Genomic DNA, 113848 nt, shown 5'->3' with positions numbered 1-113848 from the left:
ACCCCCGCCGCGGCCGGCCCCGCCACCCCCGATCCCGCAGCGACCGCCCCCTCCGCGCAGGCGGGAGAGGATGGGGCCATGAGCCTCACACTCGCCGACGCCCGCGTCGTCACCCCCGACGGTGTCCACGACGGCTGGCTGACCATCGAAGACGGCCGCATCACCCACGTCGGCCGGGGGACCGCGCCCGGGCCGGGCCGCAGCCTCGGCGGCCGGTACGTCGTGCCGGGTTTCGTCGACATCCACAACCACGGCGGGGCGGGCGGCTCCTTCCCCGCGGGCGACCCCGAGCAGGCCGTCCGGATCGCAGCCCTGCACGCCCGGCACGGCACCACCACGCTCATGGCCAGCCTGGTCACGGCCTCCCCCGAACACCTGGCCCGGGCCGCCTCCGCCCTGGCCGACCTGTGCGAGGACGGCCTGCTGGCCGGGATCCACTTCGAGGGCCCCTACATCTCCAAGGCCCGCTGCGGCGCGCACAACCCCGCCCTGCTGCGCGAGCCCTCCCCCGAGGAGCTCCTCGGCCTGCTCAAGGCGGGACGCGGGCACGTGCGCATGCTCACCATCGCCGCCGAGCTGCCGGGCGCGCTGGACACCATCCGGGAGGCCGTCGCCAACGACGTGATCGCCGCCCTCGGGCACAGCGACGCCGACTACGGGCGGACCCTCGCCGGGATCGACGCGGGCGCCCGCGTCGCGACCCACCTCTACAACGCGATGCCCCCGCTCGGGCACCGCGACCCCGGACCGGTCGCCGCCCTGCTGCAGGACGAGCGGGTCACGGTGGAGCTGGTCAACGACGGCGTGCACGTGCACCCCGCCATGCTCCGCCTGGCCTGCCGGGCCGCCGGGCCGGGCCGTACCGCGCTCGTCACCGACGCGATGGCGGCGGCCGGGGCCGGGGACGGGACCTACGACCTGGGCCCGCTCAAGGTCGAGGTGGTGGACGGCGTCGCCCGCCTGGCGGGGGGCGGCTCCATCGCGGGCTCCACCCTGACCATGGACGCCGCCTTCCGGCGCGCCGTCCGCGAGCTCGGCCTGTCCCTGCCCGAGGCCGCCGAGGTCACCTCCCTCACCCCCGCCCGGGTCCTCGGCCTCGACGACCGCCTCGGCTCCGTCACCGCCGGCAAGCGGGCCGACCTGGTGGTCCTCGACGGTGACCTGGAGGTCGCCGGCGTCATGAAGCACGGAAGCTGGATCACGGAACCCTGATGAGCCCCGCCCCTCCCCCCGCCCGAGGCCCGATCCTCACCGTCACCCTGAACCTGGCCCTCGACGTGACCTACACCGCCGACGGCGTCGACTGGGACGGCGTCAACCGGGTGCGGGCCATGCACCGCAGGGCGGGGGGCAAGGGGGTCAACGTCGCCCGGGTCCTCGCCGGGCTCGGCCGCGACGTCCTGGTCACCGGCCTTTCCGGCGGCTCCAACGGCCGGGCCGCCGAGGCCGACCTCGCCGGGGCCGGGCTCCCCGCCGCACTCACCCGCATCGGCGGGGAGTCCCGCGCCACCCTCGCGGTCTGCGACCTGCACCCGTCCGGGCCGCGGCGCACGGCCCTGTTCAACGAGCCGGGGCCCGTGGTGTCGGGCGGGGAGCTGGCGGCGTTCCTCGCCGGCTTCGAGGCCCGTCTCGGCACCGCCGCGGCCGTGGTGGTCTCGGGGAGCCTGCCTCCCGGCGTCCCCGCCGGCTTCTACGCCGTCCTCGCCTCCCGCGCCCGCGAGCGCGGTGTCCCGGTCATCGTGGACGCCGACGGCGAGGCGCTCCGGCACGCCCCGGCCGGCCGGCCCTCGATCGTCAAGCCCAACGCCGAGGAGCTCGCCCGCGCCCTCGCCGCGCCGTCCGGCGGCGGACCCGCCCGGCGGGGGACGGCCTTCCGGCCGGAGGGCCGCGCGGGCAGGCGCTCCGGGGATGTGCTCGGCGGCGCCGAGGCGCTCCAGGAGGGCGGGGGCGTGCCCGGCGGCACTGGAACGTTCCGGGACGACGGGGACGTGCTCGGCGGCGCCGAGGCGCTCCGGGAGGCGGGGGCCGGGGCGGTCGTCGTCTCCCTGGGGGCCGGCGGGCTGCTGGCCGTGACCTCCGAGGGCTCCTGGCGGGCCGCCATGCCGTACCGGGTGGAGGGGAACCCGACCGGGGCCGGCGACGCGCTGGTAGCCGGGCTGGCCCTGGGCCTGGTCGAGGGCTCCTCCTGGCCCGACCGGCTGCGCCGTGCCGCGGCGCTGGGCGCGGCGGCGGTGGCGGCTCCGGTGGCCGGGGAGATCGATGCGGACGTGTTCCGGGAGGTCCATCCCCTGATCCGGGTCGAGACCGCGGACCCGTAGTCACACCTCCGATCCCGGACCCGGACCTCCGCACCCGCCCCGATCCCGGACCCGGACCCGGACCTCCGCACCCGTGCGGGCCCCGGCTCGCCGGGGCCGCCCCGAAAGCACCCCGTCACCCCTGAAAGGCCCCGTCCCATGCCCCTCGTCGGAATCGGCGACATCATCCGCGACGCCCCGGCGGGCGTCGGCGCCTTCAACGTCGTCCAGCTGGAGCACGCCGAGGCGATCGCCGCCGGAGCCGAGCGCGCCGGAGCACCGGTCGTGCTGCAGATCAGCGAGAACTGCGTGCGCTACCACGGCGCCCTCGCCCCCGTGGCCGCCGCCTCGCTGGCCGTCGCCCGGGCCTCCTCGGTGCCCGTGGCCGTCCACCTCGACCACGCGTGCGACCGCGCGCTGGTCGAGGAGGCCGTGGAGCTGGGCATCGGGTCGGTCATGTTCGACGCCTCCGCGCTGCCCGACGAGGAGAACGCGGCGCTCACCGCGGAGGTCGCCGCCTGGTGCCACCGGCGGGGCGTGTGGGTGGAGGCCGAGCTCGGCGAGATCGGCGGGAAGGACGGCGTGCACGCGCCCGGGGCGCGGACCAGGCCGCACGAGGCCGCCGGCTACGTCGCCCGCACCGGCGTCGACGCCCTCGCCGTCGCCGTCGGCAGCTCCCACGCCATGACGACGCGCGACGCCGTGCTCGACCTCGCCCTGATCGCCGAGCTGCGCGCCGCCGTCCCGGTCCCGCTCGTGCTGCACGGCTCGTCCGGCGTGCCGGACGACACCCTGCGCGCCGCCGTACGGCACGGCATGAAGAAGATCAACATCGCCACCCACCTGAACAGGGCGTTCACCCGGGCGATCCGCGACCGCCTGGCCGCCGCCCCGGAGGCGGTCGACCCCCGCACCTATGTGAGGGCGGGCCGCGACGCCGTCGCCGCCGAGGTCGCCCATCTCCTCCGCGTGCTCGGCGGCTGACCCGGTGCCCGGCGGGCGCGCGGCCCGCACGGGCGCCGGGACCCTCCACCGCCGCCGGGTCAGCGCTGCGGGGCGACGACGACCTCGACCCGCTGGAACTCCTTCAGGTCGGAGTAGCCGGCGGTGGCCATGGTGCGCCGGAGCGCGCCCATCAGGTTCATCGAGCCGTCGGCCACCGAGGAGGGGCCGTGCAGGATCTGCGCGAGCGTGCCGACCGTGCCGAACTCGACCCGCTTGCCGCGCGGCAGCTCCGGGTGCTGGGCCTCGGAGCCCCAGTGGAAGCCCCGGCCGGGCGCCTCGACGGCGCGGGCCAGCGGCGAGCCGACCATGACCGCGTCGGCGCCGCAGGCGATGGCCTTGGCGATGTCGCCGGAGGTGCCCATGCCGCCGTCCGCGATGACATGGACGTACCGGCCGCCGGACTCGTCCATGTAGTCGCGGCGCGCCGCGGCCACGTCCGAGATCGCGGTGGCCATCGGCACCGCCACGCCCAGCACCGTGCGGGTGGTGTGCGAGGCGCCGCCGCCGAAGCCGACGAGCACACCGGCCGCGCCGGTCCGCATCAGGTGCAGCGCCGCGGTGTAGGTGGCGCAGCCGCCGACGATCACCGGGACGTCGAGCTCGTAGATGAACTGCTTGAGGTTGAGCGGCTCGGCCCGGCCCGAGACGTGCTCGGCCGAGACCGTGGTGCCGCGGATCACGAAGATGTCCGCGCCCGCGTCGATGACGGCCTTGTGGTACTGGACCGTGCGCTGCGGGGAGAGCCGGGCCGCCGTGGTGACCCCGGCCGCGCGGATCTCCTCGATCCGGCGGCCGATCAGCTCCTCCTTGATCGGCTCCTCGTAGATCTTCTGGAGGCGCTTGGTCGCGGGTTCGCCCTTGAGCTCGGCCACCTCCTCCAGCAGCGGCATCGGGTCCTCGTAGCGGGTCCACAGACCCTCCAGGTCCAGCACCGCCAGACCGCCGTGCCGGCCCACCTCGATCGCGGTCTGCGGCGAGACCACGCTGTCCATGGGGCTCACCACGAGGGGCAGCTCGAACCGGTAGGCGTCGATCTGCCAGGCGATCGAGACCTCCTCGGGGTCGCGGGTCCGCCGGGAGGGGACGATGCCGATCTCGTCCAGCGCGTAGGCACGGCGTCCGTTCTTGCCGCGGCCGATCTCCACCTGAGTCATGTTCCGTATCTTTCCCATCTCACGCGCGTACGGCCCACGCCTCCCGGCGTGGGCCGTACCTGTGTCCGACCGGCCCGCACGCCGATGTTCAGCGGCGGTGGTAGTTCGGCGCCTCGACCGTCATCTGGATGTCGTGCGGGTGGCTCTCCTTGAGTCCCGCGGCGGTGATCGGCATGAGTTCGCACCTGTCGTGCATCTCGGCGATCGTGCGGCACCCGGAGTACCACATGCCCTGGCGCAGGCCGCCGACGAGCTGGTGGGCGACCGCGGATACCGGGCCGCGGTAGGGCACCTGGCCCTCGATGCCCTCGGGGATGTACTTGTCCTCGCCGCCGACGTCGGCCTGGGCGTAGCGGTCCTTGCTGAAGGACGCCCCGCCGCGCTCGCGGTTGCGGACCGCGCCGAGCGAGCCCATGCCCCGGTAGGACTTGAACTGCTTGCCGTTGATGAAGATCAGCTCGCCCGGGGACTCCTCGCAGCCCGCCAGCAGCGAGCCCAGCATCACCGTGTCGGCGCCGGCCGCGATGGCCTTGACGATGTCGCCGGAGTACTGCAGGCCGCCGTCGCCGATCACCGGCACCCCGGCCGGGCCGCAGGCCAGCGAAGCCTCGTGGATGGCGGTCACCTGCGGGGCGCCGACCCCGGCGACCACGCGGGTGGTGCAGATGGAGCCGGGGCCCACCCCGACCTTGACCGCGTCGGCGCCGGCGTCGATCAGCATCTGGGCGCCCGCCCGGGTGGCGATGTTCCCGCCGATCACGTCGACCCGGCTGTTGGCCTTGATCTTCGCGATCATGTCGGCGAGGCCCTTGGAGTGGCCGTGCGCCACGTCCACGATGATCACGTCGACGCCGGCCTCGATCAGCGCCGCCGCCCGCTGCTCGGCGTCACCGCCGACGCCGATGGCCGCCCCCACGACGAGCCGGCCGTCGGCGTCCTTGGTGGCGAGCGGGTACTGCTCGCTCTTGGTGAAGTCCTTGACCGTGATCAGGCCGTGCAGCCGCCCGGCCGCGTCGACCAACGGAAGCTTCTCGATCTTGTTCTTCCGCAGCAGCGCGAACGCGTCGTCCCTGGAGACCCCCACCGGCGCGGTGACCAGCGGCATCGCGGTCATGACCTCGCGCACCGGCCGGCTGTGGTCGGTCTCGAAACGCATGTCGCGGTTGGTGACGATGCCGACCAGCACGCCGTTCACATCCGTCACCGGGACGCCGGAGATCCGGTAGGTCGCGCAGAGGCGCTCGACGTCGGCGAGCGTGTCGTCCGGCGAGCAGGTGATCGGGTTGGTGACCATCCCGGCCTCGGACCGCTTGACGAGGTCGGCCTGCCCGGCCTGGTCCTCGACGGACAGGTTGCGGTGCAGGATGCCGATGCCGCCCTGACGGGCCATGGCCACCGCCATCCGCGCCTCGGTGACCGTGTCCATCGCGGCGGAGACGAGCGGGATGCGCAGGGTGATCCCGCGCGAGAGGCGGGTGGTGGTGTCCGCCTCGCCCGGCTGCAGGTCGGAGTAGGCGGGGACGAGGAGCACGTCGTCAAACGTCAGCCCCGGCTCGGTGAACTTGGCCATCATTCTCCTGGCGAGGGACTGCCGGGGTCGTCCGGCAGGGGAATCGCTTCCCTTTGCGGTTCTGGCGGTCGGAACGGTCAGGGCGCGAGGACGCGGCCGTCACCGGCCTTCCTCAGGGGCGGCGGGGTGGCCGCCTTCCGCTCCTGGAGCGGGGGAGCCGCCTGCGACCCTCCGGCCACGACGCGCTCTGTGGGAATCCCGGGTGGAGAAAGCCGCCCCCGGCACAGTTTAGGGTCTGCCCCCCGGAGCGCCGAACGGCAGGGGGAGGCGGGACGGAGCGGACGGCCGGATACGCCGCGGGAGGCCGAGCGGTCGGTGACCCGCTCGGCCTCCCGTCACCGGCAGCGTCGCGATGCGCCCGGATGCCGCCGGACCCCCCTCCGTGTCCGAGCGGCGGAGCGCCCCGCCCGCGGTGCCGACGCCATGTCATGGTCGCCCCGCCTTCCACCGCGCGCAATGGTCGAAGCTGCAACTGCACGAAGCTGCACCCGGATCCGCCGATCGCGCCAAGGCCCGGACAGGAGCGGGACGCCGGGTTATCCTCTCGACACGTCCTGTTCATCCCAGGAGCCCCCGTCGATGCCTGCCGACACCTCCGACCCGCTCGCCGCCCTGGGCCTGACCCCCGCCCAGACCGCGCTGTACGACGCGGTGCTCCGCCTGCACCGCGCCACCTGCGCCAAGCTGGCCGAGGCCATCGGCGACCCCCCCGAGTCACTGCACCGCGAGCTGACCACCCTGGTACGGCTGGGCGTGGTCGACGAGCAGGCCGGGGAGTACCTCGCGCGGCACCCGGCCGCGGCCCTCGGCCGCCTGATCGCCGACCGGCTGGACCACCTCGCCGAGGAGAGCCGCAGGATCGACTCGGTGCTGGGCTCGATCCGCCACCTCATCCACCAGTACGACGCCGGCCGCGACCAGCAGACCGGGCAGTTCCCGGTCGAGCTGGTCGGCGGGGCCTACGAGCTCTACGAGAGCGTGATCGGCATGGCGGTCCAGGCTCCCCCGCTGCGGCTGCTCACCGCCGTCCCGGACCGGCGGACGATGAGCGACTTCACCCAGCGCTACGCCGACCAGTGGATCGCGGCCCAGCACCGGGGCCTGCTCTCCTGCCGCGCCCTCATCCCGGCGGACCTGCTGCAGATGCCCGGCCTGCCGGAGAAGCTCGCCCGGTTCGAGCGCGCCGGGGCGCGGATCCGGACCGTCGGCTCGGTGCCGAGCTGGTTCCTCGTCGCCGGGGACGACGTGGCGGGCCTGCCCGCCCGGTGGGGCGGCGCCCTGGCCGAGAGCGCCTACCGCTTCCACCTGGTCCGCGCCTCCGTCGTGGTGGCCGCGCTGCGCACGCTGTTCGAGGAGCTGTGGGCGCGGGCCTCGCCCCTGCCGTGGGCGCACGCCGACGACGGCGTGGTCCGGGTGCTCCGGCTGGCCTCGCAGGGCGTGGGCGACGAGGCGATCGCCCGGCAGCTCGGCGTCTCGGTCCGGACCGTCCGCGCCCGCTTCGCCGACGCGATGGCCCGGCTGGGCGCGCAGTCCCGTTTCCAGGCGGGTGTGGAGGCGGCGCGCAGGGGGTGGCTCGCGGAACGCCCGGGTTCGCACCCTGCCCGGCACCCCTAGGCCATAAAGTGGAACCGTGCTGGAAGACGTCCCTCGCGACCCGTTCGCGGACGACCCCGACGACCCGGCCGCCGCGCTGGGTGATTCCGACGCCCCCGAGCCCCTGACGCCCGCCGAGCGCGACGAGGCGGTCACCGATCTCGCCGATGTGGAGGTCTTCCGCTCCCTGCTCGAACCCCAGGGGGTCTTCGGACTGGTCCTCGACTGCCCGGAGTGCGGCGACCAGCACTATTTCAACTGGGAGCTGCTCCGCGGAAACCTGCGCCAGATGATCGACAACGGCAAGCCGCAGGTGCACGAGCCCGCCTACGAGCCCAACCCCACCGACTACGTGAGCTGGGACTACGCCCAGGGCTACGCCGACGGCGTGATCGACACCGAGGAGAGGCGCTGACCGGCGGCGAGGTCGTGGTCGACGTCCTCGATCAGCGCTGACAGCAGCCGGACGACGTCGTCGGCCACCGGGACGGGCTCCCTCCGGGAGAGCGACTGCAGGAGGGCCTCGGTCCCGGCCACGGCCGGATCCCCGTCCGGCCCGTATCTCCTGGCCGGACGCCGCGGATGAACCGTGGTCAAGCTATCGACTCCAGCTCGGCCAGTGCCCGCAGCCTGGCGAGCGCACGATGCTGGGCGACGCGAACCGCACCGGGTGACATACCGAGTACATTACCCGTCTCCTCGGCCGACAGGCCCGACACCACCCTGAGCATCAGCAGCTCGCGCTGGTTGTCCGGGAGGCGGGAGAGCAGCCGGCGCGCGTGCTCGGCCTCGATGTAGCGCACCACGGTCTCCTCCGGCCCCGGGCCCTCGTCGGGCCCGTCGGGGAGGTCCTGGGTCGGCACGGCCGAGCGCACCGAGCTGCGCAGCGCGTCGGCCACCTTGTGGGAGGCGATGCCGAAGACGAAGGACGCGAACGGGCGCCCCATGTCACGGTAGCGGGGCAGGGCGGACAGTACGGCGATGCACACTTCCTGGGCCACGTCGTCCGCAATGTGATATTGGCCGGAAACCCGGCCGAGGCGGGCGCGGCAATAGCGCACCACCATCGGGCGCAACTGCGCGAGCAAGGATTCGATCGCGGTGCGATCCCCCTGAACGGCGAGGCTCGTCAGATCCTTGAGATCGTCTTTGTGGACGACCCCGTCAGATCTCGTCGCAAGCCTTACCCCACTCTTGGCGTCGGCGACGCATCCCTCGGTCACGTAGGCATGATGCCCGCACTGATCGGACCTGTCGTCATGGCAAACGGCTACGGATTGGTCACATTGAGGCGGCGGCAGCGAACGGTAATCAACCGGCTACACTGAGATTTTTCACCTCGCCGGAAATTTCTGTGGATTGCCAAATATGTCGGTTATTCGTTATATGGCCCGCAAGCCGTAACACCGGCCGTGCCGGACCCTTTGCCGCACTTTCGGATTTCCCCGGAAAACGTACGGCCCGCACCCCGGGAGGGGTGCGGGCCGTACCGGGTCCTGACGGAGATCAGTGGCCGTGGCCGTGACCGTGGCCGTGACCGCCGGCGGCCGGGGCCTCCTCCTCGGGCTTGTCCACCACGAGGGCCTCGGTCGTCAGCAGCATGCCGGCGATGGAGGCCGCGTTCTGGACGGCCGAGCGGGTGACCTTGACCGGGTCGATGACGCCCTGGGCGATCAGGTCGCCGTACTCGCCGGTGGCGGCGTTGAGGCCGTGGCCGACGGAGAGCTCGGTGACCTTGGAGGTCACGACGTAGCCCTCGAGGCCGGCGTTCTCGGCGATCCAGCGGGCCGGCTCGATGAGCGCCTTGCGGACCACCGCGACACCGGTCGCCTCGTCGCCGGTGAGGTCCAGGTCGCCCAGGACCTTGGCGACGTGCACGAGCGCGGAGCCACCGCCGGAGACGATGCCCTCCTCGATCGCGGCGCGGGTCGCGGAGATGGCGTCCTCGAGGCGGTGCTTCTTCTCCTTGAGCTCCACCTCGGTGGCCGCGCCGACCTTCAGCACGCAGACGCCGCCGGAGAGCTTCGCGAGGCGCTCCTGGAGCTTCTCGCGGTCCCAGTCGGAGTCGGACTGCTCGATGGCGAGCTTGATCTCCTTGACGCGGTCCGCGATCGCCTGCGCGTCACCGGCGCCGTCCACGATCGTGGTGTTGTCCTTGGTGATCACGACGCGGCGGGCGGTGCCGAGCACCTCGGTGCCGACGTGCTCCAGCTTGAGGCCGACCTCCTCGCTGACGACCTGGCCGCCGGTGAGGATGGCCATGTCCTGCAGCATCGCCTTGCGGCGGTCGCCGAAGCCCGGCGCCTTGACGGCGACGGAGGTGAAGGTGCCGCGGATCTTGTTCGTCACCAGGACCGCGAGGGCCTCGCCCTCGACGTCCTCGGAGATGACGAGCAGCGGCTTCTTCGTCTGGGCGACCTTCTCCAGCAGCGGCAGGAAGTCCGCGACGGAGGTGATCTTGGCCTGGTGGATCAGGATGAAGGGGTCCTCCAGGACCGCTTCCATCCGCTCCTGGTCGGTCACCATGTAGGGCGACAGGTAACCCTTGTCGAACTGCAGGCCCTCGGTGAACTCCAGCTCCATGCCCATGGAGTTGGACTCCTCGACGGTGATGACACCGTCCTTGCCCACCTTGTCGAACGCCTCGGCGATCAGCTCACCGATCTTGGCGTCCTGCGCGGAGATCGTCGCGACGTGCGCGATCTCCTTCTTGTCCGCGACCGGGCGGGCGGACTCGATCAGCTTGTCGCTGACGGTCCTGGCCGCGAGGTCGATGCCGCGCTTGAGGGAGAGCGGCTGGGCCCCGGCGGCGACGTTGCGCAGACCCTCGCGGACCATCGCCTGGGCCAGGACGGTCGCGGTGGTCGTGCCGTCACCGGCGATGTCGTTGGTCTTGGTGGCGACCTCCTTGGCCAGCTGGGCGCCGAGGTTCTCGTACGGCCCCTCCAGCTCGACCTCACGCGCGATGGTGACACCGTCGTTGGTGATGGTCGGCGCACCGAACTTCTTGTCGATGACGACGTTGCGGCCACGCGGGCCGAGGGTCACCTTGACGGCGTCCGCCAGGGCGTTCACACCACGCTCGAGAGCGCGGCGCGCGTCCTCCTCGAAAGACAGGATCTTCGGCATGACAGTCCTCTCTGAAAGCACGTCGGCGCATCAAAGCCCCGGGCGCAGAGAGCGGCCCGGGGCTCGATACGTCATCTCAGGTGAAGCGTGAACTACTTCTCGATGATCGCGAGCACGTCACGGGCGGAGAGCACGAGGTACTCCTCGCCGCCGTACTTCACCTCGGTGCCGCCGTACTTGCTGTAGAGAACGATGTCGCCCTCGCTCACGTCGAGCGGGATGCGCTTCTCGCCCTCCTCGTCCCAGTTGCCCGGACCCACCGCGAGGACCTTGCCCTCCTGCGGCTTCTCCTTGGCGGTGTCCGGGATGACCAGACCGGAAGCGGTGGTCTGCTCTGCCTCGAGCGGCTGGACCACGATGCGGTCGCCGAGCGGCTTAACGGGAACCTTGGTGGCGGTCGTCACGTCGGACCTCCCCTTCAGATATGAATGATCTAGAAGAGGCGACCAGCGGTCTGCCGTCGCGGGTGCCAGACCTGACCTCGTCGCATGGATTGGCACTCTCAAGGGGAGAGTGCCAATACGGAACAGTATGCAAGGAGGCCTTGACAGTCAACACGAACCGCCCTGTCTGCGCTTCGGGCGAACGCCGCCGCCCTCCCGGCGCCCCGCGACCGGCGGTTCCACCCGTCCGGGCCGGCGACTCCTCCGCCCGCACCGGCGGCTCCCCGCATCGCGGACGATCCCCGCACCCGCACCCGCACCCGCACCCGCACCCGCACATCGTGCCGTCCCGCCATCCGCCACCGGACGGCATCCCGAACGGCGTCCCCGGAGAAATCGCGGGCGGAAAACACACCTCCCTTATCCGTCACCACAATCACCGGACGACCGGTTCACACATATGAAACACACGCGAACACCGGTCATGGGCCGGCGTACGGATTCACACCCTTTTCCCCGCGACAGGCATCCCCGGACCGTGCGACCTCCGAGTTTTCCTTCTGAACGGCAAAGATTCGACAAGACGAAACGATCCGGAGCCCCCGGAGCCCTCCACGGGTGAATTCCCGGGGCACCGCGGAGGTCCGGCGCCCCCGCCCGCACGGAACCCGGAGCCGCTCTCGCTCCGGCATGCCTCACATCACGACAAAGAAAGGCATATCCGCATCATGAAACCCGCCCCCATCCCTGACCGCGCCGCCCGGATCGGGGGAACATACGGGGAGACGACCGGGCACCGACGGGAATGTGACCTGATGACCACGAACGGTAACGGGAAAGACGCTACGGTGAACGACATGACCGGCACGATGAGCGACGCGTTGGCCACGGTACGCGACGCCGACTACCTGCTCGCCGACTGGCCGCACCCCCCGCCCGGCGGCTGGACGGCCGATGACCTCGACAACCTTCCCCAGGACGGGCCCCACGGCGAGCCGGGCTTCTTCAGACGCGTCGAACTCCTCGATGGAGCACTCATCTTCATATCCCCCCAGAAGCGCTTCCACGAACGACTGATCCGCGGGCTCACCGACCGCCTCGACGCCCAGGCTCCGGAGCACCTCGCCGCGGTCAGCCAGATGGACATAAAGATCAACAAGTTCCAGCGCCCCTGCCCGGACGTACTGGTGATCGATGCCCGCGTGGCCGACGACAACAGCCGGACGTCCTACACCCCCGCCGAAGTCCACCTGGCGGTCGAAGTGGTCTCACCCGAGTCGAAGTTCCGCGACCGCAAAATCAAGCCGGAACGCTACGCAGCGGCAGGAATCACTCATTTCTGGCTCATCGAAGATGAGAGCGACAAACCGGTCGTGTACGTGTACGAGCTCGACCCCACCACCCAGTCGTACGTCCCCACCGGCATCCATCATGGTCGGCTCTCCCTCGAAGTGCCCTTTCCCATCGATGTCGACCTGGTAGGCCTGCTGAGCCGGGGCGGCGCCTCCGGGTGATCGGTCGCGTCTCCCCGCGGGCATGAGGCGGTAGCGTCGGGCGGCGTGGACCTTGACGCATTCCGTGAGCTGCTGACGCCGCGCGGCCAGGAGGCCCTGGAGGCCGCGGCCGAGCTCGCCGGGGACGACCCCGTGGCGGCCGTGACCCGGCTCAGGAAGACCTACGACGCCGATCTCACCTCGGCGGCGCTCGGCCAGGCCGTGCTCAGGCGGCGGGCCCGGGAGAAGTTCGGCGCCGACGCCGACCTGATGTACTTCACCCCCCATGGCCTGGAGCAGGCCACCCGCCGCGAGGTCGCCGACCACCGCGCCCGGCGGATCCCCGCGGGCTCCCGGGTCGCCGACGTCTGCTGCGGCATCGGCGGCGACCTGCTCGCCCTGGCCAGGGCGGGCTGCACGGTGGAGGCCGTGGACGCCGACCCGCTCACCGCCGCCGTCGCCCGGGCCAACGCCGACGCCCTGGGGTTCGGCGACCGCGTCACGGTCCGCGCGGCCGGCGCCGACACGGTCGACCCGGCCGCCTTCGACGTGCTGTTCGCCGATCCGGCCCGCCGTACGGCGCGCGGCAGGACCTTCGACCCCCTGGCCTACTCCCCGGCCTGGCCCGAGGTGCTCCGGATGGTCGCCGCGGCCCGGGCGGCCTGCCTGAAGGTGGCCCCCGGCATCCCGTACGAGTTCATCCCCGCCGGGGCCGAGGCCGAGTGGGTCTCCCACCGGGGCGAGGTCAAGGAGGCCGTGATCTGGGCGGGCGCGCTGGCCGGCGAGGTGGAGCGGCGGGCCACGATGCTGCCGTCCGGCCTGACGATGACGCCCGGCGCCGGCCTCGGCCCGGCGGAGGTCGGCCCCATCGGCCGCTACGTCTACGAGCCGGACGGCGCGGCGATCCGGTCCCACCTCGTCGCGGAGGTCGCCGCGCTGGTCGGCGGGCGCCTGATCGACCCGCACATCGCCTACATCACCTCCGACGCCCTCGCGGAGACCCCGTGGGCGTCCCGCTACGAGGTGCACGAGGTGCTGCCGTTCTCGCTCAAGCGGCTGCGGGCGGTGCTCCGGGAGCGCGGCGTCGGGAACGTGACGATCAAGAAACGTGGATCCGCGGTCGACGTCGAGCGGCTCCGGAAAGACCTCCGCCTTTCCGGAAAGAAATTCACAACGGTTATTCTCACCCGAGTCATCGACAGGCCTTTTGTCCTTGTTTGCGACCCGTGCTGATCTGCCCGGAACCGTAAATCCGGGAAATCCGTCGACAATCGCGATCTTTTAAAGCCGGATTCGAAAAACCTTGATCCAGGCGCTATCGTTGCGCCCCGGGAGTCGTTCCCGTCAGCGGTTCGACCGCGTTTAACAACAGCCGGACCAATCCCACCGCGCGGCTGACCGTCGGCGAGTGAAGGAGCTTTTCGGTGGATCACTCCAATCAGACCCTGCTGCAGGCCGGCGGCCAGACCGCCATCTCCGACCGGATGCGGGAGCTCCTCGCCCGCGCCGCCCAGGACCACGTCTACGAGCAGCGCACGCAGGGTGCGGTGCTGGACGAGATCCGCCAGCGGCTCGAAGGCATGGAGTGGCTGCTGCGCGAGGTCAGGGAACGCGAGCTCGGCGGGCTGAACGGCACGCTGGAATCCGTCCACGGTCGCCTGGACGACATCGCCGTACGGCCTCCGACATGGGCGGAGGGACTCGCCCAGCACGTCGAGGCGGTCCGCGACCACGTCGACGCCGTCGGCGAGCGCGTCGGCTCGGTGGGGCAGCGGATCGACTCCGTGGGCCAGCGCATCGACACCGTCGGGGAGCGGGTCACCCCCGTCGAGGAGCTGCCGAGCCTCTGGGCCGACCTCGGCACCGTCGGCGAGAACATGGACGAGGCGCTCACCCGCCTCCAGTCGGTCCTCGACGGCACCAGAGGCGTCGGCGACCGGATGGACGAGTTCGCCGGGCGCCTCGGCCAGTTCCAGGAGAACATGGAGGCCGCGGCCGGCCGGTTCACCCGCCTGGACAAGTCGCTCACCGAGCTCTCCCAGCGCACCGAGCGCGTGGAGAACGGCCTGGCCGAGCTCGCGGCGGGGGTGCGGGAGTCCGTGGACGCCGCCGTCGGCCGCCTTCTCGACGCGATCGGGCAGGTGAGCGGGAAGGTCGAGCAGGCGGTGGTCCGGGTGGACGACCGGGTGGACGGCGTCGAGAGCCGCATCGACCGGGTCGACACCCGCCTGACCTCGGTGGACGGCCGCCTGGAGACCGCCGACGGCCGCCTGGCCGGGATCGGCGACCACCTGGCGGCGGTGGACGGCCGCCTGGTCTCGCTGGACGGCCGCCTGGCCTCGGTGGACGGCCGGCTGGAGACCACGGACGGCTGCCTGGCCGACATCGACGGCCGGATGAGCGGCGTCGAGACCCGTCTGGGCGGTGTGGACTCCCGCATCGCCTCGGTGGACGCCCGGATCGGCGAGACCGGCACCCGCCACGACGGCCGGCTGGACGGCCTCGACGAGCGCCTCGACGAGATCGAGGGCCGCGTCACGAGCCGGATCGACGTCGTCGACGCCCGCCTGTGCGCGCTGGACAGCCGCGCGGAGAAGGCCGGCGAGCAGCTGGAGGCCGTCGACGACCACGTCGAGGCCGTCAACCAGCGGGTCAGCCAGCTCCCCGCCACCCTCAACATCAGCGAGGTCCACAAGCGCGTCGGCGAGCTCATCTCCGCCCAGACCGACGGGCAGGAGCAGCGCTTCGACACCCTGGACGAGCGCCTGGCCCAGGCCGAGGCCGCCCTCGCCCCGCTGGCCGACATGCTCCGCGCCCAGCCCGACCGCGAGCAGCTCGCCGAGGCCCTCGGCGAGATCGTGGACCCCGTCCGCACCGACCTCACCCGCCGCCTCGGCGCGCTGGAGGAGACCATGCTCGCCCTGGCCGAGGCGCTCCTGCGGCCCACCCGCACGAAGGACTGACGTCCGGGCACCGCTTCCAGGCCCCGGTCCTCACGGTGGAGGACCGGGGCCTTCCGCTGCCGGAGGCCGGAGCCGCCGTCGGCGAGCCCGCAGGCGGGAGCGCTGAGAGCCCGCGGCAGAGGTGCGGCGCGCAGGCGGAAGCGCTGAGAGCCCGCGGCAGAGGGCGCAGGCCCCGTCGTCAGAGGCCGCAGGCCCCGTCGCCGGACATCGCCTCGGGGCAGACGTTCTCCCGCACCGTGTCCAGCAGCGAGAGCAGCGTCTCGACCTGTTCGGGGGTCAGCCCGCGGGTCATCCGGCGGTGGAGCTCCGCCGCGACCCGTTCCACCTCGGGACGGAGGGCGTCACCCGCCGGCGTCGTGCTCACGATGCTGATGCGGCGGTTGGCGGGGCAGGGGCTCCGGCTGACGAACCCGCTCCGCTCCAGGCGCTGCAGCATCTTGGTCATCGTGGACACGTCGATGCCGAGGATCCTGGCCAGCGCGTTCTGCGACTGCGGCCCGTTCTCCCACAGGGCGCTCAGGGCGCGGTCCTGCCCCGGGTAGAGGTCGATCTCCGCCAGCAGCGCGGCGAGCAGCACCCGGTGGCCCCGCGCCGTCTGGGCCATCATGCAGCTCAGCCCGTCGAGGCCCTCCGTGCCGCACGCCGTCGGATGGACCGCCCCCTCCACCGTCATCGGCTCCGCCATGTCGCCCCTCCCTTTCCCGGATCAGCCTACCGCTTGCATATTGGTCGACCAAGTTGTAGAACTAACCATTGGTCGGCCAAGTTGGTCGTCCAAGAAAGGAAGAGCCATGCCGTTCAGCGCCTTCGAACTCGGTCGCCTCCAGCTGCCCAGCCGCCTGGTGATGGCCCCCATGACCCGGTCCCGGGCCTATGTGGACGGGATCCCGTCCTCCCTCACCGCGCTCTACTACGCCCAGCGCGCGTCGGCCGGTCTGATCGTCACGGAGGGGATCCAGCCGAGCCCGGCCGGCAAGGGCTACATGAACACGCCGGGGCTGCACACCGACGAGCAGGTCGCGGGCTGGCGCGAGGTGACCGACGCCGTCCACGCGGCGGGCGGGCGGATCTTCGCCCAGCTCATGCACGCCGGCCGGATCGGCCATCCCGACAACACCGGCACGCTCCCCGTCGCGCCCTCGGCCGTGCCGGCCGCGGAGCAGATCTTCACCCCGAACGGCATGCAGGACCTCCCCGTCCCGGTGGAGCTGACCACCGCCGAGGTCGAGGCGACCGTGCAGGACTTCGCGGACGCCGCCCGGCGGGCCGTGGACGCCGGTTTCGACGGGGTCGAGCTGCACGGCGCCAACGGCTATCTCATCCACCAGTTCCTGTCGCAGAACGTCAACCTGCGCGACGACCGCTTCGGCGGATCCGTCGAGGGCAGGATCCGGTTCGCCGTGGAGACCGCCCGGGCGGTCGTGGAGGCGATCGGCGCGGACCGCGTCGGCATCCGCATCTCCCCCGCCACCGGCGTCCAGGGCATCGTGGAGGACGACGCCCACGTGGTCTACCCGGCGCTGCTGTCCGCCCTCGCCGAACTCGATCTCGTCTACGTGCACCATCTGGCGGGCGGGTCCGAGGAGATCGACGGGCGGATCCGCGACCTGTGGCCGAACGCGCTCATCGTCAACGACCCCTCGGCCGCCCACCCGGCCGAGGCCGCGGACCGGTGGCTGGGCCGGGGCGCGGACCTGGTGGCGCTGGGCAAGTACTTCCTGGCCAACCCCGACCTGCCGCTCCGCCTCCGTCTGGGCGCGCCGCTCAACGAGCCCGACTTCAGCACGGCCTTCGGCGGCGACCACCGCGGCTACACCGACTACCCGGCGCTCTCCCTCCACCCGGCCGGCGAGCCCGCCCTCGGCTGAGAGCGGGCTCCGGGGCGGAGCCGGCCCGGAGCCGGGACGGGAGCTCGGACGACGCGGAGGGCCCGCCGCGGACGGTCAGGTCACGGGCGGCCACACGGCTGGTCAGGTCACGGCCAGTCAGGTCACGACCGGTCGGAGGCGGGCGGTCGGAGGCGGGCGGTCGGCTCAGACGTGGACGGTGGTGATCGGCAGGGAGGAGTCGGCCGGGATGTCCAGCGGGGACGGGGACACCCCGGCGGCGACCAGGTCCGAGCCCAGAGCCGCCACCATGGCGCCGTTGTCGGTGCACAGGCCGGGACGGGGGACGCGCACCCGGACCCCCGCCGCCTCGCAGCGTTCCTGGGCCAGCGCCCGCAGCCGCGAGTTGGCCGCCACGCCGCCGCCGATCAGCAGGTCGGTGACCCCGTGCTCCCGGCAGGCCGCCAGGGCCTTGCGGGTCAGCACGTCGACCACGGCCTCCTGGAACGAGGCCGCCACGTCGGGCACGTGGACCGGCTCACCGGCCTTCTCCCTGGCCTCGACCCACCGGGCCACGGCCGTCTTCAGGCCGGAGAACGAGAAGTCCAGGGTCCCGTCGTCGTACTTGCCCCGGGGGAACGCCACGGCCGTGCCGGACCCCTCCCGGGCCACCCGGTCGATGTGCGGCCCGCCCGGGAAGGGCAGCCCGAGGACCCGGGCCACCTTGTCGAACGCCTCGCCTGCCGCGTCGTCCACCGTGGAGCCGAGCGGGATGACCTCCCGCGCCACGTCCGGTACCAGCAGCAGCGAGGAGTGCCCACCCGAGACGAGCATCGCGATGCACGGCTTGGGCAGGGCGCCGTGTTCGAGCTGGTCCACGGCCACGTGGGCGGCCAGGTGGTTCACCCCGTAGAGCGGCACGCCCATGCCCAGCGCGTAGGCCTTCGCCGCCGCCACGCCCACGAGCAGCGCCCCGGCCAGGCCGGGACCGGCGGTCACGGCGACCGCGTCGATGTCGGACAGGCGCAGGCCGGACTGCTCCAGGGCCCGCTCGACGGTCGGCGCCATCGCCTCCAGGTGCGCGCGGGAGGCCACCTCGGGGACGACTCCGCCGAAGCGGGCGTGCTCCTCGACGCTGGACGCGATCGTGTTGGCCAGCAGGGTGTGGCCCCGCACGATGCCGACGCCGGTCTCGTCGCAGGAGGTCTCGATCCCCAGGACCAGAGGTTCGTCACGCATTGAGATCCTTCTTCATCATGATCGCGTCGGTGCCGTCGGAGTAGTAGCCCCGGCGCAGGCCGATGCGCTCGAAACCGAACCGGTCGTAGACCGCCTGGGCCTCCGGGTTGTCGGCGCGGACCTCCAGGAAGACCGAGCGGGCGCCCCGCCGTACGGCCTCCGCCAGCAGCTCGGCCAGCATGGCGCCGCCGATCCCGGCCCTGCGGTGGCCCGCGGCGACGGCGATGGTCTGCACGTCGGCCTGGTCCCCCGCGGCGGCCAGGCCCGCGTAGCCGACGATCCTGCCGCCGGCCAGGGCCACCACGTAGTGCCGGGTCCGGGGCTGGTCGGCCAGCTCACCGCGGAGCATGCCCTCGCTCCACGCGTCGGCGGGGAAGGTCTCCCGTTCGAGCTCCATCACCGCGGGCAGGTCGTCGGCGGTCATCCGCCGGAGCACCGCGCCCCCGGCGCCTACGGCGAACCCGGTGCCCTCTCCGCTCCCGGCGCCCTCGGCGGATCCGGTGCCCTCGCCGCTCCCGATGTCCCCACCGTGGGCCGCACCCGTGCCGGGCCCCTCGCTCACCTGGTGACCTTCTTCGGCGCGGAGGGCACCTGGGCGTCGGGACGGCGCAGGTAGATCGGACGGGGCGGGCTCAGCACCGGGTGCGTGCCGGCCGCCACGACCTCCGCCAGGTCCGGCTGCCCCAGCTGGGCGACGGCCAGCGCGGCCAGCGCCCCCGCACCGGGGTACCCGGGCGCGTCGGCCAGCCGGGAGGCGCCGACGACCTCGGCGTACATCCGCGCGCCGGCGCCGACGACCGGCAGGTCGCCGGGCAGGTCCTGGGGCTTGTCCACCGCGGGCCCGGACAACCGGGTCCGCGCGTCGGCGTAGTGGCCCCAGAAGACCTCCCTGCGCCGGGCGTCGGTGGCGACCAGGAACGGCTCGGACAGGCCGCTGCCGTAGGCGAGGGCGTCGAGCGTGCACACGCCGTACGCGGGCACCCCCAGGGCGGTGGCCAGGGCCTGGGCGGTCACCAGGCCGACCCGCAGGCCGGTGTAGGGACCGGGGCCGGAGCCCGCCACGATCGTCGTGACGTCGGCGAGCGAGGCTCCGGCCTCCGCCATGACGCGTTCGATCGCGGGCACGAGCAGCTCGCCGTGGCGGCGCGCGTCCACGGTGGTCGACTCGGAGAGGACCCTCGTGCCGTCGTGCAGCGCTGCGGTGACGGCGGGGGTCGCGGTGTCAAAGGCCAGGACCAGCACGGTCGTCAAGCCTAGCCCGTCGTACGGCGCGGCCCGCACCGAAGACCGGATGCGGGCCCGCTGCCGGACCCCGGTGCGGGCCCGGCAGCGGCCCGTGCGCAGGTTCACGCGCAGGTCCTTGCGGAGGTGATCCGCCGGAGGGCCGCCCCTCCGGCGTCAGGTCCCGGGGTCGGCGGGCTTCACCAGGGTGGCGTAGACGATCACGTTGTCGGCGTACTCGTTCCGGTCCCAGTCGAACCGTCCGCCGCAGGTGATCAGGCGCAGGCCGTCCTCCACGTAGACCTTGTCCGCGGGGAAGTCGTTCTTGGAGACCTGCTCGATGGAGTCGACGCGGTACTGGGCGGTCCGGCCGTCGCTCCGCGCGACCTTGATGACCTGGCCCTCGCGCATGTTCTTGAGCTTGTAGAAGACGGCGGGGGCGTCCTTGGTGTCGACGTGCCCGAGGATGACCGCGGGCCCCTCGTCGCCGGGGACCGCGGTGCCGGTGACCCAGCCGGCGACGTCCGGCTTCTCGTACGGCGGCAGCTCGACCTCTCCGTCGGTCACGCCGAGCTTCATCAGCGGCGCCTTGACGCCGAGCGACGGGATCTCCAGGCGGCTGGGCACCACCTTGGCCCGCACGGGCTCGTCGTCCTCGGTGCCGCCCTTGCCGAACGCGACCATGACGGCGCCGGTGAGGACTCCGGCCACGATGATCCGTGACCAGCGGGGGGAATCGGCCATCGAGACCTACGAACGGCGGCGCCGCACGACCGCGAAGCCGACGCCGCCCGCCAGGGCCGCCGCCAGCAGCAGACCGGTGGTCCCCATCGGCATGCCCGAGTCGTCCGGTCCGCCGGCCGCGGTGCCGCCGCCGCCGGTGTGCGGGGCCTTGGTGCTGACGGGCTTGCGGGTCGTGGTCGGCTTGGCGCTGGGCGTGCTGTCCGCCACGATCCGCAGGTCGGCCGTACCGGTGTCGTTGGTCCCCTCGCACCGGGCGTTGACGTCGTAGACGCCGGGCTCGACGCCGTCGGCGATCGTGGCCTGCCCGCGGACCCAGGGGCGGGGCGTGGGCGTCGCGGTGCCCTCGGGGGCGGGGGTGGGCGTCACCAGGATGGGGTCGAGCGTGACGGGGGTGCGGAAGATCTCCGAGGAGGCGGTGCCGCGGTGCTCGGGGCCGCCCTGGGGGATCGGGCAGTTCGCCAGCACCCAGACCTTGTCACCCGCCTCGGCCCGGGCGGGCTGGAGCTGGATCTCGATGTCGACCCGGCCGGCCCCCGTCGCGGAGGCGGCGGGCGAGGAGGTCGCCGCGGCGTTCTCCGTCTCCGGCTCGGCCGTGCAACCGGTCATCCCGATCAGGGCGATGGCCCCGAGAACAGCGACACGCTTGACCCTTGGCACCGTCGCACTCCACTCCGCAGTCCGGCCGACGACCCTCGGCTGACACGACTTCCCGCCTGCTCCCCATTAAACATGGGCAAGCGCGTCAGAGTCGATCATCGGACATGATGATCTATACCAAGTGGGAGGGAACCGTCTCCCAGCGGGCACCGATCCCGCGGAGCCGTACCGTGCGCTCGTCGTCCGCCTCCCCCCGGTCGATCCGGATCTCCAGCCGGTCCTCGGTGAGCCCCTCGACCAGGCCCTCGCCCCACTCGACGAGCGTGACCGAGTCCTCCAGCGAGGCGTCCAGGTCCAGGTCGTCGACCTCCAGGTCGCCGCCGAGCCGGTAGGCGTCCACGTGCACGAGGGCGGGGCCGTCCACCAGCGAGGGGTGCACCCGGGCGATCACGAAGGTCGGCGAGGTGATCGGGCCGCGCACCTTGAGCCCTTCGCCGATGCCCTGGACCAGGGTCGTCTTGCCCGCGCCCAGCGGGCCGGAGAGCACCGCCAGGTCCCCCGGCCGCAGCAGTCCGGCCAGCTCCGCGCCCAGCTCCCGCATCTCCTCGGCGGTCGCCACGATCCTCACCGCTCACTCCCCTCTGCTCACATCGCGCCTCTGCCCGTGCCGGGCCGCTGCCCATGTCGCGTCTCTGCCAGTGCCGGGCCGCCGCCCGTCCACGTCCGGCCGTTCCCCGGCGGACCGGTCCCTCCCGGACCGGAGGCTACTGCTCCGCGGCGTCCTCGGCGTCCGCCGCCACCCGCTTCAGCAGGTCGCGCAGCGCGTCGTTGACCGCGCCCGGCCGCTCCAGCTGCACCAGGTGCGAACTGTCCGGCACCTCGGTGTACCACGCGCGAGGCAGGGCCGCGGCCATCGCCTTGCTGTGCTCCACCGGCGTCAGCCAGTCGCCGTCGCCGACCACGATGGAGGTCGGCACGCCGTCCAGGACGCCCAGCGCGCTCAGTTTGTCGTGCGACATCAGCGCCGGATAGAAGTCCGCGATCACCTCGAAGGGGGTCGAGCGGATCATCGACTCGACGAAGTCGACCACGGTGGGGCTGACGTTCTCGGAGTCGCCGAAGCCCAGGTGGCGCAGGACCAGGAAGGCCACGTCACTGCCGGCCTGACGGCCCTTGTCCACCAGCGAGCCCCGGCGGCCGAGCAGCGCCACCGTGCTCGGAGTGATCATGTGCACCGCCTTGGAGAGCAGCGCGGGCAGGCCCAGCGAGACCTCGGCCAGCTTGCCGGCGGAGGTGGAGATGAGCGACACGCCCTTGATCCGGTCGCCGAACAGCTCGGGATGCCGGTCCGCGAGCGCCATGATCGTCATGCCGCCCATGGAGTGGCCGACGAGCACGCACGGCCCCGGGGCCAGTTCCTGGACGACCTCGTACAGGTCCTCGCCCAGCCGGTCGATCGTGGAGTCGTCGACCCGGGTGCGCTGCGAACGCCCGTGGGAGCGCTGGTCCCACAGCACCAGGCGGTAGGAGTCGCGCAGGTCGCGGCGCTGGTAGTGCCAGGAGTCCAGGTTGAGCGTGTAACCGTGGCAGAGCACCACGGTCAGCGGGGCGTCCTCGGGCCCGTCGACCTCGGCGTGCAGGAAGACGCCGTCGGAGGTCGTGATCGTGACGGGTCTGCCGCGCAGCTCGCCCAGCGGCTCGCTCGCCTCCAGGTCGGGACGGAGCCTGATCCTGCCCACGGCGTACCGCTTGGCGAACGCGGCCGCCGCCACTCCGGCGGACGCCGCACCGAAGACCGCACTCGCGATCCCGACCCTGCGTCGTGTCGTGGTAGCCATCGCGCACCCCCTTTACCGGTAAACGCGCGGTACGCGTGAACCGATCCCGGTCACGATCTCATACGTGATCGTGCCGAGGGAATCCGCCCATTCCTGCGCGGTCGGCTCGCCCCGCGAACCGTCGCCGAACAGGACCACCTCGTCTCCCTCCGTCACCGGGTCGTCTCCCACGTCGATCACGAACTGGTCCATGCAGACCCGACCGGCGATCCGCCGCCGGCGGCCTCCCGCGAGCACCTCCGCCCGGTTGGTGGCGTGCCGAGGGATGCCGTCCGCATACCCGAGGGGGACAAGGCCAAGCGTGGTTTCACAATCTGTGACATAAAGGTGCCCATAGGACACTCCGGAACCCTCCGGCACCCTCTTGACCAGCGCGAGCCTCGCCACCAGCGTCATCGCCGGGCGAAGCCCGAAATCCCCCAGCTCCGGGATCGGGCTCAGGCCGTAGACCGCGATGCCCGGCCGGACCATGTCGTAGCGGGCGCGCGGGACCGCCAGCGCCGCCGCGGAGTTGGCGATGTGCCGGATGACGTGCGAACCCCCCGCCCCCGCCTTCTCCGCCACGGCCAGCGCCTCGTCGAAGGCGTCGAGCTGGGCCGCGACGGACGGGTGGCCCGGGATGTCGGCGCAGGCGAGGTGCGACCAGAGACCGGTGATCTCCACCGTCCCCTCCGCCTGCCGGGCCAGCGCCCGGTCCAGCAGGGCGGGCCAGTCCGCGGCGGTCGCGCCGCCGCGGCCGTTGCCGGTGTCGGCCTTCAGGTGCACCCGGGCCGGGCGCCCGGCCCGGCCCGCCGCCTCCGCGATCTCGTCCACCAGCCACGGCGCGCCCGCGGCCAGCTCCACGTCCCGCGCCACGGCCTCCTCCAGCGGCTCCCCCGGCGGGATGAGCCACGACAGGACCGGCGCGGTGACGCCCTCGGCCCGCAGCGCCAGAGCCTCCCGGACGGAGGCGGTGCCGAGCCGGTCGGCGCCGCCCTCCAGGGCCGCCCGCGCGCAGGCCGCCATGCCGTGCCCGTAGCCGTCCGCCTTGACCGTGGCCATGACCTGGGCACCGGACGCCCCGTCCCGCAGCAGCGCGGCGTTCGCCCGGATCGCCGAGAGGTCCACCCGCGCCTCGGCAGGGGTCATCGGGAAGCTCATCCTTCCAGTCTGGCAGCTCCGTCCTCGTGCCGGAGCCCGTTCAGCACCCGCCTCACCGCGCCCGGAAGCGCCTCCGCGACGTCCCCGGCGGCCAGCGGCCCGTCCTGCCCGGCGACGCCGTGCAGGTACGCCGCGCACGAGGCCGCGTCGTAGCAGTCCAGCCCGGCCGCCAGCAGTGCGCCCGCGAGCCCGGCCAGCACGTCGCCGGTGCCGCCGGTGGCCAGCCAGGGGCTGCCGGTCGGGTTGACCCGGACCGGCCGTCCCTCCTGCGCGACCAGCGTGGTCGACCCCTTCAGCAGCACGGTCGCGCCCAGCTCCGCGGCGGCCCGCCGCACGTGCTCCAGCCGCCGCTCCTCGATCCGCGCCCGGTCCACGCCCAGCAGCCGGGACAGCTCTCCCGCGTGCGGGGTGAGCAACGTCGGGGCGTCGCGCCGGAGCAGCGACCGGTCCTCGGCGAGCAGCGTCAGGCCGTCGGCGTCCACCAGCACCGGGAGATCGCCCGCCAGCACCGACCGGGCCACCGCGAACGCGTCCGCGTCCGTGCCGAGCCCGGGCCCGAGCACCCAGGCCTGCACCCGGCCCACCCCGCCGACCCCCTCGCCCGGAGCCAGTTCGGTGACCACGGCCTCCGGCCAGCGGGCCCGCACCCCGGCCACCGGCTCGGCCGCGCCCGCGTACCGCACCATCCCGGCCCCGCCGCGGACCGCGCCCCCCACGCACAGCACCGCCGCGCCCGTGTAGCGGCGGCTCCCGGCCACGATCCCGACGACCCCCCGGCGGTACTTGTCGGACCGGGCGTCCGGCCTCGGCAGCAGCAGCGCGACGTCCCCGGCGGTCAGCGCGGCCACACCGGCGTCCGGCAGGTACGGCTCCAGCCCGATGCCGACCGGCTCCAGCCGGCCCGCGTACCCCGCACCCGGATCGACCAGCAGCCCGGCCTTGAGTGCCCCGAAGGCGACCGTGACGTCCGCCCGGACCGCCTCCCCCTCGACCCGCCCGTCGTCCGCGTCCACCCCGCTCGGCACGTCCACCGCGACGACGGGGCAGGCGGCGCCGGCGGTGATCCGCGCCAGCGTCGCGTACGGCTCCCGCAACGCCCCCGTCCCGCCGATGCCGACCAGCCCGTCCACGACCAGATCCGCCGCCCCGGCCAGCGCCCGGACCCGCTCGAACCGGCCGTCGAGCACCCGGCCGCCGGCCCGGCGCAGGGCCGCCAGCCCGGCCGAGTGCACCCGCGACCCGGCCAGGACCGCGTCCACCCGCGCGCCGCGGGCCGCCAGCCGGGCCCCGGCGTACAGGGCGTCGCCGCCGTTGTCGCCGCCGCCCACCAGCAGCACGACGCGCGTGCCGTACACCCGGCCGGCCGTGCCGCCGAGCGTCCGGGCGCAGACCGCCGCCAGCCCGGCGGCCGCGCGTTCCATCAGCGTGCCCTCGGGCAGCGTCGCCATCAGCGCCGCCTCGGCCGCCCTGATCTGGTCGGAGGTGTATGCCGTCCGCATTCCGCCCAATCTACGGGGCCCGGCCCTCCGCGATCACGTAGGCGACCGCGACGCCCCCGTCGTGGGTCAGCGAGACGTGCCAGCGGACCACGCCCAGGATCGCGGCGACCTCGGCGGCCCGGCCGGTCACCCGCAGCTCCGGACGGCCGTGCTCGGCGGTCACCACCTCGGCCTCCACGTGGAGCAGCCCGGGCGGGGCCCCCAGCGCCTTGGCGACGGCCTCCTTGGCCGCGAACCGCGCGGCCAGGGACTCCAGCCGCAGCTCGCGCTCCCGCTCGGTGAACAGCCGCGTCCGCAGCGCGGGCGTCCGCTCCAGCGTCGCCCCGAACCTGGCCACGTCCACGACGTCCACACCGATCCCCACGATCACCCGCCCAGGCTAACCGGCCCCCGGGAGGCTCCCGCCCGGTTTCCCCCGCCCCCGGCCCGCTGACCGCCGCGTACCCGGCCGCCGTACCGGTCCGGCCCTGCCGTCCCCGACCGGTACGGCGGACCGGGTCGCGGCCGCCCGCCCTTCGGCCGGGCGGCGGTGCCGGGCGCTAGAAGCCGCCGCGCCGCCAGGGGCCCCAGATCGCGTAGCTGACGCCCTGGGAGGACTGCACGTTGACGTAGAGGGTGTGGCCGCCGGGACCGAAGGTGGAGCCGGCGAACTCGGCGCCGGCGTCGCCCGCGACGGGGGCCAGCCGGGCGAAGTCGAAGACCTCGCCGTGCCGGGTCAGGCCGCGCAGGTAGTTGTCACCGCCTCCGTCCTCGCACAGCACCAGGGTGCCCCGCGGGCTGGTGGTGACGTTGTCGGGGAGGTCGAGGACGACCGAACCGGGGGACTCGTAGACCAGCCGCAGCAGGCCGCTCCACGTCTCGTACGCCCAGACCTGCCCCCGTCCCTTGCCGAACCCGCCGGGCGGGCTGTCGCCGGAGGCGGTCGCGCCGCCCTGGGTGGAGACGAAGTAGATCGTGCCGTGGTGGTGGACCGCCCCCTCCAGCCGGGAGAACAGCGCCGCGCCCCGGGCCCGCCCCTGGTTCCCGACGGCCTGGATCGCGGTGTCGTTGCCCGGCCTGCCGGTGAATTCCGGGTCGGGGTCCTCGATGTCCACCCAGGAGGTCCGGTAGCGGGCCCCGGAGGGCTGCCCGAGCGAGAGGTCCCTGCCCGGCTCGCCCCGTACGGCGAGCATCTGGAGCCGGCCGCCGTCCAGGATCCGCCCGGCGCGCAGCGGATGCCTCGGCGGCAGGTAGCGGTAGAAGCCCGAGGCGAAGGCGAAGTTGTCCTCGGTGAGGTAGACCGCCCCGCTCGACGGGTCGAACGCGGCCGACTCGTGCGCGAACCGCCCGGCGCTCCTGATCGGCCCGCCCGCCCGGCCGTCGAGCGGCACCTCGAAGATGTAGCCGTGCCGGCGCTGAAGCCTGGTGTTGTCCTGGCCGGTGAAGTCGTCGCCGACGTCCGGCCCGTTGACGGTCTCCTCGCAGCTCACCCAGGCGCCCCAGGGCATCGGCCCGCCGGAGCAGTTCATCTGGGTCCCGGTCAGGCTGGGCCCGGACCGGAGCACCCGGCCGTCGCGGGTGACCTGGAGCGTCGCCGTGCCCCCGCCCGCCGCCGGGTCGTAGGCCTTCGCCGGGTCGCCGAACGCCCCGACCGGACCGTTGACCTCGTGGTTGCGGACCAGGATCGCGGTCCCGCGCGGCCCCCGGAACGCGGCCATGCCGTCGTGCCTGCCGGGCGTGGCCGTGCCGTCGGTGAACGCCTCGCCGGCCGGGTTGAACGAGCGGTACCGGAACCCCTCCGGCAGGTGCAGCCGGACCGCGCCGTCCCGCTCGTCGGGGACCGGGGTCAGCGGCCCGTACCCGCCCCCGGGACGGAGCTCCCCGTTCCGCCCCGCCCGGGCGACCCCGGCGAACGGACCGGCCGCCCCTGCCACGGTGAGGGCTGTTCCGGCGAGGAAACGACGACGGTCCATGGCGCGACTCCCTGGGTCCGGAGGGTTCACGCCACGTTAATCCCGAGTCATCGGCCGGTCATAGGGCACATGTCGACAATCGGCCGGGGCGGCCGGGAAACCCGGCGGAGCCCGGCGGCGGGGCGTGCCCGACCGGTCAGTAGGCTTTCGGACCATGGCAGGTGGGTGGGACGCGGCGGTGCCGTACGTGGAGCTGAGCCGGGAGCAGTGGAGCGAGCTCCGCAAGAACACTCCCCTCACGCTCACCGAGGACGAACTGGAGGAGCTCCGGGGCGTCGACGACCCGATCGACCTGGCCGAGGTGACCGACGTCTACCTGCCGCTGACCCGGCTGCTCAACCTGCACTTCACCGGGGCCAGGCAGCGCAACGCCGCGGTCAACACCTTCCTCGGCGCCGGCCGGGAGCCCGCGCCGTACATCCTCGGCATCGCCGGGAGCGTCGCGGTCGGCAAGTCCACCACCGCCCGGCTCCTGCACACCCTGCTGGCCCGCTGGCCGGAGCACCCACGGGTCGAGCTGATCACCACCGACAGCTTCCTGTACCCGAACAGGGTCCTCGCCGAGCGGGACATCATGCACCGCAAGGGCTTCCCGGAGAGCTACGACCGGCGGGCCCTGGTCAGGTTCGTGGCCGACGTCAAGGCGGGGCTGCCCGAGGTGACCGCGCCGGTCTACAGCCATCTGGAGTACGACATCGTGCCGGGCGCCGTGCAGACCGTGCGCCGGCCGGACATCCTCATCGTCGAGGGCCTCAACGTCCTGCAGCCCGCCCCGCCGACCGCGCTGGCGGTCAACGACTACTTCGACTTCTCGATCTACGTGGACGCCAAGGTCGAGCACATCCGCGACTGGTACGTGGACCGCTTCCACAAACTCCGCCGAACCGCCTTCGAGGACCCCAAGTCCTACTTCCGGCACCTGGCCGAGATGTCGGACGCGGAGGCCACCGCGTTCGCCAGGGACATCTGGCGCGACATCAACGAGCGCAACCTCGTCGAGAACATCGCCCCCACCCGGGGCCGCGCCGGCCTCGTGCTCCGCAAGGGCGCCGACCACTCGATCAGCCGGGTACGGCTGCGCCGCGTCTGACCCCTGCCCGGATCAGGGTTCTCCCCGACCTTACGGACGAGGGTCGGGTCGTCCGGACGGCCGAGGCGGCGGCGGCCCCCGGCGGATATCGTCCGATCATGACTATCCTCGCCACCGAGGGGCTCAGCAGGCGATTCCCCCGGGTGACGGCACTCGACCGGCTCACCGTCACCGTGGGTCCCGGGGTGACCGGACTGGTCGGCGCCAACGGCGCGGGCAAGTCCACGCTCATCAAGATCCTGCTGGGCCTGCTCGAACCCTCCGAAGGGGCCGCGCAGGTGCTCGGCATGGACGTGACGGCGCAGGGTGCCGAGATCCGCCGGGTCGTGGGCTACATGCCCGAGCACGACTGCCTGCCCCCCGACCTGTCCGCCACCGAGTTCACCGTGCACCTGGCCCGGATGTCCGGGCTGCCGCGCACCGCCGCCCGTGAGCGCGCCGCCGACGTGCTGCGCCACGTGGGGCTGTACGAGGAGCGCTACCGCGCGATGGGCGGCTACTCCACCGGCATGAAGCAGCGGGTCAAGCTGGCCCAGGCCCTCGTGCACGACCCGAAGCTGGTCTTCCTGGACGAGCCCACCAACGGGCTCGACCCGCAGGGCCGCGACGAGATGCTCGCCCTGATCCGCCGGATCGGCACCGAGTTCGGGATCAGCGTGCTGGTCACCTCCCACCTCCTCGGCGAGCTGGAGCGGATCTGCGACCACGTCATCGTGATCGACGGCGGCACGCTGCTGCGCTCCTCCGCCATCTCCGAGTTCACCCAGACCACGCGGACCGTCACGGTCGAGGTCGAGGAGGGCCGGGACGTGCTCGCCGCGCACCTGGCCGGACTGGGTGAGACCGTCACCGCCGCGGGCCGCACGCTCCTCGTCGAGGTGCGCGCCCCGGAGACCTACGACACCGTCCGCGACGCCGTCTGCGACCTCGACCTCAGCCTCATCCGCATGGAGCAGGGCCGCCAGCGCATCGAGGACGTCTTCAGGGAGCCCGCCGATGTCTGACCTCTCACCCGGGACCCCGAGCCTCGGCGGCGCCCCCGCGGGCGTCATCCACGACATCGGGTACCGCCACTACGACGGCCCGCGCACCGGCCGCGGACCCGCCACCGCGGCGCTGGCGGTGCACACCCTGCGCGGGGTCTTCGGCCTCGGCCGCCCGGCCCGCGCGAAGATCATCCCCTTCCTGCTGGTGGGCACCATGATGCTGCCGGCCGTGGTCTCCATCGCGGTCATGGCGGTGGCCAAGCAGAAGATGGCCGGCTACACCGAGTACGCGGTCATCATGCAGGCCGTGCTCGCGATCTTCCTCGCCGCGCAGGCGCCGTACACCGTGGCGCCCGACCTGCGCTTCCGCGTGCTGCCGCTCTACCTGTCGCGCCCGGTGACGCTCTGGGACTACGTCGGGGCGAAGCTGGCCGCGATGACGGCCGCGATGCTCCTGCTGCTGGCCGTACCGCTGACCACGCTGTTCATCGGGGAAATGGTGGTGGACCTGCCCGGTCCCCCGGACACCGGCGGCTACCTGACGAGCATGGCGGGCGCCGTCTGCTACGCGGTGCTGCTGGCCTGCGTCGGGGTGGCGGTCGCCTCGTTCACCCCCCGGCGCGGCCTCGGCGTCGCCGCGGTCATCGCGCTCTACCTGCTCGCCTCCGGCGTCTCGACCGTCGTCGCCGCGGTGATGGAGTCGGTCAACGACTACGACGCCGCCGCCTGGGCCTGGCTGATCAACCCGTTCTTCCTCGTGGACGCGGCCGTCCAGGTCGGGATCTTCGGCGCCGAGCCCTCCGCCCCCGGTTCCTACCCGACCGGGATCGGCGTGGCGGCCGCGATCACGATCATGCTCGGGCTGATCGCACTCTCGGTGACCGCCCTGGTCATCCGCTACCGGAAGGCGGCCTCGCGATGAACATCGAACTGGCCCAGGTCTCCCGCTGGTACGGCAACGTGGTGGCGGTAAACGACGTCACCATGACCATCGGCCCCGGCGTCACCGGCCTGCTCGGTCCCAACGGCGCGGGCAAGTCCACCCTGCTGCACATGATGGCCGGTTTCCTCGCCCCCTCGGGCGGGACCGTGACCCTCGACGGCACCGCGATCTGGCGCAACCACGACGTCTACCGCTCGATCGGCCTGGTGCCCGAGCGCGAGGCCGTCTACGGCTTCCTCACCGGCAGGCAGTTCGTGCTCTCCAGCGCCAGGCTCCACCGCCTGCCCGACCCGGAGGGCGCCGCGGGCAAGGCGCTGGCGCTGGTCGAGATGGAGGCCGCCGCCGACCGCAGGATCGAGACCTACTCCAAGGGCATGCGCCAGCGGGTGAAGGTCGCCGCGGCGCTGGTGCACGACCCCGCGGTGCTCCTGCTGGACGAGCCGTTCAACGGCATGGACCCGCGCCAGCGCATGCACCTGATGGACCTGGTCCGCTCCATGGGAGCGGAGGGCAGGACCGTCCTGTTCAGCTCGCACATCCTGGAGGAGGTGGAGCGGGTCGCCCAGCACATCGAGGTCCTGGTCGCCGGCCGGCACGCCGCCTCCGGCGACTTCCGCGAGATCCGCCGCCGGATGACCGACCGGCCGCACCTGTTCCGGGTCCGCTCCAGCGACGACCGCCGCCTTGCCTCGGCCCTGATCGCCGACGCCTCCGCCGGGTCCGTCTCCCTCACCGAGGCCGGCCTGGAGGTCCACGCGGTGGACTTCCGGCGCTTCACCCGGCTGCTGCCCCGCCTGGCGCGGGACGCGGACGTGCGGATCTGGCAGGTCTCCCCGGCCGACGAAGACCTGGAGAGCGTCTTCTCCTACCTGATCAACAGGAGCAGCTGACATGAACGGTGTCATCGCCGAGATCTCCTACCGGGCGCTGCTCGGCCGCCGCCGGGTCTGGCTGCTCGTGCTGCTCCCCGCGGTGCTGCTCGCCCTGGCCGTCCTGCTGCGCGTGGTCGACGCAGGCGGGGAGCGGGCCGCGGTCATGCTCCTGCAGACCTTCGCCGTCGGCACCATGCTGCCGCTGCTGGGCCTCATCGCGGGCACCGGTGTGATCGCCCCGGAGATCGACGACGGGACGGTCGTCCACCTGCTGGCCAAGCCGATCTCCCGGCCGGTGATCGCGCAGACCAAGTTCCTGGTCGCCGCCTCGGTCGTCGCGGTCTTCGCCGCCGTGCCGACCTTCGCCGCCGCCTACCTGCTGATCGGCCTGGAGTCCGGGGTGGCGTCCGGCTTCGCCCTGGGCGCCCTGATCGGGGGCGTCGCCTACGCGGCGGTGTTCATGCTGCTGGGCACGGTCACCCGGCACGCGGTCACGATCGGCATCGCCTACGCGGTGATCTGGGAGGGCGTGGTGGGCAACTTCGTCCCCGGCGCCCGCCGGTTCTCCATCCAGCAGTGGGCCCAGACGGTGGCCGACCAGGTGTCGTCGTCCGCCTTCCTCACCACCGAGATCACGCTCGGCTTCGCCGCGGCGGCCCTGCTGCTCGTCACGGCCGGAGCCGTCGTCTGGGCGGGACAGCGCCTGCGGAGCTTCTCGCTCACCGGCGACGAGTGATCCGTCGTCTGGGCGGGACAGCGCCTGCGGGGGTTTCTCGCCTGGCGAGTGAGCCGTACGGCCCCTCGGCCGGCTCGCCGCCGCTCGCGCACCGGCGACGGGTGAGCCCCACGCCCTCTCGGGCGGTTCGTCGCCCGAGGGGCGATCGGCCCGGTTTGGTTAACATGCGCAGATGCGGGCGACGATGGCGGCACTGGCGGGCCGTGCGGGCAGGACGAGCCCTCACACGGTGGACGCGGTGCTCGCCGTCGCGCTCACCGCGTTCACGCTGATCTGGGAGGCGAACGACCGCAGCGGCGGATGGCGGGGGCCGGACGCGGTATCCGCCGCGCTGACCTGCGCGGCCAATCTCCCCGTCGCCGTGCGCAGGCGGGCCCCGCTGACCGTGCTGCTCGGCTGCGTCGCCGCCGCCGCGGTCCACCACGCGCTGGGCTACCGGCCCAGCGCGGACAACTTCTCCTGCCTGTTCGCCCTCTACACCGTCGTCGTCCAGCGCCCGCTGCCGGCCGTACTCGCCGGAGCGGGCCTGGCGACGGCGCTGTGGTGGTGGGCCGGGGTCATGGCCGCGGACGGCGCGGTGCTGCTCAACGCCGCCCAGGGGCTGGCCTTCTCGGTGGCCACCTGCACGTTCGGACTGGGCAACCGCAGACTCGCCGATCGCAACCGGCGCCTGGCCGAGCTGACCGAGCAGCTCCGGCAGGAACAGGAGGACCGCGAACGGCGGGCGGTCACCCGGGAGCGGGTGCGGATCGCCCGCGAGCTGCACGACATCGTGGCCCATCACATCTCGGTGATGTCGGTACAGGCCGGCCTCGGTTCCTACGTCGTGGACTCCGACCCCCGGACGGCCCGGGAGGCGCTGACCACGATCGCCGACACCGGGCGTGAGGCCATGGAGGAACTGCGCCGCCTGCTGTCCCTGCTCCGCGTCGACGGCGGCGGCAGCGGTGACAACGACGGCGGCAGCGGCAGCAGCAGCAGCGGTGACAACAGCGGCGACGGCGAGAAGTACGCCTCCGCACCCGGGGTCGGGCGGCTGGGCCCGCTCGCCGAACGGCTGAGGGCCGCCGGCGTGCCGGTGGACATGCGGATCACCGGCGAACCGCGACCCCTGCCGCCGGGGCTGGATCTGTGCGCCTACCGGATCGTCCAGGAGTGCCTCACCAACGTGCTCAAGCACGCCGGCCCCGCGCGGGCCGAGGTCACCCTGGCCTACGGCGCGGACGAACTGACGGTGCGCGTCGCCGACGACGGCCGCCCGCCCGCCCGGCCCGGGGCGTCCCGCGGGCACGGCCTGGTCGGCATGGCCGAACGCGTCAAGCTGTACCGGGGGACGATCGGTCACGGCCCCCGGCCGGACGGCGGCTTCGAGGTCGTGGCAGCGTTCCCGCTGGCGCCCGCCTCCGGGGGAAGCCGGTCCGCGACCCCTTGACGGCAGGACTCGCATCCGGTGACGGCACTCGTCGTCGGCGGTCGGCGTCCTGCCCGTACCGGCCGCACCGGTCCACGCGGTCCCCCGACCCGGACCAGTGGACGAGGCCGCCGGCGAAGAGGTGACCGGGGACATCGCGGCGGCCGCCACCGCCCGGTTGAAGCGAGCCGGTTACCGCGCCGGTTGCACACCGGCTCATGACTACCGTCAAAGTCACGGTGAATGTCAATCCCATGATGGATGTGCGAGTTGATCTACCTACGGTTTCCTTGCGGCATCACTCACCCGCCCGCGGCGGGCCTCGCGAGGCTTGAAGCCGTATGCGAGCCCATGCGGAGCACGCAGGAGGAAACTGCATGCCGACCAAGCGCGATGCCGAATCGAGATCCGCCCACGGAGCCGCCGTTCCGCACCGGACGCCCAGCCGGTCCGGGAGAACGAGAGGACCCGGCCGGGCGACGGTGGCGCTCACCGCCGCGCTGCTGGCCGCGGTCGCCGCGGTGCCCGTCGCACCGGAGCCCGCGGCGGCGTCCGCGCCGAACTACGTCGGTGATCCGACGCATTACTGGAACACCACGCTGCTCCAGGTCTTCCGCGAGCTCAACGGCCCGGACGCGGCACCGGGCAGGCTGGCGCGAGCCGCGGCCATGATGAATGCGGCGATCTTCGACGCCGAGACCATGTACCACGACAAATGGCGCACCAGGCGTTACGAGCCGTACCTGAAGGCGGGCAGTTACTTCTCGTTCATCGAGACTCCGGACGAAGAGGAGCGGGTGATCGGACGTACGGCCTACAACGTGCTCCTGGACCTCTTCGGCCCCGGCACCAACCCGAACAGCCCTGATCAGACCAGCTACCTCGACCGGCGCTTCAGGGAACGATTCGGAACGGAGCCCACCGCGGACGACTACCTGGACATCCAGGTCGTCAACTCGGTCGTCACCAGGATGCGGAACTTCCGCGCGAACGACGGCTCCACCGACGCCACGGTCTACACCTTGGACAACGAGCCCGGCGCGTGGCGTCCCACCGGTGCTCCGGGAAGTTCCTGCAGCACGGCCGGTGATGCGGTGACGCCCCGCTGGGGAGAAGTCCGGCCCTTCGCCATCTCCTCCGGCTCGAAGTACCGACCGGCGACACCGCAGGCGTTCTCCACCTACCGGGAGCTGCTGAGCAGTCCGGCCTACGCCGCCCAGGTCGACCAGGTACGCCGGCTGGGCGGGGCCGCTTCCACCGCGGCGACCCCCAGCGAGCGCACCGTCGAGCAGACCGCGGCCGCCTGGTTCTGGTCCAACGACCTGGACGGCACCTACAAGCCTCCGGGGCAGCTGCTCGACCACACCCGCCTGGTGGCCGAACAGCGCGGGGTCTCCGGCAAGTACGAGAACGCCCGGCTGTTCGCCCTGGTCTCGCTGGCGTTGGCCGACGCCTCCATCGCCGGGTGGGACGTCAAGTACCGGACCCCGATCGACCTGTGGCGACCGGAGTCGGCGATCCGGGACGGAGGGCTGGACCGCGACTGGCAACCGCTGTCGGCCGACCGCAACGGCACCCGCTTCTCGCCCTGCTTCCCGGCGTGGGCTTCCGGCCACGCGACCTTCGCCGGAGCCTGGGCCGAGATCATGAAGAAGTACTTCGGCACCGACGCCGTCACCTTCACCGTCACCACCGAGGATCCGCACGCGCCGGTGCGGAGCAAGACCTTCACCAGCTTCCGGCAGGCCGCTCAGGAGAACGCCGACAGCCGCGTCTACCTGGGAGTGCACTATCCCTGGGACTCCACGGACGGCCTGGAACTCGGCAGGAGGATCGCGGCGGACGTCTATGCCAGCAAGCTGACGCCCATCGCCCCCTAGAGGAGCCGACGCGGCCGCACCGCCCGCAGAACGGCCCGCTCATCCAGCACACCGGCCGACCGGATCGGCACCGCGGCGACCGCTTCGCGGTGCCGTCCTCTCCCCGGGCAGATCATCCCTGACGGCCCGGGCCGGACGGCGCCCCGAGCCGTCCGGCGGGGAAGGGCCGATCCGTCAAGGATCCGCCCTCGCCGTCTCGTTCCGATCCGGCGATTCGCGCCATCCCCATTGAAGATCATCGACTCCTTCCGACTCCGAGCCCAGGAACTGCAGAATGACATTCACCAGTCGCTTCCGTACGTCCGCGGTCGCCGTCACCCTGCTCGCCGTCACCTCGGTCTGCGGGGGCTGCGGCGCCGGAGGAGCAACGGCGGCGCGGATCTGCGACATGGCCGCAGAGCTCCACGGCAAGGTGGACGACGTTCCCGCGGACGTTCAGGACCGACATCTCGGAGAGTGGCATGACCTGATCGACACCGCCGTGGGCGCCGACGACTCCGGACTGGCCGCCTTCGGCGAGCACCTCGACAGGGAGGAGCGCCAGGACGTCTCCTCGGCACGGGTCGAGGATCTCCGGGAGTTCGCCTGCGAGGGCGAAGTGCCCCGGGAGCTCACCTCCCCCGAACCGTGAACGGGTACGGCCCGCACGAAGCACGCGCGGGCCGCAGAGAAGGGGGTACGGCCCGCACGGAGCACGCGCGGGCGTACGGGGACGGGGACGGGGACGGGGACGGGGACGGGGACGGGGACGGGGACGGGGGCGGTTACGCCGGGAAGTCCTTCGGGTTGACGCCGGTGGTGCGGGCGTTGCCGCCCCGGACGGGGTTGAGGGTCAGCGTCCAGATGGTGGCGCTGGTGGAGGTCGTGGTGAACCTCAGCCGGTCGTCGAACCTCTGGTAGGAGGCGCCCCGGGCGAACCTGCCCTTGGAGACGCTGAACCGGTAGCCGCTGGTGAAGAAGATCCGGTAGGTGCCGTCACGGACATCGTTGATCTTCGCGGTCGACCGGGCCCGGACGTAGACGCTGATCGCCTTGGTCCTCCCTCGGACGAGGGTGACGACCGCGTCCCGCGACGTGCCGTTCTTGACCTTCAGGGTGCCCTGGCCGCCACTGATGCGGTCGTAGAGGATCCTGCCGTTACGGGGCCGTGCCGCCGCCGTCGCCGGCGTCGCCGTCCCGGCCGCCTCGGACCAGGAGACCGCTGCGGTCGTGGAGGGCGCGGCGCTGGCCGGTGCTGCGGTGAAACCGGTCAGAAGTGCGGAGGCAAGGACCACTCCCGCGAGGGGACGTAGAGAGACCATATCGGCAAATATGTCGAATTCACGGTCGACTCGTCAACGCGGTTCCATCTTCCGGGAACGTTCCGGAGCCCTTCCACCGGAGCGGGACCGGCCCCCGCGGAGGGCACCGGTCCTGCTCATCGGGGTCACACGCAGGCCGTACGGACGACGTCCGCCAGGCGGCCCGCCATCTGCTCGGCCTGTTCCGCCGAAGCCGCCTCGACCATGACGCGGATCATCGGCTCGGTGCCGCTCGGCCGGATCAGCACCCGGCCGGTCTCGCCGAGCTCCCTCTCCGCCTCGGCCACGGCCGCGGCCAGCTCCGGCACCGAGGCCTTCGCACGGTCCACGCCCTTGACGTTGATCAGCACCTGCGGGAGCCGGGTCATCACCGAGGCCAGCTCCGCCAGCGGCCTGCCCTCGCGGACCACGGCCGACAGCAGGTGCAGCGAGGTCAGCAGGCCGTCCCCGGTGGTGGCGTGGTCGAGCATGATCACATGTCCGGACTGCTCGCCGCCGAGGTTGTGGCCGCCCTCCCGCATGGCCTCCAGGACGTAGCGATCGCCCACCGCGGTCTCGATCACGTCGATCCCGGCGTTCCGCATCGCCAGCTTGAAACCCAGGTTGGACATGACCGTGGCGACGACGGTGTCACCCGCCAGCCGGCCTTCGGCGTGCATGGCCACGGCCAGCACGGCCATGATCTGGTCGCCGTCGATCACCTCGCCGGTGTGCGCCACCGCCAGGCAGCGGTCGGCGTCGCCGTCGTAGGCGATCCCGACGTCCGCGCCCCGGGAGACCACGATCTGCCGGAGCTTGTCCAGGTGGGTGGAGCCGACCCCGGCGTTGATGTTCAGCCCGTCGGGCCGGGCCCCGATGGTCTCGACCTTCGCCCCGGCCCGGATCAGCGCCTCGGGGGCCACCACGTGGGCGGCGCCGTGGGCGCAGTCGAGGACGACGCTCAGGCCGTCGAGTCGGCCGGGCAGGGTGGACAGCACGTGGGACACGTAGCGGTCGGCCTCGCCGTACGCCTCGCGCACGCGGCCGACCGCGGCGCCGACGGGGCGGTCCCACTTCTCGCCGAGGCGCTGCTCGATCTCGTTCTCCACCGCGTCGGGCAGCTTGAAGCCGCCGCGGGTGAGGAACTTGATCCCGTTGTCCGGGGCGGGGTTGTGGGAGGCGGAGATCATCACGCCCATGTCGGCTCCGAGAGCCGTGGTCAGGTATGCGACCGCCGGGGTGGGCAGCACGCCGAGCCGGAGGACGTCCACGCCGGACGACGCGAGGCCGGCGACCACCGCTGCCTCCAGGAATTCTCCTGAGGCGCGGGGATCCCGGCCCACGACGGCGATCGGGCGGCCCGGTGAGGCACCGGGCCGCCCGTCGGCGGCGCTGAACGCCCCGGCGTCGCCGAGGACATGAGCTGCGGCCACGGACAGGTCCATGGCGAGCTCGGCCGTGAGGTCGCGACCCGCGACCCCACGTACCCCGTCGGTGCCGAAAAGGCGCCCCAACTTAACGCTTGCTGTACTGGGGGGCCTTACGGGCCTTCTTGAGACCGTACTTCTTGCGCTCGGTGGCGCGGGCGTCACGGGTCAGGAAGCCGGCCTTCTTCAGCGGCGCGCGGTTGACCTCGACGTCCAGGACGGCCAGCGCACGGGACAGGCCCATGCGCAGGGCGCCGGCCTGGCCGGTGACGCCGCCGCCGTCGATGCGGGCGATGACGTCGAACTGGTCCTCGGCGCCGAGCGTCACGAAGGGCTCGTTGACGATCTGCTGGTGGACCTTGTTCGGGAAGTAGACGTCAAGCGGGCGACCGTTGATCGTCCACTTGCCGGTGCCCGGCACGATGCGCACGCGGGCGACGGCCTCCTTGCGGCGGCCGGTGCCGTACGAGTTGCCCACGGTGATGGGCTTGCGCACGGCCTCGCCGCCGGCGGCGGCGGAGGACTCGCTGGTGTACTCGGAGGGGAACTCCTCCGCGTTGTAGTCGTCCAGCTCGCCCTCGACGGGCGTCTCGACACCGGTGGGCTCAGCCACGGTTCTCCTCAAACTTTCCTACTCGGCGCCGGCCGACGGCCGACGCTGCTGCTGATGCGCAGCTCGTACGACTACTGGGCGATCTGGGTGAGCTCGAACGGCACCGGCTGCTGGGCCTGGTGCGGGTGCTCGGAGCCGGCGTAGACCTTGAGCTTCTTGATCATCTTCCGGCCGAGGGCGTTCTTGGGCAGCATGCCCTTCACGGCCTTCTCAACGGCACGGTCGGGACGCTTGTCCATGAGCTCGGCGTAGGTCACGGAACGCAGACCGCCGGGGTAGCCCGAGTGACGGTAAGCCTTCTTCTGCTCGAGCTTGTTGCCGGTCAGCGCGATCTTGTCGGCGTTGATGACGATGACGAAGTCACCGGTGTCGACGTGGTTCGCGAAGATCGGCTTGTGCTTACCGCGAAGCAGGGTCGCGACGTGGCTGGCCAGCCGGCCGAGCACGATGTCGGTGGCGTCGATGACATACCACTGACGCTCGACTTCAGCAGGCTTGGGTGTGTACGTGCGCACGGTCGTATGCCTTCTTTGATCGCATCTCGGCGCTGTCGGAAGCGACAGCAACATGGTCGGTAGGTGCGGGCGCACGACAGCCCGGACCTTCCGTCTCCCTAGATGCGAGGAGATGACGCCGGACGCGCCGCGTATCGGTCTGCAGAGGAGACCGATTCGCACACAACGAATTAGCAGAATACAGGCCTCGAGGAGGGAGGGTCAAAACGACACCGCCCCAGGCCGGTCTTCGCGAGGAGTCTACCGTGCGGAAGGGATGCGGCGCGGCCGCCGGCCCGATGCAGGACCGCGCTCGGCCGAACGTTTGCAACTCGTTCCCGACATTCCCTTCTTCAACTATCTCAACATCTCTATCGTTGATAGCAGTATGTGGCAGTCCCCTTACCCCGGGCATACCCAGCGGGCCGCCTTGCGCCGCGCCGGGTTGTTCGCCTGCCTCGCCGCGGTCCTGCTCATCGGGTTCGTCCTCGGCCGGGGAAGCCGTGACGAGGAGGCCCCCGGCCACGTCTACCTGAACGAGGCGGGTCCCGCCGATCCCTCGCCCGTTCTCGCGACCGGACGGGGCGGCGCCCTCGACGAGCGGGCCCCGCTCCGGCGGGTCGCGCGCCCCTCCCCTTCTCCCTCCCCTGCGGCGTCCCGGCAGCGGCGTCCCGCCCCGCGCGCCTCCGGCGGCCCGCGCAACGTCGTCGACGGCTCCGCCGACGACGACCCCCAGTACGTCCTGCGGGGGGACGGCGGCCGCGGCGTGCCCCAGGCGCTGAGCGCGATGGAGAGCGAGGTCGTCCGCCTCACCAACATCGAGCGCCGCCGGGCCGGCTGCGCCCCCCTGCGCATCGACAGGCGGCTGGTCCGGTCGGCGCGGGCGCACTCCTCGGAGATGGCGCTGAGCGACGCCTTCTCGCACGACTCCCCGGGCGGCGGCTCCCCCTGGGACCGCATGGAGGCCGCCGGCTACCACGCCGGGGGCGCCGAGAACATCGGCCGCGGCTACACCTCCGCGGAGGAGGCGGTGCGCGGCTGGATGGCGAACCCCGGCCACCGGCACAACATCCTCAACTGCGCGCTGACGGCCACCGGCGTCGGAGTCGTGGAAGGGCTCGGCGGTCCCTGGTGGACACAGGACTTCGGGTATTCGTGAACTGATCCGCCCTGATACGGAGTTAATCTCAGCGCATGGGTTTTCCCGGGGATTCACCGCGCCGCCAGCCGTACGTCCAGCCCGGCGGGCAGCAGCCGCCCTTCCACACCGGCGGGCCGCAACCGCCGTCCGCATGGGACGACCAGGCCGGCGGACGGCCGGGCGGACCGGGCGGCGGTCAGCCGCACGGACAGGGCGAGAGCTGGTTCGGCCCGCCCGCGCAGGGCCCGGGACCGCAGTCTCCGGCCGGGTTCGGCTCCACACCCCAGGAGCCCCCGCGACAGGCGCCCGGATGGCAGGCGCCTGCCGAGCAGACGGCGGCCGGGCAGACGGCGGCCGGGCAGGAGAGGCCCGGACCCGGGGCCTTCACCCGCGAGACGCCCGAACCCACGGAGCCCGGGCGGCGGCCCAAGAAGCAGAAGCAGGCGTGGAGCCCCTACGAGGAGGGCCCCCGCGCGCTCCTGCCCACCTTCGTCGCGGTCGGCGTGATCGGCATGCTCGTCGCGGGCGGCATCGGACTGGCCGTCTTCGCCAGCTCCGGTGACGACTCCCCGGCCGGCGCGGCGGACGCCCCGGCGCCGACCGCCACCAAGCCGGTGATCCCCGCCAACCCCGGAGGCACGTTCGGCTTCGCCGAGTCCCGCAAGACCGACCCGGGCAAGCTGACACTGGACGAGCTCTTCAAGAGCCGGAAGGCCAGGCACAAGGGTCAGACCTACCTGATGACCGCCCGCAGGAACGACAAGAAGTGCAAGGACGCAGTCGTCGGCTCCGGCCTGCAGAAGGCCCTCACCGCGGGCAGGTGCAACCAGCTCGTCCGCGCCAGCTTCCGCGACGCCTCAGGGAAGATCATCGGCACGCTGGGGGTGGCCAACCTCGACACCTCCTCGGCCGCGGCGAAGGTCGTCAAGGCCACCAGGGGGAAGGAGCCCCAGCAGTACCTCAAGGTGCTGCCCGGCAAGGACAAGGTCACCAAGCTCCTCGGCACCGGGGAGGCCTTCGTCGGAGGATGGCGCCACGGCCACTACGCCGTACTGGTCTGGTTCCAGTACAAGGACGGCCACCTGCCGAGCAAGGCGGAGGCCAAGAAGCTCAACGCGGCCGCGTTCGGGGTCGCCGACGCGACCGTCACCCCGGCGCTGGAGTCCCGTTCGCTGACCGGGAAGCGTCCCTGAGCAACACCCCATCTGGGACTTTTCAGGCATGAAACCGGCGGGCGATCCGGCCAGGAACGCACATACTCACATGCCGATCTCCGGCTGTCGCTACGCTGCCAGGTATGCGTGGCCAGGAATCCGGATCCGAGCACGAGCGCGAAACCGACGGTTCGGTCGTACCGGCGACGCCGCCGCCGAGCTTCGGCCAGCCTTCGTCGCACGTGCCGCGGATCGATCTCGCCGGAGGCGAGCAGTCCCATGTCCCTCCGGCGCGGCCGGAGCCCGAGCCCGCGGCCGGCCGGCCGTGGGCGGCTCCCGACGACGGCGGGACCTCCTACGACTGGCTCGCCCCGACCGGGGAGGAAGACGTCCTCGCCCCTCCCCCCGGCGGGCCCGCCGCCCCGGCATGGCAGCCGCCGCCGGCCTTCACCGCCGCCGCCGCCGGCATCCAGGTGTGGCCCTCACCTTCCGCGGACGCCCCCGTGCCCCCTCCGTGGCCCGCTGCCACGGGAGAACCCGTCGAGGAGCTGTCCTGGCCCGACTCCGACGAGGGCGCCCGTCCCGGTGAGGCCGGCCGTCCCACCGGCCGGCCGTCCCACCTCGGCTCCCCCGCCACCGACAACCCGGAGAAAACCGTCGACACCCGCGTCCCCGCTCCCACCGCGCCCGACCCGCAGGAGCCCCTTCCTCCGGTTGCGGACCCGCAGGCGGCCGGTCCCGCCGGGGCCGACCGGCCGGACCTCCCCCCGCCCGCTCCCGGCGGCTCTCCGTCCGCCCCCGGCGGCTCCGTCCCCGCTCCCGGCGGTCTCGCTCCGGCCCCCTCCGGCCCGGCGCCGACCGGTCATCCCGGACATCCCGGACCGCCCGCAGCCGAGCACGCCGTACCGACCGCACCGACCGCACCGACCGCACCCCAGGAGCTCACGGCCGGCCACGCCGTGCCACCCGCATCCGTACCTCAGCCGTCCACGGCCGAACACTCCGCGCCAGCCGCGGTTCAGCCGCCCGCGGCCGAGCCTCCGGTGAACCTGCCCGCGGCGCTCCCGGCTCCGGGTCCGGTCCCGTCCCCGGCCGACCAGCCGACCCCTCCGGGCGGTTTCCCGGTCGTCCCCCCGCCGTTCCCGCCGCCGGTTCCTCCCGGCGGAGAACCCCCCGCGCTCGCGGGCCCGGCCGTGGAGCGCGGCCCGTTCGAGCCGCCCTCGGCGATCGCGTCCGGGCCCCCGGCCCCTCCCGCCGCCGCTCCCGTGACCCCGGGCCGGGGCCGGATCATCTTGGTGGCCGCCGCGGTCGCGGTCGTGGTCGGCGGCATCGGCACCGGCGCCTTCTTCGCCTACCGGTCGTTCAACGCAGCCGATCCGCAGCCCGTCCGGCCGACCGCCGTACCGGAGACCGGGGATCCGAGCGCGGAGAGTCCCGAGAACATCCCGACCGAAGAGCTGATCGACACCACGCTGCTCAACTCCGAGCTGACCGACCCGGGCAAGATGACCCTCGCAGACGCCTTCGCCAGGAAGGTGACCCTCTCCGGGACCACCTTCACCCGGGTCAAGACCCATCTGACCCAGGACTGCGACAAGGCGGCGGCGGGCACGTTCGCCACGGCGCTCGAGGACGGCGACTGCCGCCGCGTGCTGCGGGCCACCTACGTCGACCGCAAGAAGAAGTACGCCGTCACCACGGGCGTCGCCGTACTGCCCACCCGCGAGTCGGCCGTCAAGGTCGACCAGGCCAAGAACCTCGAGAAGAACCTGTGGTTCCGCGGCCTGCGCGGCGCCTCCGGCAGCGGGGCCGAGCGCATGCACATCGCGGGCGGCTACGCGGCGGGGCTGGTGTGGGGCCGCTACATCGTGTTCAGCTACGCCACCTTCGCCGACGGCCACACCCCCACGGCGAAGGAGAAGAGCCTCGGCAAGCTCAGCGGGGCCTTCCGCGACCAGACCTCCAAGGTCGTCGAGCGCCGCCTGACCCGCTGACGGCGTCCGCCCCGCGCGCCGCGGAGAAGGCCCCGCCGCCGGGCACGCGCCTGCGGCGGGGACGCCCCGGTCCCCGGCGCGCGTGCCCGGCGGGCCGGCCCCCGCCCCGCGGCGGGGCCGTCGCCGCCCTCGACACGCGTGTCCGACAGATCAGCACTCGGCACGCGGCGGGACCGTCTCCGCCCCGAGCACACGCACCCGGCGGGTCAGCGCGGCCCGCAGGGCCAGCTCCTCCGCCCCGGGGTAGCGCACCTCCTCCAGGCAGAGCCCGTGCGCCGGCGCGACGTGCACCCCGGAATCCCGTACGGCTCTCGCCAGCACCTGCCCGGGCCACTCCACCCCGAGCCGCCCCTCCCCGACCGCCAGCAGCGATCCCACCAGCGCCCGCACCATGGAGTGGCAGAACGCGTCGGCGACCACCGTCGCGACCAGGAGGCCGTCCCGGCCGCCCTCGCGGACCCAGTCCAGCCGCTGCAGCTCCCGGATCGTCGTGGCACCCTCGCGCTTCTTGCAGAACGCCGCGAAGTCGTGCTCGCCGAGCAGCCGCGCCGCGGCGGCGTTGAGCCGGTCCAGGTCGAGCGGGCGGGCGTACCAGAGGACCTCCCGGCGGCGGAGCGGGTCCACGCCCCCGGGCGCGTCGCACACCCGGTAGGCGTACCGGCGGGACAGCGCGGAGAAACGCGCGTCGAACCCCTCGGGAGCCACCGTGACGCGATGGATCCTGACATCCGGGGGAAGCACTCCGGCCAGCCTCCTGCGCAGGGCCGAGAGCCGTTCCTCGAGCCGCTCCCGCGGTCCCTCCTCCCCGGCCTCCCCTGCGGCGGCCGCGGCGCCCCCCGCTGCTCCCGCGGACCGCCCGCGCCCGCGCGCGTTCCCCTCCACCGCCGCGAGCGCGTCCTCCGCCACGTCCAGGTGCGCCACCTGCCCTCGCGCGTGCACCCCGGCGTCCGTCCGGCCCGCCACGGTCAGCGCGGGAGGCTCACCGAGCCGCAGGACCCTGGCGAGCGCCTCCTCGATCTCCCCCTGGACCGTCCGCCTGCCGGGCTGCCGGGCCCAGCCGGAGAACTCCGTGCCGTCGTAGGCGAGATCCAGGCGCAGCCGTACCACGTTGTTCCTCCCGGAGAACGGGAACGGGCCCGGTATCCCCGATGCGGGGATGCCGGACCCGTTCACTCAGCCTGAGAGATCAGGCGTTGTCCTTCTTGTCCTCGGTCTCCTCGGCCGGAGCCTCGGTCGCCTCGTCGTTCTTCTCCGCGGCGGGGACCTCGGCGCTCTCCTCGGCCGGAGCCTCGGTGGTCTCCTCGGCCTTCTCCGCGGCGGGAGCCTCGGCGGCGGCCGGAGCCTTGGCGACGCGGACCGTGTTCAGCGGCTCGGACACCAGCTCGATGACCGCCATGGGGGCGGCGTCGCCCTTGCGGAGGCCGACCTTGGTGATCCGGGTGTAGCCACCGGGACGCTCGGCGAAGGTCGGGGCGATCTCGGTGAAGAGGTGGTGGACGACACCCTTGTCGCGGACGACCGTCAGCACCTGGCGACGGTTGTGCATGTCGCCCTTCTTCGCCTTGGTGATCAGCTTCTCCGCCAGCGGGCGCAGGCGCTTCGCCTTCGCCTCGGTGGTCTTGATCCGGCCGTGCTGGAACAGCTGGGTGGCGAGGTTCGCCAGGATCAGCTTCTCGTGGGCCGGGCTGCCGCCGAGACGGGCACCCTTGGTGGGCCTGGGCATTTCGTTCTCCTTGAGAGTGAACCCGCCCCGGCCGTGTCAGGTACCGGGGTCGGGCCACGGGAACCGCTCGCGGCTCCCGTGTGGCGATCAGTCCCGGAGGGGCCACGCCCTCCGGGGGTCACGGGGGCGGAGCCCCCGCGGAATCAGTACTGCTCGGTCTCGACGTACGCGCTGTCGTCGTCGTCGTAACCGCCGCCGGCCACCGCGGTCGGGTCGAACCCGGGCGGGGAGTCCTTCAGCGCGAGCGACATCTCGTGCAGCTTCTGCTTGACCTCCTCGATGGACTTCGCACCGAAGTTGCGGATGTCCAGCAGGTCCTGCTCGCTGCGCGCGACGAGCTCGCCCACGGTGTGGATGCCCTCGCGCTTGAGGCAGTTGTAGGAGCGGACCGTGAGGTTCAGCTCCTCGATCGGCAGCGCCAGGTCCGCGGCCAGGGCCGCGTCCGTCGGCGACGGGCCGATGTCGATGCCCTCGGCCTCGACGTTCAGCTCGCGGGCGAGGCCGAACAGCTCGACCAGGGTCTTGCCGGCGGAGGCCACCGCGTCGCGGGGCTTCATCGCGGCCTTGGTCTCGACGTCCAGGATCAGACGGTCGAAGTCGGTGCGCTGCTCGACACGGGTCGCCTCGACCTTGTAGGTCACCTTGAGCACCGGCGAGTAGATCGAGTCGATCGGGATGCGCCCGATCTCCTGGCCCGGCTGCTTGTTCTGCGCCGCGGAGACGTAGCCGCGACCGCGCTCGACGGTCAGCTCCATCTCCAGCTTCGCCTTGCCGTTCAGCGTGGCGATGCGCAGCTCGGGGTTGTGCACCTCGACACCGGCCGGGGGCGCGATGTCGGCGGCGGTGACGTCGCCGGGGCCCTGCTTGCGCAGGTACATGACCACGGGCTCGTCGTGCTCGGAGGAGACGACCAGCTCCTTGAGGTTCAGGATGATGTCGGTGACATCCTCCTTGACCCCCGGGACGGTCGAGAACTCGTGCAGCACGCCCTCGATGCGGATGCTGGTCACGGCCGCGCCCGGGATGGACGACAGCAGCGTGCGCCGCAGCGAGTTGCCGATGGTGTAGCCGAAGCCCGGCTCCAGCGGCTCGATGACGAACCGGGAGCGGGTCTCCTCGATGGTCTCCTCGAGGAGGGTCGGGCGCTGAGCGATCAGCATGTGGGTTCTCCCCTTGACGTGCGGCGCCCGCTATTTGACGCCGCTCGATAACAACAGCATAGGTGCCGTACGGCAAGCCGCACGGCACCCGTGAAGAGCCGCTACTTGGAGTAGAGCTCGACGATCAGCTGCTCCTGGACCTGGGTGTCGATCTGCTGACGGACCGGGAGCTGGTGGATCAGGATGCGCATGGCCTCCGGGGCGACGCCCAGCCACGCCGGGAACGTCTTGTCACCGGCGGTGGCGCGCGCCACCTCGTAGGGCAGCAGGTTGCGCGAGCGCTCGCGGACCTCGACGATGTCGTGCTCGCGGACGCGGTACGACGGGATGTCGACCTTCTTGCCGTTCACCAGGATGTGTCCGTGGCGGACCTGCTGGCGGGCGGCGTCGCGGGACTCGGCGAAACCGGCGCGGTAGACCACGTTGTCGAGACGGCTCTCCAGGATCTGGAGGAGGTTCTCGCCGGTCTTGCCGCCCTTGCGGTTGGCTTCCTCGTAGTAGTTGCGGAACTGCTTCTCGAGGACGCCGTAGATGCGGCGGGTCTTCTGCTTCTCACGAAGCTGGAGCTGGTACTCAGACTCCTTGGGACGGCCGCGGCCGTGCTCACCCGGCGGGTAAGGACGGATCTCGATGGGGCACTTCGCGGACTCGCACTTCTTGCCCTTGAGGAAGAGCTTGACCTTCTCCCGACGGCAGAGCTTGCAGTCCGCACCCGTGTAACGAGCCATTTTCTATCTTCTCCTGGGGCTCAGACGCGACGGCGCTTGGGCGGGCGGCAGCCGTTGTGCGGCACGGGGGTGACGTCCTGGATGGAGCCAACCTCCAGGCCGGTCGCCTGCAGCGAGCGGATGGCGGTCTCGCGGCCGGAACCCGGGCCCTTGACGAAGACGTCGACCTTGCGCATGCCGTGCTCCATGGCGCGGCGAGCGGCGTTCTCGGCGGCCATCTGCGCGGCGAACGGGGTGGACTTGCGAGAGCCCTTGAACCCGACGTGGCCGGCGCTGGCCCAGGAGATCACGTTCCCGCTCGGGTCGGTGATCGAAACGATCGTGTTGTTGAACGTGCTCTTGATGTGGGCGTGCCCGTGAGCGACGTTCTTCTTTTCCTTGCGGCGCACCTTCTTCGGTGCACCCTGGCGGCTCTTAGGAGGCATTGTTTGCCTTCACTCCTGAGGTCTTCGGTCCTGCGGCTGCGCGGACTACTTCTTACCGGGCTTCTTCTTGCCGGCGACGGTCTTCTTCTTGCCCTTGCGGGTGCGCGCGTTGGTCTGCGTGCGCTGGCCGTGCACGGGAAGACCGCGACGGTGCCGGATGCCCTGGTAGGACTGAATCTCGATCTTGCGACGGATGTCGGCCTGAATCTCGCGACGGAGGTCACCCTCGATCTTGAAATTCGCCTCGATGTAGTCACGCAGCGGCACGAGCTCTTCGTCCGTGAGCTGGTGCACCCGGAGGTCGCCGCTGACGCCGGTGGCCTTCAGGGTCTCGAGCGCGCGAGTGCGGCCGATTCCGAAAATGTAGGTGAGAGCGATCTCCAGCCGCTTGTCGCGGGGGAGGTCGACGCCAACCAGGCGAGCCATGGTCGGGCATTCTCCTTCTTTGTGGCGGAGGTCCTACGCTTCACTTCCCCTCCCCATGCCCGGGGTGAGGGCCCCGGCCTCCGACCGGGGGTCTCCTGCGGGGTACGGCCTCGTCGGCCGCCTGCGCAGGTGTGGAACGCGATTACCGTTCTTCCGGGCGGGACCCGCCTCGCCTCTCCGCCGCGGGGAGCGTCTCCGCTCGCCTCGCCGGACCGGCGCGACCGCCTTCGCCCGATGGGCCCCACATGGATCGAGTCCGCCTCTTGCGAGCGGACTCCGTGAGACCTTCTGCCGCGACTAGCCCTGGCGCTGCTTGTGGCGCAGGTTGTCGCAGATCACCATGACACGACCGTGCCGGCGGATCACCTTGCACTTGTCGCAGATCTTCTTGACGCTCGGCTTGACCTTCATAGTCCTTATTCGTCCCTCAGACGCTTACTTGTATCGGTAGACGATCCGCCCACGACTGAGGTCGTAGGGGCTCAGTTCGACGACAACCCGGTCGTCGGGAAGGATTCGGATGTAGTGCATGCGCATCCGCCCGCTGATGTGGGCCAGGACCTTATGGCCGTTGTCGAGCTGGACCCGGAACATTGCGTTCGGGAGCGACTCAACCACAGTGCCCTCGATCTCGATGGCGCCGTCTTTCTTGGCCATGTCCCTCGCGTTTCACTGATCGGTCGTCTGAGGCTTCGGAACACTAAGCAGCCGCGACCATGCGCTTCCAGGAGAGGCGGCGGTAGCGACACCGCTGAGGCGCAATGGTCATAGTGAACCGAAGAAGGAGTGTACGGCACCGGGCGAGGAAATGCGAAACCGTCGGCCGGTGCTTGACACAACCACCAGACAGCATACCTCCCCGCCGAACGGAAAGCCCGCCGGTGACCGTGTCACCGGCGGGCCCGTGTCGATCGGCCTTCCCGGCCGCTCCTAGAAGGCGTCACCCCAGCCGCCGCAGTCGTCGAAGCGGTTGTCGCCCTCGCAGACGCGGATCTTGAAGTCGTCGAAGCCGTTGCTCTTCTTGAAGCCGCCGAACTTCGTGAAGTGCCTGCCGCCGAACGTCTTGTAGTACTTGGTGTGGGTGCCGAACTTGTCGTGCCACCTGAACCAGACGTAGCTGTACTCGCGGTCGCGGTCGCGGTCGAACAGGTCCCCGTGGAACCAGTAGCGGCCGTCCTGCTTGATCCAGTAGCCCTTGAAGTAGGAGCGCTTGCCGAAGCCCTCGCCGCCGCCGAACTTCGAGTAGTAGGGGCCGAAGAAGTGCTTCGACCCCTGTGCCTCCTGGGACGCGGCGGCGGTGGCCGTGCCGGCGGTCGAAGCCTGGGCCGGAGCCGCGGCCAGGCCGGCGGCGAGGGCCCCGGTGAGGGCGGTGGTGGCGAGAAGGGTGCGGGCCTTGCTCATGTCTTCCTCCTGTGAAGGGGTCCGTCGTTCGGACACCGCTCACGTTAGGAAGCTTCGGCCCGCTCTTCTGCGGAGGAATGCACACTCACCGCCGAGCGTGCACTATTACGGCTTCCGGCCGTCGCCGAACTTCATCAGGACGGTCGCGACCAGCAGGATCGCGCCCCAGGGCCCCATCACCCACAGCGGCCAGGGATAGGGGAAGTCGAAGTCGTCCCCCAGTCCGATGGCGAACCAGATGCCCCAGTTGATGCTGACCGCCAGGGCCCAGGGGGTCCACATGGCGAGCAGGCGCCCCTTCTCCGTCTCCTCCTTCGCCGGCGGGCGCGGGGCGACCTCCTGCATGGTGCGCAGGTCGACGTCGGGCAGGTCGGAGGTGAGGGTCGCGAGCTCGCCGTACGTCCTGCTCGCGTAGAGCTGCTCGAGTCGCTCGTCGAACTCCTCGACGGTGAGGCGACCCTGCGCGTAGTGCTCACGGAGCACCGAGGCGACCCTGTCCCTGTCGTCGTCCGACGCCCGCATCTGCGGACCAGCCGCCATCATCGCTCACATCCGCTCGCCACGGCGGGCCGCGTCGCCGCTAGCCCGCACTCTCTCCCAGTACGCCGGCGAACCGCTCTTCGCCGCCGTCGAGCGCGGTCAGCACCCAAGGTCCATTATGTGTCACCGCGACGCTGTGCTCGAAGTGCGCGGAGGGCTTGCCGTCGATGGTGACGACGGTCCAGTCGTCGGCCAGCACCTTGGTCCGGGCGGTGCCCAGGTTGACCATCGGCTCCACCGCGAAGCACATGCCCACCTCCAGCCTGGGCCCCTTGCCGGGCTTGCCGTGGTTGGCGACCCAGGGGTCCATGTGCATCTCGGTGCCGATCCCGTGCCCGCCGTACTCCTGCGGGATGCCGTAGCGACCCTGGGAGCGGACGTACTTCTCCACCGCGTGCCCCACGTCGGACAGGTGGCCGCCCGGCTTCAGCGCGGCGATCCCCTGCCACATGGACTCCTCGGTGACCCGCATCAGCTCGGTCAGCGCGGGGTCCACCTCGCCGACCGGGACCGTGACGGCCGAGTCGCCGTGCCAGCCGTCCAGGATGGCTCCGCAGTCGATCGAGATGATGTCGCCCTCGCGCAGCTTCCGGCGGTCACCGGGGATGCCGTGGACGACCTCGTCGTTGACCGACGCGCAGATCGTCGCCGGAAAGCCCTGGTAGCCCTTGAAGGAGGGGATCGCACCCTCGTCCCGGATCGCCTTCTCCGCGATCGCGTCGAGGTCCAGCGGCGTCATGCCCGGCTGGACGCTCTCCTTGAGCAGCTGCAGCGTCCGCCCGACCACCAGGCCCGCGGCACGCATCTTCTCCAGTTGCTCCGGCGTCTTGATCTGAATCCCGTGCCGGTTCTTCTTGAACACGTATGCACCCCCTGGGGTGATTAAACGGGCGATTCGGGAGCTCAATTCCCCCGATTGTGCCCTAGAAGCCTCTCCTAACGACAGCACGCCACCTGCGGGGCGCTTCCCGCGGGTGGCGTGCCGGATGAGAATCGCTAGTCGACGTAGGGCGCCAGGGCCTCCATCGCGCGGCGGGTGACCTCTTCCACCGGGCCGGCCGCTTCCACCCCCACGAGGATCTTCTCGTCGGCGTAGAACGAGACCAGCGGAGCGGTCTGCTCCTGGTAGACCTCCAGCCGGCGCCGGACGGTCTCCTCCTTGTCGTCATCCCTCTGGTAGAGGCTGCCGCCGCAGGCGTCGCAGATGTCGTCCTTCTTGTCGTCGAAGTCGACGTGCCAGATACGACCGCACTGGCCGCAGGTCCGGCGGCCCGCGAGACGGCGGACCACCTCCTCCTCGTCGACCACGAGCTCCAGGACGACGTCCAGCGCGACCCCGAACTCCGCGAGCATCTTCTTCAGGATCTCGGCCTGGGGCACGTTCCTGGGGAAGCCGTCGAGCAGGAAGCCGTCCCGCGCGTCGTCCTCGGAGAGGCGGTCGCGGACCATGGCGATGGTCACCTCGTCGGGCACGAGGTCGCCGCGGTCCATGTACTCCTTGGCAAGCTTGCCGAGCTCCGTACCGCCCGAGACGTTGGCACGGAAGATATCCCCTGTCGAGATCTTCGGGATTGACAGGTTCGATGCGATGAACTGGGCCTGAGTCCCCTTACCCGCTCCGGGGGGCCCCACCAGGACGAGGCGCACTACTTCAGGAAGCCTTCGTAGTTGCGCTGCTGCAGCTGGCTCTCGATCTGCTTCACGGTGTCAAGACCGACACCCACCATGATCAGAATGCTCGTGCCTCCGAACGGGAAGTTCTGGCTCGCTCCGACCAGCGCCAGCGCGACGATCGGCACCATGGAGATCAAGCCCAGATAGAGCGATCCCGGAGCCGTGAGTCGCGAGAGCACGTAGTTCAGGTACTCGGCCGTCGGGCGTCCCGGGCGGATGCCCGGGATGAAACCACCGTACTTCTTCATGTTGTCGGCGACTTCAACGGGGTTGAAGGTGATGGACACGTAGAAGTAGGTGAAGAAGACGATCAGGAGGAAGAACGTGATCATGTAGGCCGGGGTGTCGCCGGTGACCAGGTTCTGCTGGATCCACTGCACGACCGCGTTCGGCTCCTCCGTGCCGCTGAACAGGGTCGTGACCAGCTGCGGCAGGTAGAGCAGCGAGGAGGCGAAGATGACCGGGATGATGCCGGCCTGGTTCACCTTCAGCGGGATGTAGGTGGAGGTCCCGCCGTACATCCGGCGGCCGACCATGCGCTTGGCGTACTGCACCGGGACCCGGCGCTGGGCCTGCTCGACCATCACGACCAGGGCGATCATCGCGATGCCGACGACCATGACCACGGCGAAGACGAACGCGCCCTTCTGGCGGCCGATGTTCAGCAGCTCGGACGGGAAGACCGCGATGACCTGGGTGAAGATCAGGATGGACATGCCGTTGCCGACGCCGCGGTCGGTCACGAGCTCGCCCAGCCACATGATCACGGCGGTGCCCGCGGTCATCACCAGGACCATCGTCACGATGGTGAAGACGTTGTCCTTGTCGAGCAGGACCTCCTGGCGGCAGCCGGGGAACAGCTGGCCGCTGCGTGCGAGCGCGATGAAGGCGGTCGACTGCAGGATCGACAGGCCGATCGTCAGGTAACGCGTATATTGAGTGATCTTGGTCTGGCCCGCCTGCCCCTCCTTCTTGAGGGCTTCGAGGCGGGGGATGACCACGACCAGGAGCTGGAGGATGATGCTCGCGGTGATGTACGGCATGATGCCGAGCGCGAAAACGGACAGCTTCAGCAGCGCGCCGCCGCTGAACAGCTGCACCATCCCGTAGATATTGCCCGCATCGCCGGCCTGCGCCTCCTTGAGGCACAGGGCGATGTTTTCGGTGTGAACACCCGGAGTCGGAAGAACCGAGCCGAGACGGAACAGCGCGATGATGCCCAGTGTGAAGAGCAACTTCTTACGCAGGTCCGGCGTACGGAACGCTCGGGTAAACGCGGTCAGCACGGTCCCTCCTGCGCGCCTGAAAGGCGAGGTCGGTCAGCGATGGTGCGGGGGTGATCCATCTTGGTATCTCAAGTCAACGAGTCCGTGGAAATGAGTTGACACTCATTGTCCAGCGAACTCTAACGCACCGCGGGCGCGGAGGCCCAGAAGGGCCCCCGCGCCACGTGATTGATGCCTACAGCTCGGAGGCGGAGCCCCCGGCGGCGGCGATCTTCTCCTTGGCGCTGGCGGAGAAGGCGTGCGCCTGCACGTTCAACGCCACGGAGATCTCGCCGGTTCCCAGAACCTTCACGAGCTGGTTCTTGCGGACCGCACCCCGGGCGACCATGGCCTCGACGGTGACGTCGCCACCCTCGGGGAACAGCTCGCCGAGCCGGTCCAGGTTGACGACCTGGTAGGTCGTCTTGAACAGGGCGTTGGAGAAGCCCTTGTACTTGGGCAGACGGCGCTGGAGCGGAACCTGGCCGCCCTCGAAACCGAGGGGGACCGTGTTCCGGGACCGCGTGCCCTTGGTGCCACGACCGGCGGTCTTGCCCTTGGACGCCTCGCCGCGGCCCTTGCGGACCTTCGACTTGTTGGCGCCCGGAGCCGGCCGCAGGTGGTGGATGCGGAGCGGAGTGTTCTCTGCCATGTCAGTCGACCTCTTCCACGGTGACCAGGTGCGTCACCACGGAGACCATGCCGCGGATCTCCGGGCGGTCCTCCTTGACGACGACGTCGCCGATGCGCTTCAGACCCAGCGAGCGCAGCGAGTCGCGCTGGTTCTGCTTGCCGCCGATCTTCGAGCGGACCTGAGTGATCTTCAGGCGTGCCATCGACTAGCTCACCGCCTTCGCCGCCGCGGCCTCCGCGATGCCCTCGGCGCGAGCCTTGAGCATCGCCTTGGGGGCGACGTCCTCGATCGGCAGGCCGCGGCGGGCCGCGATCTCCTCGGGGCGGCTGAGGCCCTTCAGAGCGGCCACCGTGGCGTGCACGATGTTGATCGGGTTGTCCGAGCCGAGCGACTTGGACAGGACGTCGTGGATGCCGGCGCACTCCAGCACGGCGCGCACCGGACCACCGGCGATGACACCGGTACCCGGCGAGGCCGGACGCAGGAAGACGACGCCGGCGGCCTCTTCACCCTGCACGATGTGCGGGATGGTGCCCTGGATGCGGGGCACCCGGAAGAAGTGCTTCTTCGCCTCTTCGACGCCCTTGGCGATGGCCGCGGGGACTTCCTTGGCCTTGCCGTAGCCGACACCGACCATGCCGTTACCGTCACCGACGATAACCAGGGCGGTGAAGCTGAAGCGACGACCACCCTTCACGACCTTGGCCACCCGGTTGATCTTCACGACGCGCTCGATGTACGAGACGCCCTTGTCAGCGCTGCCACCGCGGCGGTCGTCACGACGACCGTCACGCCGCTCGCCACCGGCGGCGCCACCGCGACGCGGAGCTCCGGCCATCAGTGGTTCCTCTTCTCATTCGTCATACGGGCCATCAGTTGCGATCCTCGGGACGGAGTCATCAGAACTCCAGCCCGCCTTCGCGTGCGCTGTCCGCGAGGGCCGCGAGGCGGCCTGCGTAGCGGTTGCCACCGCGGTCGAACACGACCGCGGAGATACCGGCAGCCTTGGCCCGCTGAGCGATGAGCTCGCCGACCTGCTTCGCCTTGTCGGTCTTGGCGCCCTCGGCCGTGCGCAGCGAGCTCTCCATGGTGGAGGCGCTCACCAGCGTGTGGCCCTGGGTGTCGTCGACGATCTGCACGAACAGGTGTCGGGTGGAGCGGTTGACGACCAGGCGCGGACGCGCGGCCGTACCGACCACCTTCTTGCGGACTCGGCCGTGGCGGCGGGCCCGCGAGACGGCGCGGGCGGCCGTGTGCTTGCCGAACGCAGTCTTGCCAGCCATGCCTACTTACCAGCCTTTCCGACCTTGCGGCGGATAACTTCACCCTGGTAGCGCACGCCCTTGCCCTTGTACGGGTCGGGCTTGCGCAGCTTGCGGATGTTCGCGGCGATCTCGCCGACCTTCTGCTTGTCGATGCCGTCCACGTGGAACAGCGTCGGCTTCTCGACGCGGAAGGTGACGCCCTCGGGGGCGTCCACGATCACCGGGTGACTGAAACCGAGGGCGAACTCGAGCTGAGTCGGGCCCTTGGCCTGGACGCGGTAACCGACGCCCACGATCTCCAGGGTCTTGGAGAATCCCTGGGTCACGCCCGTCACCATGTTGGCGATCAGCGTGCGGGACAGACCGTGGAGCGCACGGACCTTGTTCTCGTCGCTGGGACGCGTGACGGCGACAGTGCCGTCCTCCGCCCGAGCGACCTCGATCGGCTCCGCCACCGTGTGCGAGAGCGTGCCCTTGGGGCCCTTGACCGTGACATCCCGACCGTCGATGGTGACGTCGACGCCGCTCGGTACAGGGATGGGCAGCCGTCCGATTCTCGACATGCTGTATGCCTCCCTTCTACCAAACGTAGGCGAGGACTTCCCCGCCCACACCACGCTTGCCGGCCTGCTTGTCGGTCATGAGGCCGCCGGACGTCGAGATGATCGCGACGCCCAGTCCGCCCAGGACTCGAGGCAGGTTGTCCTTCTTTGCATAGACCCGCAGGCCGGGCTTGGAAACCCGGCGCAGGCCCGCGAGCGAACGCTCACGGTTCGGCCCGAACTTGAGCTCCACCACGAGGTTCTTTCCGACCTTGGCGTCCTCGACGCTCCAGGCCTGGATGTAACCCTCCTGCTGGAGGATCTCGGCGATGTGCGCCTTGATCTTCGAGTACGGCATCGCCACGGTGTCGTGGTACGCCGAGTTCGCGTTTCGCAGACGCGTCAGCATGTCTGCGATCGGGTCGGTCATCGTCATGGCCGGTGGCCTTCCTCACCGCGGTTTCCCCAGGGGACCTACGGTGCGGTCATGGGCGCTTTCTTCGAACAGCGCCCGGTGAATATGACTTCTCTGGTACGGCCGGCGCCGCGCGGCCCCGCGACGGATCGCGGGGACCGCGCGCGACTACCAGCTCGACTTGGTGATGCCGGGCAGCTCGCCCCGGTGCGCCATCTCACGGAAGCAGATGCGGCACAGGCCAAACTTCCTGAACACGGCGCGGGGACGACCACAGCGCGAGCACCGGGTGTAGGCCCGGACCTCGAACTTGGCCTTGCGAGCAGCCTTGACCTTGAGCGACGTCTTCGCCATGATCAGGCCTCCTTGAAGGGGAAGCCGAGGTGCTTCAGCAGCGCCCGGCCCTGGTCGTCGGTCTTGGCGGTGGTCACGACCGTGATGTCCATGCCACGCTGCCGGTCGACCTTGTCCTGGTCGATCTCGTGGAACATGACCTGCTCGGTGAGACCGAAGGTGTAGTTGCCGTTGCCGTCGAACTGCTTCGGCGACAGGCCGCGGAAGTCGCGGATACGGGGAAGCGCCAGGGACAGCAGACGGTCCAGGAACTCCCACATGCGGTCGCCGCGCAGCGTGACGTGCGCGCCGATCGGCATGCCCTCGCGCAGCTTGAACTGGGCGATGGACTTGCGGGCCCGCACGACGGCCGGCTTCTGACCGGTGATGACCGTGAGGTCGCGGACGGCGCCCTCGATCAGCTTGGAGTCGCGGGCCGCCTCACCGACACCCATGTTCACCTTGATCTTGGTGATCGTGGGGATCAGCATGACGTTCTCGAACCCGAACTCCTCCTGCAGCTTCGCGGCGATCTCCTCGCGGTAACGCTGCTTGAGGCGAGGGAGCGTGCGCTCTTCAGAGGTGGCAGTCATCAGTTGTCCTCACCCGACTCGTCGGCCTTCTTGTCGGCCTTCTTGGCGGGCTTCTCGTCATCCTTGAGCTTCTTGACGTTGCTCACGTGGATGGGAGCCTCCATGGTCTGCACGCCGCCGGTCTTGGCGCCGCGCGGGCCCTGCAGGCTCTCCTTGGCGTGCTTCTTGATCATGTTGACGCCTTCGACCACCACGCGGTCCTCGCGCGGGAGGGCGGCGATCACACGACCCTTGGCACCCTTGTCCTTGCCGGCGATGACCTGGACCAGGTCACCCTTCTTCACATGCAGCTTCGACATTTACAACACCTCCGGCGCGAGCGAGATGATGCGCATGAACTTCTTGTCACGCAGCTCGCGGCCGACGGGACCGAAGATACGCGTGCCGCGAGGGTCACCGCTGTCCTTGATGATGACGGCGGCGTTCTCGTCGAAGCGGATGTAGGAGCCGTCGGGCCGGCGGCGCTCCTTGACAGTGCGGACGACGACGGCCTTGACCACGTCGCCCTTCTTCACGGTGCCGCCGGGAATGGCGTCCTTGACAGTGGCGACGATGATGTCGCCGATACCGGCGTAGCGCCGACCCGAGCCGCCGAGCACCCGGATGCAGAGGACTTCCTTCGCACCCGTGTTGTCGGCGACCTTGAGTCGCGACTCCTGCTGGATCACGTCTACTCCTGTTTGTCTCGCCGGTTCTCGCCCCGGGCGGGCGAGCCTTGCGGAACCTACTGTGGTCTTTTTCCCCCGGCGACAGCCCGTCCGCCCGGGTCCGCCGCGCCCCTCAGCCGGTCCGTCGTGTGACGCACCGGCCCGTCCGGGGCCCGGTCTCCCTGGCCGGCGACCGCCGCCGCAGGCGGTGCGGGGGCGAGCCCCCACACCCTTGGACGCCGTCGTGGGGGGTGGACCTGCCACCCCCCACGAGGCGCGTTGCTACTTGGCCTTCTCGAGGATCTCGACGACCCGCCAGCGCTTGCTGGCCGACAGCGGCCGGGTCTCCATCAGGAGGACGCGGTCGCCGACGCCGCAGCTGTTGGCCTCGTCGTGCGCCTTGTACTTGGTCGTCCTGCGGATGACCTTGCCGTACAGGCGGTGCTTGACGCGGTCCTCGACGGCGACGACGACAGTCTTGTCCATCTTGTCGCTGACGACCAGACCCTCGCGGGTCTTGCGGTAGTTCCGCGCCTCGGTCGTGCTCTCAGTTGCTTCAGCCATCGCTCGACTCCTTCTCAACCGTCACAATGCCGAGCTCCCGCTCGCGCATCACGGTGTAGATACGGGCGATCTCGCGGCGGACGGCGCGCAGCCGCCCGTGGCTCTCCAACTGGCCGGTCGCGGCCTGGAAGCGGAGGTTGAACAGCTCCTCCTTGGCTTCCTTCAGCTTCTGGACCAGGGTGTCCTGGTCCTCCACCCGCAGCTCACCGGCGGTCAGGCCCTTAGCCATCACGCCTCACCCACTTCACGCTTAACGACCTTGCACTTCATCGGGAGCTTGTGGATCGCCCGCTTCAGCGCCTCACGGGCCACCGGCTCGGCGACACCGGAGAGCTCGAACATGACGCGACCGGGCTTGACGTTGGCGATCCACCACTCCGGCGAACCCTTACCGGAACCCATGCGGGTCTCGGCCGGCTTCTTGGTGAGCGGACGGTCCGGGTAGATGTTGATCCAGACCTTGCCGCCACGCTTGATGTGGCGGGTCATCGCGATACGAGCCGACTCGATCTGGCGGTTGGTCACGTAGGAGTGCTCAAGCGCCTGAATGCCGTACTCGCCGAACACGACGCGCGTGCCGCCCTTGGCGGCGCCGCTGCGGTCGGGCCGGTGCTGCTTGCGGTGCTTGACCCTGCGCGGGATCAGCATGGTCAGCTCCCTTCAGCACCCGGCTGCGCAGCCGGGCCGGTCTCGGGGGCGGCCTGCGAAGCCGCCTCGGTCCTGGGTGCACGGTCGCCGCGGCCGCCGCCACGACGGGGACGGTCGCCACCGGCGCCGCCGCCACGACGGGGACGGTCGCCACCGGCGCCGCCGCCACGACGGTCGTCACGCTCGCGACGCTGGCCCGCACGGGCGCCGGCGGCAGCCGCCTCACGCTCGGCGCGGCTGGTCGGAGCCTCACCCTTGTAGATCCACACCTTCACGCCGATGCGGCCGAAGGTGGTACGGGCCTCGTACAGGCCGTAGTCGATGTCCGCGCGGAGCGTGTGCAGGGGCACGCGGCCCTCGCGGTAGAACTCCGAGCGGGACATCTCGGCGCCGCCCAGACGACCGGAGCACTGCACCCGGATGCCCTTGGCGCCGCTCTTCATGGCCGACTGCATGGCCTTGCGCATGGCCCGCCGGAACGAGACACGGCTGGACAGCTGCTCGGCCACGCCCTGGGCGACGAGCTGGGCGTCGATCTCGGGGTTCTTGACCTCGAGGATGTTCAGCTGGACCTGCTTCTTGGTCAGCTTCTCGAGGTCGCCCCGGATCCGGTCCGCCTCGGCGCCGCGGCGGCCGATGACGATGCCCGGACGGGCGGTGTGGATGTCGACCTGAACCCGGTCGGTGGTCCGCTCGATCTCGACCTTGGAAATGCCGGCCCGCTCCATGCCCTTCTTCAGCATGCGGCGGATCGCCACGTCCTCGGCCACGTACGACTTGTAGAGCTTGTCGGCGTACCACCGGCTCTTGAAGTCGGTCGTGATGCCGAGGCGGAACCCGTGCGGGTTGACCTTCTGACCCACTAGCGGGTCCTCCCCTTCGGCTCGCGGGACTCCACGATCACGGTGATGTGGCTGGTCCGCTTGTTGATCCGATAGGCACGACCCTGGGCGCGGGGACGGAACCGCTTCAGGGTGGGGCCCTCGTCGACCCAGGCACGGCTCACGACGAGCGTGTCACGGTCGAGGTTGAAGTTGTGCTCCGCGTTCGCAATGGCGCTGGACAGCACCTTGTACACGGTCTCGCTCGCCGACTGGGGAGCGAACTGCAGCACGGCCTGCGCCTCCGAAGCGGGCAGCCCGCGAATGAGGTCCACCACGCGGCGGGCCTTCATGGGCGTGTGGCGCGCGAATCGCACCTGAGCCCTGGCTTCCATCGCTTACTCCTCTTACCTTCTGCTTCGTATGGGGCGAGTCCGCCTCGCCTCGCCCGACCGGTACGGCTCTCGCCCCCGGCCGTTCGCGGCTCGGCTTCCTCTCCCCAGGCGCTTATCGCCGGCTGCGGCGGTCTTCCTTGACGTGGCTGCGGAAGGTCCGCGTGGGCGCGAACTCACCGAGCTTGTGACCGATCATCGCCTCGGTGACGAACACCGGGACGTGCTTGCGGCCGTCGTGGACGGCGATCGTGTGACCGATCATGTCGGGCACGATCATGGAGCGCCGCGACCACGTCTTGATGACGTTCTTGGTGCCCTTCTCGTTCTGAGCGTCCACCTTCTTCTGAAGGTGGTCGTCCACGAAGGGACCCTTCTTAAGGCTACGTGGCATTTCGGCTGCTCCTACCGCTTCTTCCGCTTGGTCCGACGACGGATGATCAGGCGGTCGCTGGCCTTGTTCGCCGCACGGGTCCGTCCCTCGGGCTTGCCCTTGGGGTTGACCGGGTGACGACCGCCGGACGTCTTGCCCTCACCACCACCGTGCGGGTGGTCGACCGGGTTCATCGCGACACCGCGGACGGTGGGGCGCTTGCCCTTCCACCGCATGCGGCCGGCCTTACCCCAGTTGATGTTGCCCTGCTCGGCGTTGCCGACCTGGCCGATGGAGGCCCGGCAGCGCACGTCGACCTGGCGCATTTCGCCGGAGGGCATACGCAGCGTGGCGTACTGGCCCTCCTTGGCGAGCAGCTGGATCTGCGCACCGGCGGACCGGCCCAGCTTGGCGCCACCGCCCGGACGGAGCTCCACCGCGTGGATGAAGGTACCGGTCGGGATGTTGCGCAGCGGGAGGCAGTTACCCGGCTTGATGTCGGCCGCGGGGCCGTTCTCGATCTTGTCGCCCTGCTTGAGGCCGGTCGGGCAGAGGATGTAGCGCTTCTCCCCGTCGGCGTAGTGCAGCAGCGCGATCCGGGAGGTGCGGTTCGGGTCGTACTCGATGTGAGCGACCTTGGCCGGGATCCCGTCCTTGTCGTGGCGCCGGAAGTCGATGATCCGGTAGGCGCGCTTGTGACCGCCGCCCTGGTGGCGGGTGGTGACCCGGCCGTGGACGTTGCGGCCGCCCTTGCTGTGCAGCGGGGCGAGCAGCGACTTCTCGGGCGTGCTGCGGGTGATCTCGGCGAAGTCCGAGACACTCGAGCCGCGGCGACCCGGGGTCGTCGGCTTGTACTTACGGATGCCCATCTTTTTCGTTCATCCTTTGTCGGTTGATCCGGCCGAATGCCCCCGCCTCCCGGCGGGGGCGCTCGGCGCGTCACTTACTGGCGAGCGGTTCAGCCCTGACCGAAGATGTCGATCCGGTCGCCCTCGACCAGGCTCACGATCGCACGCTTGGTGCTCGGGCGCTGGCCGTAGCCGAACTTGGTCCGCTTGCGCTTGCCCTGGCGGTTGATGGTGTTGACGCTCGCCACCTTGACGCCGAAGATCTGCTCGATGGCGATCTTGACCTGCGTCTTGTTGGCCGTCTTCCGCACCAGGAACGTGTACTTGTTGTGCTCGTCGATCAGGCCGTAGCTCTTCTCGGAGACAACCGGCTTGATGATGATGTCGCGCGGGTCGGCGATCTTCTCCATCAGGCGTCTTCCTTCCCGCTCTTGCTCAGACGCGTGACGACCTGGTCGTACGCCTGCTGAGTGAAAACGACGTCGTCGTAGCAGAGCACGTCGTACGTGTTGAGCTGCCCGGCGTCCAGCAGGTGGACCTCCGGGGCGTTGCGCAGGCTCATCCAGGTGAGCTCGTCGCCCTCGTCGACGACGACCAGGACGCTACGAGCCTGCGTGATCTTCCGCAGCGACTCGAGGGCCGCCTTGGTCTTGGGGGTCTCGCCGGAGACCAGGCCGCTGACCACGTGGACGCGGCCGCCGTTCGCCCTGTCGGAGAGGGCGCCGCGCAGCGCGGCGGCCTTCATCTTCTTGGGGGTCCGCTGCGAGTAGTCGCGCGGGACCGGGCCGTGGACGGTGCCACCGCCGGTGAACTGCGGGGCGCGGGTCGAACCCTGGCGCGCGCGGCCGGTGCCCTTCTGGCGGTACGGCTTCTTGCCGCCACCGCTGACCTCACCGCGGGTCTTGGCCTTGTGGGTGCCCTGCCGGCGAGCGGCGAGCTGGGCCACGACCACCTGGTGGATCAGCGGGACGTTGACCTTGGCCCCGAAGATGTCCTCGGGCAGGTCGACCGAGCCGGCCTTCGTGCCGCTGGCGTCGAGGACGTCAATGGTGCTCACTTGGCAGCCCCCTTCTTGGCAGCGGTGCGGATGAGGACCAGGCTGCCGTTGGCGCCGGGAACCGCACCCTTGATGAGGATGAGGCCCTTCTCGGCGTCCACGGCGTGGATCTTCAGGCTCTGGATGGTGGTGCGGACGTTGCCCATCCGACCGGCCATGCGCAGGCCCTTGAAGACGCGGCCCGGGGTGGCGCAGCCACCGATGGAGCCCGGCGAGCGGTGCTTGCGCTGGGTACCGTGCGAGGCGCCCAGACCACCGAAGCCGTGACGCTTCATGACACCCGCGAAGCCCTTGCCCTTGCTCTTGCCCGTCACGTCGACGAACTGGCCGGCCTCGAAGGCGTCGGCCGCGATCTCCTGGCCGATGGTGTAGTCGGCCGCGTCGTCCGTACGGATCTCCGTGAAGTAACGGCGCGGGGTGATGTCGTGCTTGCGCAGGTAGTCGCCGAGCGGCTTGTTGACCTTCCGCGGGTCGACCTGTCCGAAGCCGAGCTGGACGGCGGAGTAGCCGTCCTTCTCGGGGGTGCGGACGCGGGTCACGACGCACGGACCGGCCTCGACCACGGTCACCGGGACCATGCGGTTGTCCGCGTCGAAGACCTGGGTCATGCCGAGCTTCTTGCCCAGGACGCCCTTGATCTGCTTAGCCATGTCAGTGCGTTCCCTCAGAGCTTGATCGAGATGTCAACGCCGGCGGGGAGGTCGAGTCGCATGAGCGAGTCGACCGTCTTCGGCGTCGGGTCGATGATGTCAATCAGCCGCTTGTGCGTGCGCATCTCGAAGTGCTCGCGGCTGTCCTTGTACTTGTGCGGCGAGCGGATGACGCAGTACACGTTCTTCTCCGTCGGCAGCGGAACCGGGCCCGCGACCTTAGCGCCAGTCCGCGTCACCGTCTCGACGATCTTCTTGGCCGAAACGTCGATGACCTCGTGGTCATAGGCCTTGAGCCGAATGCGGATCTTCTGTCCCGCCATAATGGCCTCGGTGTCCTTCGCTGTCGTCTGAAAAAGTTACATGCGGCCGGCGGCCGCTATATGCGGATCCGGGCCCGTCACGCCTTCCGGCGGTCCGGCCCGTCTCCTGTCCCCACGTAGCAGACGTTCGAGATCTGCGCTTTCTTCCGTGATCTGGCAGTCGCTTCGGTCACATCCGGCCGAAGCAGCTGCGAGATCACGGTTCGTGGGTCGCGTGCGGAGCCACGGGAGCCCCGCGCGGCGCGGCGACCGGCCTCTTCTTGCGAGAGCCGGCCGCCGCCCCGTGGTCGTACTACTTGAGGATCTTGGTGACGTTGCCCGCACCGACGGTGCGGCCACCCTCACGGATCGCGAACTTGAGGCCTTCCTCCATCGCGATCGGCTGGATGAGCTGGACGGTCATCTCGGTGTTGTCACCGGGCATGACCATCTCGGTGCCCTCGGGGAGGTTCACGACACCGGTCACGTCAGTCGTACGGAAGTAGAACTGCGGACGGTAGTTGTTGAAGAACGGCGTGTGGCGGCCGCCCTCGTCCTTGGCCAGGATGTAGACCTGGGCCTCGAACTCGGTGTGCGGGGTGGTCGTGCCCGGCTTGATGATGCACTGGCCGCGCTCGACGTCCTCACGCTTGATGCCGCGCAGGAGCAGACCGACGTTGTCACCGGCCTGGCCCTCGTCGAGCAGCTTGCGGAACATCTCGACGCCGGTGACCGTGGTGGTGGTCTTCTCCTGCTTGATGCCGATGATGTCGACGGTCTCGTTGACCTTGACGATGCCGCGCTCGATACGGCCGGTCACGACGGTGCCGCGGCCGGTGATCGAGAAGACGTCCTCGATCGGCATCAGGAACGGCTTGTCGACGTCACGGGTCGGCTCGGGCACGTTCTCGTCGACGGCGGTCATCAGCTCGATGATGCTGTCGCCCCACTTCTGGTCGCCCTCGAGGGCCTTCAGAGCGGAGACGCGCACGACCGGCAGGTCGTCGCCGGGGAACTCCTGAGCCGAGAGCAGCTCGCGGACCTCGAGCTCGACGAGCTCCAGGATCTCCTCGTCGTCGACCATGTCGGCCTTGTTGAGGGCCACGACGATGTAGGGGACGCCGACCTGGCGGGCCAGGAGGACGTGCTCCTTCGTCTGCGGCATCGGACCGTCGGTGGCGGCGACCACGAGGATCGCGCCGTCCATCTGGGCCGCACCGGTGATCATGTTCTTGACGTAGTCGGCGTGACCGGGGCAGTCCACGTGGGCGTAGTGGCGCTTCTCGGTCTGGTACTCGACGTGGGCGATGGAGATCGTGATACCACGAGCCTTCTCCTCGGGCGCCTTGTCGATCTTGTCGAACGGGGTCGCCTCGTTGAGCTCAGGGAAACGCTCGTGGAGCACCTTGGTGATCGCCGCGGTCAGAGTGGTCTTGCCGTGGTCGATGTGCCCAATGGTGCCGATGTTTACGTGCGGCTTGGTCCGCTCGAACTTGGCCTTGGCCACTGGTCTGTCTCCTTAGAGATTCTGACTTGACTTTCGTCTTTTCACTCGGGTTCGGGGAGGCCGGCCCCGGAGGGGCCGGCCTGGCAGAGAACTACTCGCCCCGGACCTTCGCGACGATCTCCTTGGCGATGTGCTGGGGCACTTCCGCGTAGGAGTCGAACTGCATGCTGAAGCTCGCACGTCCCTGCGTCTTGCTACGGAGGTCGCCCACGTAGCCGAACATCTCAGAGAGCGGCACGATCGCCTGGACGACACGGGCGCCTGCGCGCTCGTCCATCGCCCGGATCTGCCCGCGGCGACCGTTGAGGTCACCGATGACGTCACCCATGTAGTCCTCGGGGCTGATGACCTCGACGGCCATCACCGGCTCCAGGATTACGGCGTCCGCCTTGCGCGCGGCCTCCTTGAAGGCCATCGAGCCAGCGATCTTGAAGGCCATTTCGGACGAGTCCACCTCGTGGTAGGCGCCGTCCTGCAGGGTGACCTTCACCCCGACCATGGGGTAACCGGCGAGAACACCGAACTCGGCGGCCTCCTGGGCACCCGCGTCGACCGACGGGATGTACTCCCGCGGGATGCGGCCACCGGAGACCTTGTTCTCGAACTCGTACCCGTCGTTGCCCTCGCCCAGCGGCTCAATGTCGATGATGACCTTGGCGAACTGGCCGGAACCACCGGTCTGCTTCTTGTGGACGTAGTCGACCTTCTCCACCTTGCGGCGGATGGTCTCCCGGTAGGCCACCTGCGGGCGGCCGACGTTGGCCTCGACCTTGAACTCGCGACGCATCCGGTCGACGAGGATCTCCAGGTGAAGCTCGCCCATGCCCCAGATGACCGTCTGACCGGTCTCCTCGTCCCGGCGGACCTGGAAGGACGGGTCCTCCTCGGCCAGCCGCTGGATGGCGGTGCTGAGCTTCTCCTGGTCGCTCTTCGTCTTGGGCTCGATCGCGACGTTGATGACCGGGGCCGGGAACGTCATCGACTCCAGGACGACCGGGTTGGCCGGGTCGCACAGGGTGTCACCGGTGGTGGTGTCCTTCAGGCCCATCACGGCGACGATCTGACCGGCGTGCGCGGACGGGCGCTCCTCGCGCTTGTTCGCGTGCATCTGGTAGATCTTGCCGATCCGCTCCTTCTTGCCCTTCACCGAGTTGACCACAGCGGTGCCGGTCTCGAGCGTGCCCGAGTAGATGCGGATGTAGGTGAGTCGGCCCAGGTGCGGGTCGCTCATGATCTTGAAGGCGAGCGCGGAGAACGGCTCGTTCACGTCCGCGTGACGCTCGACGACCTGCTCCTCGTTGCCGGCCGCGTGGCCCTTGAAGGCCGGGATGTCGGTCGGCGCGGGGAGGTAGGCGACGATCGCGTCGAGCAGGGGCTGGATGCCCTTGTTCTTGAACGCGGTGCCGGTCAGGACCGGGTTGATGGCGCTGGCCAGCGTGGCGCGGCGGATGGCCGCGACCAGCTGCTCCTCGGTGGGCTCGACGCCCTCGAGGAAGAGCTCCATCAGCTCGTCGTCGTTCTCGGCGACGGTCTCGACGAGCTTGTCACGCCACTCGCGGGCGGCCTCGGCGTGGTCCGCCGGGATGTCCACGGTCTCGTACATCTCGCCCTTGGCCGCCTCGGCGCTCCAGAGCAGGCCCTTCATCTTCACCAGGTCGATGACGCCCTTGAAGCCGGCCTCGACGCCCCAGGGAAGCTGGATGACGGCGGGCGTGGCGTTCAGGCGGTTGACCATCATGTCGACGCAGCGGTGGAACTCCGCGCCGACCCGGTCCATCTTGTTGACGAAGCAGATGCGCGGCACGCCGTAACGGTCGGCCTGACGCCACACCGTCTCGGACTGGGGCTCGACACCCGCCACGCCGTCGAACACGGCGACGGCACCGTCGAGGACGCGCAGCGAGCGCTCCACCTCGATGGTGAAGTCCACGTGACCCGGCGTGTCGATGATGTTGATCGTGTGGCCGAGCCATTCGCAGGTGGTGGCAGCGGAGGTGATGGTGATACCACGCTCCTGCTCCTGCTCCATCCAGTCCATGGTGGCTGCGCCCTCGTGGACTTCACCGATCTTGTACGTGATACCGGTGTAGAACAGGATGCGCTCGGTCGTCGTGGTCTTGCCCGCGTCGATGTGGGCCATGATCCCGATGTTGCGGACCTTGGCCAGGTCAAGAGCGGTCGTGGTGGCCACTTCTCTCGCGTCCTCGTCGTCTCGTCGAACCCGCTGTTACCAGCGGTAGTGGGCGAAGGCCTTGTTGGACTCGGCCATCTTGTGGGTGTCCTCGCGCTTCTTGACGCTCGCGCCGAGGCCGTTGCTGGCGTCGAGGAGCTCGTTCATGAGGCGCTCGGTCATGGTCTTCTCGCGGCGGGCGCGGGAGTACTGCACCAGCCAACGCAGGGCCAGGGTGGTGCTGCGCGCGGCGCGCACCTCGACCGGGACCTGGTAGGTCGCGCCACCGACACGGCGGCTGCGGACCTCGAGGGTGGGCTTGACGTTGTCCAGCGCGCGCTTCAGGGTGACGACCGGGTCGTTGCCCGTCTTCTCCTTGCACCCTTCCAGTGCGCCGTAGACGATCGACTGCGCGATGGAGCGCTTGCCGTCCAGGAGCACCTTGTTGATGAGCGCGGTGACCAGCGGCGAGTTGTGGACCGGGTCAGCCATGAGCTGACGACGGCCAGGAGAACCCTTGCGAGGCATTCTTACTTCTCCTTCTTCGCGCCGTAACGGCTACGGGCCTGCTTGCGGTTGCGGACACCCTGGGTGTCGAGCGAACCACGGATGATCTTGTAGCGAACACCCGGCAGGTCCTTCACACGACCACCGCGGACGAGCACGATGCTGTGCTCCTGGAGGTTGTGACCGACACCCGGGATGTAGGCCGTGACCTCGATGCCGTTGGTGAGCCGGACACGCGCGACCTTGCGGAGCGCCGAGTTCGGCTTCTTCGGGGTCGTGGTGTAAACGCGCATGCAGGTGCCGCGTCGCTGGGGGCTGGCCTTGAGCGCCGGGGTCTTGGTCTTGGTGACCTTGTCCTGGCGGCCCTTGCGGACCAGCTGCTGAATCGTAGGCACCGCGTCTCCGTTCGTGCTTGCCGGTAATTCGAATGGTCGTTCATTTCGCAGGTACTGCCGGTGTCATGACCTGCTGGTTTTCCGTCCACTCCGACCCACGCGGTCGGGCGTGTCGCGCTCTTGTCGCGCCACTCCCGAGCTAGGCCGGCCCAGTGGAGGAGACCACACGGCGCCTCCGTCGACTCCCCGTGGGAAACCTGCCGACGCGCACGCGTGAGGGCCCATGAAGCCACGGGCACGAAGATAGAGACTACCCAGTCAAGCGCAACACGTCAAAACCGCTGCACCTGCCGGGCGCTGTCGCAAGCGTCCGAATCCGTGTCATGGCTCCCGCGACCGGTTTCCGGCCGATCGCTGTCGGGTCCCCGCATGAGTTTACCCGTTGCGGACGACCTCTCCGGCCGTTCTCCTCATAACGTACAGCTTCCGCCGCAAAGATCAGGTCAAGCCGTACCAAGAGATACGGCGCCCGGGTCCCCGAAGGGACCCGGGCGCCGCTCAGGACCTGCCCGCGACCGAGAGGTCAGCGGTTGTACTGGCCGAAGTCGTACTCCTCCAGCGGCACGGCCTCACCCGAGCCCGAGCCGAAGGTGTAGTCCGCGGCCGAGCCGTCGTAGCCGCCGACGGTGTACATCGCGGCCTTGGCCTCCTCGGTGGGCTCCACCCGGATGTTGCGGTACTGCGGCATGCCGGTACCGGCCGGGATGAGCTTTCCGATGATGACGTTCTCCTTGAGACCGAGGAGCGAGTCCGACTTGGCGTGGATCGCCGCGTCGGTGAGCACCCGGGTGGTCTCCTGGAAGGACGCCGCCGACAGCCAGGACTCGGTGGCGAGCGAGGCCTTGGTGATGCCCATGAGGACCGGACGGCCGGAGGCCGGCGTGCCGCTCTCCGCCACGCACTCGCGGTTCATCCGCTCGAAGCGCGGCCGCTCGACGAGCTCACCGGGGAGCATGTCCGTGTCACCGGACTCCAGCACGTTCACGCGCTTGAGCATCTGGCGCACGATGATCTCGATGTGCTTGTCGTGGATCGACACACCCTGCGAGCGGTAGACCTGCTGGACCTCGGCCACCAGGTGCAGCTGCACGGCCCGCGGGCCGAGGATGCGCAGCACCTCGTTGGGGTTGACGGCACCGGCGATCAGCTGCTGGCCGACCGAGACCCGCTGACCGTCGGAGACCAGCAGACGCGACCGCATCGACACCGGGTAGGCGATCTCGTCCGAACCGTCGTCCGGCGTGATCACGATCTTCCGGGTCTTGTCGGTCTCGTCGATGCGGACCCGGCCCTCGGCCTCGCTGATCGGGGCGACGCCCTTGGGGATGCGCGCCTCGAAGAGCTCCTGCACACGGGGCAGACCGTGGGTGATGTCCGCACCCGCCACACCACCGGTGTGGAAGGTCCGCATCGTCAGCTGCGTGCCCGGCTCACCGATCGACTGGGCGGCGATGATGCCGACCGCCTCGCCGACGTCCACCAGCTTGCCGGTCGCGAGCGAACGGCCGTAGCAGGTGGCGCAGACACCGATCTTGGCCTCGCAGACGAGCGCGCTGCGGGTCCTGACGGTCTCCACACCGGCCTCGACCAGCGCGGTCACGTGGCTGTCGTTGATGTCGACGCCCGCCGACGCGATGACCTTGCCGTCCACCTCGACGTCCTCGGCCAGGATGCGGCCGTGCACGTTGCTCTCGGCGTTCTCCGCCTTGACGAGGTTGCCGGAGGCGTCGCGCTCACCGACGTGCAGCGGGACCGCGCGGTCGGTGCCGCAGTCGATCTCGCGGATGATGACGTCCTGCGCGACGTCCACCAGACGACGGGTCAGGTAACCCGAGTCGGCGGTCCGCAGCGCGGTGTCCGCCAGACCCTTCCGCTGTCCGTGGGTGGAGATGAAGTACTCCAGCACCGACAGGCCCTCGCGGAACGAGGCCTTGATCGGCCGCGGGATCGTCTCACCCTTGGTGTTGGACACCAGACCGCGGATGCCGGAGATCTGGCGGACCTGCATCAGGTTTCCTCGGGCGCCCGACTGGACCATCATCCAGACCGGGTTGGTCTTCGGGAACGCCTTCTGCATGTCGTCGGTCACGTCACTGGTCGCGTGCGTCCAGATCTCGATGAGCTCCTGGCGGCGCTCCTCGTCCGTGATGAGACCGCGCTCGTACTCCCGCTGGACCTTGTCGGCCCGGCGCTCGTACGACTCCATGATCTCGGCCTTGTTCGGCGGCGCGATGACGTCCTCGATGGAGATCGTCACACCGGCGCGGGTGGCCCAGTAGAAGCCCGCGTCCTTGAGCGCGTCCAGCGCGGCCGCGACCTCGACCTTCGGGTACTTCTCCGCCAGCTCGTTGACGATGACCGAGAGCTGCTTCTTGCCGACCTGGAAGTTCACGTACGGGTAGTTCGCCGGCAGCGTCTGGTTGAACAGGCACCGGCCCAGCGTGGTCTCCAGGCGGTAGGAGTCGCCCGGCTCCCAGCCCTCGGGAGCCGCCCAGCCGCGAGGCGGCGGGACGTCGCCCTTCAGCCTGATCTGGATCTTGGCCTGGATGTCCAGCTCGCGCCGGTCGAAGGCCATGAGCGCCTCGGAGACCGAGCCGAAGACCCGTCCCGCGCCGACGGCGTTCTCGTCGTCGTCCTTGATCGTGGTCAGGGAGTAGAGACCGATGATCATGTCCTGGGTGGGCATGGTCACCGGCTTGCCGTCGGCCGGCTTCAGGATGTTGTTGGTGGACAGCATCAGGATGCGGGCCTCGGCCTGGGCCTCGGCCGACAGCGGCAGGTGCACGGCCATCTGGTCACCGTCGAAGTCCGCGTTGAACGCGGTGCAGACGAGCGGGTGGATCTGGATGGCCTTGCCCTCGACCAGCTGCGGCTCGAAGGCCTGGATGCCCAGGCGGTGCAGGGTGGGCGCGCGGTTGAGCAGCACGGGGTGCTCGGTGATGACCTCTTCGAGGACGTCCCACACGACCGGGCGGGCCCGCTCCACCATGCGCTTGGCCGACTTGATGTTCTGCGCGTGGTTCAGGTCGACCAGGCGCTTCATCACGAACGGCTTGAACAGCTCCAGCGCCATCTGCTTGGGCAGACCGCACTGGTGCAGCTTCAGCTGCGGGCCGACGACGATGACCGAACGGCCGGAGTAGTCGACTCGCTTGCCCAGGAGGTTCTGGCGGAAGCGGCCCTGCTTGCCCTTGAGCATGTCACTCAGGGACTTCAGGGGCCGGTTGCCGGGCCCGGTGACCGGACGGCCGCGGCGGCCGTTGTCGAACAGCGCGTCGACGGCCTCCTGGAGCATCCGCTTCTCGTTGTTCACGATGATCTCGGGCGCGCCGAGGTCGAGAAGCCGCTTGAGGCGGTTGTTCCGGTTGATCACCCGGCGGTACAGGTCGTTCAGGTCCGAGGTCGCGAACCGGCCACCGTCGAGCTGCACCATCGGGCGCAGGTCCGGCGGGATGACCGGGATGCAGTCGAGGACCATGCCGTTGGGCGAGTTGCGGGTGTTCAGGAAGGCGGAGACGACCTTGAGACGCTTGAGCGCGCGGGCCTTCTTCTGGCCCTTGCCGCTGCGGATCGTCTCGCGGAGGTTCTCCGCCTCGGCCTCGAGGTCGAAGTTGGACAGGCGCTCCTGGATGGCCTGGGCGCCCATGCCGCCGCGGAAGTAGCGGCCGAAGCGGTCGCGCATCTCGCGGTAGAGCAGCTCGTCGCCCTCGAGGTCCTGGACCTTGAGGTTCTTGAAGCGGCTCCAGACCTCGTCCAGCCGGTCCAGCTCGCGCTGGGCCCGGTCGCGGAGCTGGCGCATCTCGCGCTCGGCGCCCTCGCGGACCTTGCGGCGCTGGTCGCCCTTGGCGCCGGCGGCCTCCAGCTCGGCCAGGTCGGACTCGAGCTTCTTCTGCCGGGCCTCGACGTCCGCGTCGCGGCGCTGCTCGACGTGCTGGCGCTCGACGGAGATCTTCGCCTCGAGCGACGGCAGGTCGCGCTCACGCAGGTCCTTGTCGACGTGCGTGATCATGTAGGCCGCGAAGTAGATGACCTTCTCGAGGTCCTTCGGGGCCAGGTCGAGCAGGTATCCCAGCCGGGACGGGACACCCTTGAAGTACCAGATGTGCGTGACGGGCGCGGCCAGCTCGATGTGGCCCATCCGCTCACGCCGCACCTTGGCACGGGTCACCTCGACGCCGCAGCGCTCACAGATGATGCCCTTGAAACGGACGCGCTTGTACTTACCGCAGTAGCACTCCCAGTCCCGGGTCGGACCGAAGATCTTCTCGCAGAAGAGTCCGTCCTTCTCGGGCTTGAGGGTCCGGTAGTTGATCGTCTCGGGCTTCTTGACCTCACCGTGCGACCACTGGCGAATGTCGTCGGCCGTCGCGAGGCCGATCCGAAGCTCGTCGAAGAAGTTGACGTCCAGCACTTGTATTCCCCTCCTCAGCTTCTAGATCAGACCTCTTCGACACTGCTCGGCTCGCGCCGGGACAGGTCGATGCCGAGCTCTTCCGCCGCGCGGAAGACGTCCTCGTCGGTGTCCCGCATCTCGATGGACATGCCGTCGCTGGAGAGCACCTCGACGTTCAGGCACAGCGACTGCATTTCCTTGATGAGGACCTTGAACGACTCGGGGATGCCCGGTTCGGGGATGTTCTCGCCCTTGACGATGGCCTCGTAGACCTTCACCCGGCCGAGGACGTCGTCGGACTTGATCGTCAGCAGCTCCTGGAGGGCGTAGGCGGCGCCGTACGCCTCCAGCGCCCACACCTCCATCTCGCCGAACCGCTGGCCGCCGAACTGGGCCTTACCGCCCAGCGGCTGCTGCGTGATCATGGAGTAAGGACCGGTCGACCGCGCGTGGATCTTGTCGTCGACCAGGTGGAGCAGCTTCAGGATGTAGATGTAGCCGACCGAGATCGGGTGCGGGAACGGCTCGCCGGACCGGCCGTCGAACAGCCGGGCCTTGCCGTTCTCGCCGACCATCCGCCCGCCGTCCCTGTTGACCAGGGTGCTGTCGAGCAGACCGACGATCTCCTCCTCGCTGGCGCCGTCGAACACCGGGGTGGCGACGTTGGTGCGCGGGGCGACCTGGCCGAAGCCCTTGTCGCGCAGCCGCTCGGCCCACGCCTCCTCGATGCCCGAGATGTCCCATCCTCTGGCGGCGATCCACCCGAGGTGGGTCTCCAGGACCTGGCCGACGTTCATTCGGCCGGGCACGCCCAGCGGGTTGAGGATGATGTCGACCGGCGTGCCGTCCTCGAGGAACGGCATGTCCTCGACCGGCAGGATCTTGGAGATGACGCCCTTGTTGCCGTGGCGGCCGGCGAGCTTGTCACCGTCGGTGATCTTACGCTTCTGGGCCACGTAGACGCGGACCAGCTCGTTGACGCCGGGGGGGAGCTCGTCGCCCTCCTCGCGGCTGAACACGCGGACGCCGATGACCTTGCCCTGCTCGCCGTGGGGCACCTTGAGGGAGGTGTCACGGACCTCGCGCGCCTTCTCACCGAAGATCGCGCGGAGCAGGCGCTCCTCGGGGGTCAGCTCGGTCTCGCCCTTGGGCGTGACCTTGCCGACGAGGATGTCGCCGGGGACGACCTCGGCGCCGATCCGGATGATGCCGCGCTCGTCGAGGTCGGCCAGGACCTCCTCGGAGACGTTCGGGATGTCCCGGGTGATCTCCTCGGGGCCCAGCTTGGTGTCGCGCGCGTCGACCTCGTGCTCCTCGATGTGGATCGAGGAGAGGACGTCGTCCTGGACCAGGCGCTGGGACAGGATGATCGCGTCTTCGTAGTTGTGGCCCTCCCACGGCATGAACGCCACCAGGAGGTTCTTGCCGAGCGCCATCTCGCCGTTGTCCGTGCACGGGCCGTCGGCGATGACCTGGTTGACCTCGATGCGGTCGCCCTCGGCCACGATCGGCTTCTGGTTGAAGCAGGTGCCCTGGTTGGAACGCTTGAACTTGGCGACCCGGTAGGTGGTGCGGGTGCCGTCGTCGTTCATGACGGTGACGTAGTCGGCGGAGACCTCCTCCACCACACCGGCCTTGTCGGCGGTGATGACGTCGCCGGCGTCGGTGGCGGCGCGGTACTCCATGCCGGTGCCGACCAGCGGAGCCTCGCTCTTGAGCAGCGGCACCGACTGGCGCTGCATGTTGGAGCCCATGAGCGCGCGGTTGGCGTCGTCGTGCTCGAGGAACGGGATCATCGCGGTCGCCACGGACACCATCTGGCGCGCCGAGACGTCCATGTAGTCGACCTCGGTCGCCCGCAGGGACTCGAACTCGCCGCCCTTCCGGCGGACGAGCACGCGGTCCTCCAGGAAGCCGCCGTCGGAGCCGATCGGCGTGTTCGCCTGGGCGATGACGTACCGGTCCTCCTCGTCGGCGGTGAGGTAGTCGACCTGGTCGGTGACCCGCCCGTCGACGACCTTCCGGTACGGCGTCTCCACGAACCCGAAGGAGTTGACCCGGCCGAAGGAGGCCAGCGAGCCGATCAGACCGATGTTCGGTCCTTCCGGCGTCTCGATCGGGCACATGCGGCCGTAGTGCGAGGGGTGCACGTCACGGACCTCGAAGCCCGCGCGCTCACGGGACAGACCGCCGGGGCCCAGTGCGGACAGGCGGCGCTTGTGCGTCAGCCCGGCCAGGGGGTTGGTCTGGTCCATGAACTGCGACAGCTGGGAGGTGCCGAAGAACTCCTTGATCGACGCCACCACGGGGCGGATGTTGATCAGGGTCTGCGGCGTGATCGCCTCGACGTCCTGGGTGGTCATCCGCTCGCGGACGACGCGCTCCATGCGGGCCAGGCCCAGGCGGACCTGGTTCTGGATGAGCTCCCCGACGGTGCGCAGGCGGCGGTTGCCGAAGTGGTCGATGTCGTCGGTCTCGACGACGACCTCCCGGCCGGAGGCGCCGTTCATCGAGACCTCGCCCGCGTGCAGCTTGACGATGTACTCGATGGTGGCGACGATGTCCTCTTCGGTCAGCGTCCCCTGCGTGATGTCGCTGTCGGCCCCGAGCTTCTTGTTGATCTTGTAGCGGCCGACCTTGGCCAGGTCGTAGCGCTTGGGGTTGAAGTACAGGTTCTCGAGCAGGGTCTGCGCCGACTCCCTGGTCGGCGGCTCGCCCGGACGCAGCTTGCGGTAGATGTCCAGCAGGGCGTCGTCCTGGCCGGCCGTGTGGTCCTTCTCCAGGGTGGCGCGCATCGACTCGTACTGACCGAAGCGCTCGAGGATCTGCTCGTTCGTCCAGCCCAGCGCCTTGAGCAGGACCGTGACGGCCTGCTTGCGCTTGCGGTCGATGCGGACGCCGACGCTGTCGCGCTTGTCGATCTCGAACTCGAGCCAGGCGCCCCGGGAGGGGATCACCCTGCAGCCGTACAGGTCCTTGTCGGAGGTCTTGTCGATGCTGCGATCGAAGTAGACGCCCGGGGACCGGACCAGCTGGGAGACCACGACACGCTCGGTGCCGTTGATGATGAAGGTGCCCTTCCCGGTCATGAGCGGGAAATCGCCCATGAACACGGTCTGGCTCTTGATCTCACCAGTGGTGTTATTGATGAACTCCGCCGTGACGAACATCGGGGCGGAGTAGGTCATGTCCTTGTCTTTGCACTCATCGACTGAGTACTTTGGCGGCTCGAACCGGTGGTCCCGGAACGACAGGGACATGGTTCCGGAGAAGTCCTCGATGGGACTGATCTCCTCGAAGATCTCTTCGAGACCCGACTGGGCCGGAACGTCCTTGCGCCCGGCCTGGCGAGCCGCCTCGACCCGCCCCTTCCACTTCTCGTTGCCGAGCAGCCAGTCGAAGGACTCGGTCTGCAGGGCGAGAAGGTCAGGAACTTCGAGCGGCTCCTGAATCCGTGCAAAAGACACACGACGGGGACCAGCGGGTACGGCGGAGGCGTTGCGCGAGGCTGCCAACAGATGTCCTTCCGAGGGCTCGCGGCGGACTGACTACACGCACGCCAGACGACCATGCATCAGAGCACCAAAAGAAGCGGGTCGTCAAAGGGCAGCGCAAAGGGGCAGTGTAGCCGAACGGCACACGCCTGTCCACTTCAGTCTCGCTGCATGCTCCACGTTGGTCGCAGCATCGCTCGTCGGAGCCGAAACGTCAAGCCCGGAATCCCGCCTTCCAGCCGTGGAACCGCCGGGACGCTGGGAGTTCTCCCTCCGGCCGGCCGGGCACACCGTCGGCTTCCAGACGATGCCCGCGCCCCGGAGAGGTTAACGCCCGGACGCCCGGCGGCTCGACCTCCAGCCGATAACCGACCGACGATCGACGCTGCCGTGGTGGGTGTACCCCTGACCGCAGGTTTCTCAAACACAGGATTTACCAACAATTGGGTAACGCGCCATGCCCGGACGGGGAGATCACGGCGGCGGAGGATCTCCGAGCAGCGTGGACAGCTCCGCGACCAGCCACCTGGAGCCCTTCTTCACCATCACGAAGCGGGCCCGGCTCTGACTGACCTGCCTGCGCGGCGCCTTCTCCCCCGCCGGGGTCTTCACCGTGCTCACGTTCATGAACAGCAGCACCTCGACCCGGTCGCTCCCGGCCGACTCCACCGCCGCGCCCGAGACCGCCACCGACTGCACCGCCTGCTGCCGCCTGGCCGTCGGCGCCAGGGTCGTGGAGAGCCTCCTGTAGTGCTCGGTGAGCTCTCCCGTGGCGTAGCCCGCGGCCCTCGCCAGATCCTGCTCGATCGTGCGGTGGTCGTAGGACAGCATGTCCGGGGCGACCGACCGGACCGCCGCGAGCGCCTCCCTCCCGGCCTCCTCGTCCGCGCGGAGCCGGTCGAGGTCGACCAGCATGACGCCGACCGCCCCCGCGAGCACCAGCGCCACGGCGGTCAGTACCCCGCCGACCACCAGGGAAACCCTCGTCACGGGACCAGCTCCGCCCTCGACACGAGCCACTTCCCCCCGGTCCGGGTGACTTCCATGGTCCAGCGGTAGAACCGCTCCTGTGGAGCGTTCTTGCTCCCGTCCCACTCGATCACGGCGTCCCCGACCACCATCACCCGGGCGGTGTCGCCGCTCAGCGAGACCAGTCCCACCGCGCGCAGGGCGCCGGTCTGCACCACCTTCTCCTCCGTCGTGGTCCTGCGCAGCGCCTCGGCGGTCCTGACGTACTCGGCCCTGGCCGGTCCGGTGGAGGTGTCCAGGATGCGCCCGACGTCGGCGTCGACGGTCCGGTAGCCCACCGAGAGCAGGTTCATCGCGTGCGTCCCCGCGGCGCGCAGCGCCGCCTCCCGGTCGTCCGCCGCCGCCTGCGCGTCCCTTAGCTGCCCGCCGATCCACAGGGCCGCCGCCAGCAGCACGGCGATCAGCACGCCGAGCACGAGCCCGGCGACCCTCAGCGGGCGAGACGGCCTGCCGGCCCCCACTGCCATGCTCGTCTCCCGTCACGCGGCCGGGCGGTGGACCGGAGATCGCGTACGGCCCCGCCGTACCCGACCGGAAGGTCCCCGATCGCCGGATCATAACCCGGCGGGCGGATCCTCATCGGACCTTTCCGAACCTCGCCCGCGCGGCGCGGCCGTCACCGCCCACCCGGGGACACCGCCCCGCGGCGGGTGACCGTACCCCGCGCAGGCGGCCGCGGGACGGCGCCCGCTCCCCGGGGGCCGGCGTCAGCCCTTCCCGCGGGCACGGCGCCCGCTCCCCGGGAGAACGGCGTCATCCCTCCCCGCGGGCACGGGCCGCGACGAGCCGCGGGTACTCCTCCAGCCAGTTGCGCCCCCGCTCGTCCACGAACGAGTTCGGCGGCGGGATGACGCCGTTGGCCGCCAGCCACGCGCCCGGGGGGCGCTGGGTGCGGCGCATGCGGTTCCCGCTCGGCATGAGCTGCGGCGGGATCGGCGGCAGGACCCCGGGGTCGTGCCCCAGCTGCGCCTCGGCCTCCAGCTCGGAGACGTCCTTCTCCTCCGACATGCCGATCGGACCGTGCCTGCGGGCGTTGAGGAACTGCCGCACCACCGGCTCGTCGCTGGAGAGCAGCATCTCCCGCGGCCCGAACATGATCAGCTCTCGCCGGAACAGCAGGCCGATGCCGTCGGGGACCGTTCTGGCGGTGTTGATGTCGTGCGTGACGATGAGGAAGGTCGCCTCGGTCTCGGCGTTGAGGTCCACGATCAACTGGTTCAGGTAGGCCGTGCGGACCGGGTCCAGGCCCGAGTCGGGCTCGTCGAACAGGATGATCTCGGGGTCGAGCACCAGCGCCCGCGCCAGGCCCGCGCGCTTGCGCATGCCGCCGGAGATCTCTCCCGGAAGCTTTCCCTCGGCGCCGACCAGGCCGACGAGATCCATCTTCTCCATCACGATGCGGCGGATCTCGGTCTCGCTCCTGCGGGTGTGCTCGCGCAGCGGGAAGGCGACGTTGTCGTAGAGGTTGAGCGAGCCGAACAGCGCCCCGTCCTGGAACAGCACGCCGAACAGCCTGCGGAGCTCGTACAGCTTGTTCTCGCTGCAGTTGGCCAGGTCGTGCCCGTCGATCCAGATGTGCCCGCGTTCGGGCCGCAGGAGGCCGACCAGGGACTTGAGGAAGACGGACTTGCCGGTGCCGGACGGCCCGAGCAGCACCGAGATCTCACCGGCGGGGAGCGTCAGCGTGACGTCCTCCCAGATCACCTGCCTGCCGAACGACTTCGTCAGACCCTCGACCACGACTTCCACGCCCACGCGCCGTCCTCCAGCAGACCGGTCCGCCCACTCCGGCGGCGGGCCGCCCCACCGGCCGGACCGGCCGGCCGCCCACCACCCGTTACGGCATGGCTATCAGACCATCAGTCCAACAACAAGAGGTGAAGGGCGTCACCACCCGGTCCGCGGGGGCTCCCAAGTCCTGAACCGGGGGCACGGACAGCCCGCGAGGGGCTTCCGGACCGAACCGGGGTACACGGACAGCCCGGCGAAGAGGCTTCCCGACCTGAGCGGGGGCACGGACAGCCCGGCGAAGGGCTCCGGCGCCCGGGCCGCGACGCGCGGCGCCGTACCGCGGACGCGAAAAGGGCGGGTCCACCGGCACCTGGTGGACCCGCCCTCTTACGGTGAAGCGAATTACTTGACGCTGACGGTGGCGCCGGCGGCCTCGAGGGCGGCCTTGGCCTTCTCCGCCTGCTCCTTGTTGACCTTGTTCTCGAAGACCGGCTTCGGAGCGCCGTCGACCAGGTCCTTGGCCTCCTTGAGGCCCAGGCTCGTCAGGGCGCGGATCTCCTTGATGACCTGGATCTTCTTGTCACCGGCGGCCTCGAGGACGACGTCGAACTCGTCCTGCTCCTCGGCCTCCTCAGTGGCGGCACCGCCACCGGCGGCGGGGGCGGCGGCAACGGCGACCGGGGCGGCGGCCTTGACGTCGAAGGTCTCCTCGAAGAGCTTCACGAAGTCGGACAGCTCGAGGAGGGTCATCTCCTTGAAAGCGTCGAGCAGCTCGTCGGTGCTGAGCTTCGCCATGATTTCCTCCGTATGGATCTAACTTATGAGAATTGGGACCGCGGTACGTATGCGCTAATCCCCTGGGACCGCGTGCGCGGACCTACTCGCCGGCCTCCGCGCGCTTCGCGCGCAGAGCCTCGGCCAGCTGAGCCATGTTGGTGGGCAGCGCGTTGAAGACAGCGGCCGCGTGGCCCTGCTTCGCCTTCAGAGCGCCGGCCAGCTTCGCGAGGAGGACCTCGCGCGACTCGAGGTCGGCAAGCTTGCTGATCTCGGCCGGGGTCATCGCCTTACCGTCGACGACACCGCCCTTGATGACCAGGAGGGGATTGGCCTTGGCGAAGTCACGCAGACTCTTGGCAGCCTCGACCACGTCGCCCTTGACGAACGCGATCGCCGACGGGCCCGCGAGCAGGCTGTCGAGCTGGCTGATCCCGGCCTCGTTGGCCGCGATCTTGGTCAGCGTGTTCTTCACCACGGCGAAATTCGCATTCTCACCGAGAGCAACGCGCAGCTGCTTGAGCTGGGCGACGGTGAGACCGCGGTACTCGGTCAGAACGGCAGCGCTGGAGCCTTCGAAGCTGCTCTTCAGCTCGGCTACAGCCGTTGCCTTTTCCGCCTTCGCCATGGGCCTCCTTCCAGATGTGCCGCCGGCAAAGGCCCATAAATGAGAACAAGCCCCGGCGCAGGCGCACGGGGCTCACATAAGGAAATCAATCCAGATGAAAACTCACATCACACCTGCGCAGGCCGTCCACTGATGTGGATCCTTGGGCCGCCAGGCCATGAGGCCCGACGACGACCGGCGGTCTTCGGCGTTGTACAGCTTACGCGCCCGGGGAGAGGATGCCAAATCGCGGGGCCGGCACGGTCCCGGCCGTGCCGAAACGGCTCCGGGCACATGCACGGCCGCTCCGAGAACGACCGGACAGGCCGGCGCCTCCGGGAACGGCTCCGGACACGCGTACGGCCCGCGTCCCGTCCGGACAGTTCCGGGGCGCGGGCCGTACGCGGGGCTCAGTTGCCGCCCGTGCTCTCCCGCGGCTGCTCGCCGAGGTTCTTCGGCAGGTCGCCCACCTGGTCGGCGGGCGGGGCCGCGATCGTCACCGGCTCGTTGAAGCCCTGGAAGTGCGCCGCCATGGTGAACGAGGCGCCCTGCTCGGTGCCGCTCAGCGTGACCTTCCTGGGCAGGCTCTGCGCGTCGGCCCACAGGTCGAACTTCACGTTCTTCGCCTCGGCGAACCGGCCCTGGAGCTGCTCGCGCTCGGCCGGGTCGAGCGCCTTCGCGGCCTCGGCCACCGGGAAGGTGCCGCTGTAGTGGGTGGTCTCCACCCCGCCGACCGTCTCCGTGCCGACGGCCTTGACGTCCTTGGAGGCCGTCAGCAGCCTGACCGTGCCGGGCAGGTCGAACTGCTGGGCCTGGTCCATGAGCCCGCGGACCTCGGCCTGGTCCCCGGCGTCCAGGTCGGCGGTCGACACCTTGACCCACGGCTTGTCGCCGCCGGTGAACCGGGTCAGCAGGCTCGACTTCACGTAGACCGTGTCACCGAGCAGGATGGCCCGCGCCCCGCCGGGCACGTTCTGCTCGCCGAAGGAGATCACGTCCAGCGTGATGTCCGTCGCGAGCTGGGGCTTGCTCTGGTAGACCATGCGGCCCTGAATCTTGCCGGCGCCGTGCTCGCCGTCCTTGGCGTCGAGCACCAGGTCGGCGGAGTAGGAGGTGACCTCCTCGGCCTTCTGGGCGCTCTGCTGCACCGCCTCGGCCGCCGCCAGCTTCACGTTCCCAAGGGAGGCGGTGCCCTGCGCACCGCATCCCGCGACCCCGATCAGCGCGGCCGTTCCCAGCGCCAGCGCGGAAGCCAATCGGCGCATTCCGTCCTCACACCCCTTCGTAATCCCCCATCGGACTTGGCTACGAGACTATGCGCCGGGGAGCCGGGCCGCTTCGGCCACAAGAACGAAGAAGGGCCTCGACCGAATGGCCATTCGGTCGAGGCCCGCTACGACGGACGTCTGATAGATCAGGCGTCGAGGTCGGCGGTCATGCCGCGCGTCACGTTCGGGTCGACCGGGATGCCGGGGCCCATGGACGTGGAGAAGGTGATCTTCTTGAGGTAACGGCCCTTGGCCGCCGACGGCTTGAGACGCAGCACCTCGTCGAGGGCGGCGGCGTAGTTCTCGATGAGCTGACGCTCACCGAACGACACCTTGCCGATGATGAAGTGCAGGTTCGCGTGCCGGTCGACACGGAACTCGATCTTGCCGCCCTTGATGTCGGTGACGGCCTTGCCGACCGCCGGGGTGACGGTGCCGGTCTTGGGGTTCGGCATCAGACCGCGCGGGCCGAGGACGCGGCCCAGACGGCCGACCTTGCCCATGAGGTCCGGGGTGGCGACGACCGCGTCGAAGTCGAGGCGGCCCTTGGCGACCTCGTCGATCAGGTCGTCGGCGCCCACGATGTCGGCGCCCGCGGCGCGGGCCTCCTCGGCACGGTCACCGGTCGCGAAGACCAGGACCCGGGCGGTCTTACCGGTGCCGTGCGGGAGGTTGACGGTGCCGCGCACCATCTGGTCGGCCTTGCGGGGGTCGACGCCCAGCCGCAGGGCGACCTCGACGGTCGCGTCGAACTTGGCGACGTTGGTCTCCTTGGCCAGCTTCGCGGCCTCGGCCGGGCTGTACAGGCTCTCGCGGTCGATCTTGGCCGCTGCGTTGCGGTGGCCCTTGCTGCGCTTCACTTGATCACTCCTGTGGATCCGAGTGTCCGTGGTACGGGCCAGCGCCTGGCCCCTCCACTCGCTTCGAGGTTGGTGGTGGTGAACGCCTAGTCGGCGATCGTGATGCCCATCGACCGGGCGGTGCCGGCGATGATCTTCTCCGCCGCCTCGATGTCGTTGGCGTTGAGGTCCTGCATCTTCGTCTCGGCGATCTGACGCAGCTGCTCCCGGGTGAGCTTGCCGACCTTGTCCTTCTGCGGGACGGCCGAGCCCTTGGTCACACCGGCGGCCTTCTTGATCATCTCGGGCGCCGGGGGCGTCTTCGTGATGAAGGTGAAGCTGCGGTCCTCGAAGATGGTGATCTCAACGGGGATGATGTTGCCGCGCTGGGCCTCGGTGGCAGCGTTGTACTGCTTCACGAAGTCCATGATGTTGACGCCGTGCGGACCGAGGGCGGTACCGACCGGCGGAGCGGGCGTGGCCTGGCCAGCGGGAAGCTGGACCTTGACCAGTGCCGCGATCTTCTTCTTAGGAGGCATGGTTCTCTCCGGGTCCTAATCGGGGTGATGCGGCTCCCACGCAGACGCGGGGAGCGTGCCGACGGGCCGCGCTTCGCGAAGCGCGGCCGCCGAACGTCTTAGTTTATGTGACGGGTCAGATCTTCGAGACCTGGTTGAACGAGAGCTCGACCGGGGTCTCGCGACCGAAGATCGAAACCAGCACCTTGAGCTTCTGCGACTCGGCGCTGATCTCGCTGACCGTCGCGGGCAGGGTGGCGAAGGGGCCGTCCATGACGGTGACCGACTCGCCCACTTCGAAGTCGACGGTCGCCGTGGTGGCCTTGGCGGTCGTCTTCTTGGTCTCCTCGCTGGGCTCGGGGGCCAGCAGCTTGGCGACCTCGTCGATGCTCAGCGGGCTCGGCTTGTTCGACAGTCCGACGAAACCGGTCACTCCGGGCGTGTTGCGCACCGCGGACCAGGACTCGTCGGTGAGCTCCATCCGGACCAGCACGTAACCGGGCAGCACGCGCTCCTTGACGAGCTGGCGCTTGCCGCTCTTCACCTCGGTCACGTGGTGCGTGGGCACCTCGACCTGGAAGATGAAGTCCTCCATGTTGAGGGACTGCGTGCGGGTCTCGATGTTGGCCTTCACGCGGTTCTCGTAGCCGGCGTAGGAGTGGATGACGTACCACTCGCCGTACTGGCCGCGCAGCTGGCGCTTGAACTCCTCGACCGGGTCGACGTCGGGAAGGACGTCACCGTCCTCGTCGACGGCGCCGGCCGGGACCTCTTCGGCCTCGCTTCCGGCGGCGTCGGCGTCGGCGGACTCGTCACGAGCCTCCCCGGACTCGTCGCGAGCTCCGGACTCGTCGACCTCTTCGGACTCGCCGAGCGAATCCTCCGCGGCGTCGACGGCCTCTTCCGGCTCGCCCTCCCACTCTTCGCGGGACTCGCCGGCCGACTGTGAAGACTCGGACACGGTGGCTCTTTCTCTTTTCGTCGATGGGCTGACTGGACTTGCGGAGGGGCTGGGGTCACGGCGGGACGACCCGCCGAATGCCGGCTCAGGCGCCGCCGAAGATCCTCAGCACGCCCTCGGTGAACAGCGCATCGAGCCCGGCCACGATCCCGACCATGATCAAAACGAAGACCAGGACGATGATGGTGTAAGAAATGAGTTCCTTGCGCGTGGGCCAGATGACCTTGCGCAGCTCGGCGACGATCTGCCGATAGAAGAGGGCAGGAGAAGTGCGCTTCGGCTTCTTCTCACCGCTCGGCTTGTCTGCGGTTTCGCCGCGCGTGTCGATCGCCACAGTCCTCACCTGATCCGTCGTATCCAACGCATGTCTGCGGCGCGCTAGACGCCCTGATGCGCGGACCGCTCCTCGCAGGGCACGAGGGACTCGAACCCCCAACCGCCGGTTTTGGAGACCGGTGCGCTACCAATTGCGCTAGTGCCCTAAGACATGAACCACCATACCTCGGTTGACCCGAAGTTTGTCCGCGGCTCACCGGTCTTGACCGCCGAACACGCATACGGCGGAAAGACCACGCCGGAGTCTACGGGGGAATGGGCCCCACGTCGAACCGGAAACCCGCATCGCAGGTCACAGGGCGGGCAACGGAACGGTCACGGGAGCTCCTCCCCGCCCGTACGGGGCCGCCGCGGACGGTCCGCATGCCGGATGGAGGACGGAAACGCGGCGACGGGTCTGTAACCATGGAGGTATGACCCGTCCTCGCATCTCCGCCCGCATCTCCGCGATCTCCGAGTCCGCCACGCTCGCCGTGGACGCCAAGGCCAAGGCGATGAAGGCGGCGGGCCGCCCGGTCATCGGCTTCGGCGCCGGCGAGCCGGACTTCCCGACCCCGGACTACATCGTCGAGGCCGCCGTCGAGGCGTGCCGCACCCCCCGGTTCCACAAGTACACGCCGGCCGGCGGGCTCCCCGAGCTCAAGCAGGCCGTCGCCGACAAGACCCTCCGCGACTCCGGCTACCGGGTCGGCGCGTCCCAGGTCCTGATCACCAACGGCGGCAAGCAGGCGGTCTACGAGGCGTTCGCCACGCTGCTCGACCCGGGCGACGAGGTCCTGGTCGTGGCCCCCTACTGGACGACCTACCCCGAGGCGATCAAGCTGGCCGGCGGCGTCCAGGTCGACGTGGTGACCGACGAGACCACCGGCTACCTGGCGAGCGTGGAGCAGCTGGAGGCCGCCCGCACCGACCGCACGAAGGCCCTGCTGTTCGTCTCCCCGTCCAACCCGACCGGCGCGGTCTACAGCCCGGAGCAGGTCGAGGCGATCGGCCGCTGGGCCGCCGGGCACGACCTGTGGGTCGTCACGGACGAGATCTACGAGCACCTCACCTACGGCGACGCGACCTTCTCCAGCATCGCCACCGCCGTGCCCGAGCTGGGCGACAGGGTCGTCGTGCTGAACGGCGTCGCCAAGACCTACGCGATGACCGGCTGGCGGGTGGGCTGGCTGATCGGGCCCGAGGACGTCGTCAAGGCGGCGGCCAACCTGCAGTCGCACGCCACCTCCAACGTCTCCAACGTGGCCCAGGCCGCCGCCCTGGCCGCGGTCACCGGCGACCTGTCTGCGGTGACCCGGATGCGGGAGGCCTTCGACCGCCGCCGCCGGACGATGGTCCGCATGCTCAACGAGATCCCGGGCGTGGTCTGCCCCGAGCCCAAGGGCGCCTTCTACGCCTACCCCTCGGTCAAGGGGCTGCTGGGCAGGGAGTTCGGCGGGAGGCGGGCGCAGACCTCCGCCGAGCTCGCCGAGATCATCCTGGAGGAGGCCGAGGTCGCGCTCGTCCCCGGTGAGGCCTTCGGCACCCCCGGCTACTTCCGCCTGTCCTACGCGCTCGGCGACGAGGACCTGGCCGAGGGGGTCGGCCGGGTGGCCAAGTTCCTGGGCGAGGCCCGCTAGCCGTACCGGCCGCCGCCGAGCCGGGACCCGCACGATTCGGCCCGGCGGCGGCCGCGGGCGGTCGCGGACGGCCCCCGCGGCCGCGGGCGGCGTCCCGTACGGCGGTGCGGCACGCTGCCGGGTTCCCTGCGCCGTGCGGCGGGTCCCGCACCGGACGGCGGGCCCCGTCAGAAGACGAGCCCCTGGAGGGCGTGTTCCACGGCGGTCAGCAGGTCCGTCGAACGCCCCGTCCCGATGAGCCGGTCGTGCTCCTCCTTGTCGTTGCGGGCGAGCAGCCTCGCCTCGGAGCGGCGGAGCAGCTCGGTCAGCACGGGCGAGCGCAGGGACGGCGTCCCGGCTTTCTCGCGGGCGGTGGCCGCCGCGCCGAGGAGGAACAGGGCGAGGGTGTCGTGCGCGTCGCCCTCGGCGATCACCGCGAACACCTCCAGCCCCTCGGTGAGGCAGACGCCGTCGTCGAACATCCGGGCGCCGCGGAGCGACTCGCGGACGGACGCGGTGGCCGCCGCGGTGTTGTCGAGGACGTGCTCGGCGAGCCCGAGGATCAGGTCGAGGCGGGCGAGGGTCCAGTAGTCGCGGTAGGAGGCGCAGAGCTCGCGGCCCTCCCGCAGGACGGCCGTCGCCTGCGCGTACTCGCCGGAGAGCATCATGCCGGTGGCCACGACGATGTAGGTCGGCAGAAACCCGGGGAAGACGTCGCCGGACGAGCGGTGGCGTTCCCGGGCGTCCCTGATGAGCCACAGGGCCTTGCCCACGTCGCCCCTGGCGACTGCCAGGTGCGACCGGAAGTGGCTGACGTAGGGGACCAGGTCCACGGCCCCCTCCCAGTCGCTCGCCGCGCACTCGGCGAGGGTGCGCTCCGCGTCCTCGACGTCCCCGCGCTGGATCGACATCCAGGTCTGCACCCACAGCGCCTTGAGCCGCTCGGCGGAGGGCCGGCGCTCCAGGTCCAGGCCGCGCCGGAGCAGTTCGTACCCGAGCGCGGCCCGGCCGCAGCAGACCCAGAGGAACCACAGGTTGCTGACCAGTTCCAGGCCCTTGCGGCGCTCCTCGGGCCTGGCGTAGCAGCCCTCCACCGCCTCGCGCAGGTTGGCGAGGTCGGGCAGGACCCGGTGGTACCAGCCGAGCTGGTCGCTCCGCCAGCCCGTGGTGGCGCGCGCGGTCAGGCCCAGGAAGTGGTCGCGGTGGCGGCGTCGGGCCTCCTCCGCCTCGCCGAGGTCCTCCAGCAGCGCGGCGCCGAACGCCCGGACGGTGTTCGGCAGCCGGTAGCGGACACCGCCGCCGTCCTTCTCGCAGAGCAGGACGGACTTGTCGGACAGGCCGCGGAGCGCACCGAGGACCTGCTCGACGGTGAGGCCTCCGTAGGCGCACACGTGCTGGGCCGCCTCGGCGTCGAAGCCCTCGGAGAAGACCGACACGCGGGCCCACACCAGGCGCTCCTCCCGGCCGCAGCGGTCGTGGCTCCAGCCGAGCGCGGCGCCCATGGAGCCGTGCCGCCGGGTGTCCCGGCGGACGTCCCGGCGGTCCGTGAAGAGGTCGGCCGCGGCGGGGTCGGGTGCCTCCGCGGCCAGCTCGATCGCCAGCGGGAGGTTGTCCAGCCGCCGGCAGATCCCGGCCGGGTCGGCCCCGCCGAGCCTGTCGCCGGCCAGTCCGGTGAGCAGCTCGACGGCCTCGTCCTCCGACAGGCCGCCGAGCTGGTAGGTGTGCTCGCCGGTGAAGCCGAGCCGCTGCCTGCTGGTGGCCAGGACGCGCAGCACGCCGACCTCGCGCAGCAGCCGGTCCGCCAGGACCCCGGCGGTGCCCGCGACGCGGTCGCAGTCGTCCAGGACGAGCGTCCGCGGCCGGGAGAGCAGTTCCACGGCCACGGCGTCGAAGGCGGACGCGCCGGGGCGGACGCGGACGCCGAGCGCGCGGGCGAGCATCCCGGTCAGGCCGGGGAGGTCGTCCGGCGCCTCGGACAGGTCCAGGACGCACACGGATCCGGGGGACGCCTGCTCGATCGTGTCGGCCAGGCGTCTCGCGAGGGTGCTCTTCCCCGCTCCGGCGGCGCCGGTCAGGGTGAGGTGGCGCCGCCTTCCGAGGAGGCCGCGGATCTCCGCCGACTCCGCGCGCCTGCCGACGAAGAGGTCCGCTCCCACCGCGTCTCCGGCACCGTCCCGACCGCTCATGCCGCCCAACTCTCGCACGGGGCCGGGGCCCGGTGAAAGCGTTCGGGAAATTCCGTGATCTTTTCTGTCCGTCACCGTCCGCAGTCACGGTCCGCCGCTCCGACGTGCGGCTCCGGCCCCGGTCCCGGCCCCGGAGCGGCGTCCGGATCGGCCGTCCTCGGGCGGCGAGCCGCCGGGGTCCGTGGACGCGCCCGGGGTCGAGTCCCGCCCGGGCCAGGATCGCGGTGCGCAGCAGCGCCGTACTCCGTGCGGCCAGGAACTCGTCGAAGGCCGCCTCGTCTTCTTCCGTCATCAGCGAGGTCCCCTTTCGCCCCTCCCGACGCACGGACACGCCCGCGGGTTGAGAGGGTCCGGCCCGCCGGACCGCGAGGGTACGGCACCATATGGAAATGCCACGTCCGCTCAGCGCCCTGCCCAAGGCCCACCTGCACCTGCACTTCACCGGTTCCATGCGGCACGCCACCCTGATCGAGCTCGCGCGGGAGCACGGGCTGCACCTGCCGGACGCGCTGGTGCAGGACTGGCCGCCGAAGCTGCGGGCCACCGACGAGCGGGGCTGGTTCCGGTTCCAGCGGCTCTACGACATCGCGCGCTCGGCCCTGCGGCGCCCGGAGGACATCTACCGGCTGGTGCGGGAGACCGCCGAGGACGAGGCCGCCGAGGGTTCGGCCTGGCTGGAGATCCAGGTGGACCCGTCCGGGTACGCCCACCGGTTCGGCGGGCTCACCGCGACGATGGAGCTGGTGCTCGACGCCGTGCACCGGGCCGCCGCGCACGCCGGGATCGGGATCGCGGTCGTGGTCGCCGCCAACCGGACCCGGCACCCGCTGGACGCCAAGACGCTCGCCCGCCTGGCCACCCACTACCTGGACCAGGGCGTCGTCGGGTTCGGGCTCTCCAACGACGAGCGCCGGGGGCGGGCCCGCGACTTCGACGGGGCGTTCCGGATCGCCAGGCGGGCCGGGCTGCTGGCCGTACCGCACGGCGGGGAGCTGCTGGGCGCGGCGAGCGTGGCCGAGTGCGTGGACGACCTGGGCGCCGACCGGGTGGGCCACGGGATCCGGGCGACGGAGTCGCCGCGGCTGATGGAGCGGCTCGCCGACCGGCAGATCGCCTGCGAGGTCTGCCCGATGTCGAACGTCGGGCTGGGGGTGACCGAGCGGGCCGAGGACGTGCCGCTGCGGCGGCTGTTCGACGCCGGGGTGCCGATCGCGCTGGGCGCCGACGACCCCCTGCTGTTCGGCTCGCGGCTGCTGCCCCAGTACGAGCTGGCCCGGCAGGTGTACGGCTTCCGCGACGCGGAGGTGGCGGAACTGGCCCGGCAGTCGATCCGGGCCTCGGCCGCCCCCGAGCAGGTGCGCAAGGAACTGCTGCAGAGGGTGGACGCCTGGCTGGCCGCGCCCGGTGATCAGCCGGGCGCGTAACCGGAACCGGCCGGCCGGGCCGGAGAGGGCCGCGGGGCCGACCGGATCCGCCGGGGCCCGGCGGGAACGGCAGACCCGGCGGGAACGGCAGGACCTGGCGGGGCCCGGCGGGGCCCCTCCTGCTCAGTCGAGGGCGTAGGCCACCGCGGAGTCGGGGTCGTCGTCGTGGCCCTCGGCGAAGACCGTGTCGTAGGCGTCGTCGCCGAGCAGCTGGCGGGCGGTGCGCTCGGCGACGGTCCGCGGCTCGGACATGCTCTCCGAGCCGAACCCCCGCAGTCCGAACGTGGCCCACAGCCGCATGCCGGACCCCTGGAGCCGCGCCGTACGGTAGCCGTCGCCCTGGACGGCGGCGATGACCGCCAGCTGGTCGAGGGCGAGCGCCACGCCGGTGGTGTCCCGGAGCCGCCACTTGGCGGCGAGCGACTGGCGGGCGGCCAGCTCGGCCTCCTCCAGCCGGCCGAGGCCGAGCTGGGCGATGGAGAGCACGTAGTCGCCGGTGGCGCGGGCCCAGCGTTCGCCGTGGTCGTCGCAGAGGCGCTGCACCTCCTGCAGCACGGTGATGGCCTTGGCGAAGTCACCGCGCCACGTGGCCGCCATGGCTGCGGTCACCAGGGCGAGCGGCTCGCTCACGGTCATGATCTGCGCCCTCCGGAAGTACTCGATGACGAGCTTGACGCCGGGTTCCACCTCTTCGAGGGCCCCGACGCACAGCGAGCGGACCGCCAGGCGGAGCCGCGCGTGCCCCGCCGCCTCGTAGTCGCCCCACTGCAGGGCCACGGCCAGCGCGGTCTCGGCCCGGCGGCGGCCGGACTCCAGGTCGCCCTGGGCCATGGCCACGCAGCCGTCGGCCCACAGGAGCTTGGGCAGGCCGGGGTCGGTGGGGGACGAGGCCTCGATGGCCCGCCGCATGTAGTAGCGGCCCTCTCGCAGGCGGCCCAGGCAGAACCAGAGGATCCAGAGCGCCCCGGCGAGCTCGACGGAGGCGGGGACGGGGATCCGGCCGGAGACCGCCGCCCCGGCGGGGGAGCCGGAGTCGAGGACGACGCGGAAGTTGGTGATCGCGGAGTTGAGCCGCCTGGCCCACGCCTCCTGGTCGGGGCCGTACCAGCCGGCGTCGGCCCGGCGGGCCAGGTCGAGGTAGTAGCAGCGGTGCCGCTCGGCCAGCCGGTCCTCCTCCCCGAGCCGGACGAGCTGCTCCCTGCCGTACTCCCTGATCGTGTCGAGCTGGCGGTAGCCGCCGGGCACCCTGATGAGCAGCGACTTGTCCACGAGGACGGCCAGCAGGTCCGGCACGCCGGCCAGGTGCTCGTCGCCGCAGACCCAGTCGGCCGCCTCGGCGTCGAAGTTTCCGGCGAAGACCGACAGGCGGGCCCAGAGCAGGCGTTCGGCCGGGGTGCAGAGCTCGTGGGTCCAGCCGACCGCGGTGCGCAGCGTCTGGTGCCGGGAGACGAGGGCCCGGTTGGCCGAGAGCGCGGCGAACCGGCCGTCCAGCCGCTCGGCGAACCGCTCCACCGGCATGCTCCGCAGCTGCCCGGCGGCCAGCTCGACGGCGAGGGGGATGCCGTCCAGCCGCCGGCAGATCCGGGCGGCGGCCTTCAGCTGCGCCTCGTCCATGGTCAGGCCGGGCACGGCGGTCCCGGCCCGGTCGAGGAAGAGCCGGAGCGCGTCGTCCTCCAGCCCCGCCCCCGGCCCGGCGGGGTCGGGGGTGCGGAACGGCTCGACGGACAGGAGGGTCTCGCCCGCCATGCCGAGGGGCTGGCGGGAGGTGGCGATGATCCGCACGCCGGGTGCGCGGGCCAGCACCCGGCCGAGGAGGTCGCGGCAGGCGGGCAGGAGCTGTTCGCAGGTGTCCAGCAGGAGCAGGAGCCGTTTCCCCGCCAGGAACTCCACCAGCACCTCCGTCTGGGAGCGGGTGGACTCCTCGCGGAAGCCCAGGACGGCCGCGACGGTGTGGGCGAGCAGGTCGCCGTTGCGCTCACCGGAGAGCTCGACCAGCCACACGCCGTCCAGATAGGCGTCCCGGCACTCCTCGGCCGCCTTGACGGCGATCCGCGACTTGCCGACGCCCTCGGGACCGGCGACCGTGACCAGCGGCGCCTCGGCCAGGAGCTTCACCAGCTCCCGCACCTCGGTCTCGCGGCCGACGAAGCTGCTCGTCTCCACAGGGAGGTTCCCACGCCACCACGGGATCGATTCCATCGGTTCCAGCTCCTTCCGCGTACCAGGAATAACATCCGGTCAAGGTCACGGGCCGGACATGAAACCGTTTCAGGGTGCGGATTTTCCCCCTCGGAGGAAATCACTCCTCCATTGCGGGATTGAATCTTCTCCCGGGTGTCGAGAATGCTTATTGTTAACTTCATTTAAATGCAGATGACCACTAAATACCCATAAATGGCGCAAAAGGATAACTGTGATGATCGGTTCGGGCCGAGGGGGCTCACCGGCCTCCCGCTCCGCTCCTCGGCGGCCCCTCGCGCGGGGCCGCCGGATGTCCTCTTCGGGGAGTTTGGGGGGCCGGTCCAGGGGAACGGCTACTAGACTCTGCCTGTCCGTAGCCGTGGCCGTGGCGCCGCGGTCTTCTGCGAGCTGGACGGAACCGCATGTCTGGGTATGACCGCGTAGTGCAACCCGCGGCCGGCGACGAGGCCCTGGAGAACCACCTCGGTGGGGACGAGGCCAAGAACTACCGCCAGTACGAGTTCGACATGGTCGCCCCGCACGTGGGCCGCTCCATGCTGGAGATCGGCTCCGGCCTCGGCCACTTCGCCGAGCAGTTCCTGCCCCGCCTGGACCGGCTGGTGGTCAGCGACTTCGACCCCTACTGCGTGGAGCAGCTCAAGAAGCGCTTCACCGGGCGCGACGACATCGACGTGCTGCAGTTCGGCCTGCCGACCGAGATCCCCATCGGGGAGAAGGTCGACACCGTCGTCATGATGAACGTCCTGGAGCACATCGAGGAGGACGTCGAGGCCCTGCGCTCGCTCGCCGCCGTCACCCTGCCCGGCGGCCGGATCGTCATCTGGGTCCCCGGCTACATGCAGCTGTACGGCGACTTCGACCGCAAGGTCGGCCACGTCACCCGCTACACCCCCGCCACCCTGCGCAGCACGGTCACGAAGGCCGGCCTCGACATCGACGTGCTCAAGCCGATCAACTTCCTCGGCGGCATCGCGTGGTGGGCGGCCGTGCGCCGCGGCGGCGTCGGCTACCCCGACCCCCGGCTGGTGAAGATCTACGACCGCACCGTCGTCCCCGCCACCCGCTTCATCGAGCGGTTCGTCCGGCCTCCCTTCGGGCAGACCGTCTTCTGTGTGGCCCGCGTACCGCAGTAGCGCGGCCGCCGGGCCGCCCGCTGGACGCCGCCCCGGCCGCCGGTGTCTTCTCGGGCCTGCCGCCCCGGCGTAGCGTCGGAGGCATCCGCGTCCGAGGAGGTCACGATGACGACCGATTACGCCAAGGCACGTGCGGTGGCCGAGCAGGCCCGCGAGAAGGAGTGGACCCGGCCCAGCTTCGGCAGGCAGCTGTTCCTGGGCGACTTCCGCCTCGACCTCGTCCATCCCGCCCCGGCGCTGCCGGAGGCGGAGGTCCGCCGGGGCGAGGACTTCCTGCACGCCCTGCGCAGGTTCCTGGAGGGCAAGGTCGACCCCGCGCTGATCGAGCGGACCGCGCAGGTGCCCGACGAGGTCGTCAAGGGCCTGGCCGAACTCGGCGCCTTCGGCATCACCATCAAGCGGGAGTACGGCGGGCTGGGCCTGCCGTACCTCTACTACGGCCGCGCCCTGATGCTCACCGGCTCGTACTGCCCGGCGCTGGGCACGCTGCTCTCCGCGCACCAGTCGATCGGGGTGCCGCAGCCGCTGAAGCTGTTCGGCAGCGAGGAGCAGAAGCGCGCCTTCCTGCCCCGGTGCGCCAAGGGTGAGATCTCCGCCTTCCTGCTGACCGAGCCCGACGTCGGCTCCGACCCCGCGCGGCTGGCGACCACCGCGGTCCGGGACGGCGACGACTACGTGATCGACGGCGTGAAGCTCTGGACCACCAACGGCGTCGTGGCCGACCTGCTGGTGGTGATGGCCCGCACCGGGTCGAAGATCTCCGCCTTCGTCGTGGAGGCCGACAGCCCCGGGATCACCGTCGAGCGGCGCAACTCCTTCATGGGCCTGCGCGGCATCGAGAACGGCGTCACCCGGTTCCACCGGGTCCGCGTCCCCGCCGCCAACCTGATCGGACGCGAGGGCCAGGGCCTGAAGATCGCCCTGACCACGCTGAACACGGGGCGGCTCTCGCTCCCCGCCGCCTGCGCGGGCAACGCCAAGTGGGCGCTGAAGATCGCCCGGGAGTGGGCCGCCGAGCGCGTCCAGTGGGGGCGCCCGATCGGCGAGCACGAGGCGGTCGCGGGCAAGCTCGCCTTCATCGCCGGCACGGCCTACGCCCTGGAGGCGGTGATGGACCTGACCTGCCGGCTGGCCGACGACGAGAGCAACGACATCAGGATCGAGGCCGCGCTCGCCAAGCTGTACGCCTCGGAGATGGTCTGGAAGGTCGCCGACGAGCTGGTCCAGCTGCGCGGCGGGCGGGGGTACGAGACCGCGGAGTCGCTGGCCGCCCGGGGCGAGCGCGGGGTCCCGGCCGAGCAGCTCCTGCGGGACGTCCGGATCAACAGGATCTTCGAAGGCAGCACCGAGATCATGCACCTGCTGATCGCCCGGGAGGCGGTGGACGCGCACCTGTCGGTGGCGGGCGAGCTGGTCGACCCCGCCGCGGCGCCGCGCGACCGGGCCCGCGCCGCCGCCCGCGCCGGCGGGTTCTACGCCCGCTGGCTGCCCACCCTGGTCGCGGGTGCGGGGAACCGGCCCGGCTCCTACGCGGAGTTCGGCCCCCTCGCGGCGCACCTGCGCTACGTCGAGCGGACCGGCCGCAGGCTCGCCCGCTCCACCTTCTACGGCATGTCCCGCTGGCAGGGCGGGCTGGAGCACCGGCAGGGGTTCCTGGGCCGGATCGTGGACATCGGCGCCGAGCTGTTCGCGATGACCGCGGTCTGCGTGCGGGCCCGCGAGGAGGAGGCCGAGCTGGGCCGGCGCCCCGCGGAGCTGGCCGACACCTTCTGCCGCCAGGCGCGGCTGCGCGCCGAGGCGCTCTTCGACCGCCTCTGGGACAACACCGACTCCGGTGACGTACGGCTGGCGAAGCACCTGTTGAGGGGCCGCTACGCGTTCGCGGAGGAGGGCATCCTGGACGCCTCCGTCGACGGGCCCTGGATCTCCCCGTCAGAACCCGGCGCCTCGGCCGCCGAGAACCTCCGCCGGCCGGTCCACTGACCCTCGGCCGTCCCCTGCCCGGCCGGTGCACTGTCCCCCGGCCGCCCTCCGCCCGGCCGGTGTACTGACCCCCGGCCGGCGGAGGACGCCGGCCCGTTGATCCCGGCTGCCTCGCCGCCGTCCCGTGACGCCGGTGCCGGTTCCGGAACCGGTGCCGGTGCCGGTGCCGGTGCCGGTGCCGGTGCCGGTCCGGCGGCCACCGCGACATGCGCCCGGAATCGATGGAAACAAACCGAAATTAAATGGCTTGCACCGACCCGATCCGGGCGCGTACCGTCATCGTCATGTGGATTTTCTCCTAGAAGCCGGCATCGATCAGCCATCGGCTGATCCGCCCGCACTCAGCCCTCTGGCCCCGTAGTCCTGACGCGGCAGCTGAGTTTCCGGCACGGCCCTTCGCGGCGCCGCGTCGTCACCGTCTTCGAAGGAGAGTCCATATGCGAATTCGCGCAGCCGCAAAGCGTTCCGGAAAGACCCGGACCCGCACTCCGCTCCCCGAGCGGACCCTGCCCTCCATGCCGCCAGTGCCCCGGCAGATGCCCAGACCGCACCTGCCGGTGAGGCCGACCCAGCAGCCGCGCCGGATCCCCGGCAAGGGCGGCCGCTGAAGGGAAGGCGCCGCGGTCCCTCCCACTAGGGGACCGCGGCGCCTTCCGCCTTCCGTCTCCGCCCGCGCCGTAAGGCGCGCGGCGCGGGCGCGTCCGCCCTACAGGCGCTCGACGATGGTGACGTTGGCCTGGCCGCCGCCCTCGCACATCGTCTGCAGGCCGTACCGGCCGCCGGTGCGCTCCAGTTCGTGGAGCAGCTTGGTCATCAGGATCGCGCCGGTGCCGCCGAGCGGGTGGCCCAGGGCGATCGCGCCGCCGTTCGGGTTGACCTTGGCCGGGTCGGCCCCGATCTCCTTGAGCCAGGCCAGCGGGACCGGGGCGAACGCCTCGTTGATCTCGGTGACGTCGATGTCGTCGATGGACAGGCCCGACCGCTTCAGCGCCTTGCGCGTGGCGGGGATGGGCGCGGTCAGCATGTAGACCGGGTCGTCTCCGGCGAGCGTCAGGGTGACGATGCGGGCGCGCGGGGTCAGGCCGTGGTCGCGGACCGCCTGCTCGGATGCGATCAGCAGCGCGCCGGAGCCGTCGGAGACCTGCGAGGAGGTGGCCGCGGTGATCCGGCCGCCCTCCTTCAGGGTCTTCAGGCCCGCCATCTTCTCCAGGGTGGTGTCGGGGCGGGGGCCCTCATCGTCCTCGACGCCGTTGACCGGGGCGATCTGGTCCCTGAAGTAGCCGTTCGCGACGGCCTTGGCCGCCCGCTGGTGGCTCTCGTAGGCGTACCGCTCCAGCTCCTCGCGCGACAGGTCCCACTTCTCGCACATCAGCTCCGCGCCGCGGAACTGGGAGATCTCCTGCTTGCCGTACCGCTCGACCCAGCCGTCGCCGAACGGGAAGGGCATGCCCTTCTCCAGCGCGGCGGTGATGCTCGCCCCCATGGGGACGATGCTCATCGACTCCACCCCGGCGGCGACCACGAGGTCCTGGGTGCCGGAGAGCACGCCCTGGGCCGCGAAGTGGATCGACTGCTGGGAGGAGCCGCACTGGCGGTCGATGGTGACGCCGGGGACGCTCTCCGGCAGGCCCGCCGAGAGCCACGCGTTACGGGCGATGTCCATGCTCTGCGGGCCGAACTGCATCACGCAGCCCATGATCACGTCCTCGACCGCGGACGGGTCGACGCCCGTGCGGTCGATCAGCGCCTTGAGGGTGTGCGCGGCCAGGTCGGTGGGGTGGACGGCGGACAGCCCGCCCTTCTTCTTGCCGACCGGGGTACGGACCGCCCCCACGATGTACGCCTCTGCCACAGTGCCTCCTGGGTCCCGTCCCGATGAAACCGAGCATCATTCTGTCAGTAGGAGGTTACCTCAGAACCTCCGCCCGCGCCCTCCCGAGGATTCCAGGGGGGCGGGCCCGAAAACGGGGAAGGGCTCCCGCCCGAGCCGGGGCGGGAGCCCGGTGCGGGCTCGCGCGGCGGTGCCGGGCCCTCGTGCTGTCACGCCGGGCCCGGCGCGTGCGGACGCCGTACCGGGTACGGCGGGCCCGGTACGGCGTCCGCACGGGTTCAGCGCACGTAGACGTTGGGCCGGGGCGGAGCCGCCATGCCGTCGCCGATGAAGAAGCCCGGGTGCGGCGGCTGGTTGTAGGCGGTGTTCTGCCAGGCGATCGCGGTGCGGTACTGCGGGTCGTGCATCAGGGTGTGGATGCGCCGGTCGGTCTGGTGCGGGGTGCTGTAGATGCGCAGGGCCCGGTTGTCGGCGGTGGGCCAGACGACCTCCTCCCGCCAGTCGCCGAACAGGTCGGCCGTCAGCGAGGGGGTGGCCTTGGTGCCGTTGTTGGAGTGCACCCCGGAGGCGGTCAGCAGCCGGGTCTCCCCGCTCGTGCCGTACTTGTCGATCCGGGTCTGGTCGACCAGCTCGCGGACCGGGTCGCCGTCCCACCAGGCCAGGAAGTTGATCGAGGACGGTTCGCGGCCCAGGGAGGCGCCGCCGGTGCTGCGCAGCGTGGTGTCGGCGGCCGACCACGATTCGGCCCCCGGGCTGCCGGCCCAGATGTCGGCCGAGACGCCGCGGCCGTTGTCGGTGCCGGAGGCGGTGGACCACAGCACCTGTCCGGTGCGGGCGTCGGCGAACCACGAGCCGGGCTTGGACTTGTCCTCGCTCACCTTGAAGTACTCCAGGCCGGGCCGGGCGGGGTTCAGATCGCCCAGATGCCCCGCGTCGCCGTGGCCGTGGCGGGTGTTCCACAGCCCGGTGCCGTTGTCGTCGACGGCCATGGCGCCGAAGACGATCTCCTGCCTGCCGTCGGCGTCCACGTCGGCGATCGTCAGGCTGTGGTTGCCCTGCCCCGCGTAGGCGGTGTTGGAGTTGGAGTCGAACGTCCAGCGCTTGGTCAGGGCGCCGCCCCGGAAGTCCCAGGCGGCGATCACCGTCCGGGTGTAGTAGCCGCGCGACATGATCAGGGACGGGCGCTGCCCGTCGAGATAGGCGGTGCCGGCCAGGAAGCGGTCCACCCGGTTGCCGTAGGAGTCGCCCCAGGAGGAGACGGTCCCGCGCGGCGGATCGTAGTTCACCGTGGACATCGCCGCGCCGCTCTGCCCGTTGAACATGGTCAGGTACTCGGGCCCGGACAGCACGTAGCCGGAAGAGTTGCGGTGGTCGGCCGAGGCCGAGCCGATGACCGCGCCCCGGCCGTCGCGGGTGCCGTCGGCGGTCTTGGCGGCCACCTCGGCGCGGCCGTCGCCGTCGTAGTCGTAGACCTGGAACTGGGTGTAGTGCGCGCCCGCGCGGATGTTGCGGCCCAGGTCGACGCGCCAGAGCCGGGTGCCGTCCAGCCGGTAGGCGTCGAGGTGGACGTTGCCGGTGTAGCCGGACTGGGAGTTGTCCTTGGCGTTGGACGGGTCCCACTTCAGGACGATCTCGTACTGCCCGTCGCCGTCCAGGTCGCCGACCGAGGCGTCGTTGGCCGCGTAGGTGTACGCGACGCCGTCGGGGGTGGTGCCGCCGGCCGGCGGGGAGATCGGCACGTCCAGGTAACCGTTCGCCAGGCGCAACGACGCCGGCGAGGCGGCCTGCTCGGTGCCGTTCACCACGGCCCGCACGGTGTAGGAGGCGTCGACCGGGGCTCCGGAGTCCAGGTGGTTGGTGGAGCCGGTGATGGGCGCGGAGTTGACCTTGGTGCCGTTGCGGTAGAGGTTGAAGCCGGTCGTGGCGGCCTCGGTGCCCAGCAGCCGCCAGGACACCAGGTTGGCGCCGCCGGAGCGCACGCTGATCACACCGCGGTCCAGGTCCTCGGCCTGCTTCGCGCCCGCGGGGATCGCGGTCGGGGTGACCGTGGGCGTGGCCGTCGGAGTCGCCGTCGGGGTGACCGTGGGCGTGGCCGTCGGGGTCGCCGTCGGGGTCGCCGTGGGCGTGGCGGTGCCGGTGCAGGCGGTGCCGTTGAGTTCGAACGCGGCCGGAACGGGGTTGGCGGAGCCGTCCCACGTCCCGTTGAAGCCGAAGGCGACCGTGGCGCCGGTGGCGACGGCCGCGTTGTACCCCGCGTCCCGGACGCTCACCTTGGCGCCGTCCTGCGCCGCCGTCGCGTTCCACGCCTGGGTGATCCGCTGCCCCGCGCCGAAGGCCCAGGTGAGCGTCCAGCCGTCGACCGGGTCGCCCAGGTTGGTGATCCTGACGTCGCCGGTGAACCCGCCCTGCCACTGGCCGGACACCGCGTACTCCACCCGGCAGCCCGCGGCGGCCTGCGCCGCCGCGTTCCAGCCGCCGAGCACCGAGCCCGCCGCCAGGACGGCCGCCACCGCCGCCGCTCCCCGGCGCGGCCGGGGCACCGACTGTTTAAAACGTTTCATTTCCAGCTCCGATCCGAACCCTCGAGGAACAGGTTGAGGAGGTTCGCCGACCACCGCGTCCGAGCCGCGCCGGCACCCGGTACGGCCGCCGGAGGGATCGCGGGACCCGATCCGCACGGCCGTTCGCGGGGTTCCGGGATCCCTGAGGAATACGCTTTCCCGGAACCTAGAAGGTAGGACGTGCGGTGCAGCGCGTCAACCAGGGCGAATGCCGGTCATCCCGCCACCGCGCACCGGGCGGGGAACGTGTCAGGTCAGCGTCCCCGGCGCCGCGGAAGCCCCCCTCGCCGTCCGCCGGAGCCGGCTGAAACTTTCAACCGCACGGCCCGCGGTTCAGGAGGGCCGATTCAGCACGATGTAGCCATCCCTCTCGAAGACCGGGCGGTAACCGCTGCGCAGGGCCTCGTCGACCCGCTGCCGCTGGAGCTCGTGGGCGCCGAACGGGAAGGACCAGCGGTCCACGTCGGCCACGATCCACGGCGCGTCCCGGGCCACGGGCCCCCAGAGCAGCACGGTCGTCCGCGAGGTGAGCGCGGGTCCGACGTGGTTGACCGCCTCGACGACCACCCCGTCCGGCACCGCGGCCACCGCCTCCCGGGCCGCCGCGACGTGCGGGTCGCCCTCGTAGAAGGACCACTCGACCAGGTTGCCGAGCGCGAAGCGCGGGATCAGCGTGATGGCGATCACACAGACGCCGACCGCCCAGTAACGCCCCGCCTCACGCCGCGTGTCCCGGCCTGCGCCCCCGGGGCCCGCGTCCCGGCCTGCGCCCGCGCCCGCGCTCTCCGTCCGGTCCGGACTCCCCACCGTGTCCGGTCCCCGCTCCGCGCGCCGGTTCCGCAGGCGCCGCCCCAGCCGGTCCACGCCGTCCACCCCCGCGCACAGCAGGGTCGCCACGATGAAGGCGTTGTAGTGGTGGTCCGGTCCCCACCACTGCGGCCGGTCGCCCAGGAAGCGCTCGGCGATCATCGGGAGCGCCATCAGGGTGAGCGGTGAGAACAGCGCGGTCAGCAGCACCGGCCAGAAGAGGAAGGCCAGCGTGTCGACCTTGATCTCCGGGCTGACGAACTGCCACAGCGCCCCCAGCGGGTCGCGTGCGAGCCCGGCCGCGGCCTCGCCCACGGTCGCCCCCCACCGGCCGTAGGCCCAGTGGAAGCCCGTCTCGCCCGCTCCCGCCAGCGGCATCAGGACACCGCGGATCGTCACCAGCGCCGCGAGCGCGAGCAGGACGAACGCGGTCCCCTCCAGCCTGCGCCGCGTGACGAGCAGGTAGACGCCGAAACCCGCGACGAGCAGGCCCATGTCCTCCTTGACCAGCAGCAGGCCCAGCGCGGCCAGGACCGCCACACCCCGGCGGCCCGCGTCGAAGCGCTCGATCATGATCGCGCTCAGCAGCGGGACGAACGCCACCTCGTGGAAGTCGAACCCGGCGGTCTGCGCGACCGGCCACGACACCGCGTAGGCCACGGCGACCAGGTGGGCGGGGACCGGGCCGAGGCGGCGCGCGGCGTAGTGCCAGACCGGGACCGCGGCCAGTGCGAGCAGTACGGCCTGGGCGACGATCAGGGTCTGCGGCCCGTCGTGGATCCAGTACAGCGGGGCCAGCACGGCGAGGATCGGCGAGAAGTGATCGGCGAGCTGGAGGAAGTCCATGCCCAGGCCGTAGTTCACGCCCACCGCGGGCGCCGCCGGAGGACCGAAGCCCGCGTATCCGCGCACGGCCTGGTCGAAGATGACCAGGTCGAAGATGCTCGCCCGGAAGGTGGCCAGCTTGACCAGCCCGAGCACGGCGTAGGCGCAGGCGGCCAGCAGCACCGTCGCGCCCAGCGCCAGCGGGTGCGCCCGCCGTCGCAGGAACCCGTCGGCACGCCCCACGAATCCGGCGGCCGGTTCCGTCTCCTCCGCTCCGGTTCTCCCGGGCCCGGGGCTGGTGTCCGCGCTCATGTCCGGCGGGTGCCCGTCATCGTCGCGTAGGCGATCACGTTGTCGGTGTAGTGGCCCGTCGCGTGGTTGTAGGTCCCGCCGCAGGTGATCAGGTGGAGCTGCGGCACGGCCGACTCGCCGTACACCCGCTGCGTCGGGAAGACCGACTTCTCCGCCTGCTCCAGCCCGCCCACGGTGAACACCGCGATCAGGCCGTCCTGACGGTGCACCTCGATGACGTCGCCGTTGCGGATCTCGTGGAGGCGGCTGAACACCGCGCTCCCCCTCCGGGTGTCCTTGTGCCCCAGCATGATCGACGGGCCCGCCTCCCCGGCCGTGGGGCCCGAACGGTACCAGCCGACGAGGTTGGGGTCGCCCACCGGCGGCACCTCGATCGCCCCCCGCCGGTCGAGCCCGACGGACTTGATCGGCGCGTTGACGCCGAGCTTCGGGATGACCAGGCGGACCGGGGTCGAGGGCTGCAGCGGCGGGGCCGCCGGCAGGCTCGGCTGCGGCGGCGGCGCCGTCGGAGCCGCCTGGAAGTACTGCTCCGCCCCGGCCGCGCTCGGCTGCACCCGCGGCGGCAGGGTGGTCCGCTGGTCGGCGAGGCCGTACTGCTCGGGTGCGGAGACCATGAGGATCATCCCCACGAGCACCGTGACCACCCCGGCGATCCCGGCGAGGATCAGCACCGACCGCAGCACCCGGCCTCCGGCGGGGTCGACGTACGGCTCGCCGTACCCGGGCGGGAGGCCCGGCTCGACGTACCCGGGCGGAAGGTGCCCCGCCTGGCCGTACCCGGACGGCGGGTGGCCCGTCCGGCCGTACCCGGGCGGGACGTGACCCGGCCGGGGGTGCCCGTACGGCTGCGCGGGCCGTCGCGGTCCCCCACCGGGCGGGACGGGCCCCGGCCGCCGGCCGTCCGGAGTGGGCGTGGTCATCCGGCCACCCCGGTCAGCCCCGCTGCGCGGTACGGCGCCGCAGCACCAGCCCGCCGGCTCCGGCCGCCGCGACCAGCAGCGCGCCGCTCAGCATGATCATGCGGGCGTCCGGACCGGCCTCGCCGCCGCCGCCCGTGGACGCCGCGCCCTCGGGCGTCTCCTCGATCTGCCGTGTCTTGGGGCTCTTGATGGTCTTGGTGCTCTCCGTGGCCTCCGGCGTGATGGTGGCGGTGACGGTGATCGTCGGCTTCGGGGTCGTGGTGGTGGGGGTGGCGGTCGGCGTCGGAGTGCCGGTCCCCGTGCCCGTGCCGGCGCCCGACGGCTGCACCGTGATCAGCAGACCGGCGGCGGTGACCTCGGCCGGGGACGCGGGTGTGCAGTCGTACAGGTCGCCGAGGGTGCCGGTGCCGCTGGCCGGGCCCACCGCCAGGATGAAGGAGCTGGGCTGGATGCCGATGACGCCGGTGGCGGTCGGCACCACTGTGATGAGCACGGGAGGGGCCGTCAGCGGGTTGCCCTGGGCCACCGCGCCGGGGGCGGCCGAGACCGTGGCGAAGGCGGTCGAGGTCTGCGTGGGCAGCGGCGAGCCCGTGACCAGTGCCTCCGCCTCGACCACGAGGCGCTCGGTGGCGGCGATGGCCGAAGGGGCGAGCAGGCTCGGTCCCGGAGGGGAGGGCTGGCCGATCTTCCAGGTGGCCACGACCGTGGAGTTCGGCGTCGGCGCCAGCGGGCCGGTCAGGTCCATCTGGAACTTGTAGGGGCTGGGGGCGGCGCCCGCGACCTGCGACTCGCAGTTGTAGGTGACCGCCTTGGGGGCCGCCGTCATCGACGCGATCGCCGGGACCGCTCCGAAGAGGACACCTGCGCCCGCTGCGCAGATGGCGGCCGTCTTGGCCACGACGCGCCTGCGCGTCTTGGACTTCAGCACGGTCTCTCCCGGTTGGGTGCGGTTGCGCGGTGGGAGGGGGTGGCTGCTCGGCATTCCCACCGATGGTCAAGTCTTGTCACAGATCTTATGGAGACCGGACAGCGACTGGGAACATCTCGGCAAAACGGGCACAAATTCCCTACCGCCCCAGACCTATGCCCTCTTGTCCGGACGACCCTCAAGCCGGAAAACGGACGCCTTCTCTGTAACCAAACACAACCGCAGTAGTTACTAGTACACTAGTTATAATTACACTTACATATCAGGAGAACAAGCATGATCCGGAAGCCTGATCGGGTCTTCAACCGTGACGGCGAGTGGGCGGAGTTGGCCGCCTTCGCGGAGTCGACGAGTCCGCATGTCCGGCTCGGCGTGATCAGCGGCAGACGACGCCAGGGGAAGACCTATCTCCTGGAGGCCCTGGCCGAGGCGACGGGGGGCTTCTACTTCACCGCGCAGGAGGCGACCTCGTCGGACTCCCTGCGCGAGTTCGGAGCGGCACTGGCCGACCACTCCGGCGGACGCGCGCCGTACGCACTGGGGAGTTGGGACGACGCGCTCCGCGCACTCTACGAGACCGTGCCCCGGGGACTCGTCGTCATCGACGAGTTCCCCTACCTCATCAGAGCCCACGGACCGATCCCTTCGCTGGTGCAGCGAGCTCTCGACCCGCGCGGCTGGGCTCATCAGGGCAGCGAGACCCGGCTGCTCCTGTGCGGCTCAGCCATGTCCGTGATGGGAAAACTGCTCGCGGGAAACGCTCCGCTCCGCGGCAGAGCCGCGCTGGAGCTGGTGGTCAGGCCCTTCGACTACCGTACGGCAGCGCGATTCTGGGGCATCGACGATCCGCGACTCGCCGTCCTGGTCCACGCCGTGGTGGGCGGCACGCCCGCATACCGGCACGCGTTCGTCCGTGAGGACGTCCCCGCGGGCCTGGCCGACTTCGACGACTGGATCATCCGGACCGTGCTCAATCCGAGCGTGCCCCTGTTCCGGGAGGCACGCTACCTCCTGGCAGAGGAGACCGACATCAGGGAGCCGGCGCTCTACAACTCCGTCCTGGGCGCCATAGCCGCGGGCAACACGACCAGAGGCGGCATCGCCGGTCACATCGGCCGGAAGGCCACCGAGATCCTGCACCCGCTCAACGTGCTGGAGGACGCCGGACTGATCACGCGCCAGTCGGATCCGTTCCACGGAAGACGCTCCAGCTTCCGCATAGCCGAGCCGCTGATCGCCTTCTACGAGGCGGTGATGCGCAGGGAGTGGACCCGGCTGGAGCGGGGGAACCGCGTCGCCGCCTGGGGCAACTCCCAGGCCACCTTCCTGGCACAGGTCGTGGGGCCGCACTTCGAGTGGCTGTGTCGTGAGTGGGCGATGGACGCCGGCCCCGAGGTCTTCGGCGAACTGCCCGGGGAGGTCGCCGAAGGGGTGGTCGCCGACCCGGTCAACCGCACGCAGATCCAGGTCGACGTCGCGGTGCTGTCCTCGGCGCTGCCCGGAGAGAGACGCCGGATCCTCTCCCTCGGCGAGGCCAAGTGGGACAAGCCGATGGGGATGCGCCATCTCGACCGCCTCCGGCGGGCACGCGACCTGCTGAGCGTCAAGGGCTACGACACCTCCGCCACCATCCTGGCCTGCTACGGCGGCGCCGAGTTCGACGCCGACCTCCGCGCCGCCGCCGCGGACCCCCGAATCCTCCTGGTGGACCTGGCCACGCTGTACGGCTGACTCCTCACCAGGAACCGGCACGTGCCCAGAGCGGCAAGGCCCTGAGGCGCTTTCCGAAGCAGGGCCGGCCTGGCGTGAGACGTGCAGCGTCTCGTCACGGGGTGAACGCCCGGGTCAGCGTGAGGACGCCTTGCCCGTGGCGGAGAGGGTCGCGTAGACGATGATGTTGTCGGTGTAGTGGCCGGTCCTCTGGTTGAGGACGCCGCCGCAGGTGATCAGGCGGAGGGTGGCCTCGCCGGTGTTGCCGTAGACCCGCTTCGACGGGAACGCCTGCTTGCTGACCTGCTCGACCCCGTCGACGGTGAACTCGGCCACGGCCCCGTCCGAACGCGACACCTTGATCTTGTCTCCGCGCCTGAGCTCCTTGAGGCGGACGAAGACCCCGGCCTTGCCGTTGCCGTTGACGTGGCCGAGGACGACCGAGGGTCCCTGCTGCCCGGGGACGGGACCGTGCCTGTACCAGCCCGCCAGGTGGAGCCTGTTCAGCGGAGGGGTCTGGACCCGCTGCTTCTTGTCGACCCCGAGCGTCATCAGCGACGACAGCACGCCGATCTTCGGGATGGCGATCCTGCGCGGGGTCACCCCCTCGCTCCTGAGCGGCTCGGGCGGCATCACGACGGGCAGCGGCGGCGCGGCCGTGGGCGCGGCGGCCGTCAGCGGGACCTCCAGTCCGCCCGGACCCACCTCCGCGGGCGCCCCGGCCGCGCCCTGGTCCTGCGGCTGGACGGGCGGCGGCTGGTTCTGCGCCGCCGCCTGGGGCACCGGAGGCCCGTACATCTCCTCCTCGGAGAGCGGGGCCAGGTAGGTGAGCAGCCCGGCCATGACCACTCCCACCCCAGCCAGCGACCCGGCGACCAGGAGAGCAGGCAGCAGCCACTTCCGGCCCCCGCCGGGCGCGGGTGCGCCCCTCGGATGGGCGGAGCTGTCACCCGGGTAGCCGGAGCCGTCATTCGGAAGAGGCCCGGACCCCTCCTGCGGCGGCTCCGGGTACATTCCGGCGTTCATGCCTACTCCCCGCTCCGCGCGTGCCCCGCACGGCGCCGGACGAGTGCCACGCCGCCCAGCATGCCGCCGAGGACCATGGCCGACCCGGCTCCGACGAGGCCCAGCCCGGAACGCTCACCGGGCCCTCCGCCCGTGTCCGCGCCGCCCTGGGGCGTCACCACGACCTGGGGGGTGGTGGGCGTCGCCCGCGTGGGCGTGACGGTCACGGTGGCGGTGACGGTCGGCTTGGGCGTGGTCGTGACGGTCTTGGTCGCGGTGGGCGAGGCGGACTTGCTGGTCTGCCCCTGGGGTGACGGAGTCGTGGGGCATACCGGAATGGGCGTAGGCGTGCGCGAAAGAGTCGGCGTCGGCTTAGGCGTGTGCGAAAGAGTCGGCGTCGGCGTCTGGGAGGGTGGAGCCCAAGGCGTGCACGAGGGCGTCACGGGCGGGAAGGTCACCGTGGGCGTGACGGAGATCGTCGGCGTCACTGAGGTCGTCGGAGTGACGGACGTCGTCGGAGTGACGGACGTCGTCGGAGTGGACGTGACGGTGCCCGTCGGGTCGGGCGAGGGCGATCCGCCCGCGCCTCCGATGGTGACGTCCACCGACACCGGCGCGCTGTCGAGCGTGCAGACGGTCCTGTACTCGTCCGGCGGGTTCACCAGCTCTCTCGTGATCACCCGGAAGGCGTCGAGGGTCGCCTCCTTGCCCTCGTCCAGGTTCGTGACCTCGATGGTGTGCTGGCCGTAGGCGAGACCGCGGAACCTCCAGAGCGTCAGCCCGCCCCTGTCGTCGTCGTTCGAAGGCGTGCCGTTGGGCAGCTTCGAGGCGTCCACATAGGCGGGCGTGGCGTCCTGGCCGTTGATCTTGAATCCGACCCGCCCGGCGTCACTGTCACGCCGGGCGACGTACTCGATCCCGGTCCCGGTGAAGGTGAAGGTGGCCTTCGCCCCCGCCGCCGTGGTGCGGTGGACGTCGTGGTGGTGGTCGTTGTTGTTCTCCGGCTGGTCGTCGAGGCTCGCCCAGTCGCCGTCGTACTTCACATCCGGATGGTCGTCGTTGACCATGGCCTCACCAGCGGGCGGGGTGAAGTCCACGACCAGCCTCTGGGGCGTCACCTTGACCTTCGCCGCCTGGGTGGTGTGAGCGGCATCGGAGATCCCCTCGGGAAGCCTCAGAATGGTGCCTGGTTGGAGCTGGTTCGGCTGCTCCACGCTTCCTTTCGGCTGGAGGACGCCCTGCCAACCGCCGGAGAGCTGCACGTTTCCGGTGACCGAGACCTTGCCGCCCGGGGCGAAGTAGGCCGGTGAGCCGAACCTGGCCGGGAACTGGTTCCGGTAGCCGAGGGCCCAGCCGATGCTGAGAGGCTCGCCGACCGAGAGTGTCGTGGGAATCGACACCTTGGTCCGCAGGCTTACCGGGCCGCTCTGTGTGAGGCCCCCGGTGCACGTGTAGTCGACCACAAGCTCGGCGTTGTTGGCCGCGGCCGTACCGGACGACAGCACGACCAGCGCGCCGCTCAGCAATCCCAGCATCGGGACCGCAACCGCCGTACGGAGCCCTGTCGTCCACCGCGCCACTGGTCACTCCGCTCGTAAAACCTGGACACAGAAATGGTCATTTCATCACAACCGGTCCGGATCGTACTGGTATGCGGCAGCACCCCGCAGGGGGTTCGGCGGGACTCCCAGGGCACTGTGGCGCAGTTGTGATCTCGCGAACGTTCCAAGCGGGGAACCCGGCACCCCCGACCACCTGTACCTCCTGGTAACAGAATCGTATTCTGTTACGCGGAGACCCTAAGGAGGCAGTCCATGCAGCGAGACCTCTTCGAGGAGGAGCACGATCTCTTCCGGGAGACCGTGCGCGAGTTCCTGGCCCGGGAGGTCGTGCCGCACCACGACCGGTGGGAGAAGGACGGCATCGTCCCCCGCGAGGTGTGGAAGAAGGCCGGCGAGGTCGGGATGTTCGGCTTCGGGGTGCCGGAGGAGTTCGGCGGGGCGGGGATCAAGGACTTCCGCTACAACGCGGTGATCGTCGAGGAGATCATCAGGGTCGGCGCGTCCGGCCTCGGCTTCTCCCTCCACAACGACGTCATGGCCCCGTACTTCGTCGACCTGACGAACGACGAGCAGAAGGCCCGCTGGCTGCCCGGGTTCGCGAGCGGCGAGCTGATCACCGCCGTCGCGATGACCGAGCCGGGGGCCGGGAGCGACCTGCAGGGCGTGCGGACCACCGCCGTTCGCGAGGGCGACCACTACGTCCTCAACGGCTCCAAGACCTTCATCACCAACGGCATCAACTCCGATCTGGTGGTGACCGTCGCCAAGACCGACCCGGCCGCGGGCGCCCGGGGCATCTCGCTGCTGGTCGTGGAGCGCGGCATGGAGGGCTTCACCCGGGGCCGCAACCTGGACAAGATCGGCATGCACGCCCAGGACACCGCCGAGCTGTCCTTCGAGGGCGTCCGCGTCCCCGCCGCCAACCTGCTCGGCGACCAGGAGGGCCAGGGCTTCTTCCAGCTCATGGGCAACCTGCCGCAGGAGCGCCTGTCGATCGCCGTCGCGGCGGTGGCCGCCGCCGAGACCGTGCTCAAGGCGACCATCGACTACTGCAGGAACCGCCAGGCCTTCGGGCGCAGCATCGGCACCTTCCAGAACACCCGGTTCGTGCTGGCCGAGCTGGACACCGAGGTCGAGATCGCCCGGCACTACCTGGACAAGTGCATCCTCGCCCTCAACGCGGGGCGGCTCACCGTCGTGGACGCCGCCAAGGCCAAGTGGTGGACCACCGAGCTGCAGACCAAGGTCATCGACCGCTGCCTCCAGCTGCACGGCGGCTACGGCTACATGATGGAGTATCCCGTCGCCAAGGCCTGGATCGACAGCCGGGTCCAGACGATCTACGGCGGGACCACCGAGATCATGAAGGAGATCATCGGCCGCTCCTTCGGGTTCTGACCGCCGCCCGCCGCCGATCGCTCCTGAGACCGCCGTCCGCCGCCGATCGCCCCTGGTGGCTTCTGTCCACGGACGCCGTCCGCCGATCACGCCCGCACAACGATCACGCCCGCACCCCGGGGCACCCCGGTGCGGGCGTGATCGGCGACCGCCGCGTCAGTTCCTGACGAGCTCCTCGATCTTCACGACCAGTCCGTCCTTGATCGTCACCTTGGCGTACAGCGAGACATCTCCCTTGAGCGCCTTCTTCAGCTGGTCCACGCTGCACCGGTGCGGGACCGGCCCTTCGTCGCAGATGCCGCCCTGCACGTCGAGTACCTCGGTGAACGGCACGAGCTCTGCGGTGCGGTCACCGGAGTCGTCCCCTGTGACCAGGATGGAGTCCGCCCCCTTCATGGTGACCTGGCCCAGCACGTCCTCGTCGAGGCCTCTGCCACCGGACCCCTCAGGGCTCGGCGGCGCCGAAGGCGCGGACGTCGCGTGGAACGGGGGCGACGTTTCGGTCGCCTCCCCCGACGGCTCCGGGGTGGAGCCGTCGGGGGAGGCGGCCTCCGGGGCGGATGCCGAGGCGGAGGGCGCGGATTCCGAGGCGGAGGGCGCCGCGGGGGCGGCGGACGGGTCCGAGCCGCCCTCCCCCGCACAGGCGGAGAGGCACACGGCGAACGCCGCCACCAGCAGGACACGCGTTGTCTTCGACGTTCTGTTCACGACGGCCACCCTGCCACGAACCGCCGCGCTGTACGCACCTGCCATGTCCGGGAGGCGCTCACGGAACCTCCGCATCCGGCGGTCGGAACCTCCGCATCCGGCGAACGGACGGCGCATACTGGTCAGCGAGGCTCCCCCGAGGCGGTGACGATGGACAGCGGACTGATCCTGCTGGTCTTCCTGGCGTTCCTGTTCGCCTGGGGGCTGAACCGGGTGCGCCGGGCACTGCGGCTCGGCCCTCTCGCCTACGCGGGCGTCATGATCGCGTTCGCCGTCGTGATGCTCGCCGTCTGGGGACAGACCATGCGCTGACGCGCGGTGCGCCGCACCGCGCCGGACGTCACCGGGGACGGACCACACGCCGACGCGTTCCCGGTCCGGCCGCGCTAACCGGCGGACGCCTCCAGCAGCACCCGGGCGACCAGCTCGGGGTCGTCGCTCATCGGCAGGTGACCGCAGCCCCGCAGCAGCTTCACCCGCTGCCCGGACCAGCGCGCCGCCCGTACGGCCTGCCGCCGGAGGAGCAGCCGGTCGTGCTCGCCCCAGGCGATCGTGACCGGCACTTTTGGCGGCGCCGGGGGCATCAGCCACGCGAACGAGGCAAGCATCTCGTCGAACCCCCTGGCGCCCCGCAGGGCCTCCCCCGCGGCGAGCACCGCCTCCTCGGAGAGCCTGCCCGGGTGCGCCACCATCACGCCCGTCGACAGCGCCCTCGTGACCGGGTTCCGCGCCGTCGCCTCGGCCCGCTCCGGCGGGAGGGCCAGCGCCGCCGCCCTGGTCGCGCGGAGCACCGTCTGGAGGTACAGCAGCTCGCTCCGGCTCCAGAACCCCGCCGGGGACAGCGCCGCGGCCGTGCGGACGACCCCCCGGGAGGCGAGCTCCAGCGCGACGTAGCCGCCGAGCGAGTTGCCCGCCACGTGCGGCTCGCGGACGCCGAGCATCCCGCAGAAGGACTCGACCGCGTCCGCGAGCGTCTCCGCGGTGTACGGCGTGCCGGGCGGCAGCGGCGGCGAGACGCCGAAGCCCGGGAAGTCGACGGCGATCACGTCCCGCTCGGCGGCGAGACGGTCGAGCACGGGCAGCCAACCCTGCCAGTGGTGCCCGATGCCGTGCAGCAGGATCAGGGGCGCTCCGGCCCCGCGCCGTTCGAAGGCCAGCTCCATGCAGACCACTCAAGCACCGATCGGCGGCCGAGCCCAGAGCCGCCGCCGAACTCCTCAGCCGCCCTCCGTCCGCGCCGATGGGCGATCGACGGCTCAGGGAGGAGCCGACCGACGGCTCAAGGAGGAAGCCGGTATGGAAGAGCGAACGGGCCGCCCGAAGAGGGCCCCCGTGTACAGAAGACGAGCTCTGGTGGCGGTCCCGGTGGCGCTGGCCCTCGTCGCGCCCGCGGTCCCGGCCACGGCTGCGGGGATCTTCGACGTGGCGGCGTACGGAGCGCGGCCGGGCGACGGGATCGACGACACCGCGGCCTTCAGCGCCGCCCTCGGCGCGGCCGCGGCGGCGCGGGGCGGCACGGTGCGGGTGTCCTACGGCGTCTACGACGTGCGGCCGGACCGGCTGGGAGTGGGGGCCGGGGTGACCCTGGCGGGCGCCGGTCCCGGCACCGTCCTGCGACCGGTCGACCACGGGTTCAACCTGGTCGCGGTGGGGGGCGGGGCCACCGTCAGCGGCCTCACCGTCGACGGCGACGACAAGGTGGTCCGCGGCGTCACCGTGGCGGTGGGCGCGACCGGCGTCAGGCTGACCGACATCACGGTCCGCTCCATCGCCCCACCCCGCGAGCCGGGCGCGACGGGGTACGCGGTGAACGCCACGCAGTCACCGGCCGCGATCCACGTCTCCGGGAACACCGACGGCGTGCTGCTGGACCGGGTCACCGTCGACGGGGTGCGCGCCGGTGCCACCGCCAGCCCGAACGTGCAGTTCACCGGGGCCTTCGAAGGCGCCAACCCGACCTTCGGGTGGCGGCGGCACAACGCCAACGACTATTACCTGCAGGAGACGCCGCGGCCGTCGCCGTGGGCTTGGCAGGCGGTGACCTCGCCCTCGCCGGTCCGCGCGGGGGACAAGGCGCTCCGCAGCGAGCTGCGCCGCGAGGACCGCCCGGTGTACGGAGGCAACCGCTCTGAGGTGCTCCTGGACCCCGAGCGGCCGCGCGAGGAGCACTGGTACGGCTTCAGCATCCTGCTGCCCAGGGGTGGCGACGAGGACTACGCCGCCGACCGGTCGGCCGAGGTCCTCGCCCAGTGGCACAGCAGCCCGGACGAGTGGGAGAGGAACGAGCGGATCTCTCCGCCCCTGGCGCTGTACACCGTCAACGGCACCTGGGAGATCCGGCGCCTGTGGGACCACCGGACGTGGTCCAGCAACGCGAGCATGGAGGCCGCCGGGCAGCGCGAGACCCGTTCCCTCGGCTCCTACGAGGCCGACAAGGGGCGCTGGACCGACTGGGCGTTCCATGTTCGGTGGGGATGGCTGCCGGAGCACAGGCCGCTGCTGGAGATCTACAAGAACCGGCGGCTGGTGTACCGGACGACCGGGCCGAACACGACCAACGACGTCGTCGGCAACTACTTCAAGATGGGCGTCTACAAGTGGGACTGGTCCGACGGCCGGGCGTCCGACACCACCCGCAGGGTCGTCTACCACGACGAGTACCGCGTGGACGACGCCTCCGGCAGCCTGGACGCCGTCTCCCCGCCCGTCCCGCCGCCGCCGCCCGGCGCCTGGCCGTACCCGGTCGCGCGGGGTGTGCTCGTCTCCTCCGCGCCCGGTCAGACGATCCCGCGCAACGTGACGATCCGCGCCTCGGCGTTCCGCAACGTCGGTCCGAAGGACGACGGCGACTGCGTCGTCCTCCAGGGCAACGGCGCCGCCGTCGAACCGGACGCGAACCTGGTGGTCACCGGGAACAGCTTCACGGGCTGCGCGAAGCGGGCCGTGAAGATCCAGTCCCCCGGGGCCGCGGTGACGTACAACACCGTCGACAACCCGTTCCTCGGCACCAACCCCTACGTGTTGCGGCCCGCGGGCATCGACACCACGGACATGTACGCCGGCGTCTCGGTCTACGCCTCCCGGGTGAAGGTGCACGGCAACAGGCTGAGCGGAGTCGGGAGCCACTACGCGGGCATCGACGTCAACGGGAACGGCGTTCCGCTGGAGGACGTGACCCTGACCGGGAACACGGTCGCCAACGGTGCCGCGTCCCGGATCGGCCCGTCCTCCCTCATTCGCGTGCACAGCGCGGTGACCCGGCTGGCGGTGCAGGGCAACTCGATGCAGTACGGCACCTGGGGGCTGCGCTGCGACGTGCCGCCGACGGCGCCGTCCTACAGCGGGAACACGGTCCGGGACACGGCGACGCCCTACCTCGGCTGCCTGCCGGCGCCGCAGGTCGGCTCCGCGCAGATGCTGCGCGCCGCCGGAGGCGACCCGCTGACGATCACCGGGACGGGCTTCGGCGCCACCGCGGAGGCGTTCCGCGACGCCCGGATCACCGTGACCGTCGACGGCAGATCGGTCCCGGTGACGTGGGTGGACGACACGACGCTGCGCGTCACGGCACCGCCCGGCCGACCCGGGGCGCGACCGTCGCTCGTGCTGGCACGCGGAGGGGTGGCCGCGGTGCCCGTACCGGCGCCCGGCCGGTACGCGGCGAGCGTGACCCTGCTGTCGCCGACCGCCGTACGGCTCTCCGGAGGCGTGACCGGCACCGTGTGGGGCACCGGGTTCCGCGGTTCCACCGGATGGAGGCTCGACGGTGCCGCGGTCTCGGCGCTGCCGCTGGTCGCCACGTCGGCCGAGCTCTCGGGGCTCCCGGCGGGCATCGCCGTGCTGAGCGACACCTCGGCCGTCGTCAAGCTGCCCGCGGCACCGGACGCCGACGGTGACGGCAGGCCCGATCCGGGGGCGTACACGCTGTCCTTCAGCCCCGCCGACGGCGCGCCGTACCTGCTCACCGCGGGCGTGCGGCTCGTCTACCGCTGACCCGCGGGCGCGTCCCGGCCGGGGGCGGACGGTGCATCCGCCGCCCGCTCTCCGGCCACCGCCTGTGCCGGCGTCCGGGGACCGCCCGCGGCACCGCCACGACCGAGGCGCGCGGGCGGATGCCCCCGTCGCCGCCGGACCGGCGCGACCGGGTGGGAACCGCCCGGGCTAGCGCGACCGGGTGGGGATCTCGAACCAGACGGCCTTGCCCTCCTGCGTGGGACGGGAGCCCCAGCGCCTGGCGAGCTGGTCGACGAGGTAGAGACCGCGGCCGCCCTCGTCGTTCTCCCCGGCGCTGCGGATGCGGGGAAGCCGCAGGTCCTGGTCGAAGACCTCGACCCAGACGGACTCCCGGCCCCGCCGGATCCGGAGCGTGAACTCCTTCTCCGCGGCGGCCTCGCCTTCGTCCTCGTCTTCGAAGCCGGGCAGGTCCCAGGACTCGTCGAAGTCCAGCGCGCCGCCGTCCATCACCAGGTCCCGGCGGGGGACGCCGGAGTTGGCCGCGTGCAGCACGACGTTGGTGACCACCTCGGAGACGAGCAGGCAGGCGAGCTCGGCCCGCTCCTCCGGGACGTTCCACCCGGTGAAGGCCTCCGCCGCCATCCGGCGGGCCTCGCTGACCATGATCGGCTGGGCCGCGAAGGTGCGCTCCTCGACCTCCAGGTCGGCGGCGGAGGACCTGACCACCAGGATGGCCATGTCGTCGTCGATCTCACCGGGCACCGCGACCGTCGCGGCGTCGGCGATGCGCTCCACCGAGCCGCCGGAGCACTCGACGAGCTTGTCGCAGAGCAGCGCGAGGTTCTCCTCGTCGCTGAGCGGGTGGCTGCCGGAGTCGCGCAGCGGGCGGCGGTCCACCAGGCCGTCGGTGTAGAGCAGCAGCGAGGCCCCCGGCGGCAGCGTCCGCGTCTCCTCCTTGTAGACCAGGTCGGCGTGCACGCCCTTGGCGCGGACGCCGAGCGGCTGGCCGACCTCCTTGATGTCGAGCTCGACGCAGGTGCCGTCGGCGAGCAGCAGCGGCGGGGCGTGCCCGGCGTTGGCGAAGGACAGCTCGCGCGACCACGCGTCGTACACGAGGTACTGACAGGTGACGATGGGCGGGACGCTGATGTCCTCGCCGCTGTCGTCCTGCTCGGGGGTGGC

The 113848-nt window shown here is 70.9% G+C and carries 112 protein-coding genes and 1 tRNA gene (1 of these 113 only partly in view); 28 read left to right on the top strand and 85 right to left on the bottom strand.

All coding sequences use genetic code 11. The features are described from left to right. The first annotated feature begins 78 nt into the window (after window positions 1–78). From nagA to HS048_RS08260, 3 genes are all read left to right on the top strand, one after another. On the top strand, window positions 79–1212 hold the full coding sequence (gene nagA, locus HS048_RS08270; RefSeq protein ID WP_196466598.1) for an N-acetylglucosamine-6-phosphate deacetylase: 1134 nt from the start codon (window positions 79–81) through the stop codon (window positions 1210–1212). Next, window positions 1212–2318, top strand: a complete 1107-nt coding sequence (locus HS048_RS08265) for a 1-phosphofructokinase family hexose kinase (RefSeq protein ID WP_196466597.1) — start codon at window positions 1212–1214, stop codon at window positions 2316–2318. Before nagA ends, HS048_RS08265 begins: the two co-directional genes overlap by 1 nt. 138 nt (window positions 2319–2456) lie before the next feature. Then, entirely contained in the window at window positions 2457–3281 is an 825-nt protein-coding gene (locus HS048_RS08260) for a class II fructose-bisphosphate aldolase (RefSeq protein ID WP_196466596.1), read from the top strand. A gap of 59 nt (window positions 3282–3340) precedes the next feature. Here HS048_RS08260 and HS048_RS08255 read toward each other — a convergent pair whose 3' ends face one another. Further along, entirely contained in the window at window positions 3341–4447 is a 1107-nt protein-coding gene (locus HS048_RS08255) for a GuaB3 family IMP dehydrogenase-related protein (protein WP_068896592.1), read from the bottom strand. 97 nt (window positions 4448–4544) lie between these two features. After that, the gene (gene guaB, locus HS048_RS08250) at window positions 4545–6026 is read right to left on the bottom strand and encodes an IMP dehydrogenase (RefSeq protein WP_068896591.1); all 1482 of its coding nucleotides are present in this window, start codon (window positions 6024–6026) and stop codon (window positions 4545–4547) included. Window positions 6027–6605: 579 nt separating this feature from the next. On the opposite strand from guaB, the gene HS048_RS08245 reads away from it, so the two are divergent. Together HS048_RS08245 and HS048_RS08240 are read left to right on the top strand one after the other, a co-directional pair. After that, window positions 6606–7640, top strand: coding sequence for a LuxR family transcriptional regulator (locus HS048_RS08245; protein ID WP_068896590.1), 1035 nt, complete (start codon window positions 6606–6608; stop codon window positions 7638–7640). A 16-nt stretch (window positions 7641–7656) separates the two neighbouring features. Next, window positions 7657–8034 (top strand): DUF5319 family protein, encoded by a 378-nt coding sequence (locus HS048_RS08240; RefSeq protein WP_191893973.1) that lies wholly within the window; start codon window positions 7657–7659, stop codon window positions 8032–8034. Here the strand turns inward: HS048_RS08240 and HS048_RS08235 are convergent. From HS048_RS08235 to groES, 4 genes are all read right to left on the bottom strand, one after another. Beyond that, entirely contained in the window at window positions 7995–8156 is a 162-nt protein-coding gene (locus tag HS048_RS08235) for a hypothetical protein (RefSeq protein ID WP_191893972.1), read from the bottom strand. The two genes, HS048_RS08240 and HS048_RS08235, sit on opposite strands and share 40 nt — an antisense overlap. Window positions 8157–8212: 56 nt before the next feature. Beyond that, on the bottom strand, window positions 8213–8752 hold the full coding sequence (locus tag HS048_RS08230) for a sigma-70 family RNA polymerase sigma factor (RefSeq protein ID WP_230881286.1): 540 nt from the start codon (window positions 8750–8752) through the stop codon (window positions 8213–8215). Window positions 8753–9125: 373 nt separating this feature from the next. Then, window positions 9126–10748, bottom strand: coding sequence for a chaperonin GroEL (gene groL / locus HS048_RS08225; RefSeq protein ID WP_068896588.1), 1623 nt, complete (start codon window positions 10746–10748; stop codon window positions 9126–9128). 92 nt (window positions 10749–10840) lie between these two features. Beyond that, a complete protein-coding gene (gene groES, locus HS048_RS08220) occupies window positions 10841–11152 on the bottom strand; it encodes a co-chaperone GroES (RefSeq protein ID WP_068896587.1) in 312 nt (103 codons plus the stop codon). A gap of 794 nt (window positions 11153–11946) precedes the next feature. Between groES and HS048_RS08215 the strand changes: the two genes are divergently transcribed. The 3 genes from HS048_RS08215 (at window position 11947) to HS048_RS08205 (ending at window position 15587) form a co-directional block, all read left to right on the top strand. Continuing rightward, on the top strand, window positions 11947–12645 hold the full coding sequence (locus HS048_RS08215) for a Uma2 family endonuclease (protein WP_196466595.1): 699 nt from the start codon (window positions 11947–11949) through the stop codon (window positions 12643–12645). A gap of 45 nt (window positions 12646–12690) precedes the next feature. Continuing rightward, the gene (locus HS048_RS08210; RefSeq protein WP_068896586.1) at window positions 12691–13857 is read left to right on the top strand and encodes a class I SAM-dependent methyltransferase; all 1167 of its coding nucleotides are present in this window, start codon (window positions 12691–12693) and stop codon (window positions 13855–13857) included. A 191-nt stretch (window positions 13858–14048) separates the two neighbouring features. Continuing rightward, window positions 14049–15587, top strand: coding sequence for a hypothetical protein (locus HS048_RS08205; protein WP_068896585.1), 1539 nt, complete (start codon window positions 14049–14051; stop codon window positions 15585–15587). 178 nt (window positions 15588–15765) lie between these two features. Here HS048_RS08205 and HS048_RS08200 read toward each other — a convergent pair whose 3' ends face one another. Beyond that, window positions 15766–16272 carry a MarR family winged helix-turn-helix transcriptional regulator gene (locus HS048_RS08200; protein WP_196466594.1) on the bottom strand — a complete coding sequence of 169 codons (507 nt, stop codon included), beginning with the start codon at window positions 16270–16272 and terminating at the stop codon, window positions 15766–15768. Between the two features lie 106 nt (window positions 16273–16378). On the opposite strand from HS048_RS08200, the gene HS048_RS08195 reads away from it, so the two are divergent. After that, window positions 16379–17455: an alkene reductase gene (locus tag HS048_RS08195; RefSeq protein ID WP_068896583.1), complete on the top strand. Its 1077-nt coding sequence runs from the start codon at window positions 16379–16381 to the stop codon at window positions 17453–17455. Window positions 17456–17620: 165 nt separating this feature from the next. Here the strand turns inward: HS048_RS08195 and tsaD are convergent, their stop codons facing one another. From tsaD to HS048_RS08140, 11 genes are all read right to left on the bottom strand, one after another. After that, the gene (tsaD, locus tag HS048_RS08190) at window positions 17621–18652 is read right to left on the bottom strand and encodes a tRNA (adenosine(37)-N6)-threonylcarbamoyltransferase complex transferase subunit TsaD (protein ID WP_068896582.1); all 1032 of its coding nucleotides are present in this window, start codon (window positions 18650–18652) and stop codon (window positions 17621–17623) included. Next, window positions 18645–19214, bottom strand: a complete 570-nt coding sequence (gene rimI / locus HS048_RS08185; RefSeq protein WP_374058755.1) for a ribosomal protein S18-alanine N-acetyltransferase — start codon at window positions 19212–19214, stop codon at window positions 18645–18647. The genes tsaD and rimI overlap by 8 nt, the downstream gene beginning before the upstream one ends. Next, window positions 19211–19894 carry a tRNA (adenosine(37)-N6)-threonylcarbamoyltransferase complex dimerization subunit type 1 TsaB gene (tsaB, locus tag HS048_RS08180; RefSeq protein ID WP_068896722.1) on the bottom strand — a complete coding sequence of 228 codons (684 nt, stop codon included), beginning with the start codon at window positions 19892–19894 and terminating at the stop codon, window positions 19211–19213. Before tsaB ends, rimI begins: the two co-directional genes overlap by 4 nt. 156 nt (window positions 19895–20050) lie before the next feature. Beyond that, a complete protein-coding gene (locus tag HS048_RS08175) occupies window positions 20051–20617 on the bottom strand; it encodes a class F sortase (protein WP_068896581.1) in 567 nt (188 codons plus the stop codon). Between the two features lie 6 nt (window positions 20618–20623). Beyond that, window positions 20624–21223 (bottom strand): hypothetical protein, encoded by a 600-nt coding sequence (locus HS048_RS08170; protein WP_068896580.1) that lies wholly within the window; start codon window positions 21221–21223, stop codon window positions 20624–20626. A 163-nt stretch (window positions 21224–21386) separates the two neighbouring features. Beyond that, entirely contained in the window at window positions 21387–21842 is a 456-nt protein-coding gene (gene tsaE / locus HS048_RS08165) for a tRNA (adenosine(37)-N6)-threonylcarbamoyltransferase complex ATPase subunit type 1 TsaE (RefSeq protein WP_068896579.1), read from the bottom strand. Window positions 21843–21978: 136 nt separating this feature from the next. Beyond that, the gene (locus HS048_RS08160; protein WP_068896578.1) at window positions 21979–23052 is read right to left on the bottom strand and encodes an alpha/beta fold hydrolase; all 1074 of its coding nucleotides are present in this window, start codon (window positions 23050–23052) and stop codon (window positions 21979–21981) included. A gap of 12 nt (window positions 23053–23064) precedes the next feature. Next, window positions 23065–24192 carry an alanine racemase gene (alr, locus tag HS048_RS08155; protein ID WP_068896577.1) on the bottom strand — a complete coding sequence of 376 codons (1128 nt, stop codon included), beginning with the start codon at window positions 24190–24192 and terminating at the stop codon, window positions 23065–23067. Then, window positions 24189–25691 carry an NAD(P)H-hydrate dehydratase gene (locus tag HS048_RS08150; RefSeq protein ID WP_196466593.1) on the bottom strand — a complete coding sequence of 501 codons (1503 nt, stop codon included), beginning with the start codon at window positions 25689–25691 and terminating at the stop codon, window positions 24189–24191. Before HS048_RS08150 ends, alr begins: the two co-directional genes overlap by 4 nt. 10 nt (window positions 25692–25701) lie before the next feature. After that, the gene (locus tag HS048_RS08145; RefSeq protein ID WP_068896575.1) at window positions 25702–26061 is read right to left on the bottom strand and encodes a holo-ACP synthase; all 360 of its coding nucleotides are present in this window, start codon (window positions 26059–26061) and stop codon (window positions 25702–25704) included. Window positions 26062–26230: 169 nt separating this feature from the next. Then, window positions 26231–27643 carry an alkaline phosphatase PhoX gene (locus HS048_RS08140; RefSeq protein ID WP_068896574.1) on the bottom strand — a complete coding sequence of 471 codons (1413 nt, stop codon included), beginning with the start codon at window positions 27641–27643 and terminating at the stop codon, window positions 26231–26233. Window positions 27644–27797: 154 nt separating this feature from the next. Between HS048_RS08140 and coaA the strand changes: the two genes are divergently transcribed. The 8 genes from coaA (at window position 27798) to HS048_RS08100 (ending at window position 36192) form a co-directional block, all read left to right on the top strand. Further along, the gene (coaA, locus tag HS048_RS08135; RefSeq protein WP_191893961.1) at window positions 27798–28733 is read left to right on the top strand and encodes a type I pantothenate kinase; all 936 of its coding nucleotides are present in this window, start codon (window positions 27798–27800) and stop codon (window positions 28731–28733) included. A gap of 98 nt (window positions 28734–28831) precedes the next feature. Beyond that, a complete protein-coding gene (locus tag HS048_RS08130; protein WP_068896573.1) occupies window positions 28832–29737 on the top strand; it encodes an ABC transporter ATP-binding protein in 906 nt (301 codons plus the stop codon). Further along, window positions 29730–30641, top strand: coding sequence for an ABC transporter permease (locus tag HS048_RS08125; protein WP_196466592.1), 912 nt, complete (start codon window positions 29730–29732; stop codon window positions 30639–30641). Before HS048_RS08130 ends, HS048_RS08125 begins: the two co-directional genes overlap by 8 nt. After that, complete coding sequence (locus HS048_RS08120; protein ID WP_068896571.1) at window positions 30638–31552, top strand: ABC transporter ATP-binding protein; 915 nt, start codon at window positions 30638–30640, stop codon at window positions 31550–31552. Before HS048_RS08125 ends, HS048_RS08120 begins: the two co-directional genes overlap by 4 nt. Before the next feature lies 1 nt (window position 31553). Next, the gene (locus tag HS048_RS08115; protein WP_068896569.1) at window positions 31554–32270 is read left to right on the top strand and encodes an ABC transporter permease subunit; all 717 of its coding nucleotides are present in this window, start codon (window positions 31554–31556) and stop codon (window positions 32268–32270) included. 172 nt (window positions 32271–32442) lie between these two features. Further along, window positions 32443–33702, top strand: a complete 1260-nt coding sequence (locus HS048_RS08110; protein WP_196466591.1) for a sensor histidine kinase — start codon at window positions 32443–32445, stop codon at window positions 33700–33702. Window positions 33703–34058: 356 nt separating this feature from the next. Then, a complete protein-coding gene (locus HS048_RS08105) occupies window positions 34059–35561 on the top strand; it encodes a vanadium-dependent haloperoxidase (protein WP_196466590.1) in 1503 nt (500 codons plus the stop codon). A gap of 274 nt (window positions 35562–35835) precedes the next feature. Then, window positions 35836–36192, top strand: coding sequence for a hypothetical protein (locus HS048_RS08100; RefSeq protein ID WP_196466589.1), 357 nt, complete (start codon window positions 35836–35838; stop codon window positions 36190–36192). A gap of 133 nt (window positions 36193–36325) precedes the next feature. On the opposite strand, the gene HS048_RS08095 is transcribed toward HS048_RS08100, so the two are convergent. The 4 genes from HS048_RS08095 to rplM form a co-directional block, all read right to left on the bottom strand. Next, window positions 36326–36862, bottom strand: a complete 537-nt coding sequence (locus HS048_RS08095) for a hypothetical protein (protein WP_196466588.1) — start codon at window positions 36860–36862, stop codon at window positions 36326–36328. Window positions 36863–36987: 125 nt separating this feature from the next. Then, window positions 36988–38355 carry a phosphoglucosamine mutase gene (glmM, locus tag HS048_RS08090; protein ID WP_196466587.1) on the bottom strand — a complete coding sequence of 456 codons (1368 nt, stop codon included), beginning with the start codon at window positions 38353–38355 and terminating at the stop codon, window positions 36988–36990. 1 nt (window position 38356) lies between these two features. Beyond that, window positions 38357–38881 carry a 30S ribosomal protein S9 gene (gene rpsI / locus HS048_RS08085; protein ID WP_068896564.1) on the bottom strand — a complete coding sequence of 175 codons (525 nt, stop codon included), beginning with the start codon at window positions 38879–38881 and terminating at the stop codon, window positions 38357–38359. Window positions 38882–38952: 71 nt separating this feature from the next. Further along, complete coding sequence (rplM, locus tag HS048_RS08080; RefSeq protein ID WP_068896563.1) at window positions 38953–39396, bottom strand: 50S ribosomal protein L13; 444 nt, start codon at window positions 39394–39396, stop codon at window positions 38953–38955. 367 nt (window positions 39397–39763) lie between these two features. Between rplM and HS048_RS08075 the strand changes: the two genes are divergently transcribed. From HS048_RS08075 to HS048_RS08065, 3 genes are all read left to right on the top strand, one after another. Further along, on the top strand, window positions 39764–40534 hold the full coding sequence (locus HS048_RS08075) for a CAP domain-containing protein (protein WP_196466586.1): 771 nt from the start codon (window positions 39764–39766) through the stop codon (window positions 40532–40534). 35 nt (window positions 40535–40569) lie between these two features. After that, complete coding sequence (locus tag HS048_RS08070; protein WP_196466585.1) at window positions 40570–41709, top strand: hypothetical protein; 1140 nt, start codon at window positions 40570–40572, stop codon at window positions 41707–41709. Window positions 41710–41813: 104 nt separating this feature from the next. Next, on the top strand, window positions 41814–43664 hold the full coding sequence (locus HS048_RS08065) for a hypothetical protein (RefSeq protein WP_196466584.1): 1851 nt from the start codon (window positions 41814–41816) through the stop codon (window positions 43662–43664). Window positions 43665–43814: 150 nt separating this feature from the next. On the opposite strand, the gene truA is transcribed toward HS048_RS08065, so the two are convergent. The 51 genes from truA to HS048_RS07810 form a co-directional block, all read right to left on the bottom strand. Then, window positions 43815–44771, bottom strand: a complete 957-nt coding sequence (gene truA, locus HS048_RS08060; RefSeq protein WP_196466583.1) for a tRNA pseudouridine(38-40) synthase TruA — start codon at window positions 44769–44771, stop codon at window positions 43815–43817. A gap of 79 nt (window positions 44772–44850) precedes the next feature. Beyond that, window positions 44851–45387, bottom strand: coding sequence for a 50S ribosomal protein L17 (rplQ, locus tag HS048_RS08055; RefSeq protein ID WP_196466582.1), 537 nt, complete (start codon window positions 45385–45387; stop codon window positions 44851–44853). 143 nt (window positions 45388–45530) lie between these two features. Next, window positions 45531–46547, bottom strand: coding sequence for a DNA-directed RNA polymerase subunit alpha (locus tag HS048_RS08050; protein WP_068896558.1), 1017 nt, complete (start codon window positions 46545–46547; stop codon window positions 45531–45533). A 101-nt stretch (window positions 46548–46648) separates the two neighbouring features. After that, window positions 46649–47275 carry a 30S ribosomal protein S4 gene (gene rpsD, locus HS048_RS08045; RefSeq protein ID WP_068896557.1) on the bottom strand — a complete coding sequence of 209 codons (627 nt, stop codon included), beginning with the start codon at window positions 47273–47275 and terminating at the stop codon, window positions 46649–46651. Between the two features lie 20 nt (window positions 47276–47295). Next, entirely contained in the window at window positions 47296–47700 is a 405-nt protein-coding gene (gene rpsK, locus HS048_RS08040) for a 30S ribosomal protein S11 (RefSeq protein ID WP_012887860.1), read from the bottom strand. Window positions 47701–47745: 45 nt separating this feature from the next. Beyond that, entirely contained in the window at window positions 47746–48126 is a 381-nt protein-coding gene (gene rpsM / locus HS048_RS08035; protein ID WP_068896556.1) for a 30S ribosomal protein S13, read from the bottom strand. Window positions 48127–48423: 297 nt separating this feature from the next. Beyond that, window positions 48424–48537, bottom strand: coding sequence for a 50S ribosomal protein L36 (gene rpmJ, locus HS048_RS08030; RefSeq protein WP_003956441.1), 114 nt, complete (start codon window positions 48535–48537; stop codon window positions 48424–48426). A gap of 24 nt (window positions 48538–48561) precedes the next feature. After that, window positions 48562–48783, bottom strand: a complete 222-nt coding sequence (gene infA, locus HS048_RS08025; RefSeq protein WP_012887858.1) for a translation initiation factor IF-1 — start codon at window positions 48781–48783, stop codon at window positions 48562–48564. Window positions 48784–49056: 273 nt separating this feature from the next. Further along, on the bottom strand, window positions 49057–49527 hold the full coding sequence (locus HS048_RS08020) for a hypothetical protein (protein WP_196466581.1): 471 nt from the start codon (window positions 49525–49527) through the stop codon (window positions 49057–49059). Between the two features lie 105 nt (window positions 49528–49632). Then, window positions 49633–50070, bottom strand: coding sequence for a DUF1707 domain-containing protein (locus tag HS048_RS08015; protein WP_068896554.1), 438 nt, complete (start codon window positions 50068–50070; stop codon window positions 49633–49635). A gap of 37 nt (window positions 50071–50107) precedes the next feature. Beyond that, window positions 50108–50929, bottom strand: a complete 822-nt coding sequence (gene map / locus HS048_RS08010) for a type I methionyl aminopeptidase (protein ID WP_068896553.1) — start codon at window positions 50927–50929, stop codon at window positions 50108–50110. 134 nt (window positions 50930–51063) lie between these two features. After that, window positions 51064–51714, bottom strand: a complete 651-nt coding sequence (locus tag HS048_RS08005) for an adenylate kinase (protein ID WP_189235069.1) — start codon at window positions 51712–51714, stop codon at window positions 51064–51066. Next, window positions 51714–53027 (bottom strand): preprotein translocase subunit SecY, encoded by a 1314-nt coding sequence (gene secY / locus HS048_RS08000; RefSeq protein ID WP_068896551.1) that lies wholly within the window; start codon window positions 53025–53027, stop codon window positions 51714–51716. Before secY ends, HS048_RS08005 begins: the two co-directional genes overlap by 1 nt. A gap of 175 nt (window positions 53028–53202) precedes the next feature. After that, the gene (gene rplO, locus HS048_RS07995) at window positions 53203–53658 is read right to left on the bottom strand and encodes a 50S ribosomal protein L15 (protein WP_068896550.1); all 456 of its coding nucleotides are present in this window, start codon (window positions 53656–53658) and stop codon (window positions 53203–53205) included. Between the two features lies 1 nt (window position 53659). Then, window positions 53660–53842 carry a 50S ribosomal protein L30 gene (gene rpmD, locus HS048_RS07990; RefSeq protein WP_068896549.1) on the bottom strand — a complete coding sequence of 61 codons (183 nt, stop codon included), beginning with the start codon at window positions 53840–53842 and terminating at the stop codon, window positions 53660–53662. A gap of 3 nt (window positions 53843–53845) precedes the next feature. Further along, entirely contained in the window at window positions 53846–54478 is a 633-nt protein-coding gene (rpsE, locus tag HS048_RS07985; RefSeq protein WP_068896548.1) for a 30S ribosomal protein S5, read from the bottom strand. 61 nt (window positions 54479–54539) lie between these two features. Then, window positions 54540–54923 carry a 50S ribosomal protein L18 gene (gene rplR / locus HS048_RS07980; RefSeq protein ID WP_068896547.1) on the bottom strand — a complete coding sequence of 128 codons (384 nt, stop codon included), beginning with the start codon at window positions 54921–54923 and terminating at the stop codon, window positions 54540–54542. Window positions 54924–54925: 2 nt separating this feature from the next. Then, the gene (gene rplF / locus HS048_RS07975; RefSeq protein WP_068896546.1) at window positions 54926–55468 is read right to left on the bottom strand and encodes a 50S ribosomal protein L6; all 543 of its coding nucleotides are present in this window, start codon (window positions 55466–55468) and stop codon (window positions 54926–54928) included. A gap of 16 nt (window positions 55469–55484) precedes the next feature. Then, window positions 55485–55883 (bottom strand): 30S ribosomal protein S8, encoded by a 399-nt coding sequence (gene rpsH / locus HS048_RS07970; RefSeq protein ID WP_068896545.1) that lies wholly within the window; start codon window positions 55881–55883, stop codon window positions 55485–55487. Window positions 55884–56030: 147 nt separating this feature from the next. Next, on the bottom strand, window positions 56031–56216 hold the full coding sequence (locus HS048_RS07965; protein ID WP_068896544.1) for a type Z 30S ribosomal protein S14: 186 nt from the start codon (window positions 56214–56216) through the stop codon (window positions 56031–56033). A gap of 2 nt (window positions 56217–56218) precedes the next feature. Then, window positions 56219–56788: a 50S ribosomal protein L5 gene (gene rplE, locus HS048_RS07960; RefSeq protein WP_068896543.1), complete on the bottom strand. Its 570-nt coding sequence runs from the start codon at window positions 56786–56788 to the stop codon at window positions 56219–56221. Next, window positions 56788–57078: a 50S ribosomal protein L24 gene (gene rplX / locus HS048_RS07955; RefSeq protein ID WP_196467823.1), complete on the bottom strand. Its 291-nt coding sequence runs from the start codon at window positions 57076–57078 to the stop codon at window positions 56788–56790. Before rplX ends, rplE begins: the two co-directional genes overlap by 1 nt. Window positions 57079–57087: 9 nt before the next feature. After that, window positions 57088–57456, bottom strand: coding sequence for a 50S ribosomal protein L14 (rplN, locus tag HS048_RS07950; protein WP_068896541.1), 369 nt, complete (start codon window positions 57454–57456; stop codon window positions 57088–57090). A 261-nt stretch (window positions 57457–57717) separates the two neighbouring features. Further along, complete coding sequence (gene rpsQ / locus HS048_RS07945; RefSeq protein ID WP_068896540.1) at window positions 57718–57999, bottom strand: 30S ribosomal protein S17; 282 nt, start codon at window positions 57997–57999, stop codon at window positions 57718–57720. Further along, a complete protein-coding gene (rpmC, locus tag HS048_RS07940; RefSeq protein ID WP_026214152.1) occupies window positions 57992–58228 on the bottom strand; it encodes a 50S ribosomal protein L29 in 237 nt (78 codons plus the stop codon). Before rpmC ends, rpsQ begins: the two co-directional genes overlap by 8 nt. Further along, window positions 58228–58647, bottom strand: coding sequence for a 50S ribosomal protein L16 (gene rplP, locus HS048_RS07935; RefSeq protein WP_068896539.1), 420 nt, complete (start codon window positions 58645–58647; stop codon window positions 58228–58230). The genes rpmC and rplP overlap by 1 nt, the downstream gene beginning before the upstream one ends. Before the next feature lie 2 nt (window positions 58648–58649). Beyond that, a complete protein-coding gene (gene rpsC / locus HS048_RS07930; protein ID WP_068896538.1) occupies window positions 58650–59510 on the bottom strand; it encodes a 30S ribosomal protein S3 in 861 nt (286 codons plus the stop codon). Continuing rightward, the gene (gene rplV / locus HS048_RS07925; RefSeq protein WP_068896537.1) at window positions 59510–59863 is read right to left on the bottom strand and encodes a 50S ribosomal protein L22; all 354 of its coding nucleotides are present in this window, start codon (window positions 59861–59863) and stop codon (window positions 59510–59512) included. Before rplV ends, rpsC begins: the two co-directional genes overlap by 1 nt. Window positions 59864–59975: 112 nt before the next feature. Beyond that, complete coding sequence (gene rpsS / locus HS048_RS07920) at window positions 59976–60254, bottom strand: 30S ribosomal protein S19 (protein WP_068896536.1); 279 nt, start codon at window positions 60252–60254, stop codon at window positions 59976–59978. 11 nt (window positions 60255–60265) lie between these two features. Beyond that, window positions 60266–61102 (bottom strand): 50S ribosomal protein L2, encoded by an 837-nt coding sequence (gene rplB, locus HS048_RS07915; RefSeq protein WP_068896535.1) that lies wholly within the window; start codon window positions 61100–61102, stop codon window positions 60266–60268. An 89-nt stretch (window positions 61103–61191) separates the two neighbouring features. Beyond that, window positions 61192–61491, bottom strand: a complete 300-nt coding sequence (rplW, locus tag HS048_RS07910; RefSeq protein ID WP_068896534.1) for a 50S ribosomal protein L23 — start codon at window positions 61489–61491, stop codon at window positions 61192–61194. Further along, a complete protein-coding gene (rplD, locus tag HS048_RS07905; RefSeq protein ID WP_068896533.1) occupies window positions 61491–62138 on the bottom strand; it encodes a 50S ribosomal protein L4 in 648 nt (215 codons plus the stop codon). The genes rplW and rplD overlap by 1 nt, the downstream gene beginning before the upstream one ends. Continuing rightward, on the bottom strand, window positions 62135–62788 hold the full coding sequence (gene rplC / locus HS048_RS07900; RefSeq protein ID WP_068896532.1) for a 50S ribosomal protein L3: 654 nt from the start codon (window positions 62786–62788) through the stop codon (window positions 62135–62137). Before rplC ends, rplD begins: the two co-directional genes overlap by 4 nt. A gap of 14 nt (window positions 62789–62802) precedes the next feature. Beyond that, complete coding sequence (gene rpsJ, locus HS048_RS07895; RefSeq protein ID WP_030912931.1) at window positions 62803–63111, bottom strand: 30S ribosomal protein S10; 309 nt, start codon at window positions 63109–63111, stop codon at window positions 62803–62805. Between the two features lie 292 nt (window positions 63112–63403). Further along, complete coding sequence (tuf, locus tag HS048_RS07890; protein WP_068896531.1) at window positions 63404–64597, bottom strand: elongation factor Tu; 1194 nt, start codon at window positions 64595–64597, stop codon at window positions 63404–63406. A 91-nt stretch (window positions 64598–64688) separates the two neighbouring features. Beyond that, on the bottom strand, window positions 64689–66737 hold the full coding sequence (gene fusA / locus HS048_RS07885) for an elongation factor G (protein WP_068896719.1): 2049 nt from the start codon (window positions 66735–66737) through the stop codon (window positions 64689–64691). An 87-nt stretch (window positions 66738–66824) separates the two neighbouring features. Then, window positions 66825–67295 (bottom strand): 30S ribosomal protein S7, encoded by a 471-nt coding sequence (gene rpsG / locus HS048_RS07880; protein WP_068896530.1) that lies wholly within the window; start codon window positions 67293–67295, stop codon window positions 66825–66827. Window positions 67296–67297: 2 nt separating this feature from the next. After that, entirely contained in the window at window positions 67298–67669 is a 372-nt protein-coding gene (gene rpsL, locus HS048_RS07875; RefSeq protein ID WP_012887826.1) for a 30S ribosomal protein S12, read from the bottom strand. 523 nt (window positions 67670–68192) lie between these two features. Then, window positions 68193–72080, bottom strand: coding sequence for a DNA-directed RNA polymerase subunit beta' (locus HS048_RS07870; RefSeq protein WP_068896529.1), 3888 nt, complete (start codon window positions 72078–72080; stop codon window positions 68193–68195). A 26-nt stretch (window positions 72081–72106) separates the two neighbouring features. Next, complete coding sequence (gene rpoB, locus HS048_RS07865; RefSeq protein WP_068896528.1) at window positions 72107–75577, bottom strand: DNA-directed RNA polymerase subunit beta; 3471 nt, start codon at window positions 75575–75577, stop codon at window positions 72107–72109. A 453-nt stretch (window positions 75578–76030) separates the two neighbouring features. After that, entirely contained in the window at window positions 76031–76546 is a 516-nt protein-coding gene (locus tag HS048_RS07860) for a hypothetical protein (protein WP_191893941.1), read from the bottom strand. Next, a complete protein-coding gene (locus HS048_RS07855; RefSeq protein WP_068896526.1) occupies window positions 76543–77052 on the bottom strand; it encodes a hypothetical protein in 510 nt (169 codons plus the stop codon). The genes HS048_RS07860 and HS048_RS07855 overlap by 4 nt, the downstream gene beginning before the upstream one ends. 286 nt (window positions 77053–77338) lie before the next feature. Beyond that, complete coding sequence (locus HS048_RS07850; protein WP_068896525.1) at window positions 77339–78340, bottom strand: ABC transporter ATP-binding protein; 1002 nt, start codon at window positions 78338–78340, stop codon at window positions 77339–77341. Window positions 78341–78718: 378 nt separating this feature from the next. After that, window positions 78719–79111, bottom strand: coding sequence for a 50S ribosomal protein L7/L12 (rplL, locus tag HS048_RS07845; protein WP_191893938.1), 393 nt, complete (start codon window positions 79109–79111; stop codon window positions 78719–78721). A gap of 82 nt (window positions 79112–79193) precedes the next feature. After that, window positions 79194–79718, bottom strand: a complete 525-nt coding sequence (rplJ, locus tag HS048_RS07840; RefSeq protein ID WP_068896523.1) for a 50S ribosomal protein L10 — start codon at window positions 79716–79718, stop codon at window positions 79194–79196. Between the two features lie 389 nt (window positions 79719–80107). Beyond that, window positions 80108–80962: an LppX_LprAFG lipoprotein gene (locus tag HS048_RS07835; RefSeq protein ID WP_068896522.1), complete on the bottom strand. Its 855-nt coding sequence runs from the start codon at window positions 80960–80962 to the stop codon at window positions 80108–80110. Between the two features lie 149 nt (window positions 80963–81111). Beyond that, entirely contained in the window at window positions 81112–81825 is a 714-nt protein-coding gene (gene rplA, locus HS048_RS07830) for a 50S ribosomal protein L1 (protein ID WP_068896521.1), read from the bottom strand. Between the two features lie 86 nt (window positions 81826–81911). Next, window positions 81912–82343 carry a 50S ribosomal protein L11 gene (rplK, locus tag HS048_RS07825; protein ID WP_068896520.1) on the bottom strand — a complete coding sequence of 144 codons (432 nt, stop codon included), beginning with the start codon at window positions 82341–82343 and terminating at the stop codon, window positions 81912–81914. Between the two features lie 115 nt (window positions 82344–82458). After that, window positions 82459–83283 (bottom strand): transcription termination/antitermination protein NusG, encoded by an 825-nt coding sequence (nusG, locus tag HS048_RS07820; protein ID WP_068896519.1) that lies wholly within the window; start codon window positions 83281–83283, stop codon window positions 82459–82461. A gap of 85 nt (window positions 83284–83368) precedes the next feature. After that, on the bottom strand, window positions 83369–83617 hold the full coding sequence (secE, locus tag HS048_RS07815; protein ID WP_068896718.1) for a preprotein translocase subunit SecE: 249 nt from the start codon (window positions 83615–83617) through the stop codon (window positions 83369–83371). A gap of 75 nt (window positions 83618–83692) precedes the next feature. After that, window positions 83693–83765 (bottom strand) — tRNA-Trp (locus HS048_RS07810). A gap of 267 nt (window positions 83766–84032) precedes the next feature. On the opposite strand from HS048_RS07810, the gene HS048_RS07805 reads away from it, so the two are divergent. Then, window positions 84033–85238 (top strand): pyridoxal phosphate-dependent aminotransferase, encoded by a 1206-nt coding sequence (locus HS048_RS07805; protein ID WP_196466580.1) that lies wholly within the window; start codon window positions 84033–84035, stop codon window positions 85236–85238. A gap of 167 nt (window positions 85239–85405) precedes the next feature. Here the strand turns inward: HS048_RS07805 and HS048_RS07800 are convergent, their stop codons facing one another. Further along, window positions 85406–87403, bottom strand: coding sequence for an AAA family ATPase (locus HS048_RS07800; RefSeq protein ID WP_196466579.1), 1998 nt, complete (start codon window positions 87401–87403; stop codon window positions 85406–85408). A 389-nt stretch (window positions 87404–87792) separates the two neighbouring features. Here HS048_RS07800 and HS048_RS07795 point away from each other — a divergent pair, with 389 nt between their 5' ends. Beyond that, a complete protein-coding gene (locus HS048_RS07795; protein ID WP_068896515.1) occupies window positions 87793–88827 on the top strand; it encodes an adenosine deaminase in 1035 nt (344 codons plus the stop codon). 123 nt (window positions 88828–88950) lie between these two features. On the opposite strand, the gene HS048_RS07790 is transcribed toward HS048_RS07795, so the two are convergent. Next, window positions 88951–91026: an NB-ARC domain-containing protein gene (locus HS048_RS07790; protein WP_196466578.1), complete on the bottom strand. Its 2076-nt coding sequence runs from the start codon at window positions 91024–91026 to the stop codon at window positions 88951–88953. A gap of 425 nt (window positions 91027–91451) precedes the next feature. Here HS048_RS07790 and HS048_RS07785 point away from each other — a divergent pair, with 425 nt between their 5' ends. Then, complete coding sequence (locus HS048_RS07785; protein WP_231647273.1) at window positions 91452–92162, top strand: methyltransferase; 711 nt, start codon at window positions 91452–91454, stop codon at window positions 92160–92162. A gap of 105 nt (window positions 92163–92267) precedes the next feature. Continuing rightward, a complete protein-coding gene (locus tag HS048_RS07780) occupies window positions 92268–94145 on the top strand; it encodes an acyl-CoA dehydrogenase family protein (protein WP_196466577.1) in 1878 nt (625 codons plus the stop codon). A 706-nt stretch (window positions 94146–94851) separates the two neighbouring features. Here the strand turns inward: HS048_RS07780 and HS048_RS07775 are convergent. The 5 genes from HS048_RS07775 to HS048_RS07755 all read right to left on the bottom strand — a co-directional run bounded on the left by HS048_RS07775 (window position 94852) and on the right by HS048_RS07755 (window position 102329). Then, on the bottom strand, window positions 94852–95997 hold the full coding sequence (locus HS048_RS07775; protein ID WP_196466576.1) for an acetyl-CoA C-acetyltransferase: 1146 nt from the start codon (window positions 95995–95997) through the stop codon (window positions 94852–94854). A gap of 257 nt (window positions 95998–96254) precedes the next feature. After that, window positions 96255–98537 (bottom strand): cellulose binding domain-containing protein, encoded by a 2283-nt coding sequence (locus HS048_RS07770; protein WP_196466575.1) that lies wholly within the window; start codon window positions 98535–98537, stop codon window positions 96255–96257. A gap of 333 nt (window positions 98538–98870) precedes the next feature. After that, window positions 98871–100481, bottom strand: coding sequence for a DUF2079 domain-containing protein (locus tag HS048_RS07765; RefSeq protein ID WP_196466574.1), 1611 nt, complete (start codon window positions 100479–100481; stop codon window positions 98871–98873). Then, window positions 100478–101401 carry a class F sortase gene (locus HS048_RS07760; RefSeq protein ID WP_068896509.1) on the bottom strand — a complete coding sequence of 308 codons (924 nt, stop codon included), beginning with the start codon at window positions 101399–101401 and terminating at the stop codon, window positions 100478–100480. Before HS048_RS07760 ends, HS048_RS07765 begins: the two co-directional genes overlap by 4 nt. Before the next feature lie 13 nt (window positions 101402–101414). Next, the gene (locus HS048_RS07755) at window positions 101415–102329 is read right to left on the bottom strand and encodes a hypothetical protein (protein ID WP_196466573.1); all 915 of its coding nucleotides are present in this window, start codon (window positions 102327–102329) and stop codon (window positions 101415–101417) included. A gap of 276 nt (window positions 102330–102605) precedes the next feature. On the opposite strand from HS048_RS07755, the gene HS048_RS07750 reads away from it, so the two are divergent. Next, window positions 102606–104060: an ATP-binding protein gene (locus HS048_RS07750; RefSeq protein WP_068896507.1), complete on the top strand. Its 1455-nt coding sequence runs from the start codon at window positions 102606–102608 to the stop codon at window positions 104058–104060. Window positions 104061–104174: 114 nt separating this feature from the next. Here the strand turns inward: HS048_RS07750 and HS048_RS07745 are convergent, their stop codons facing one another. Continuing rightward, entirely contained in the window at window positions 104175–105065 is an 891-nt protein-coding gene (locus tag HS048_RS07745) for a class F sortase (protein WP_153054168.1), read from the bottom strand. 2 nt (window positions 105066–105067) lie between these two features. Further along, window positions 105068–106579, bottom strand: a complete 1512-nt coding sequence (locus HS048_RS07740) for a hypothetical protein (protein ID WP_196466572.1) — start codon at window positions 106577–106579, stop codon at window positions 105068–105070. Window positions 106580–106858: 279 nt separating this feature from the next. Here HS048_RS07740 and HS048_RS07735 point away from each other — a divergent pair, with 279 nt between their 5' ends. Then, the gene (locus tag HS048_RS07735; RefSeq protein WP_068896504.1) at window positions 106859–108004 is read left to right on the top strand and encodes an acyl-CoA dehydrogenase family protein; all 1146 of its coding nucleotides are present in this window, start codon (window positions 106859–106861) and stop codon (window positions 108002–108004) included. A 156-nt stretch (window positions 108005–108160) separates the two neighbouring features. Here the strand turns inward: HS048_RS07735 and HS048_RS07730 are convergent, their stop codons facing one another. After that, window positions 108161–108712 (bottom strand): hypothetical protein, encoded by a 552-nt coding sequence (locus HS048_RS07730; protein WP_196466571.1) that lies wholly within the window; start codon window positions 108710–108712, stop codon window positions 108161–108163. Window positions 108713–108862: 150 nt separating this feature from the next. Between HS048_RS07730 and HS048_RS07725 the strand changes: the two genes are divergently transcribed. Further along, window positions 108863–109024 carry a hypothetical protein gene (locus HS048_RS07725; RefSeq protein WP_196466570.1) on the top strand — a complete coding sequence of 54 codons (162 nt, stop codon included), beginning with the start codon at window positions 108863–108865 and terminating at the stop codon, window positions 109022–109024. A 74-nt stretch (window positions 109025–109098) separates the two neighbouring features. Here the strand turns inward: HS048_RS07725 and HS048_RS07720 are convergent, their stop codons facing one another. Further along, window positions 109099–109875: an alpha/beta fold hydrolase gene (locus HS048_RS07720; RefSeq protein WP_068896502.1), complete on the bottom strand. Its 777-nt coding sequence runs from the start codon at window positions 109873–109875 to the stop codon at window positions 109099–109101. A 169-nt stretch (window positions 109876–110044) separates the two neighbouring features. On the opposite strand from HS048_RS07720, the gene HS048_RS07715 reads away from it, so the two are divergent. Then, window positions 110045–112705 (top strand): heparin lyase I family protein, encoded by a 2661-nt coding sequence (locus tag HS048_RS07715; protein ID WP_196466569.1) that lies wholly within the window; start codon window positions 110045–110047, stop codon window positions 112703–112705. A 168-nt stretch (window positions 112706–112873) separates the two neighbouring features. Here HS048_RS07715 and HS048_RS07710 read toward each other — a convergent pair whose 3' ends face one another. Beyond that, window positions 112874–113848, bottom strand: partial view of a SpoIIE family protein phosphatase gene (locus HS048_RS07710; RefSeq protein ID WP_068896500.1) — the 3' portion only. The gene runs 1266 nt beyond the window's last position; 975 of the gene's 2241 nt are visible here — the last part of the coding sequence; its start codon lies off the right edge, out of view; the stop codon is at window positions 112874–112876.

The sequence above is a fragment of the Planomonospora sp. ID91781 genome, from assembly GCF_015711595.1.
Taxonomy (GTDB): domain Bacteria; phylum Actinomycetota; class Actinomycetes; order Streptosporangiales; family Streptosporangiaceae; genus Planomonospora; species Planomonospora parontospora.
This window is presented reverse-complemented; position numbering and strand designations above follow the sequence as displayed.

Coding starts and splice junctions, on each gene's coding strand:
- rpsK (WP_012887860.1), bottom strand. CDS start 47,700: ATGCCTCCTAAGAGCCGCCAGGGTGCACCGAAGAAGGTGCGCCGCAAG.
- HS048_RS08260 (WP_196466596.1), top strand. CDS start 2,457: ATGCCCCTCGTCGGAATCGGCGACATCATCCGCGACGCCCCGGCGGGC.
- rplK (WP_068896520.1), bottom strand. CDS start 82,343: ATGCCTCCTAAGAAGAAGATCGCGGCACTGGTCAAGGTCCAGCTTCCC.
- rpmC (WP_026214152.1), bottom strand. CDS start 58,228: ATGGCTAAGGGCCTGACCGCCGGTGAGCTGCGGGTGGAGGACCAGGAC.
- HS048_RS07795 (WP_068896515.1), top strand. CDS start 87,793: ATGCCACGTCCGCTCAGCGCCCTGCCCAAGGCCCACCTGCACCTGCAC.
- coaA (WP_191893961.1), top strand. CDS start 27,798: ATGGCAGGTGGGTGGGACGCGGCGGTGCCGTACGTGGAGCTGAGCCGG.
- HS048_RS07790 (WP_196466578.1), bottom strand. CDS start 91,026: ATGGAATCGATCCCGTGGTGGCGTGGGAACCTCCCTGTGGAGACGAGC.
- HS048_RS07855 (WP_068896526.1), bottom strand. CDS start 77,052: ATGGCAGTGGGGGCCGGCAGGCCGTCTCGCCCGCTGAGGGTCGCCGGG.
- rpmJ (WP_003956441.1), bottom strand. CDS start 48,537: ATGAAGGTCAAGCCGAGCGTCAAGAAGATCTGCGACAAGTGCAAGGTG.
- HS048_RS07720 (WP_068896502.1), bottom strand. CDS start 109,875: ATGGAGCTGGCCTTCGAACGGCGCGGGGCCGGAGCGCCCCTGATCCTG.
- rpsH (WP_068896545.1), bottom strand. CDS start 55,883: ATGACGATGACCGACCCGATCGCAGACATGCTGACGCGTCTGCGAAAC.
- HS048_RS08175 (WP_068896581.1), bottom strand. CDS start 20,617: ATGGCCGATTCCCCCCGCTGGTCACGGATCATCGTGGCCGGAGTCCTC.
- rpsJ (WP_030912931.1), bottom strand. CDS start 63,111: ATGGCGGGACAGAAGATCCGCATTCGGCTCAAGGCCTATGACCACGAG.
- HS048_RS07740 (WP_196466572.1), bottom strand. CDS start 106,579: ATGCTGGGATTGCTGAGCGGCGCGCTGGTCGTGCTGTCGTCCGGTACG.
- HS048_RS08195 (WP_068896583.1), top strand. CDS start 16,379: ATGCCGTTCAGCGCCTTCGAACTCGGTCGCCTCCAGCTGCCCAGCCGC.
- rplF (WP_068896546.1), bottom strand. CDS start 55,468: ATGTCGAGAATCGGACGGCTGCCCATCCCTGTACCGAGCGGCGTCGAC.
- HS048_RS08105 (WP_196466590.1), top strand. CDS start 34,059: ATGCCGACCAAGCGCGATGCCGAATCGAGATCCGCCCACGGAGCCGCC.
- rplW (WP_068896534.1), bottom strand. CDS start 61,491: ATGGAGAAGATCGCCGACCCGCGCGACATCATCATCAAGCCGGTTGTC.
- HS048_RS08075 (WP_196466586.1), top strand. CDS start 39,764: ATGTGGCAGTCCCCTTACCCCGGGCATACCCAGCGGGCCGCCTTGCGC.
- HS048_RS07770 (WP_196466575.1), bottom strand. CDS start 98,537: ATGAAACGTTTTAAACAGTCGGTGCCCCGGCCGCGCCGGGGAGCGGCG.
- HS048_RS08215 (WP_196466595.1), top strand. CDS start 11,947: ATGACCACGAACGGTAACGGGAAAGACGCTACGGTGAACGACATGACC.
- HS048_RS08065 (WP_196466584.1), top strand. CDS start 41,814: ATGCGTGGCCAGGAATCCGGATCCGAGCACGAGCGCGAAACCGACGGT.
- HS048_RS07765 (WP_196466574.1), bottom strand. CDS start 100,481: ATGAGCGCGGACACCAGCCCCGGGCCCGGGAGAACCGGAGCGGAGGAG.
- rplL (WP_191893938.1), bottom strand. CDS start 79,111: ATGGCGAAGCTCAGCACCGACGAGCTGCTCGACGCTTTCAAGGAGATG.
- HS048_RS08100 (WP_196466589.1), top strand. CDS start 35,836: ATGACATTCACCAGTCGCTTCCGTACGTCCGCGGTCGCCGTCACCCTG.
- rplB (WP_068896535.1), bottom strand. CDS start 61,102: ATGGGCATCCGTAAGTACAAGCCGACGACCCCGGGTCGCCGCGGCTCG.
- rpsQ (WP_068896540.1), bottom strand. CDS start 57,999: ATGGCTGAAGCAACTGAGAGCACGACCGAGGCGCGGAACTACCGCAAG.
- HS048_RS08110 (WP_196466591.1), top strand. CDS start 32,443: ATGCGGGCGACGATGGCGGCACTGGCGGGCCGTGCGGGCAGGACGAGC.
- rplO (WP_068896550.1), bottom strand. CDS start 53,658: ATGGCAGAGAACACTCCGCTCCGCATCCACCACCTGCGGCCGGCTCCG.
- rplE (WP_068896543.1), bottom strand. CDS start 56,788: ATGACTGCCACCTCTGAAGAGCGCACGCTCCCTCGCCTCAAGCAGCGT.
- HS048_RS07780 (WP_196466577.1), top strand. CDS start 92,268: ATGACGACCGATTACGCCAAGGCACGTGCGGTGGCCGAGCAGGCCCGC.
- tsaD (WP_068896582.1), bottom strand. CDS start 18,652: ATGCGTGACGAACCTCTGGTCCTGGGGATCGAGACCTCCTGCGACGAG.
- HS048_RS07735 (WP_068896504.1), top strand. CDS start 106,859: ATGCAGCGAGACCTCTTCGAGGAGGAGCACGATCTCTTCCGGGAGACC.
- HS048_RS08245 (WP_068896590.1), top strand. CDS start 6,606: ATGCCTGCCGACACCTCCGACCCGCTCGCCGCCCTGGGCCTGACCCCC.
- alr (WP_068896577.1), bottom strand. CDS start 24,192: ATGAGCTTCCCGATGACCCCTGCCGAGGCGCGGGTGGACCTCTCGGCG.
- HS048_RS08125 (WP_196466592.1), top strand. CDS start 29,730: ATGTCTGACCTCTCACCCGGGACCCCGAGCCTCGGCGGCGCCCCCGCG.
- HS048_RS07800 (WP_196466579.1), bottom strand. CDS start 87,403: ATGAGCGGTCGGGACGGTGCCGGAGACGCGGTGGGAGCGGACCTCTTC.
- guaB (WP_068896591.1), bottom strand. CDS start 6,026: ATGGCCAAGTTCACCGAGCCGGGGCTGACGTTTGACGACGTGCTCCTC.
- rpsM (WP_068896556.1), bottom strand. CDS start 48,126: ATGGCTCGCCTGGTTGGCGTCGACCTCCCCCGCGACAAGCGGCTGGAG.
- HS048_RS08140 (WP_068896574.1), bottom strand. CDS start 27,643: ATGGACCGTCGTCGTTTCCTCGCCGGAACAGCCCTCACCGTGGCAGGG.
- HS048_RS07745 (WP_153054168.1), bottom strand. CDS start 105,065: ATGAACGCCGGAATGTACCCGGAGCCGCCGCAGGAGGGGTCCGGGCCT.
- HS048_RS07835 (WP_068896522.1), bottom strand. CDS start 80,962: ATGCGCCGATTGGCTTCCGCGCTGGCGCTGGGAACGGCCGCGCTGATC.
- rpsE (WP_068896548.1), bottom strand. CDS start 54,478: ATGGCCGGAGCTCCGCGTCGCGGTGGCGCCGCCGGTGGCGAGCGGCGT.
- rplR (WP_068896547.1), bottom strand. CDS start 54,923: ATGGCTGGCAAGACTGCGTTCGGCAAGCACACGGCCGCCCGCGCCGTC.
- HS048_RS08150 (WP_196466593.1), bottom strand. CDS start 25,691: ATGCGGACGGCATACACCTCCGACCAGATCAGGGCGGCCGAGGCGGCG.
- HS048_RS08095 (WP_196466588.1), bottom strand. CDS start 36,862: ATGGTCTCTCTACGTCCCCTCGCGGGAGTGGTCCTTGCCTCCGCACTT.
- HS048_RS07760 (WP_068896509.1), bottom strand. CDS start 101,401: ATGACCACGCCCACTCCGGACGGCCGGCGGCCGGGGCCCGTCCCGCCC.
- HS048_RS08265 (WP_196466597.1), top strand. CDS start 1,212: ATGAGCCCCGCCCCTCCCCCCGCCCGAGGCCCGATCCTCACCGTCACC.
- infA (WP_012887858.1), bottom strand. CDS start 48,783: ATGGCCAAGAAAGACGGCGCCATCGAGATCGAGGGCACTGTGGTTGAG.
- rplC (WP_068896532.1), bottom strand. CDS start 62,788: ATGGCTAAGCAGATCAAGGGCGTCCTGGGCAAGAAGCTCGGCATGACC.
- rpsS (WP_068896536.1), bottom strand. CDS start 60,254: ATGCCACGTAGCCTTAAGAAGGGTCCCTTCGTGGACGACCACCTTCAG.
- HS048_RS08020 (WP_196466581.1), bottom strand. CDS start 49,527: ATGAGCAAGGCCCGCACCCTTCTCGCCACCACCGCCCTCACCGGGGCC.
- HS048_RS08170 (WP_068896580.1), bottom strand. CDS start 21,223: ATGACCGGTTGCACGGCCGAGCCGGAGACGGAGAACGCCGCGGCGACC.
- groL (WP_068896588.1), bottom strand. CDS start 10,748: ATGCCGAAGATCCTGTCTTTCGAGGAGGACGCGCGCCGCGCTCTCGAG.
- HS048_RS07965 (WP_068896544.1), bottom strand. CDS start 56,216: ATGGCGAAGACGTCGCTCAAGGTCAAGGCTGCTCGCAAGGCCAAGTTC.
- nagA (WP_196466598.1), top strand. CDS start 79: ATGAGCCTCACACTCGCCGACGCCCGCGTCGTCACCCCCGACGGTGTC.
- HS048_RS07805 (WP_196466580.1), top strand. CDS start 84,033: ATGACCCGTCCTCGCATCTCCGCCCGCATCTCCGCGATCTCCGAGTCC.
- rpsD (WP_068896557.1), bottom strand. CDS start 47,275: ATGGCTCGTTACACGGGTGCGGACTGCAAGCTCTGCCGTCGGGAGAAG.
- rplP (WP_068896539.1), bottom strand. CDS start 58,647: ATGCTGATCCCGCGCAGGGTCAAGCACCGCAAGCAGCACCGGCCCGAC.
- fusA (WP_068896719.1), bottom strand. CDS start 66,737: ATGGCCCACATCGACGCGGGCAAGACCACGACGACCGAGCGCATCCTG.
- HS048_RS08015 (WP_068896554.1), bottom strand. CDS start 50,070: ATGATGGCGGCTGGTCCGCAGATGCGGGCGTCGGACGACGACAGGGAC.
- rplQ (WP_196466582.1), bottom strand. CDS start 45,387: ATGCCCAGGCCCACCAAGGGTGCCCGTCTCGGCGGCAGCCCGGCCCAC.
- HS048_RS07750 (WP_068896507.1), top strand. CDS start 102,606: ATGATCCGGAAGCCTGATCGGGTCTTCAACCGTGACGGCGAGTGGGCG.
- HS048_RS07725 (WP_196466570.1), top strand. CDS start 108,863: ATGGACAGCGGACTGATCCTGCTGGTCTTCCTGGCGTTCCTGTTCGCC.
- rpmD (WP_068896549.1), bottom strand. CDS start 53,842: ATGGCACGCCTGAAGATCACTCAGGTCCGCTCGAAGATCGGCGGCAAG.
- rpsG (WP_068896530.1), bottom strand. CDS start 67,295: ATGCCTCGCAAGGGTTCTCCTGGCCGTCGTCAGCTCATGGCTGACCCG.
- HS048_RS08130 (WP_068896573.1), top strand. CDS start 28,832: ATGACTATCCTCGCCACCGAGGGGCTCAGCAGGCGATTCCCCCGGGTG.
- HS048_RS08200 (WP_196466594.1), bottom strand. CDS start 16,272: ATGGCGGAGCCGATGACGGTGGAGGGGGCGGTCCATCCGACGGCGTGC.
- HS048_RS08050 (WP_068896558.1), bottom strand. CDS start 46,547: ATGCTGATCGCTCAGCGCCCGACCCTCCTCGAGGAGACCATCGAGGAG.
- HS048_RS08115 (WP_068896569.1), top strand. CDS start 31,554: ATGAACGGTGTCATCGCCGAGATCTCCTACCGGGCGCTGCTCGGCCGC.
- rplJ (WP_068896523.1), bottom strand. CDS start 79,718: ATGGCGAAGGCGGAAAAGGCAACGGCTGTAGCCGAGCTGAAGAGCAGC.
- rplV (WP_068896537.1), bottom strand. CDS start 59,863: ATGGAAGCCAGGGCTCAGGTGCGATTCGCGCGCCACACGCCCATGAAG.
- HS048_RS08120 (WP_068896571.1), top strand. CDS start 30,638: ATGAACATCGAACTGGCCCAGGTCTCCCGCTGGTACGGCAACGTGGTG.
- HS048_RS08160 (WP_068896578.1), bottom strand. CDS start 23,052: ATGGCTACCACGACACGACGCAGGGTCGGGATCGCGAGTGCGGTCTTC.
- HS048_RS08070 (WP_196466585.1), top strand. CDS start 40,570: ATGGGTTTTCCCGGGGATTCACCGCGCCGCCAGCCGTACGTCCAGCCC.